Below are 115,343 nucleotides of genomic sequence, written 5' to 3' on the forward strand. Positions count from 1 at the left end.
GTGGTGCATCACCTGGTGGTGGACGGGGTGTCGTGGCGGATCCTGCTGCCGGACCTGCAGGCCGCCTGCGAGGCCGTAGCCGAGGGCCGGTCGCCACAACTCGACCCGGTGGCAACGTCGTTCCGGGGCTGGTCGGCACTCTTGGCGGAACGGGCGGCTGATCCGGCACTGACCGGTGAGCTGGACGCCTGGGCCGAACTGGTGCGCGTGCCCGAAGTCTCGGTGGGTACACGGGAGTTGGACCCTGCACTCGACACCGCGGCCACCATGATGCATAGGTCCTGGACTCTTCCGGTGCGGGACGTGGCCCAGTTGGTGAGCGTGGCGCCTGCGCTCTTCCACTGTGGTGTGCATGAGGTGCTGTTGGCGGGGCTGGCGGGGGCGGTGGCCCGGTGGCGGCCGGAGACCGTGGACGGTGTGCTGGTCGACGTGGAGGGGCATGGTCGTGAACCTGTCGCCGGTGCGGATCTGTCGCGCACGGTCGGCTGGTTCACCAGCAGCCATCCGGTACGGCTGGCGGTCACCGGTGTGGACCTGGAAGAGGTCCTGGCAGGTGGACCGGCGGCCGGTGCGCTGCTGAAGGTGGTCAAGGAACAGGTGCGGTCCGTGCCCGGCGGCGACGGTCTGGGCTACGGGCTGCTGCGGTACCTCAACCCGCGGACGAGCCCGGCTCTGTCCGAACTGCCCGCCGCGCAGATCGGCTTCAACTACCTGGGCCGCTTCACCACAGGCGGTCGCCGGTCGACCACCGCCGTGGAGGCATGGCAGCTGACCGGCCAGACCGCGATCGGCGGCTCGGCCGCACCGCGGATGCCCGCCCTGCACACCCTCGAAGCCGCCGCCGTCGTACAGGACACCCCGGACGGCCCGGTCCTGACCATCACGCTCGGCTGGCCGACGACACTTCTGGACGAGACGGCGGCGGAGGGTCTCGGCCGGATCTGGCGGGACACCCTCGTCGGTCTCGCGACCCACGTCGGCGATCCGGTCGTCGGCGGACACACCCCCTCTGACTTCCCCCTCCTCGCCCTCACGCAGCGGAGCGTGGAGGAACTGGAAGCCCGGGTGCCCGGCCTGGTGGACATCTGGCCGCTGTCGCCGCTCCAGCAGGGGCTGTTGTTCCACGCGGCCTACGACGACCAGGGCCCCGACCTCTATGAAGGGCAGCGGATCCTGGCCCTGGACGGGCCCTTGGACGTGGAGCGGCTGCGGGCCTCCTGGCGGGCCCTGCTGCACCGGCATCCGATCCTGCGGGCGAGTTTCCACCAGCAGGACGCCGGCGAGGCGGTCCAGGTCGTAGCCCGTGACGTGGAACTTCCCTGGCACGAGGCCGACTTGACGGGACTGGGCGAGGCCCAGGTACAGGCCGGGCTCGACCGGTTGGTGCAGGGCGAGCGATCGCGCCGTCTCGACGTGACCCAGGCCCCGCTGCTGCGCCTGACCCTCGTCCGGCTCGGTGAGCACCGGCACGTCCAGATCGTCACCAGCCACCACATCGTCACGGACGGCTGGTCGCTGCCGGTGCTCATCGGCGAGGTGTCCGCGATCTACGCGGCGGGCGGTGCCGCACGGGCACTGCCCCCGGCGACCTCGTACCGCGAGTACTTGGCCTGGCTCGGCGGACAGGGCAAGGAGGCGGCGCGGGAGGCATGGCGGGCCGAGTTCGCGGGAGTGGACGAGCCGACGCTCGTGGCACCCGGGGAACAGGGCGGGGCGCCCACGGTTCCGGCCCGGGTGGCCTTCGAGTTCACCGAGGAACTCACTTGCGCGGTCGCCGAGTTGGCGCGCGAGCGCGGCCTGACCGTGAACACGGTGGTGCAGGGCGCCTGGGCCCTGCTCCTCGCCAGGCTCGCCGGACGGACCGACGTGGTGTTCGGTGCGACGGTCGCTGGGCGGCCGGCGGAGCTGCCGCGCGTGGAGTCCATGGTCGGCCTCTTCATCAACACGCTGCCGGTACGCGTGCCGCTCAGCGGTGACCGGACGGTCGCCGAGTTCCTCCAGGACCTCCAGCGGCGGCAGGTCGCGCTGATGGCGCACCAGCACATCGGTATGCCCGAGATCAGGCAGCTCACCGGTCCGGGTGCGGTCTTCGACGCGCTCTTCGTGTACGAGAACTATCCGCGCCCGCGCCTCGCCGAGCCCTCGCCCGACACCCTGACCATCCGCCCCGGCGGCAGGCCGGAAGACACCGGCCACTACCCGCTCACCCTGATCGCGGTGCCGGGGGACCGGCTGCACGGCGAACTCATCTACCGGCCCAAGGTGTTCGGGCAGGACTGGGCCCAGCAGGTGACGGCCTCCCTGGGACACGTCCTCGAACAGCTGGCCGCGGGCCCGGACGCCCCTGTCGCGGGGGTCGGTGTGCTGAGCCCGGCCCGGCGCGAGCTGGTGGTGGACACGTGGAGCGGCACGCGGGCGCCGTTCGAGGCCGCCCCGCTGCCGGAACTGTTCCAGCGTCAGGTACGGCGATCGCCGCACGCGGTGGCGTTGGTGTCGCGCGGGTCCACCACGATCGCCGCGTCCGCGACGGAAGCCCCGGGTGCGGCGTCGGTCTACGCGGCGGAGGCTCCGGGCCTGGCGTCCGCCTCAGGACCTCAAGCTCCGGGGACGGCGTCCGCCTCAAAGACGCAGGCTTCGGGCATGGCGTCCGCGTCCGCGATGGAAGTTCCAAGCGCGGCGTCCGCACCTTTGACGCAAGCCCTGGGCGCGGCGGACCGCCGCGGTGCCGGCGAGCGGACACCGGTCGCCCCCGGCGCCGCCGACGCCCCCCATGCCGGCGAGCGCGCACTGACGTACGCCGAGCTGGAGACATCCGCCGGGCGCCTGGCCCGCTACCTCGTCGACGCGGGCGTGGGACCGGAGGTCCGTGTCGCCGTGCTGGTGCCCCGCTCGGAGGCGATGGTCGTGTCCGTGCTGGCCGTGTCCATGGCGGGCGGTGTCTTCGTTCCCGTGGACGCGGGCCACCCGGCGGACCGGGTGGCGTTCCTGGTGCGGGACGCCGGCCCGGCGGCCGTGGTGTGCACCCGGCGGACCCGGGGCGCGGTGCCCGACGGGTTCCGGGGACGGATCGTGGTCCTCGACGACCCGGACGTCATCGCGGGCGTAGCCCGGCGCGCGGGCGGTCCCCTCGACGACGGGGAGCGGAACGGAACCCTGCGCCCGCAGAACGCCGCGTACGTGATCTACACCTCCGGGTCGACCGGCACCCCCAAGGGCGTCGTCGTCACCCACACGGGACTCGCCCACCTGGCGCGGGCCCAGATCGAGCGGTTCGCGGTGCAACCCGACGCGCGGGTCCTGCAGTTCGCCTCGCTCAGCTTCGACGCCGCCGTCTCCGAACTGTGCATGGCCCTGCTGTCCGGCGCCTCGCTCGTGGTGCCGGACCAGGATGGGCTGCCGCCGCGGGTGACGCTCGCCGACGCCGTAAGGGAGTGGGGCGCCACCCACGTCACCGTGCCCCCCAGCGTGCTCGCCACCGAGGAGCACCTGCCCGCCTCCCTCAGGACGCTGGTGGTGGCCGGCGAGACCTGTCCGCCGGCGCTGGTGGAGCGGTGGGCCGCCGACCGGCGGATGGTGAACGCGTACGGCCCCACCGAGGTGACCGTGTGCGCGGCGATGAGCCGACCGCTCGCCCCCGGCGCCGACACCGTCCCCATCGGCGGCCCCCCGCCCAACGTACGCGTCTACGTCCTGGACGCCTTCCTCCAGCCGCTGCCCCCGGGCGTGACCGGTGAGCTGTATGTGGCGGGCCCGGGGCTGGCCCGCGGCTACGGCGAGCGGCCCGGATTGACCGCCGAGCGCTTCGTCGCCTGCCCCTTCACGCCCGGCGCGCGCATGTACCGCACCGGGGACCTCGCCCGCTGGACCGACATCGGCGAACTGGTCTTCGCGGGGCGTGCGGACGGGCAGGTGAAGGTACGGGGTCACCGCATCGAACCCGCGGAGGTGGAGGGCGCCCTGACCGCGCACCCCGCGGTCGCGCAGGCCGTGGTGGTGGCCCGCGAGGACCGCCCGGGCGAACAGCGACTCGTCGCCTACGTCGTCACGCGGGCGGCCGAGCCGGGCGGTATCGGGCAGAGCGGCGATGCCGAGCCGACCGGTCGTACCGCGCAGACCGGTCGTACCGCGCCGAGCATCCCGTGGACCGACGAACTCGTCTCCGAAGTAAGGGGCTTCGCCGCCACGCGCCTGCCGGAGTACATGCTGCCGACCGCCTTCGTACCGCTCGACGACCTGCCCCGCACCGCGAACGGGAAGCTCGACCGCGCCGCGCTGCCCGCCCCGGACTTCACCGGAAGGGCACGGGGCCGTGAGCCGCGTACGCCCGCCGAGACCGTCCTGTGCGAGGTGTTCGCCGACGTCCTGGGCCTGGCCCGGGTCGGGGCCGACGACAGCTTCTTCGAGCTGGGGGGCGACTCCATCTCGTCGATGCAACTGTCCTCGCGGGCCCGGCAGGCCGGACTGGTGGTGACGCCACGTCAGGTCTTTGAGGAGAAGACCCCCGAACGCCTCGCCGTCGTCGCCGTAGCCGCCGGCGCGACCGGCCCGGCAGCTCCCGACGCCGAGGACGTCGCGATCGGCGAGGTGCCGTGGACCCCGGTGATGCGGGAGCTCGGCGAACACGTCCTGCGCCCCGGATTCGCCCAGTGGGTGGTCCTCGGGGCTCCGTCGGACCTCACCCGCGACGTCCTCGTGACCGGTATCGGCGCCCTGCTGACCACGCACCCCATGCTGCGGGCCCGGGTGGCCGAGGGCGACCGGCTCATGGTCGGCGAGGCCGGGTCCGTGGACGCGGAGAAACTCGTCGTCCGTGTCGACGCACGGGACGTGGCCACGCGGGACCTCGACGCGCTCGCGGTCCGCACGGCACGCGAGGCCGTGGGGCGGCTCGATCCCGCCGCCGGCGCGCTGCTCCGGGCGGTGTGGGTGGACGCCGGGCCCGAGCGGAGCGGACGCGTCGTGCTCGCCGTCCATCACCTCGCGGTCGACGGGGTGTCCTGGCGGGTCCTCGTCCCCGACCTCGCCCAGGCATGCCGGGCCGCCGCGGCCGGACGGGAACCCGAACTCGACCCGCCGGTCACCTCGTTCCGGCGGTGGGCGACGCTGCTGGCCGAGCAGGCCCTCGCACCCGGCCGGACCGCCGAGCTGTCGCAGTGGACGCGGCTCCTCGACGTCGCCGAACCCCTCGTCGGCGACCGCGCCCTGGACCCGGCGGTCGACACGGCCGCCACCGTGCGCCACGCCTCGTGGACGGTGCCCGCGCCGCAGGCGGCCACCCTGACCGCCACCACACCCGCCCTGTTCCACTGCGGTGTGCACGAGGTGCTGCTCGCCGGCCTCGCGGCGGCCGTGGCAGCCACCCGGGCGGACCGCGACCGGGTCCTGCTGGTCGACGTCGAGGGCCACGGCCGGGAACCCGTCGACGGAGTGGACCTGTCCCGCACGGTGGGCTGGTTCACCCGCACGCACCCGGTGCGCCTCGATCTGAGCGGCGTCGACCTGGACGACGCCCGCGCCGGAGGCCAGTCGAGCGGATCCGTGCTGAAAGCGGTGAAGGAGCAGACGCGGACGGTGCCCGGCGACGGACTTGGCCACGGACTGCTGCGGCACCTCAACCTGGACACCGGACCGACCCTGGCCGCGCTTCCGGCACCCCAGATCGGCTTCAACTATCTCGGCCGCTTCACTGCGGGAAACCGTCAAGGGGACGTGGCCGACTGGCAGTTGACCGGTGAGATCGGCGGCGGTGCCGACCCGGACATGCCGTCCACGCACGCGCTGGAAGCCGGCGCCCTCGTGGTGGACACTACTGACGGACCCGAGCTCACCCTGTCCCTCGGCTGGCCCCGTGGCGTGCTCGACGACGCCGCCGCCCGACGGCTCGGGGAGGCATGGCTGGACGTGCTCCGCGGTCTCGCCGGCCACACCGCCGGCCCCGCCGCCGGTGGGCACACCCCTTCCGACTTCCCCCTCCTCGACCTGGCACAGAACCAGATCGAGGAACTCGAAGCCGGGTTCACCGACGACGGCCAGACCTGACCTGCCGACCATGCCCGGCCGAGCACCCTCGGCCGTCCGCACCTTGCCGACTCCACCCTGCCGAGGAGAGAAGCGATGACCCGATCCGCAGTCGAGGACGTGTGGCCGCTGTCGCCGCTGCAGGAAGGCATGCTCTTCCACGCCGCCTTCGACGACCAAGGACCCGATGTCTACACTGTGCAGTCCGCTCTCGCTGTCGACGGGCCGCTGGACGAGGCACGGTTACGTGCGTCGTGGACGGCGCTCCTGGACCGGCACGCCGCGTTGCGCGCCTGCTTCCGGCAGGTCAGCGGAGCACAGATGGTGCAGGTCATCGCGCGGACCGTGACCCTGCCGTGGCGATCCGAGGACGTGTCGCACCTGCCCGGGGCCGAGGCCCACGCCGCCGCCGAACGCCTCGCCGAGCGCGAACGCGCCGAGCGCTTCGACCTGGCGACCGCGCCACTGCTGCGGGTCCTGCTCGTCCGGCTCTCCGAGCACCGCCACCGCCTGGTGATCACCAGCCACCACATCCTCATGGACGGCTGGTCCGCACCCGTGCTGATCGGCGAACTCGCCGCCCTGTACGCGGGCTGGGGCGACGTCTCGCAGCTGCCCCGCACGACGTCGTACCGCGACTATCTGCTGTGGCTGGGCAAGCAGGACAAGGAAGCGGCCCGCACCGCCTGGCGGGAGGAGCTGGCCGGGGCCGACGAGCCGACGCTGGTCGCGCCGGTCGTCCCCGACCGCCTGCCCGCCTTCCCCGACCACGTCGACCGCGAGTTGCCGGACCCGCTGGCCCGCGCGCTGACCGAGCTGGCCCGCACCCGCGAACTGACCGTGAACACCCTGGTGCAGGGCGCCTGGGCGTTGGTCCTCGCCAGGCTGGCCGGACGCACGGACGTGGTGTTCGGCGCCACGGCGGCCGGGCGGCCCGCAGATCTGCCCGGCGTGGAGACGATGGTGGGGCTGCTCATCAACACCCTGCCGGTACGGGTGCGGCTCGACGGCGACCAGCCGGTCGCCGACCTGCTGCGGGGCCTGCAGGAGCGGCAGTCCGCGCTGATGGGCCACCAGCACCTCGGCCTGCTGGAGGTCCAGCGACTCGCCGGTCCGGGGGCGATGTTCGACACGCTCGTGATCTACGAGAACTTCCCCCGACAGTCCGCCGCACGCGCGGGCCGGTCCACCGCGCCCGATACCCCGGTCATCCGGCCCGAGAGCATCGCCCGCGAGGCGGCGCACTATCCGCTGACCCTCGTAGTCGCGCCCGGCGAGCGCACCCGGTTACGGCTTGAGTACCGGCCCGACCTCTTCGAGAGGGCCGCCGCCGAGGCCGTCCTCACCTCCCTGGTCGGGGTCCTGGAACAACTGGTGGCCGACCCCGCCGTGCCGACGGGCCGCATCCGCGTCACCGAACCGGCGCTCCCCGAGGGAAGTGCCGAGCCCGGCGTGGCGCCGGACCTCACGGTGCCCGAGCTGATCGCCGAGCGGGTCGCGACCGCCCCGGACGCCGTGGCGCTCGTAGCGGACGAAGAGGTTCTGACGTACGGCGAGTTGTGGACGTCGGCGGGACGGCTCGCGGCGTATCTGGCGGACGTGGGCGTGACCCGGGGCGACCGCGTCGCGGTGGTGCTCGAACGGTCCGCGGACGTGGTGGTGGCGCTGCTGGCGCTGTGGCGGGCCGGGGCCGTGCAGGTGCCGGTGGATCCCGGGAACCCGGCCGAGCGGGTGGCGGCGGTCCTCGCGGACTGCGGAGCCTCGGCGGTGCTGTGCACCGGCGCGACGCGCGCCGTGGTGCCGGACAGCGCGAAGGGGGTCGTGGACCTCGACGACCCGGCGGTGCGGGCCGACGTGCTCGCGCACCGGGCCGACCCGGCCGCCCTCCCCGTCACCGCGCACGAGGTGGCGTACGTGATGTACACCTCCGGCTCGACGGGGGAGCCCAAGGGCGTCGCGGTCCCGCACGGGAGCGTGGCCGCGCTGGTCGGCGAGCCCGGCTGGCGCCTCGACCCGGACGACGCGGTGCTGCTGCACGCCCCGCACGCCTTCGACGCCTTCCTGTTCGAGGCGTGGGTGCCGCTGACCGTGGGCGCCCGCGTGGTCGTCGCCGGACCGGGTGTGGTCGACGCCCGGGAGGTGCGCCGGTATGTGGCCGGCGGTGTCACCACCCTGCACCTCACCGCCGGCACCTTCCGGGTGCTCGCCGGTGAGACTCCCGAGTGCTTCACCGGGCTGCGGGAGGTCCTGACCGGCGGGGACGTGGTGCCCGTCGACGCGGTGGCGCGGGTGCGCGCGGCCTGCCCGGAGGTGGCCGTACGGCATCTGTACGGACCCACGGAGACCACCCTCTGCTTCACCTGGCACACCCTGCGGCCCGGCGACGAGGAGCTGGCCGTGCTGCCGGTGGGCCGTCCGCTGCCCGGCCGCCGGGCGTATGTGCTCGATGCCTTCCTCCAGCCGGTGCCGTCCGGTGGAACCGGTGAGCTGTACCTGGCGGGCGCGGCACTGGCCCGCGGCTACTGGAACGCGCCCGGGCGGACCGCGGAGCGCTTCGTGGCGTGCCCGTTCCTGCGCGGCGAACGGATGTACCGCACGGGGGACCTGGCCCACCGGACGCACGACGGCGAGCTGGAGTTCGTCGGCCGTGCGGACGCGCAGGTGAAGATCCGGGGCTTCCGTGTCGAACTCGGCGAGATCGAGGCGGCCCTGACCGAGCATCCCGCAGTCGCACAGGCCGTGGCCGTCGCCCGCGACGACGGTCCCGGCGGGCGGCGCCTTGTCGGCTACGTGGTACCGGCCGCCGCGGAGACGGTGGACCCCGACCGGATACGTGAGGACGTCGCCCGGCGCCTGCCCGACTACATGGTTCCGGCCGCCGTCCTGGCCCTGGGTGCGCTGCCCGTGACCCGCAACGGCAAGGTCGACCGCAAGGCGCTGCCCGCCCCGGACTTCGCCGCCCGGGTCACCGGGCGCGGGCCGCGCACGGCGGCCGAGGAGAAGCTGTGCCGTCTCTTCGCCGAGGTGCTCGACCTGGAACGCGTGGGCTCCGACGACAACTTCTTCGAGCTGGGCGGGGACTCCGGCCTCGCCATGCGGCTCGCCGGCCGGATCCGTGAGGAGTTCGACGCCGAACTGCCCATCCGGCAGTTCTTCGGCTCGCCCACCCCCGCCGGGGTCGCCCGCCTCCTCGCCACCCGCGCCCGCCCGGCCCTCGGCGCCGCCGGGCCCGAAGCGGACGAGGCGGAAGTCCCCGTAACAGCAGGCCAGTTGCAGACCTGGCTGACGTCCAGGCTCGACGACGAGGCGGGCGTGGACCGCATCCCGGTGGCCCTGCGGCTCACCGGAGAACTGGACAAGCAGGCGTTGCGCGCGGCCCTCACGGACCTCGCCGCCCGCCACGCCGTCCTGCGCACGATCTTCCCCGGCACCCGTGGGGCAGATCTGCACCAGCGGGTTCTGCCCGTCGAGGACGCCCTTACGACCACCGACCCCCTGACCACCGGCATCCTGGCCGAGGAGCGGGTCGACGAGGAGGAACTCGCCCACGTCCTCGCCGAACGAACCCGCCACCCCTTCGACCTCTCCCGCCACACCCCCTGGGCCCGACACCTGTTCGCCCTCTCCGACACCGATCACGTACTGCTCCTGGTCGTGCACCGGATCGCGATCGACGAGGCATCCGTCGACGTCCTGCTGCGCGACCTGGCCACCGCCTACACCGCCCGCCGGGAGGGCCGTATGCCCGAACGGGCCCCGCTGCCCGCGCAGTTCGCCGACTACGCCCGATGGGAGCGGGAGTTGCTGCGGGGAGAGCAGGCGAGGGAGAGCCTGGCGGGCGACCAGCTCGACTACTGGAAGGGCACCCTCGCGGGCATCGACACCGAACTCGCGCTGCCCGCCGACCGCCCGCGCCCCCAGGTCGCCTCCCACCGGACGGGTGCCGTCCCGCTGCGCCTCGACGCCGACCTGCACGCCCGCCTCGCCGACCTGGCCGAATCCGCCGATGCGACGCCGTTCACCGTGGTGCACAGCGCGCTCATGGCTCTGCTCGCCAGGCTCGGCGCCGGCGACGACATCACCGTCGGCACGATGATCCCGCGCCGCGACGACCCCGCCCTCGAAGGTGTCGTCGGCCCCTTCGGCGGCCCCCTCGCCCTGCGCGGCGACGCCTCGGGCGACCCCACCTTCACGGACCTGCTCGCCAGGGCCAGGGAGACGTACCAGGAAGCGGCCGCGCACCGGGACGTACCGTTCGAGCGGCTGGTGGACGTGCTCGGCCTGCCGCCCTCGCTGGCCCGCCACCCGGTCTTCCAGGTCATGCTCGACGTCCGCGACGACATCGCCGACGCCTGGGGCCCCTGGGAGCTGCCCGGGGTACGCACCCTCCGACTGGAGACGGGCCCGCGGGCCACCGAGACCGACCTCTCGCTCGATCTCGCCGAACGCTATCTGTCCGACGGCGACTTCGGCGGCATCGACGGCCATGTCCGCTACGCCATCGACCTGTTCGACGTACCCACCGTCACGGCGTTCGCGCACCGGCTCACCCGACTCCTGGAACAGGCCGCCGCCGACCCGCAGATGCGGCTGAGCGGGCTGGACGTCTTCTTGGACGAGGACGAGCGCCGGCGGGCGGTGGACCTCGGCAACGACACTCAGATGCCGCTCCCCGACGCCACCACGCCGGAGCTGTTCGCCGCGCAGGCATCGCGCACCCCGGCCGCCGTGGCCGTCCTCGACCAGCGGATCCCCGGCATGTACGAGGCGTCCATGACGTACGAGACGCTGGACGCCGCCTCCGACGAGGTGGCCCGGCGTCTGGTGGCGGCCGGCGCGGGACCCGAGGGCGTCGTCGTCGTGGCCACCCCGCCCACCCTCATGCTGGTGATCGCGCTGCTCGGCGTCCTGAAGTCGGGGGCCGCATGTCGTTTCGCCGATCCGTCCCGGCCCTGGGAGGGCGACGACGAGAACCGGCCCGCAGTCCTGCTGTGCGATGCCGCCGGACCCGTACCGACGGACACCGGCGTCCCCGTCGTCCTCCTGGACGACCCGGTGACGGGCGGGACGACGAACTCGGATCGGCCGCTCTCGGACGGGCCCGACTCCCGTGCGGAGCAGGTGAGTCCGGGAGAGGCCGGTGCAGGCCGCCGGTGGCGGCCGCGCCCCGACCACCCCGCCGTGGTGCTCGACAGCGCGACGCACCCCGGCGCCGCGGCGGTCGTCTCCCACCGCGCGCTGGTCAACCAACTGGCGCACCGCGCCCGGACGGCGCAGACGGCGCAGACGGCGCAGACCTCGCAGCCGCTACGACTGGACAGCCGGGCCCCGGCCGCGGACCTCCTGACCCCGCTGCTCACGACCCTGTGCTCGGGAGGCCAGGTGACCCTGGGCACGGCACAGGCGACACCGCTCGCCGCCGGACACGGAGCGGCGGAGACAGGCGGCACCTGGCTGGAGCAGGACGGCGACACCGTGACGGCCACGACCGGCGAACAGCCCTCCCCGGGACGCCAGGTGGCCAACACCCGCGCCTACGTGATGGACGACTTCCTGCGACCGGTGCCCCCGGGCGCCCTCGGCGACCTGTACCTGGCCGGCACCTCACTCGCCCGCGGCTACCTCGGCCGGCCGGGCGCGACCGGCGAGCGGTTCGTGGCCTGCCCGTTCGGCCCCGCCGGCGAGCGGATGTTCCGCACCGGGCACCGGGCGCGACGGGACGCGACAGGCGGGCTCACCCTGCGGGCCGGCACCGACCCCGCCACTCGACGCGGTCGCGCGGGCCGCCGTACCGGCGCGGGAGGCGGCGACCTGAACGTCCTGCTGCCGCTGCGCCCCGAGGGCAGCCGCCCGCCCCTGTTCTGCGTGCACCCCGGCATGGGGCTGAGCTGGGGATACGCAGCCCTCCTGCCGTACCTCCCCGGAGACGTGCCGGTGTACGGCATACAGGCGCGCGGCCTGGTCCGCCCAGAGTCGCTGCCGGGCAGCATCGAGGAGATGGCCGCCGACTACGCGGACGAGATCCGTGCCGCGCAGCCCTTGGGCCCGTATCACCTGCTCGGCTGGTCCATCGGCGGCACCCTCGCCCAGGCCGTGGCGGCCCGTCTCGAGGAACTGGGCGAACAGGTGGCCCTGCTGGCGCTGCTCGACGCCTACCCCACCAGCTCCGCCCGATCCCGGATGCGCGGCGAGGAGGGCGGACCGGCGGACGGCTACGCCGTGCTGCGGCAGGATGAGGGCGGCATTGCCGACCTGTACCGCTCGACCGGCCTGAGCGAGCAGTCCCTGGCCAACCTGGAGAAGGTGCTGCGGAACATGGCCGGCTTCACGCCCGACCACACCCCGCGGTCCTTCGGCGGCGACCTGTTGCTCTTCGTCGCCACCGAGGACCGGCCCGCCGATCTGCCGGTGGCGGAGGCGACCGACGCCTGGCGGCCCCACGTCGGCGGGCGGATCGAATCGCACGAAATCGCCGTCAGCCACTACGACATGCTGCAGCCCGGACCCCTGGCGCAGATCATGCGCATCGTCACGGACAAACTCCGGAAGGACTGAAGAAATGACCAACCCCTTTGACAACGAGAACGGCACATTCGTCGTCCTGGTGAACGACGAGGGCCAGTACTCGCTCTGGCCGAATTTCGCGGAAATACCCGAGGGCTGGACCGTCGCACACGGTGAGGCCACCCGCCAGGAATGCCTTGATTTCATCGAGGAGACCTGGACGGACATGCGCCCCAAGAGCCTGGTCGAGGAAATGGGCCGCGCCGATACCGCCACGCTCTGACACGGAACGCGGATGAACGCAGAGTCCATCGCGGCCGTCGCCATCGGCGACATCGCCGTCATCGTCGTAGCCTCACGGCTCCTCGGCGGCCTGGCCCGGCGCTGCGGCCAGCCCGAGGTCATCGGGCAGATCATCGCCGGGATCGCGCTCGGGCCGACCCTGCTCGGGCGACTGCCCGGCAACCCGACGGACCGTCTCTTCCCTGCCGAGGTGCTGCCGTTCCTCACGGTGCTCTCCCAGGTCGCCGTCGTGCTCTTCATGTTCGTCGTGGGGTACGAGATGGACCCGCGGCAGCTGCGCCGGGGCGGCAGAGCCAAGACGACGGTGGCGCTGTGCGCGTTCCTGGTCCCGGCGGGCATCGGGGCCGGGCTTGCGGGCGGCTTCCCCGGGCTGTTCGCCGCGGTCCGGCCCGACGGCGTGGACGGCACGGACGGTCGGCCGTTCTGGATGTTCATGGCGGTCGCCCTGTCCGTCACCGCGCTGCCCGTACTCGCCGCCATCGTCCGTGAGCGCGGCCTCGCGGGCACCCCGGCGGGCAGCGTGGCCACCGCCGCCGCCGGACTCATGGACGTGGTGGCCTGGCTGGTACTCGCCGTCGCGCTGGTCGGCACCGGGCACGCGACCGGGCCCGCCTGGCCGATGACGCTGCTGCTGAGCGTGGTGTTCGTGGCGGGACTGTTCCTCGTCGTACGCCCCCTGCTGACACGGTGGCTGGAACGGTCGGGCGCGTTGCAGGCCAACCAGCGCACGCTCGCCCTGGCCCTCGCCCTCGGCAGCGGCTGGGTCACCGCGGGACTCGGCCTGCACGCCGTCTTCGGCGGTCTGCTCGCCGGTATCGCGATGCCCCGCAGAAACGGCGTGCCGGACGCCGATGTGCTCCGGCCCATGGAGGAGAGCGCCGGTCTGTTGCTGCCGCTGTTCTTCGTGACAACGGGCCTGTCCTTGGACATCGGCTCCGTCGACGGCGCCGGAGCCGGCCTGCTGTTCCTCGTCCTCGCCGTGGCCATCTTCGGCAAGCTGCTGCCCGCCTACGGGGCGGCACGGATCAGCGGCATGGACCCGCACGGGTCCGCGCTCGTCGCCGCCTTGGTGAACACCCGCGGTCTGACGGAACTGATCGTCCTCAACGTCGCCCTGGACGCCGGGATCATCGGCGAGGAACTCTTCACCATCCTCGTGCTGATGGCGCTGGTGACCACGTTCATGACGGGGCCGCTGATCTCGCTCGTCGAGTGCGGGAAATGGACACGCTTGACGGTCGGACGCGGTCATTACGAGACTCACATGAGAAGTCGAAAATTCCACGGCCGGGAAGGGGGATTCCCCGGTGCGGGAAAAAAAGAGGGTGCGGGAGAACGTGAATAATCCTGAAGGGGGATGAACGTTGCCGGAATCCGAGGAATTCGACGTCGTGGTCGTCGGCGGAGGACCCGCCGGATCGACCCTGGCCGCACTGGTGGCCATGCAGGGCCACCGGGTGCTGGTCCTGGAGAAGGAGTTCTTCCCGCGCCACCAGATCGGTGAGTCGCTGTTGCCGTCCACCGTGCACGGTGTGCTGCGGATGACCGGGGTCGCGGGCGAGCTGGCCGAGGCGGGCTTCCCGCGCAAGCGCGGCGGTACCTTCCGCTGGGGCGCCAACCCGGAGCCGTGGACCTTCTCCTTCTCCGTCTCCCCGCGCATGTCCGGGCCGACGTCCTACGCGTACCAGGTGGAGCGGTCCCGCTTCGACGAGATCCTGCTGAACAACGCCCGCCGCGTGGGCGCCGACGTCCGCGAGGGCTGTGCCGTCGTCGACGTGGTCGCCGACGACGAGCGGGTGCGCGGGGTGCGGTACACCGACGCCGACGGAGCCGAACGCCGGGCTCTCGCCTCGTTCGTCGTGGACGCCTCCGGCAACAAGAGCCGCGTCTACCAGCGGGTGGGCGGCACCCGCGAGTACTCGGAGTTCTTCCGCAGCCTCGCCCTGTACGGCTACTTCGAGGGCGGCAAGCGGCTGCCCGAACCCAACTCCGGCAACATCCTGTCCGTCGCGTTCCCGAGCGGCTGGTTCTGGTATATCCCCCTCAGCGACACCCTGACCAGTGTCGGCGCCGTCGTCCGGCGCGAGATGGCGAAGAAGATCCAGGGGGACCGGCACAAGGCGCTCATGGCCCTGGTCGACGAATGCCCCCTCATCGGCGAGTACCTCGCGGACGCCCAACGCGTGACGAGCGGGCCGTACGGCGAACTCCGGGTCCGCAAGGACTACTCGTACCACCACACGACGTTCTCCCGCCCCGGCATGATGCTGGTCGGCGACGCCGCCTGCTTCGTCGACCCGGTGTTCTCCTCCGGCGTCCACCTCGCCACGTACAGCTCGCTGCTCGCGGCCCGCTCCATCAACAGCGTGCTCGCCGGACTCGTCGACGAGCCCCGGGCGATGCGGGAGTTCGAGGCCCGCTACCGGCGTGAGTACGGCGTCTTCTACGAGTTCCTGCTGTCCTTCTACGAGATGCACCACGACGAGGACTCCTACTTCTGGCAGGCCAAGAAGGTCACCCGCACCGACCGGCCCGAGCTGCAGTCCTTCGTCGAACTGATCGGCGGGGTCTCCTCGGGCGAGAAGGTCCTCACCGACGCCGACGTCGTCGCCAAGCGCCTCGCGGCGGGCTCCGCGGAGTTCGCCGACGCGGTCGGCACGCTCGCCGGCGACGCCGACGACAGCATGGTGCCGCTGATGAAGTCGTCGGTCGTACGCGAGGTGATGCAGGAGGGCGGCCAGGTCCAGATGCGGGCGCTCCTCGGCGCGGACGCCGAACCGGAGGCACCCCTGTTCAGCGGCGGCCTGGTGCCGTCCGCGGACGGCATGTTCTGGCAGGACACGGACCGGGCGGCGCGCACCGCCGACGGCGCGGGTGAGTGAGGGGATGCGCTGATGGCGCGGCCGACCGATCTCTCGATGCACAACCGGCGCGACCGCCTCGACCCCCTGCCCGAACTCACCGGGCTGGGCGCACGGGCGCCGCTGACCCGCACCGACCTCACGGACGACCCGTCGGCCGGCACCGGCTGGCTCGTCACCGGACACGACGAGGTGCGTGCCGTCCTGGGCGACACGGAACGGTTCAGCACCCAGCTGCCCGACGCCTTGGGGCGGCCCGCGCAGGTGGGCAACCTCGTGCAGTACGACCCGCCCGACCACACCCGGCTGCGCCAGCTGCTCGCACCCGAGTTCACCGTCCGCCGGATGCGGGGCCTCGAACTCGCCGTGGACCGGATCATGGAGGACTGTCTCGACTCCCTGGAGAAGGCCGGGCGGCCCGCCGACTTCATGCGCCACGTCGCCTGGTCCGTGCCGGGCCTGGTGATGTGCGAGCTGTTCGGGGTGCCCCGCGACGACCGGGCCGACCTGACGCGGCTGCTCAAGGTGGGCCGCCCCGCGTTCCGGGGCCGGCGCACCCAGGTGACCGCGGGCGGCGCGTACCTCGCGTACATGGGCCGGCTCGTGGCGCGCAAGCGTCGCGAACCCGGCGACGACCTCCTCGGCCGGGTGGTGCGCGAGCACGGCGCGGAGGTCAGTGACGAGGAGCTGGTCGGTCTCGGCGCCTTTGTCATGGGCTCGGGCGTCGAGAACGTGGCGGCGATGCTGGGCCTCGGCGTCCTCGCCCTCCTGGAACACCCGGAACAGCTCGAACTGCTCCGCGCACGACCGGAGTTGATCGACCGCGCGGTCGAGGAACTCGTCCGCTACCTCTCGGTGATCCCGACCGCCACACCCCGCACCGCACGCGAGGACGTGACCCTCGGCGGCCAGGTGATCAAGGCCGGTGACCGGGTGGCCTGTTCACTGATCGCGGCCAACCGCGGCACACCGGAGGGCACCGCGAACCACCTCGACATCACCCGGGACGCCGCCCCCCACGTGGCGCTCGGCCACGGCATCCACTACTGCATCGGCGCCCCTCTCGTCCGCATGGAACTGCGCAGCGCCTACCCGGCGGTGCTGCGTCGCTTCCCCGCGCTACGGATCGCCGTCCCCCCGGATGAGATCCAGTTCCGGCCGCAGGCGCCGTACGGCGTGGAAACACTGCCCGTCACCTGGTAGGAGGAGCCATGTCCCAGGCAGCCGCGCCCGGCGCGGACACACCGGCCCCGTCCCGGGCGGCCGGTCGCGGCGCGGCCGAGCCCCAGCTCGCCTATGCGCGCCGCGACCGGTTCGCCCCGGCCGCCGCCCTGCGCGACCTCGCCGCCCGCGGCCCCGTCACCTGCGTCGAAGTCGGGCCGGGCACCGACGGGAAGTCCGTCTGGCTGGTCACCGGCCACGCCGAGGTCCGTCAGGTCATGGCCGACCATGTGCGCTTCTCCACCCGACGCCGCTTCGGGTCCAGGACCGCGACCGGGCGTGACGCCGGCACCCGGCCCGACCCGATGGTGGGCCAGCTCATGGACTACGACCCACCCGAGCACACCCGGCTGCGGCAGCTCCTCACCCCGGAGTTCACCCTCCGCCGGATCCGCAGGCTCCGGCCGCGCATCGACACGATCGTCGGTGACCGCCTGGACGCCCTGGCGGCGGCCGGCCCGCCCGCCGACCTGGTGCCGACGCTCGCGCTGCCCGTACCCGGCGCCGTGCTCTGCGAGCTCGTCGGGGTGCCCCGTGACGACCGCGACGAGTTCCTGCACCGCTGCCACGGCTTCCTCGCCGCCGGCCGGGGACGCGGCCGGCGTGCCGCGGTGGGGGAACTCCTCTCCCGGTATGTCGCCGCGATGGTGGCACGGCAGCGCCGCGACCCGGACGACGGCTTCCTCGGCATGCTGGTGCGCGAGCACGGCGACGAGATCACCGACAAGGAACTGCGGGGCGTGTGCGTACTGTTGGTGCTGGCGAGCCTCGACAACCTCTCCGGCATGCTGGGCCTCGGCACGCTGCTGCTCCTCGAACACCCCGACCAGCTGGCGGCCGTCCGCGACGACCCCGGCGCGGTGGACCGCGCGGTCGACGAACTGCTCCGCCACCTCACCGTGCCGCACGCGCCGACCCCCCGCATCGCCCGCACCGATGTCACCGTCGGCGGACAGCTCATCAAGGAGGGCGAGTACGTCCTGTGCTCGCTGCCGATGGCCAACCGGGACCCCGCCCTCCTGTCCGAGCCCGACCGCTTCGACATCACCCGGGAGCCCACCGCCCACGTCACCTTCGGGCACGGCATCCACCACTGCCTGGGCGCGCCCCTCGCCCGCATGCTGCTCGGCGTCTGCTACCCGGCCCTGTTCGGGCGCTTCCCGGGGCTCCGGCTCGCCGAGCCCGCGGCCACCGTCCCGTTCCGGGTGCATGCCCTCGCCCACGGCGTGGACCGGCTGCCGGTCACCTGGTGAGAGGAGATGAGGGACATGAACGAGACGGGAACCCGAACGACGGGGCCGCGCGTCGAGGTCGACCGCAACCGGTGCGTGGCCTCCGGCCAGTGCCTGGCCCATCTCCCCGCCGTCTTCGACCAGTCGGACCGGGACGGCCGGGTCCTGCTCGTCGACCCGGCACCCCGGGCCGGCCTGGTGCCAGCGGTGCGGGCGGCCGCGGACCGCTGCCCGTCCGGCGCGATCACCCTGCACGAGCCCGACCGACCGGGCCACGACCTGGAGGAGTAGTGATGGAGCACAGTGCCGTGAGTACGGCGGAGGCGACCCGGACGGCGGTACGAGACGTCGTGGCGCCCCTGTGGTGCGAGGCTCTACAGGTGCCCGAAGTGGCCGACGAGGACGACTTCTTCGCACTCGGCGGCCATTCACTGGCGGCCCTGCACGTGATGACCACGGTCGAGCAGACGTACCGGGTGGAACTGGGCGGCGTGCGCGACATCTGGGAGAACCCGACGCTCGGTGAGTTCGTCGCGGCGGTCGCGGCGCTCGTCACCGACCCAGCCGAGTAGGGCGCGGGCATGCGCGCGGAGCACCCACCGGCACTGCTGCCGGCCCTGCGGGAGGGCCGGGCCCGCATCGACGTGGCCGGGCAGCGCCTCGAAGGAGACGAACTGACGGGCGCCGTAGGCGCGCTCGCCCGTTCCGTGGCCGGCGCCCGTAGGGTGGCGGTCGTGGCACACCCGAGCGTCGCCACCGTCGTAGCCGTCGCCGGCGTCCTGACCGCCGGGGCCACCGCGGTCCCGCTGCACCCGGCGGCCGGCGCGCACGAGCGCGCGCACATTCTGCGCGACGCCGGGGTCGACCTCGTCCTGGACGAGCCCGACCTCACCGCCCGTGCCGCGCCGCCACCCGAACCACCCCCCGACGAGACACCCGCGCTCATCCTGTACACGTCCGGCTCCACCGGACCGCCCAAGGGCGTTGTCGTCCCGCGCCGCGCGATCGCCGCGAGCCTCGACGCCCTCGCCGCACTGTGGGAGTGGACCCCGGACGACGTCCTCGCCCATGCCCTGCCGCTGTCCCATGTGCACGGCCTTGTCTTCGGCTGCCTCGGCCCCCTGCGTATCGGCTCCCCGCTCGCGCACACCGGCCGCTACCTCACCCCCGTACCGCACGCCACGGTCTACTTCGGGGTGCCGGCCCTGTGGGGGTCCATGGGCGCGGCCGACCTGACACAACTGAGTGCGGCGCGGCTGCTGGTGTCCGGAGCGGACCGCCTGCCCCGCGCGGTCGCCGAGCGCGTACTGCGGCACTCCGGACACCGGATCCTCAACCGGTACGCCATGACGGAGACCCTCGTCATCGCCTCCCCCCGACCGGCGGACCTGAGCACGGACCGGCCGACCGGCTCGGTGGGACCCCCGGTCCCGGGGATGCGGGTGCGGCTGGACGACGCGGACTGGGCGGAGAGGGCGGAGAGGGCGGAGAGGGCGGACGGGGCGCGTACCGGCGGTGAGGTCCAGGTGCACGGCAGCGGGCTGTTCTCCGGCTATCTGGGGCGCGGCCCCGCGGTCGACGACGACGGCTGGTTCGGCACCGGAGACCTCGGCGAATGGCTGCCGGACGGATCGCTGCGGCTGCTCGGCCGCAAGGACACCGACCTGATCAAGTGCGGCGGCTACCGGATCGGCGCGGGCGAGGTCGAGGACGCGCTCCTCGCCCACCCGGCCGTTGTGGAGGCAGCGGTGGTCGGTGTGCCCGACGACCGGCTCGGGCAGCGCGTCGCCGCGTGGATCGTGGCGGACGCCCCGGACCGCGCCGGCCTCATCTCGTTCCTCGCCGCCCGCCTCGCCCCGTACAAGCTGCCGCAGGAGATCCATGTGGTGCGCGCCCTGCCGCGCACCGCTCTGGGCAAGGTGTCCAAGAGCCTGCTCGTGGCGGAGTCCCGATCCCGATAAGTCCGTGACCACACAAGGGAGTTGGCAGGTCATGCCGCAGTCCTTCACGCCGCGTTCCTGTACGCCGCCGGCCACGCACCGTCCACTGGAGCTGCCGGCGCGCGAACTCAAGCCACGCACCCGCGGGCGGACCATGGTCATCGACGCCGGGGCACCGCTGCGCTGGTTCGAGGACGTCGTCGACAGCGCCGGAGACCTCATCGACCTGGTCAAGTTCGGCTGGGGGACGGCGCTCGTCACCACCGGCATCAAACACAAGACGGAGGTGCTGCGGCAGCACGGCATCCCCTACATGTTCGGTGGCACCCTCTTCGAGAAGTACGTGCTGCGGGGCCGGTTCGAGGACTACCGCGGCCTGTGTCTGGAACACGGATGCGACCGAGTGGAGGTGTCGGACGGCACCATCGACCTCGCCCCGCAGGACAAGAGCCGGTTCATCACCCGGCTCGCCGCGGACTTCGAGGTGATCTCCGAAGTGGGGTTCAAGGACCCGCACCGCTCCGAACTGTTCGCGCCCAGCCAGTGGATCGCCGGGATACGGCGCGACCTGGACGCGGGGGCGCGGTCGGTGATCCTGGAGGCCCGCGAGAGCGGCACCAGCGGCATCTGCCGGGCGGACGGGGAGCTCCGGTTCGGACTCGTCGAGGACGTGCTCGACGCCGGACTGCCCACCGATCTGCTCATCTTCGAGGCGCCCACGAAAAAACTCCAGACCTATTTCGTGAAACGGGTCGGCAGCGACGTCAATCTCGGCAATGTCGCCCTGTCCGACGTCATCGCCGTGGAAACACTGCGGCTCGGACTGCGCGCCGAAACGCTGCTGGACACCGAGGAAATCCGAGAATTCGGGGTGAACCCGTGAGGAATTCCGCGGACGCGTTTCACATCGCCGTACCGGCCAACGACCTGGACGCCGCCGCACGGTTCTACAATCAGCTGCTCGGCTGCCCGATCGCCCGCCGCTATGCCGACCGTGTGACATTCGACTTCTTCGGCGACCAACTCGTCTGCCATCACTCACCGGACGAATCCGTCGCGGCCCGACCGCAGCTGTACCCACGGCATTTCGGGGTGACGTTCCGGGCGCGCGCCGACTTCGACGCGCTGCTGCGCCTGGTCGAGGTGCGGAAGGTGCCGGTCTTTCAGGAGGTGCGGTCCCGGTTCCAGGGAACCGTGGAGGAGCACCGCACGCTGGTACTGGTGGACCCGACCGGCAACCTCCTGGAGTTCAAGCACTACACCGACCCGCGGATGATGTACTGACCACGGATGTCGTACTGACTTACGGCAGCCGCACGGCCCGTAGCTCCCGCGCACCGGCCGGCGAGGCACAGCCCGCCAGCCCCAGCGCGTCGCGCAGCTCCTCGGCCAGCAGATCGAGCACCCGCCGGACACCTGCCTGCCCGCCCGCGGCGAGCCCCCACACCGGCGGCCTCCCCACCAGCACCCCCGATGCGCCGAGGGCCAGCGCCTTGAGCACGTCTGTGCCGCTGCGGACCCCGCCGTCCACCAGCACCTCGCAGGAGTCCCCGGCCGCCTCGGCCACGGCGGGCAGCGCCTCGACACCGGGCAGCGCGCCGTCGAGCTGGCGTCCGCCGTGGTTGGACACCACCACGGCGTCGACACCGAGGCGGGCCGCGCGCACGGCGTCCTCCGGTGCGAGGATCCCCTTCAGGACGATCGGCAGTCGCATCACCGACCGCACCGCCTCCACGTCCGACCAGGTCAGCCCGGGGGAGAACGCCTCCGCCGTGTGCGCGGCCACCGCGGAACCGTCCGCTGCGCCCCGATGGGCCGCCGACTCCGCGCCGGAGGCCAGATGCGCGGCCCGCACATGGCCGGGCAGCGCGAACCGGTTGCGCACATCGCGCATGCGACGCCCCATCCACGGCACGTCCACGGTGAGCACCAGCGCCTCGCAGCCCGCGTCCTCGGCACGGCGGGCCAGGTCCAGGGAACGTCCGCGCTCGCGCAGCCAGTACAGCTGGAACCAGACCCGACCGCCGGCCGCCGTCACCTCCTCCACGGGCACGCTGCTCAGCGTCGCGACCGTGAAGGGCACGCCCGCGTCCCGTGCGGCCCGGCCGGCGGCCAGCTCTCCGTCGGGATGCACCAGACGCTGGTAGGCGACCGGCGCGACCACCACCGGCATCCGCGCCGGCCGCCCGAGCAGCGTCGTGTCCGTGGTGCACCCGGAGACGTCCCGCAGCACCCGTGAGGTGACGAAGACCCGGTCGAAGCACGCCCGGTTGGCCGCGAGGGTCAGCTCGCGGCCGCTGCCTCCGGCGACGAAGTCCCACACCTCACGGGGCAGTACGGCCGCCGCGGCCCGCTCGACGTCGTCCAGGTCGCGCGGCTCCCGCGGACCGGGCGGCGGTGCGGCGAGGGCGCGGGACGTCCCCGGAACGTACGCCTCGCGCGGTCCGGGGACGTCGTGGTCAGCGGTCGGCACGCCGCCCTGCCCGTTCCAGCTCCACGGCCTCGTACAGGGCCTTGATGTTGGAGCTGCCGAACGTCCGCGCTCCCCGACGCTCGATGACCTCGTGGAAGAGGGTGCGGCGCGGGTGCGTGGAGGCGGTGAAGACCTGGAACAGCTGGCCGCCGTGGTCCTCGTCGACCAGGAGGTTCGTCGACCGCAGGTCCTCCAGGGTGTGCGCCTGCAGGCCGATCCGCTCGCCCAGCAGGTCGTAGTACGTCCCCGGAGTGCTGAGGAACGTGACGCCGCGCGCCGACAGCGTCCGCACCGAGCGGACGGCGTCGTCGCTGGAGAACGCCAGGTGCTGGATGCCCGGACCGTGATGGCTCTTCAGGAACTCGTCGATCTGCCCCGGCTGTGCCTCGGGGTCGGGCTCGATGAGCGTCAGGGTGACCGCCTCGGACCCGGCGCTCTGCACGACCTTGGACTCCATCGCCTGGGCGCCGACGACGATGCGCTCCTCGTAGATCTCCCGGAAGCCGAAAGCCCGTTGGTAGAACCGGGACGTGTGGTCGAGCTCGCCCGCGTCGAGGCACACCGCGAGGTGGTCGACGTCCAGGAGGCCCACCTCGCCGCCGGACGTGTCCACCGAGCCCGGGACCGGCACGAACCCGGCCGGCAGCCCCGGACCTTCCCCGGGGGCCCGCTCCACGAGCGTGTGCATCACGTCGCCGAACCCCGAGACGGCGGCCGTGACATGTGGCCCCTCGCCCTCGTGCCGGGTGGGCCGGCATACCGTTTCCGCGCCGCCGGCCACCGCGGCGGCGAAGGCGGCGGATACGTCGGCGGTGCGCAGGGCGATGTCGGCGACGCCGTCGCCGTGCGTGGCGACGTACGCGGACGCGGGGTGATGTGCCGAGGTCGCTGCCGTGAGTGCCAGGGTCGTCCGCCCCTGGCGCAGGGCGATGCCGCGGTGCTCGGCGAAGGAGCCGGTGCCGACGACGGTGAAGGCATAGCCGTCGACCCAGGCGGACACGGCCCGGTCGAGGTCGCCGACATACAACTCGACGTAATCGATGGCGAGATCGGTCTGCAAATCCGTCATGAGAGTCCTCGTACGCGGAGAGGGTGCGGATTCAATTGCCTCGGAGCGTCGCCCGATACGCCAAGCGGACTTGGCTGTTCCATTTCCGTGGGCGTCTTTACGGTCGGGCGGCGAGGTCGAATACTTCTGGTGCAGCCCCGATCGTACGGAGATCGGCGGAATACCGCATCTGTCAAAAATGAAGGACTCAGGTGATGGAAATCCTGAATTCCGAGATCATTCGGGCCGAGTTGCCCGCGGCCACCCTGCACGCCTCGCTCGGCGACACGTCGATGGCGTCCATGAACCTGCTCAACGAGGTCGCCGGCACCTACCCGGACGCGATCTCCTTCGCGGCGGGCCGCCCCTACGAAGGCTTCTACGACGTGTCACTGCTCCACGAATACCTGCGGATCTTCTGCCGGTACCTGCGCACCGAACGGGGGATGAGCGAGCCGCAGGTCGCCCACACGCTCTTCCAGTATGGCGACACCAAGGGGATCATCTGCGATCTCGTGGCGCGCAGCCTCGCCGCGGACGAGGGCATCGAGGCCGACCCGGCTTCCGTGGTCGTCACCGTCGGCTGCCAGGAGGCGATGTTCCTGGTCCTGCGCGCGTTACGGGCGAGCGACCGGGACGTGCTGCTCGCGCCGAGCCCGACCTACGTTGGTCTGACCGGGGCCGCACTCCTCGCCGACCTGCCCGTCCTGCCCGTGCGCACCGGCACCGACGGCATCGACCTCGACGACCTCGCGGACCGGCTGCGCCGGGCACGTGCCGCCGGCCACCGCGTCCGCGCCTGCTACGTCACACCCGACTTCGCCAACCCGGTCGGCGTGAGCATGCCGCTCGCCGACCGCAGCCGGCTCCTCGAACTCGCCACGGCCGAGGACCTGTTGCTCCTGGAGGACAACGCCTACGGACTGCTGAACAGTGCCGCCGAGCGACCGCCCACCCTGAAGGCGCTCGACCGGCACGAACGCGTTGTCTACCTGGGCTCGTTCGCCAAGACCGGCATGCCGGGAGCCCGCGTGGGCTACGTCGTGGCAGGGCAGCGGGTGAGCGGGGCGTCCGGCGGCGGCACGGTGCTCGCCGACGAGTTGTCGAAGATCAAGAGCATGCTCACGGTCAACACGGCGCCCATCGCCCAGGCGGTCGTCGGCGGCAAACTGCTCGCCCACGACTGCAGTCTGGCTCAGGCCAACCGCCGGGAGACGGAGGTCTACCGCCGCAACCTGCGTCAGGTCCTCGACGGCCTCGGCCGGCGCCTCGGCGGGCACCCCGATGTCTCCTGGAACGCGCCGACGGGCGGCTTCTTCGTCGTGCTCACCGTCCCGTTCACCGTCGACGACGAGCTCCTCGCCCACGCGGCCCGGCAGCACGGCGTGCTCTTCACGCCCATGCGCCACTTCTACGGCTCCACCGCCGGCCATCGGCAACTGCGCCTGTCCATCAGCACGTTGACGCCCGACCGGATCGAGGAGGGGCTGGACCGGCTGGCCGAGCTCATCGGCGAGCGACTGCCGGGGCGAGGAGGCGCGGGGGAGACCCTCCCGAGTGGTGCGCCGTGACCATCCGCACGCTGGCAGTCGTCGGCACCGGCCTCATCGGCACCTCCGTGGCACTCGCGGCGAGCAGACAGCGAGTGACCGTCTACCTCTCGGACCGGGACGAGTCCGCCCTGCGCGCCGCTCAGGCCCGCGGCGCCGGCCGGTCCGAACCCCCGCCCCACCCCGTCGACCTGGCGGTCCTCGCGGTGCCGCCCAGCCAGATCGCCCCGGTCCTGGCACAGGTGCAGTCACAGGGCCTCGCCCGCAGCTACACCGACGTGGCGAGTGTGAAGGCCCTCCCCCAACGCAAGATCCTCGCCACCGCCCCCGACCCGTCCTCCTACGTCGGCGGTCACCCCATGGCGGGCCGCGAGCGGTCGGGCCCCCTCGCGGCCCGCGCGGAGCTGTTCCGGGACCGCCCCTGGGTGCTCACCCCCACGCGGTTCACTACCAAGCCCGCCTTCGACCGCGCCCTCGGACTGATCGCGCTGTGCGGCGGGGTACCCCGCGTGATGCGGGCTCGCGCGCACGACGACGCGGTCGCCCTGACCTCCCACGCACCGCATCTGGTGGCCAGCCTGATGGCGGCGCGGCTGCGGGACGCCCCGGTGCCGGCGGCCCGCCTCGCCGGGCAGGGGCTGCGCGATGTGACCCGCATCGCGCGCGGTGACTCGCGCCTGTGGGGCGACATCGTGGAGTCCAACGCGGCGGCCGTCGCGGACGTGCTCACCCGGCTCCAGGAGGAACTCGCCGGCGTACTGGCCGCCCTGTACGACCTCGCCGAGCCGGACGGCGGCCCGGGGCCCGAGACCCGCGGCAAGAGCAGGCACACCCTCGTGGACCTGCTGGAGCGGGGCATCGCCGGGGTGGGTGAGCTGTCCGACGACCGGGCCGAGGGCCATGACCGCTGACGGCGACGACGCGGGGCGGCGATCCTGTGGCATGTGCGCGATGGGTGCGCAAGGAGGCTGTATCCGAGGCGTCTGTTGTGTCCGCGCTGTGACCGCCGCCCGCGTAGTACTTGGCCCCATGCCCACTACTCACAAACGAACCGTTTCCACTGTGCTCGCAGTGTCCGCGCTGCTCACCGCCGCACTCCTCACCGGCTGTTCCGACGAGGGCTCGTCGTCGAACGAGGCCAAGGCGCCCAGCGGCGCCGAGGCATCACCGACCAGTCCGCAGGACCAGTCCCTGGCCTTCTCGAAATGCATGCGGGACAACGGCGTGGCCGCCTTCCCCGACCCGGAGCCCGGCGGCGGTCTGGCGCTCAGTCCGGACAGCGGCATCGACCCCAACTCGGCCGAGTTCCAGCAGGCGTTGCAGGCATGCCGCGACAAGATGCCCCAGGGCAAGGTCGGCGGCGGCGGTGCCGGCGGCGGGGCGCTCGACTCCACGAAGGTCGCCGCCTGGGCGAAGTGCATGCGGGAGAACGGCCTGCCGGACCTGCCCGACCCGGAGATCAACGGCGGCAACATGAGCATCGACTTCGGGGGCAGCGGTATCAACCCCGGCGGCGAGGACTTCAAGAAGGCGAGGGTGGCCTGCCAGGACAAGTGGCCCGGCGGTGGTCTCACCGGCTCGGGCGGTGGCCAGTGACCGCGTCCGACGAGACCCGCGAGCTGGAACACGACGCGGACACCGAGGCTCCGCACCCGAACGGTGCAGCCCCCGGCCCCCTGGGTCCCGCGGGCACCGACGGCGCCCCGGACTCCTCGGTCGCGCTGGAACTGCGCAAGCCGGGCGAGGTGTCACCGCCGAACGCCGGGGACCTGGAGGCGAGGCCCACGACCACACCGGAGATGGGCTCCCGCCCCGGGACTCTCGACCCCGCCGTACCGGAAACCGCCCCGGCCCGGACGGACGGTGACGACCCTTCCGCCCCGACGGGTTCCCGACGGCGCCGCCCCCTGCGCATCGCGGGGCTCGTCGTGCTCGCGATCGCGGTCGTCGCCGGAGCCGGGGCCGCGAGCGCCGGGGTCCTCGGCGGCGACGGCGGCGGCACGGACCTGGCCGCGCCCGACGCCCCGCCGAGCACCACCGGGGTGAAGCGCACGACGCTCACCCGCAGCGAGACCGTGGACGGCACCCTGGGCCACGGCGACGTGTCAGCCGTACAGGCGCCGGCCGGCCCGCAGGGCGGCGGGGGAGGAGTCGTCACCTGGGTGCCCGCCGACGGCGACGTCATCGAACGGGGCGATGCCGTCTACCGGGTCGCGGAGCAGAAGGTCCCGCTCCTGTACGGCTCGCTCCCCCTCTACCGGCAGATGCGGGAGGGCACCGAGGGCGCGGACGTGCGCATGCTGGAGAAGAACCTCGCCGCGCTCGGCTACTCGGGCTTCACCGTCGACGACGAGTACACCTCCGGCACCGCCGACGCCGTACGAGACTGGCAGGACGACCTGGGCCGCGAGGAGACCGGCACCGTACGGCCCGGCGACGCCGTGATCGCCGACGGCGCCCGGCGCGTCGCGGACGTGAAGACGGTGCCCGGGGCGCCGCTCAGCGGTGCCGTGCTGACCTGGACCGGCACCGAGCGCGTCGTCAGCGTCGATCTCGACGCGCAGTACGAGGACCTGGTCCGCAAGGGCACCAAGGCCACGGTCACCCTGCCCGACGACACCACCGTGCAGGCTGAGGTCACCGACATCGGCACCCCGACCACCGGCCAGGACGCTGCCGCGTCCGGCGGGGGCTCGGGCCCCGGCGGTTCCGGGGACTCCGACAAGGCCACCCTGCCCGTCGAGCTGAAGGTGGCCGCGCAGAAGGAGCTCGGCCGCTACCAGGCCGCCGCCGTCGACGTCTCCCTGAAGGCGGAGACCCGCGAGAACGTCCTCGTGGTGCCCATCAACGCCTTGGTGGCACGGCAGGGCGGAGGCTACGCCGTGGACGTCGTCGGACCCGACGGCGAGGTGCGGCCGACGCCGGTCGAGGTCGGCATGTTCGCCGACAGCATGGTCGAGATCTCCGGCAAGGGCATCGCGGACGGCACGGTCGTGGGGGTGCCCAAGTGACCGTGACCGCGGGCCCGGTGGTCGAACTCGCCGGGGTCTCCAAGACGTACGGCGACGTCCGCGCCCTGCGGGACGCCGACCTCGTCATCCACCGCGGCGAACTGCTCGCCGTCGTGGGCCCGTCCGGCTCCGGCAAGTCCACGATGCTCAACATTATGGGCACCCTCGACAGACCCTCCACCGGCACCGTTCACATCGACGGGCACGACGTTGCCCGCCTCACCGACCGGGAGCTGTCCGCGCTGCGCGCCCAGGCGATCGGGTTCGTCTTCCAGCAGTTCCATCTCGCCCCCGGCGTACCGGCGCTCGACTCCGTCTCGGACGGGCTGCTCTACAGCGGCCGTTCCCGAACCGAGCGGCGCCGGCTCGCCGAACGCGCCCTGCGCAGGGTGGGGTTGGGTCACCGTCTGCACCATCAGCCGCACCAGCTCTCCGGCGGCGAGAAGCAGCGGGTGGCCATCGCCCGCGCGGTGCTCGGCGACCCACCGCTGCTGCTCGCCGACGAGCCCACCGGCGCGCTCGACTCCCGCTCCGGCGCCGTCGTGCTCGACCTGCTCCATGAACTGCACCGGGCGGGCACCACGGTGGTCGTGATCACCCACGACCGGGACATCGCCGCCGCACTGCCGCGCGAGGTGCGGATCAAGGACGGCGGCATCGAGTACGACACCGCACGCGGGCGCCTGGACGGGATGCCCGCGACCGCGGTCCTAGAGGAGGCCACGCGATGAGCCTGACGACGGCACGCTCACCGCGGGCCCGGCCGGACACCGCCGCGCGCCCCCGCCCGAAGCCCGCCCGGCTCGGCCCCGCCGACGTGCTGCGGGTCGGCGGATCCGGACTGCGTTCGAGGCCGCTGCGGGTGTTCCTGTCGGCCCTCGGCATCGCGATCGGCATCGCCGCCATGGTCGGCGTGGTCGGCATCTCCACGTCGAGCACGGAGGACCTCGACCGGCGGCTCGCGGCGCTCGGCACCAATCTGCTCACGGTCACCGCGGGCCAGTCGTTCACGGGCGGCACCGCCCATCTGCCGGACGAGTCCGTCGACATGATCGGCAACATCGACGGCGTCACGGCGGTGTCCGCCGTCGGCCGGACCGACGCCAAGGTCTACCGCAACGACCGTGTCCCGAAGCAGGAGACCGGCGGGCTCACCGTGTCCGCGGCCCGCACGGATCTGCCGCGCAGCGCGGGCGTGAAGGTCGTCGACGGCCGCTGGCTGAACGCCGCCAACGCGCGGTATCCCGCTGTCGTCCTCGGCCCCAAGGCCGCCGAGCAGCTCGGGGTGTTCCGGGCCGGCGCCGACACCAGGGTGTGGATCGGCGAGCAGTGGTTCACCGTGGTGGGCCTGCTCGCGCCCAACGACCTGGTGCCCGAGCTGGACTCGGCCGCACTGGTCGGCTGGCCGGTCGCGGAGGAGCAACTGGGCTTCGACGGTTATCCGACGACCGTCTACACCCGCACCGATGAGTGGGCCGTGACCGACGTCCAGTCCGTCCTCGGCCACACCGCCAACCCGGAGAACCCCGGCGAGGCCAATGTGTCGCGGCCCTCGGACGCCCTGGCGGCGAAGGAGGCCACCGACGAGACGCTGAACGGTCTGCTCCTCGGGCTTGGCGCGGTCGCCCTGCTCGTCGGCGGGGTGGGCGTGGCCAACACGATGGTCATCTCCGTGCTGGAGCGCCGCTCCGAGATCGGTCTGCGCCGCTCCCTCGGCGCGACACGGGGGCAGATCCGTACCCAGTTCCTGTGCGAGGCCCTGCTGCTGTCTGCGCTCGGCGGCCTGGGCGGCGTCCTCCTCGGCATCGCCGTCACCTCCGGATACGCCGCCTACCAGGGCTGGCCCTCGGTGGTGCCGACATGGGCGATGGCGGGCGGCGTCGGCGCGACCCTCGTCATCGGCGGCCTGGCCGGCTTCTACCCCGCCGTCCGCGCAGCCCGGCTGCCCCCCACGGAGGCGCTGGCCACCACCTGATCCCGTGCCCCCGGTACCGCGGTGCTCTCTCCGCCTCCATCCCCCGTCGGCGGCGAGGGCACCGCTCAGCCATGCCCGCGCACCTGGGTGTGCCCGCGCGCGCATCTGCGTCGCACCTGCGCCGGCCCGCTCGCGTCCCGCCTGGACAGCCGCTCCTTCCCCTACGCTCGCCGCATGGCAGAGCAATCAGCGAAGGCCGGTGACGACGCCCTGTTCCAGCTCCTCGGTCAGCAAAGGATCGGCACGCTCGTGACCCTCAAGCGCGACGGCCGCCCCCAGCTGTCGAACGTCGGCTACGCCTACGACCCGGAGGCGCGCCTCATCCGGCTCATGGTCACCTACAACCGCGCCAAGACCCGCAACCTGCGCCGCGATCCACGCGCCAGCTTCCTCGTCACCAGCCCCAACGGCTACGCCTACATGATCGCCGAGGGCGAGGCGGAGCTGACGCCGATCACGACGGACCCGCACGACGCGGTCGCCGACGAACTCGTCGTCGTCTTCCGGGGATTCCAGGGCGAACATCCCGACTGGGAGGGCTTCCGCCACGCCATGGTCGCCGAACGGCGCCTGGTCGTCAGGCTTCCCGTGGACCGCGTGTACGGGGCGGCCGGCCGCCGCCTGAGCGGCCCCCGCAACACCTCCGCCCCGGCCGGCGGACTGACGCTCGGCACCGCCTGACCGGGCTGCCGCCGGAACGGAGCGGGGCGCCTCGCAGGCGGCTCAGCGCAGGACCAGCGGGCCGTCGTACCCGCGGCGGCAGCGATCCCACCCGGTGATGCCCCTCGACCACCAGAGTCGTCCCCGGCGCGATCTCCGTGAACCCGGCGTCCCGCACCAACGGCAGCCCGGCGCCGGTCAGTTCACGCCAGCGCCCCGGCTCCGCGGTCAGCACGGCCAGCGGAAACCCGGCTTTCGCTCCTCGGGGCCGATCATGGCTGTGGGCTCCACAGACACCGGGAGACGCAGACTGATCCTGGGCAGTTCGTTCAAGGGCGCACAGCATCAGCCCCGCGCCCCCCTCACCGCTTGCCGTCCGCCCCGGTGAAACGCTGGAATGCCACACATGCCGCTATCAGTGTCACGAAACTCCGCGCACCGACGCCGTCCCTGCCGGGGATCTCGTCCGTGCAGGTCAGGCCGCATGCTGGTACTCGTGGAGGGTGCCGCCGAGGCGGTCGCCCAGAACCAGCAGCTCGCCGTGGATGCGCCGGTAGCCCCAGCCGGGATTCTCCCGCGCCAGACGCAGCACGAGAACGCGGATCGAGCGCACGGTACGCGGCCGACCCGCACGCTTGGGCCGGGAACGGGCCAGGGCCGCACCCCCGAACAGCGGGGGTGCGGCCCTGGCCCGTTTCCGGCCCTTCCCTAGGAGATCGGCTCGCTAAGAGATCAGCTCTCTAGCAGATCCGCTCCCTGGCAGATCGGCTCGCTAGGAGATCAGCTCGATCTCCGCCAGCGTCGCCGGACTCGCCGAACCGGCCGGCACCAGCCGGTACTTCGTGTACGAGCCGGGTCTCGCGACCGAGAACACGCGGGTCTGCCGGTCCCAGGCGAAGCTCTCACCGGACCGCCGGTCCAGCTCCCGCCACTTCTCGCCGTCCCGTGAACCCTCGAGCACCCAACCGGCCGGAGCCTTGGCCCGGTCCATCGAGGTCAGCGTGTACTGCACCGCGCGGGTCGCGGACGGCACCGGCAGCTCCACCGGGGTGAACTCCCCGGAGGTGGCCGACGAGTCGTCGAACAGGGGCCCTTCGCCCTTGATCGCGTCATGGCGGGGCGCCGGCGCCTTGTCGTCACGGGTGATCGAGACCGGCGCCGCCGACTTGCCCGTGCCCCATGTGGACGGCTTCGGGCCCATGGTGAACTCCAGCGTGCCGCCGCGGGCGATCGTGCTGTGCGGCAGGGCGGTGGAGTTCCACGCCTTGCCGTTGACCCGCAGGCCCTGCACGTAGATGTTCTTCGCGCTGTTCTTCGGGGCCTTGACCACCAGTTCGCGGCCGTTGTCCAGCTTCACGGTCACCTTGGTGAACAGCGGCGAGCCGATCGCGTACTCACCGGAGCCCATCACCAGCGGATAGAAGCCGAGCGCGGAGAAGAGGTACCAGGCCGACTGCTCGCCGTTGTCCTCGTCGCCGTGGTAGCCCTGCCCGATATCGCTGCCGATGTAGAGGCGGGAGAGGACCTCGCGGACCTTCTCCTGCGTCTTCCACGGCTGCGAGGCCGCGTTGTACATGTACGGGGCGTGATGGGCGACCTGGTTGGAGTGGCCGTACATGCCCATCCGTACGTCCCTGGCCTCCGTCATCTCGTGGATGACACCGCCGTAGGATCCCGTGAACTCCGGCGAGGCCGTCTCCGGTGTGGAGAAGTACTCGTCGAGCTTCTTGCCCAGGGCGGCCCGGCCGCCGTACAGATTCGCCAGACCGCGGCTGTCCTGCGGCGCGGTGAAGGCGTAACCCCAGCCGTTCGTCTCCGTGTAGTCGTAGCCCCAGACCCGCGGGTCGTAGGAGCCGCTGGGCACGCGCCAGTCGCCCTTGAGATCGCGCCCCTGGAAGAAGCCGGCCTTGGAGTCGAAGAGCGTGGTGTAGTTGCGCGCCCGGTTGAGGAAGTACTCCGACTCCTCCTTGTACCGCGCCTTCCCGGTCTTCTTGTAGAGCGCCTGGCCCATCCTCGCGAGACCGTAGTCGTTGAGATAGCCCTCCAGCGACCAGGACAGGCCCTCATGGGTCTTGGTGGAGGCATAGCCCATGAAAGGCGAGGTCTCCATGCCCTTGCGGCCGACGCCCGAAGCCGGCGGGACCACGGTGGCGTTCTTCAGCGCGGCGTCGTACGCCGCCGCCGCGTCGAAGTCGACGCCCTTGATATGGGCGTCCGCGAAGGCGACGTCCGAACTGGTGCCGGTCATCAGATCCGCGTAGCCCGGCGACGACCAGCGGGAGATCCAGCCGCCGTCCTTGTACTGCTGGACGAAGCCGTCGACCAGTTCGCCCGCCTTCTTCGGGGTGAGGAAGGAGTACGCGGGCCAGGTCGTCCGGTAGGTGTCCCAGAAGCCGTTGTTGACGTACACCTTGCCGTCGACGATCTTCGCGCCGGTACGGGTGGGGGTGTCGGGCCCGGTCATCGGCGAGAACGGGCTCGCGTACTGGTACACGGGACGCGACGCCGTGCCGGTGTTCTCGAAACCGGAGTTCGGGTACAGGTACAGCCGGTAGAGGCTGGAGTAGAGCGTGACCAGCTGGTCTCGGGTGGCTCCCTCGACCTTGACCCGGCCCAGCAGCGCGTCCCACGCGTTCTGGGCCCGGTCCCGTATCCGCTCGAAGGAGGTGCCGGGCGGAATCTCGTCGGCGAGGTTCTTCTTGGCCTGGTCGACGCTGATGAGGGAGGTCGCGATGCGCAGACCGACCGTGCGGTCCTCGCCCGCGTCGAAGCGGAGGTGCCCGCTCACCCCTTCGGCGGCCGAGCTGGTGACCGGCTTGTCGAAGACCCCGTACACGAACATCCGGGTCGCGCCGGCGGAGTTCCCGCTCTTGACGTCCGAGAATCCGGTGAAGGACCGGTTCGCCGGATCGAGGGTGAGGCCGCCCTCCCTGGTGACGTTGTCGAAGAGGACGGAGGCGTCGTCGCCGGGGAAGGTGAACCGCATCGCCGCCGCGTGGTCGGTCGGGGTCATCTCGGCCCGCAGACCGTTCTCGAACGTGACGCCGTAGTAGTGCGGACGCGCGGTCTCGTTCTCATGGCGGAAGGGGAGGGCCCGCTTCCGGCGGTCGGTGTCGGGGGTGCCGGACGCGGCCGACGGCATGACCTGGAACGTCTGCCGGTCGCCCATCCACGGGCTCGGCTCATGGCTGGCGCTGAACGCCTGCACGGCCGGCAGATTGTCCGCGTTGTTGCCGCGGGCGTACTCGTAGAGCCAGCCCTTGGAGTCCGCGCTGGTCACCGGCGTCCAGAAGTTGAAACCATGGGGCACGGCCGTCGCGGGGAAGGTGTTGCCGCGGGAGAACCCGAAGGCGGAGTTGGTGCCGCGCGTGGTCGACGCGTAGTCGGACACCCGGTCGTGCCGCTTCTCGGGGGGCTTCGGGGCCAGCGAGATGTCGTCGAGCCAGCCCTGGAACCGCGCCGGGCCCTTGGCGGAGTCGTAGGCGACCAGGATCCGGTCCACGGTCCGGCCCGCCGCGACCGAGCCGATGGCGGACGCCACCCGGTTCCACTGGTTGACGTACAGCCGCTTGGCGGCGCCCTGCCCCTGAGGGGTGAGCGCTCCGCCGTAGGAGTCGACGGCCCCCAGATCGCTCAGATAGGTGCCGTCCGTGAAGGCGAGGTCCACGGACACGTTCGTCGCCGCGTAGTCGAGCGCAGACTCCGGCATCGACGGGAAGATCTTGTACGACAGTTCGGTGTCACGGCGCACCACCGTGTCGACGTCGAAGATCTTGTTGTACGAGTAGGCCCGTCCGTCCGGCTCGTGCGTGCCCGTGTACCGCAGCGCCCGCTTGCCGGTGTAGCCGACGTTCGCCTTCGCGGTGGGGGAGCTGCGGGGACCGCGGTCGACCAGCGAGCGCATGTCCTCGGGCGCGGGCGCGCCGGGGTTCTTGTCGGAGAACTGCACATCCGCGAGCTGGGTGATGTCCGCGCCGTTGTTCCGGGTGATCTCCAGCCGGTAGTGCGCGTATGCCGTGATGCCGGCCGGATCGCCGATGTCGTACGTTTTCGTCTGGAAGCGTTCGCCGAAGGTCTCGCCCTGACGGGTGTCGAGGACCTTCCATTCCTTGCCGTCGACGGAGCCTTTGAGGGTCCAGTCCTTCGGGTCACGGGAGTCGAAGTCGTTGGCCGAAGTCAGGGCATATGCGCCGACTTTGACGGGGATGTCGGTGTCGAACTCGATCCATGACGTGGGCGCGAATTCGAGCCATTTCGTACTTGGCTGAAGATCGATCAAGTTCTCTTTGATCTCACCTCCGCCCTCGTTTTCGCCGCTGGCGCGCACTTCTGTCACCTTGTCGGTGACATTGCCCGGAATTCCCTGGGCGTAGCCGCCGTTGACGCCGGATGACCGCTTTCTTCCGTCCGCTCCGACTTCCACGGTATTGCGCCAGTCCGGCGCGGGTTCCCCAGCCTCGAAGGACGAGGCGAATCGGGTCTCCGGAGCAGGGGCCGTGGGGGCGTTGGCGGGGAGCGCGGCGGCCGGTTGCCCCGTCACCACCAGCAGACATGCGACGGCGGCGAGGAGCGCCGCACGGGCGGAACTCGGCCGGGAACGGATGGGTCTGAGCAGAGGGTGGGTCGGACTGTGCTGAGATCCGGATCTGGCCATCACGGGCCTTTCCTCCTGTGTGAGCCGTGTTCGACAACGTTGTCATTTCAAGCCACAAGCTCCAGTAGGGAGGTAAGTGGTCTGCGGTGTCAAGGGTGTTGACGTGACGTCGGGGCTGGAATGGGCCATTCCGTGAAAAACGATCTTGTTAAACCGGATTCCGGTGGCCTTTACAGATATCCGGGAGGTCTCAACTCGGGAAAGACTGCCGCCGAACTTTGCTTTCGATCTTGCTCCCTCGAAGGGAAGTGGACTATACCTGTCGGCGTCCGGGCAGGCGTTGCACATGCTGCTCGGGCCAGGGGGAACGAGGAGGCAGGCCGGCGTGCGCGTGAACGTCTGCTGCCCTCAACCGTTTCCTCCGTCGAACGGTGCATGAACCACTTTTTTCTGGGCTTCCTCCGGGACGCCCGGTAATTGACCGCGGTGGCGGGGCCCTTCGCCTGAGGCGAGACGGACGGGCGACTTGTTCACCGCCTGAGTCCTGAATGAAGGCGAGGACTTGAGCATGGGATCCACGTCCGCCCACCACAATGAGGGTCTCGGCCGTCGAAATGTGATCAAGCGCTCTGCCGCGCTCGGCCTGATGACGGTTCCGGCCATGGGCTTCCTGTCCGCCTGCGCGAGCAGCGACTCATCCGACAACGACAAGCCCGCGCCGGGCAAGAAGACCGACAAGAACCCGCTCGGGGTGAACGAGTCCGCCCAGCTGGACTTCGTCCTCTTCGACGGCGGCTTCGGCCAGCAGTACGCCAAGGACGCGGTCAAGGTCTACGAGACCAACTACCCGAAGGCGACGGTCAAGTTCCACGCCACCCAGAAGATCACCACCGAACTGCAGCCCCGGTTCAACGGCGGCAACCCGCCGGACCTGATCGACAACTCCGGTGCCGAGCAGATGGACATGGGCGTCCTCGTCGGCAAGAAGCAGCTGACCGACCTCACCGCGCTGCTGGACGCCCCTTCCGTCGACGACCCCGCCAAGAAGGTCCGTGACACGCTCCGTCCCGGCATCGTCGAGATGGGACAGTTCGACGGCCAGCAGGTGTGGATCCTCTACTACGCCTACACCGTCTACGGCGTCTGGTACTCGCAGAAGCTGCTGGACTCGCTGGAGGCCACGTACCCGGAGACCTGGGAAGAGATGATCGCGGTCTGCGAGAAGGCCAAGAAGAAGGGCATCGCGGGCTGGACGTACGCGGGCAAGCACCCGTACTACATCCCCTTCTCGCTCTACCCGATGATCGCCAAGGTCGGCGGCAACGACGTTCTCGACGCGATCGACAACCTGGAGCCGAAGGCTTGGGAGCACCCCGCGGTCAAGACCTGTTTCGAGGCGTACTACGAGCTGGTCAGGAAGGGCTACATCCTCAAGGGCACGCCCGGACTCGACCACATCCAGTCGCAGACCGCGTGGACCGAGGGCAAGGCGCTCTTCATCCCGAACGGCTCATGGGTGGAGAACGAGGCGGCGAAGACCATGCCGAAGGACTTCAACCTCGCCGTGTCCGCGCCGACCGGCATCGACTCGTCGGACAAGATGCCGTTCGGCACGATCTGGGCCGCGGGCGGTGAGCCGTTCATCGTCCCGGCCAAGGGCAAGAACCCGGAAGGCGGGATGGAGCAGCTGCGCATCATGCTCAGCGAGGCGTCGTCCAAGAACTTCACCGGGTTGGTGAAGTCGCTGACCGCGCTGAACGGCGGCACCGACGGGGTCGAGCTGACCCCGGGTCTGAAGTCCTGTGTGGCCGCGCTGGAGAAGGCTGGCACGAATGTGGTCAACCCCCGGATGCAGGACTGGTACGTGGCGCTCCAGAAGGAGAAGATCGGCGTCGCCGGACTCGGCGAGCTGATGGCCGGCCGCGCGACCCCCGCCGAGGCGATCAAGAAGATCCAGGCGTTCGCCGACGAGGCTGCCAAGGACACCTCGATCAAGCACTACAAGCACCAGTGATCCCCCGCCGGGGCCCCTGTCCGACGACCGGGAACGGGGCCCCGGCTCCCCACACGGCACCAGCGGTGCTTCCCGCAGGTAGATCGGGGTCGGTAGGAAATGCAACACGGCAAGTACCGTTTCATCGTGGGGTTCCTGGCTGTGCCCCTGGCGCTGTACGCGCTCTTCGTCGTCTGGCCGTTCATCCAGTCCATCTACTACTCGTTCACGGACTGGAGCGGGCTGAGCCCCGACTTCGCGATGGTCGGGTTCGACAACTACACCCGGATGCTGGACGACGACATCTTCTGGAAGTCCCTCCAGCACAGCCTGACCTTCGCGGTCGTGCTTCCGCTGGTGACCGTCGCGCTCGCGCTGTTCTTCGCGTTCATGCTCAACGTCGGCGGCCGGCGCCGTAAGGGCGCGGCGGTCACGGGAGTGCGCGGTTCCTCGTTCTACAAGATCGTGTACTTCTTCCCGCAGGTGCTGTCGATCGCGATCGTGGCCCTGCTCTTCCAGTTCGCGTACAACCCGAACAGCGGCGCGATCAACTCCGCGCTCAAGGCGGTCGGTCTCGGCAGCATCCAGCCCGAGTGGCTGGGCGACCCCGATCTCGCGCTGATCTGTGTGATGGTGGTCCTCGTCTGGTCCACCGTCGGCTTCTTCGTGGTCCTCTTCTCGGCCGCCATGGCCTCGATCCCCAAGGACTTCTACGAGGCGGCGCTGCTGGACGGCGCCAACCGTTTCACCACTTTCTTCAAGATCACCCTGCCGCTGCTCTGGGACACCGTGCAGTCCGGGTGGATCTACATGGGCATTCTCGCGCTGGGCGCCGAGTCCTTCGCGGTCGTGCAGATCATGACGGTGGGCCCGCAAGGCGGCGGCCCCGACTACTCCACCATCGTCATGCCGCTGTACGTGTACCAGAAGGCGTTCCGGGACGGCCAGGCCGCCTACGCGACCACGATCGGCGTCGCCCTGCTCGTCGTCACGCTGCTCTTCGCGGCCGTGGTGATGCGCCTGGGCCGGCGCGAGCGGCTGGAGTACTGATGAAGACGACCGACACCACATCCGCCGACGTCACCGGTGACGGCGGACACGCCATGAAGACGGCGGCCCCCGGCGCGGGCGAGCCCGCGCGGGAGAAGGGCGAGGGCCGGGTCCTCAACGTCTTCTCGCACGGCATCCTCATCATCTGGGCGATCATGGTCGTGATGCCGCTCCTGTGGGCGGTCATGACCTCGTTCAAGACGGACAGGGCGATCTTCACCTCCCCCTGGGCGCTCCCCGACAAGCTGCACTTCTCGAACTGGTCGCGCGCCTGGACCGAGGCGCATATGAGCGACTACTTCCTCAACACCATCCTGGTGGTGGGCGGCTCGCTGATCGGGACCCTGCTGTTCGGCTCGATGGCGGCCTATGTGCTCGCGCGCTTCGACTTCCCCGGGAACCGCTTCCTCTACTTCCTCTTCATCGGAGGGATGAGCTTCCCCGTCATCCTGGCGCTGGTGCCGCTGTTCTACGTGCTCCAGAACATGGCCCTGCTGAACACGCTCCACGGCCTGATCCTCGTGTACATCGCGTACTCGCTGCCGTTCACCGTGTTCTTCCTCACGGCCTTCTTCCGAACGCTGCCGACCTCGATCGCCGAGGCGGCCTTCATGGACGGGGCCTCGCACACCCGGACGTTCTTCCAGGTGATGCTGCCGATGGCCAAGCCCGGTCTCATCAGCGTCGGCATCTTCAACTTCCTGGGGCAGTGGAATCAGTATCTGCTGCCCACGGTGCTCAACACCGAGCCGGAGAAGAAGGTGCTCTCGCAGGGGCTGGTGCAGCTGGCGGTGAGCCAGGGGTACAAGGGCGACTGGTCCGGTCTCTTCGCCGGTCTGGTGATGGCCATGCTGCCCGTCCTCGCCGCGTACATCATCTTCCAGCGACAGGTGGTGGCGGGTCTGACGGCCGGCGCGCTCAAGTAGCGGGCCGCCCGGAAGAGCGGACGCCCCCGGTGGGAATCCCACCGGGGGCGTCGCCGTCGCCTACGGGACAGCCCTTGGCCCTGTGCCGCCACTCAACGACTTGACGAGATATCCCCCGGACAGTGAGCTTAGAGTTCACAAGTTGGAGGAACGCCGGGGTTCCGTCGAGGGATCTCCGGCCGGAGTACGGCCGTCGTGCCGCACTCCGGGAGCAGGAGTGGATGAGCCGATGCAGACTCCGGGATCGCAGACGTCGCTGCACCGGGCCAATCTCGAGCGGGTGGTACGGGCCGTTCGCATGGCGGGCTCGCTGACACAGGCCGAGATCGCGCGGAGCACCGGGCTGTCGGCCGCCACGGTCTCCAACATCGTCCGGGAGCTCAAGGAGAACGGGACGGTCGAGGTCACCCCGACCTCCGCGGGCGGGCGGCGGGCCCGCAGCATCTCGCTGAGCGGGGACGCGGGCTATGTCGTCGGAGTGGACTTCGGGCACACGCATCTGCGGGTCGCGGTCGCCGACCTGGCGCACGCGGTCCTCGCGGAGGACTCCGAGCCGCTGGATGTGGACGCGTCGTCCGAGGAGGGCTTCGACCGGGCGGAACGCATGGTCAGCCGCCTGATCACCGCGATCGGGATCGACCGGCGGAAGGTGATCGGCGTCGGCCTCGGCCTGCCGGGGCCGATCGACCGGGAGTCCGGTGTGCTCGGGGCCACCGCCATGCTCCCCGGCTGGGTCGGCACCAACCCCAGCGAGGAGATGTCGAAGCGCCTCGGCGTTCCCGTGCACGTCGACAACGACGCCAACCTCGGCGCGCTCGGCGAGCTGGTCTGGGGCGCGGGCCGGGGCGTGCGGGACCTCGCGTACATCAAGGTCGCCGCCGGAGTCGGCGCCGGCCTGGTGATGGGCGGCCGGCTCTACCGGGGGCCCGGCGGCACGGCAGGGGAGCTGGGGCACATCACCCTGGACGAGACGGGCCCGGTCTGCCGCTGCGGCAACCGGGGCTGCCTGGAGACCTTCGCCGCCGCCCGCTACGTACTGCCGCTGCTCCAGCCCTCTCACGGAGCCGATCTCACGATGGAACGGGTGGTGACGCTGGCGCGCGAGGGGGACCCCGGCTGCCGCCGGGTCATCGCCGACGTCGGCCGCCACATCGCCGGCGGAGTGGCGGTGCTGTGCAATCTGCTCAACCCGAGCCGGATCGTCATCGGCGGCCCCCTCGCCGAGGCCGGGGAGCTGCTGCTCTCACCCATGCGCGAATCCGTGCCCCGGTACGCGATTCCCAGCGCCGCCGCGCAGCTCTCGGTGGTCCCCGGCGCGCTCGGCCGACGGGCCGAGGTTCTGGGCGCGATCGCCGTGGTACTCAGCGAAATGGGTGATTCCACACTTCTCGGCAGCACGTCGCCGGAGCACGCCACAACTTCACTTAGAGAACACATGGCACCGTTGTCATCTCGTTAAGGATTTACTCCTTGACGCTGACTGTCACGCGGAGTTGACTGCCTGGCACCTCGGCCGCACCGAGCGCGGCCCGTCAGGGAGGTTTGCTCAGATGAACGCACATCTGCGTCGTGCCGCGATCACCACGGCCGCCACGGCGATGGCCGTCACACTCGCCGCGTGCGGCAGCGCGAAGGAGTCGGGCGACAAGGCGAAGGAGTCGACGGGTGCCAAGAAGGGCGACGACATCACCGTCGGCCTGCTGCTGCCGGAGAACCAGACCGCGCGCTACGAGAAGTTCGACAAGCCGCTCATCGAGAAGAAGCTCAGCGATCTGACCAACGGCAAGGCGAAGGTCGTCTACGCCAACGCCAAGCAGGACGCCACCCTGCAGACACAGCAGGTCGACACGATGATCACCAACAAGGTCGATGTGCTCATCCTGGACTCGGTCGACGCCAAGGCCATAGCGGGCAGCGTGAAGAAGGCCAAGGACGCCGGCATCCCGGTCGTCGCCTACGACCGGCTGGCCGAGGGGCCGATCGACGCGTACACCTCCTTCGACAACGATGCCGTCGGCCGCGCCCAGGCCAAGTCGCTGCTCGAAGCGCTCGGCGACAAGGCCAAGGACGGCCAGATCGTGATGATGAACGGCTCGGTCACCGACCCGAACGCGGCCGTGTACAAGAAGGCCGCGCATGCCGAACTGGACGGCAAGGTGAACGTCGGCAAGGAGTACGACACCAAGGAGTGGAAGCCGGAGAACGCCAACGCCAACATGGAGGCCGCGATCGCGGCCATCGGCAAGGACAAGATCATCGGCGTCTACTCCGCCAACGACGGCATGGCGGGCGGCATCATCACCGCCCTCAAGGCCGCGGGCTTCACCAAGCTCCCGCCCGTCACCGGCCAGGACGCCGAACTCGCCGCCGTACAGCGCGTCATCGCGGGCGAGCAGTTCTCCAGCGTCTACAAGCCGTACTCCGGCGAGGCCGACGCCGCCGCGGAACTGGCCGTCGCGCTCGCCAAGGGCGAGGAACTCTCCGCGGTCGCCAAGGACACCGTGGACAGCCCGACCACCCAGGGCGTCCCGTCGACCCTCGTCCCCGTCGTCGCCCTGACCAAGGAGAACATCAAGGACACCGTTCTCAAGGACGGCATCTACACCCTCGACGAGATCTGCACCCCGAAGTACAAGGCCGCCTGCGACGCGCTCGGCCTGAAGTAGGCCGAAGCCTCTCACCGGGCCTTCAGCCCCCCAACCTCCGCCCCCCCAACCCCCGCCCCCGACTCGTAAGTTCTCCAAGTCCGACAGCCCCTGGTGCTCCGGAACTCCTGCTCCGGAAGCCCTCCAGCGCTCCGGCCCCCCGACCGAAACCCGGTTCGGCCGGGGGACCCTACTCCCCACAACCGGGGGCGGCCCCCAGCCCCCAGCGCCCGTCCCGCGCCCCGTCGTCGCGATCCCTCCGCCCGCCGGGGCGCCGGACGGTCCGCTTTCCCCCTGCCCCACTGCTCGGCCTCCGCGCCCCACTCCGGCGCGGCGCTCCCCGCCGGTCAGGCGATGAAGGAGATGGTTCACATGTCCGCTACGCCCGTGCTGGCGTTGCGAGGAGTCTCCAAGCGGTTCGGCGCCGTCCAGGCGCTCACCGATGTCGAGTTGGAGGTCCACTCCGGCGAGGTGGTCGCTCTGGTGGGCGACAACGGCGCCGGCAAGTCCACCCTCGTCAAGACGATCGCCGGAGTCCACCCCATCGACGACGGCGCCGTCGAGTGGGACGGCACGCCCGTGTCGATCACCCGGCCGCACGACGCCCAGGACCTGGGCATCGCGACCGTCTACCAGGATCTCGCGCTCTGCGACAACATCGACGTCGTCGGCAATCTCTATCTGGGCCGGGAGATCCGCAGACGCGGCATCCTCGACGAGGTCGAGATGGAGCGCCGCGCCAGGGAACTCCTCGACACGCTCTCGATCCGCATTCCCAGCGTCCGCATCCCGATCGCCTCGCTCTCCGGCGGCCAGCGCCAGACGGTCGCCATCGCCCGCTCGATGCTCGGAGCGCCCCGGCTGGTGATCCTCGACGAGCCCACGGCCGCCCTCGGCGTCGAGCAGACCGCCCAGGTGCTCGACCTGGTCGAGCGGCTGCGCGAGCGCGGTCTCGCGGTCATCCTGATCAGCCACAACATGGCCGACGTCAAAGCCGTGGCGGACCGCGTGGCCGTGCTCAGACTCGGACGCAACAACGGCGTCTTCGAGGTCAGATCCACCTCCCAGGAGGACATCATCTCCGCCATCACCGGTGCTTCGGACAATGCCGTGACCCGCCGTGCGGCGCGCGGAGCGGAGGTTGTGCGATGAACCTCGACAAGCCCTCCGGAACGAACCTCGACAAGGCCCCCGCACCCGCTCAGCCCACCGCCCCCGCGGATGCCGTACCCGCCCCGGCGGACGCCGCCCCCGGTACGCCCATGGTGAATCCGGAGGCCGCCCGAGCCGCCGTCACCGCGGTCGACCCCCGGCTGCTGGTACGCGAACAGGGCTTCGCGGGCTATCTCTCCGAGTTCAAGCGGAGGATGAGCGCCGGCGATCTGGGATCCATCCCGGTCGTCGTCGGACTGATCGTCATCGGAGCGATCTTCCAGAGCCTGAACTCCGCCTTCCTGTCCGCCGAGAACCTCAGCAACATCGCGGTCACCATGGTCGCCACCGGCATGATGGCCGTCGGCATCATCTTCGTTCTGCTCCTCGGCGAGATCGATCTCTCCGTCGGCTCGGTCAGCGGCGTCTCCGGTGCGATCGTCGCCGTCCTGACCGTCACCCACGGCATGAACGAATGGCTCGCGGTCGCCGTCGCCATCGCGAGCGGCGCGGCCATCGGGGCCGTACACGGCTTCTTCTTCGCCCGGATCGGCGCGCCCGCGTTCGCCGTCACCCTGGCGGGACTGCTGTTCTGGCTGGGCTTCATGCTCCAACTGCTGGGGGAGAACGGCACGATCAACCTGGACAGCGAAGGCGTCGTCGGCCGGCTGACGACGTACTACTTCACCGATGTGGCGGCCGGCTACGGTCTCGCCGCCGTCGGCGTGGCCGGCTACTTCCTCTCCGGGTTTCTCGACAGCCGCCGCCGCGCCGCCGCGGGCATCCCCGCCCGCCCGATCGAGGACGTCGTCGTGCGTACGGCGGTGCTCGCCGTGATCGCGTTCGCCGCGGCCTTCATGTTCAACCAGTACAAGGGACTGCCGCTGGCGGTGGTCCTCTTCCTCGCGGTCCTGGTGATCACGGACTTCGTGCTCCGCCGCACCGTCTACGGCCGCAAGATCTTCGCCCTCGGCGGCAGCGTGGAGGCGTCCCGGCGCGCCGGTATCAACGTCACGGCGGTCCGGGTCTCCGTCTTCGCCATCGCGGGGACCCTCGCCGCGATCGGCGGACTGTTCTGGGCCTCCAAGATCGCGGCGGCCAACCAGAGCGCCGGCGCCGGCGACCTCCTGATGAACGTCATCGCGGCGGCCGTCATCGGCGGCACCAGCCTCTTCGGCGGCCGCGGCCGGACATGGAACGCGCTGCTCGGTGTGATGGTCATCGTGTCGATCCAGTACGGCCTCGCGCTGGAGGGCATCGCCACCCCGATCCAGTACATGATCACCGGTGGTGTGCTGCTGGCCACCGTCGTGATCGACTCGATCACCCGCAGGACCCAGAAGACGGCGGGCCGCGCCTGAGCGAGGGCCGAGCGGCCGGAAATTAAGTCCGAAATGCCCGAAGTGCGGTAAATGTCGTAAGGCGTTGATGGTCCCGAAGGGCCCCGGACTCCGCAGCGCCTCGCGACTGACCCCGACTCCCCGCCCAAAAAGAGCGCCGACGCCGACCATGCCCGGCCCCCTGCAACCCGTACAGGAGGCCGGGCATTGTCGCGCATCCGTCCCGGAACAGCCACCGGTATGACCCAGAACGCACCGCCCGATGACCAACCGCAGCGACGGAACATTAGACTCGCTCAAATCGGCAAAGCTCGACCGCAAAGCTCGATCAGCTAACACGCAAGGAGGCACGGGTGGCACTGCTTACCCGTATCAGGGGACCGCGCGATCTGGACCGGCTCAGCCCGGAGGAGCTGAATCAGCTGGCCGCAGAGGTCCGGACCTTCCTCGTCGACGCCGTATCCAAGACAGGCGGCCACCTCGGCCCCAACCTCGGGGTGGTCGAGCTGACCATCGCCCTGCACCGGGTCTTCGAGTCCCCCAGGGACAAGGTCCTGTGGGACACCGGTCACCAGAGCTATGTGCACAAGCTGCTCACCGGCCGCCAGGACTTCTCCCGGCTGAAGATGAAGGGCGGCCTCTCCGGCTACCCCGCGCGCGCCGAGTCCGAGCACGATGTCATCGAGAACTCCCACGCCTCCACGGTCCTCGGCTGGGCCGACGGCCTCGCCAAGGCCAACGAGGTCCTCGGGAAGGACGACCACGTCGTCGCCGTCATCGGCGACGGCGCGCTGACCGGCGGCATGGCCTGGGAGGCGCTGAACAACATCGCCGCCGCCAAGGACCGCCCGCTCGTCATCGTCGTCAACGACAACGAGCGCTCCTACGCGCCCACCATCGGCGGCCTCGCCAACCACCTCGCCACCCTCCGTACCACCGACGGCTACGAGCGCTTCCTCGCCCGCGGCAAGGACATCCTCGGCCGCACACCGGTCGTCGGAAAGCCGCTGTACGAGACGTTGCACGGCGCGAAGAAGGGCCTCAAGGACTTCATCGCCCCGCAGGGCATGTTCGAGGACCTCGGCCTCAAGTACGTCGGCCCCATCGACGGCCACGACATCGAAGCGCTGGAGTCGGCGCTCGCCCGTGCCAAGCGCTTCGGCGGGCCCGTGATCGTCCACTGCCTCACCGAGAAGGGCCGCGGCTATCAGCCCGCCCTCCAGGACGAGGCGGATCGTTTCCACGCCGTCGGCAAGATCCACCCCGACACCGGTCTGCCGATCGCCAGCTCCGGCCTCGACTGGACCTCCGTCTTCGGCGAGGAGATGGTCAAACTCGGCCGGGAACGCGAGGACATCGTCGCGATCACCGCCGCCATGCTCCAGCCCGTCGGCCTCGACAAGTTCGCCAAGGCGTTCCCCGACCGCGTCTACGACGTCGGGATCGCCGAGCAGCACGGCGCGGTCTCCGCCGCCGGGCTCGCCACCGGCGGAGTGCACCCCGTCTTCGCCGTCTACGCCACCTTCCTCAACCGCGCCTTCGACCAGGTGCTCATGGACGTGGCCCTGCACGGATGCGGAGTGACGTTCGTCCTCGACCGGGCAGGCATCACCGGCACCGACGGAGCCTCCCACAACGGCATGTGGGACATGTCGATCCTCCAGGTCGTCCCCGGTCTCCGCATCGCCGCGCCGCGCGACGCCGACCAGGTCCGCGCCCAACTCCGCGAGGCCGTCGCCGTCGACGACGCCCCCACCGTGGTCCGCTTCTCCAAGGGCGCGGTCGGCCCGTCGGTCAAGGCCGTCGGCCGCGTCGGCGGAATGGACGTACTGCGCCACGCCGACGCCGAGACGCCCGATGTGCTCCTCGTCTCCATCGGAGCACTCGCCCCGATGTGCCTGGAGATCGCCGACCTCCTCGACAAGCAGGGCATCTCCACGACCGTGGTCGACCCCCGCTGGGTCAAGCCCGTGGACGAGGCGATGGCACCCCTCGCCGAACGGCACCGCTTCGTCGTCACCGTCGAGGACAACAGCAGGGTCGGCGGCGTCGGCTCCGCCGTGGCCCAGGCGCTGCGCGACGCGGGCGTCGACGTGCCGCTGCGCGACTTCGGCATCCCGCCCCGCTTCCTCGACCACGCCTCCCGCAAGGAGGTCCTGACCGAGATCGGTCTGACGGCCCCGGACATCGCCCGCCAGGTGACGGGCCTCGTCGCGGGACTCGACGGCCGTTACGAGAGCCCCGCGACCGGGGCGGTGGAACCCGCGCGCGACTGACGCCGCCCGCCGCCCGCCACCCGGCACACGCCACCCGGCACCCGGCACCCGGCACGGATCGAACCGGGCCGGTAGGACCACCCTGGACGAGTGGTCCTACCGGCCCATTCGCGTGAACCCCACCCGAATGGCCGCCCGCGCGCCAACGGCCGTCCCGATCATGTCGGGGACGACAAGTGGAGGTGCGCGGTGAGCACAGAGACAGGCCCCGCCCGGCAAACGGGCGCCTTCCGGACCAAGTCCGTCGAGCAGTCCATCCGCGACACGGAAGAGCCGGAGCACGCGCTCAAGAGATCGCTCTCCGCACTGGATCTCACGGTCTTCGGCGTCGGCGTCATCATCGGCACCGGCATCTTCGTCCTCACCGGAGCCGTGGCCAAGCAGAACGCCGGGCCCGCCACCGCGCTCGCCTTCGTCACCGCCGGAGTGGTCTGCGCCCTCGCGGCCCTGTGCTACGCGGAGTTCGCCTCCACGGTCCCGGTCGCGGGCTCCGCGTACACCTTCTCCTACGCCTCCCTCGGCGAGCTTCCCGCCTGGATCATCGGCTGGGACCTGATCCTCGAATTCGCCCTCGGCACAGCGGTGGTGGCCGTCGGCTGGTCCGGATACCTCCGGTCGCTCATGGACAATGTCGGCTGGCGGCTGCCGGACGCGCTCTCCGGCACGAACGACATCACCGGATTCGGCTTCGATCTGCTGGCGTTCCTGCTGGTTCTGGCGCTCACCGCCATCCTGGTCCTGGGCATGAAACTCTCCGCCCGGGTCACCTCCGCGGTCGTCGCCGTCAAGGTCATCGTCGTCCTCGTCGTCATCGTCGCCGGGTCCTTCTTCATCAACACCTCGAACTACAGCCCCTTCATCCCGCCCGCGGTCAAGCAGACCGGCGAATCGGGACTCCGCGAGCCGCTCGTCCAGCTCATGTTCGGCTACGCGCCCACCAACTTCGGCGTCATGGGCATCTTCACCGCCGCTTCCGTGGTCTTCTTCGCCTTCATCGGCTTCGACATCGTGGCGACGGCGGCCGAGGAGACCAGGTTCCCGCAGCGCGACGTGCCCCGCGGCATCCTGGGCTCACTCTTCATCTGCACGCTGCTGTACGTCGCGGTCTCGGTCGTCGTCACCGGCATGCAGCACTACACCGACCTGTCGATCGACGCCCCGCTCGCCGACGCGTTCAAAGCCGTCGGCCAACCCTGGTACGCCGGTTTCATCAGCTTCGGCGCGGTCATCGGACTGACCTCCGTCTGCATGATCCTCCTGCTCGGCCAGACCCGTGTCTTCTTCGCGATGAGCCGGGACGGACTGCTGCCGCGGTTCTTCTCACAGGTGCACCCGCGCTACCGCACTCCGTACCGCGCGACCGTGCTGCTCGGCGTGATCATCGCGATCATCGCGGGCTTCACCAACATCCAGGAACTCGCGGCACTGGTGAACATCGGCACGCTCTTCGCGTTCGTCGTCGTCGCGATCGGCGTCGTCATCCTGCGCCGTACCCGCCCCGACCTTCCCCGCTCCTTCCGCACCCCGCTGGTGCCGCTGCTGCCGATCCTGTCCGTGGCGGCGTCGCTCTGGCTGATGATCAACCTCCCGGCCGAGACCTGGCTGCGGTTCGGCATCTGGATGGTGATCGGCGTGCTGGTGTACTACCTCTACGGCCGAGGCCACAGCAGACTCGGCCGCGCGACGGTGAGCCCGGCGCCGACCACGCCCCCCACGGGAACCCCGCCGCGGTAACCGGTCCGCGTACCGGCGGCGGCCGGCCGGGGTGCGGTGACGGGCACGGCCATGGCACACCTCCTCCTCGTCGCGGTCTCGCAGTGCCCTGCCGCCCGTCGGTCTGGTGGGCCAGGGGGCCCGTACCCCTGCGGCCTCGGGGCCTGCCCGGGGGCCTGTCCGTCCGTCCGAGGGTGCTCGATCCCGCGGCCTCGCGGACGCTCCCATCCACGGGGCCCGCGGCCCGGCGCCCGCCCGCCGTGCCCGTCGAGCCGCCACCTGTGACGCGGCCCTCAGCCGGGCCCGTACACGGTCCGCGGCCCGACCGTCAGCGCCCCGGCGTCCGTGACCCTGCGCCGCAGTTCGCGGTCGGCCGTGACGACCACACAGGTCCGGTCGAGGGCCACCGCGGCGAGGGCGGCGATCCGGTCGTCCCCGCTGCCCGCGGCCTCCTCGACCCGCACACCGGGGACGGACGCGACACCGCGCGCGGCTCCCTCGACCACCAGCACGATCTCCAAGGGGCCCGGAACACCGGGGACGCCCTCCTCCGCGTACCGGACCAGCCGGTCCCGCAGCCGCTCGGCCGCGCCGCGCCGATCGCGCCACCAGCCGTCGGGTACGGAGCCCACGACATTCGCGCCGTCGACGATCAGCAGCGTCGGCATGGTTCCTCGTTCCTTCCGGGCCCGGATACGGCGGCCTGACACGGCGCCCGGACAGGATGACGTCCGGACGCGACGAAGGGATCGTACGGAAGCCCGCACGATCCCTTCGTACCCCTGATCCCCCCACACCTCACGGCGACGGGCGACGGGTCACACAGGGACGCTCGCGACGCCCGGAGCCAGGAACGGCTTGCCGTTCACCCGCTCGGAGACGCCCTCACGGTCCAGATACGGCGTGATGCCCCCCAGATGGAAAGGCCAGCCCGCACCCGTGATCAGACAGAGGTCGATGTCCTGGGCCTCGGCCACGACACCCTCCTCCAGCATCAGACCGATCTCCTCGGCCACCGCGTCCAGCACACGGGCACGGGTCTCCTCCAGGGTCAGGACGACATCGCCCTGCCGCAGGAGAGCGGCGACCTCCGGGTCCAGCTCCGGCCGCCCGGAGTCGTAGACGTAGAAGCCCCGCTTGCCCGCCTTGACGACCGCCGCCAGATTCCCGGAGACCGTGAAGCGGTCCGGGAACGCCCGGTTGAGGGTCTCGGAGACATGCAGACCGATCGCCGGACCCACCAGCTCCAGCAGCACCAGCGGCGACATCGGCAGCCCCAGCGGCTCGACCGCCTTCTCCGCCACCTCGACGGGCGTGCCCTCGTCGATGACGTTCTGGATCTCGCCCATGAAACGGGTCAGGATGCGGTTGACCACGAACGCGGGGGCGTCCTTGACCAGTACGGCGGTCTTCTTCAGCTTCTTCGCCACACCGAACGCGGTGGCGAGCGAGGCGTCGTCCGTCTTCTCACCCCGGACGATCTCCAGCAGCGGCAGCACCGCGACGGGGTTGAAGAAGTGGAAGCCGACGACCCGCTCCGGGTTCTTCAGCTTCGACGCCATCTCGGTGACCGAGAGGGACGAGGTGTTGGTGGCCAGGATCGCGTGCGCCGGAGCGACCGCCTCCACCTCCGCGAACACCTGCTGCTTGACGCCGATCTCCTCGAAGACGGCCTCGATGATGAAGTCGGCGTCCCCGAAACCCTCCGCCTTGTCCAGCACACCGGTGACCAGCGCCTTCAGCCGGTTGGCCTTGTCCTGGCCGATCCGGCCCCTACCGAGCAGCTTCTCGATCTCGGCGTGGACATAGCCCACCCCCTTGTCGACGCGCGCCTGGTCGATGTCGGTCAGCACGACCGGCACCTCCAGCCGGCGCAGGAAGAGCAGCGCCAGCTGCGAGGCCATCAGCCCCGCGCCCACCACGCCGACCTTGGTCACCGGGCGGGCCAGGTTCCTGTCCGGCGCGCCCGCCGGGCGCTTGCCGCGCTTCTGCACCAGATTGAAGGCGTAGATACCGCTGCGGAGTTCACCGCCCATGATCAGATCGGCCAGCGCGCGGTCCTCCGCGTCGAAACCGGCCTGGAGAGCCGCGGCCCCGGTGGCCTTCGCGGCGGCGATGATCTCCAGGGCGCGGTAGGCGGCCGGAGCCGCGCCGTGCACCTTGGAGTCGGCGATGGCACGACCGCGGGCCACCGCCGCGTCCCACGCCTCACCGCGGTCCACCTCGGCGCGCTCGACCACGGTCTCGCCCTTGAGGACCGACGCGGTCCACGCCAGCGACCGTTCCAGGAAGTCCGCGCCCTCGAAGAGCGCGTCGGCGATGCCGAGTTCGAAGACCTGCCCGCCCTTGAGCTGACGGTTCTGGTTGAGCGAGTTCTCGATGATGACCGTGACGGCCCTGTCCGCGCCGATCAGGTTCGGCAGCAGCGCGCAACCGCCCCACCCCGGTACGAGACCGAGGAAGACCTCGGGCAGCGAGAACGCCGGGATCGCCTTCGAGACCGTCCGGTACGAGCAGTGCAGACCGACCTCGACACCGCCGCCCATCGCCGCGCCGTTGTAGTACGCGAACGTGGGCACCGCGAGCCCGGCCAGCCGCTTGAACACCTCGTGCCCGCTCTTGCCGATGGCGAGGGCCTCGCCGTGCTCACGCAGCAGCTCGACGCCCTTGAGGTCGGCCCCGACGGCGAAGATGAACGGCTTGCCGGTGATGCCGACGCCGACGACCGAACCGTCGGACGCCTCCTTCTCCACCTGGTCGATCGCGGCGTCCAGATGCGCCAGCGACCGAGGGCCGAAGGTGGTCGGCTTGGTGTGGTCCAGGCCGTTGTCCAGCGTGATCAGCGCGAAGCGGCCGGCGCCCGAAGGGAGGTCGAGATGGCGCACGTGCGCCTGGGTGACGACCTCGCCGGGGAACGACTCGGCCGCGCCCTTGAGCAGTTCGGCAGTGGTCACGGTGCTCACTTGTCCCCCTCGAAGTGCGGGTTCTCCCAGATGACGGTCGCGCCCATGCCGAAGCCGACGCACATGGTGGTCACTCCGTAGCGGACCTGCGGCTGCTCCTCGAACTGCCGGGCCAGCTGCGTCATCAGCCGGACGCCGGAGGAGGCGAGCGGATGGCCGAACGCGATCGCGCCGCCGTACTGGTTGACGCGCGGATCGTCGTCGGCGATCCCGTAGTGCTCCAGGAAGGCGAGCACCTGCACGGCGAACGCCTCGTTGATCTCGAACAGGCCGATGTCCCCGATGGACAGCCCGGCCTTGGCCAGAGCCTTCTCCGTCGCCGGGATCGGGCCGTAGCCCATCACCTCGGGCTCGACGCCGACGTACGCGTACGACACGAGCCGCATCCTGACCGGCAGGCCGTTCTCGCGCGCGAAGTCCTCGGACGCGATGAGGGATGCGGTGGCGCCGTCGTTGAGCCCGGCGGCATTGCCGGCGGTGACCCGGCCGTGCGGACGGAACGGGGTCTTCAGCCCGGCGAGGTTCTCCAGCGTCGTGCCGGGACGCATCGGCTCGTCCTGGGTGGCGAGTCCCCAGCCGGTCTCCCCGGCCTCCGGGTCGGTACGCCGCACGGAAATGGGCACCAGGTCCTGCTGGATCTTTCCGTTGGCGTACGCCTTCGCGGCCTTCTCCTGGGAGCGCACGGCGTACTCGTCGGCGCGCTGCTTGGTGATCGCCGGGTAGCGGTCGTGCAGATTCTCGGCGGTCATGCCCATGAAGAGGGCGGACTCGTCGACGAGCTTCTCGCTCACGAAGCGGGGGTGCGGGTCGACGCCCTCGCCCATGGGGTGACGGCCCATGTGCTCGACGCCGCCGGCCACGACCACGTCGTACGCGCCGAACGCGATCGACCCGGCGGTCGTCGTGACGGCGGTCATCGCGCCCGCGCACATCCGGTCGATCGAGTAACCGGGAACCGACTGCGGCAGCCCGGCGAGGATGCCGGCGGTGCGTCCCAGGGTGAGCCCCTGGTCACCGATCTGCGTGGTGGCCGCGACGGCGACCTCGTCGATCTTCGCGGGGTCGAGTGCCGGGTTGCGGCGCAGCAGCTCCCGGATCGCCTTGACGACGAGATCGTCGGCCCGGGTCTCGTGGTAGACGCCCTTCGGGCCCGCCTTGCCGAACGGGGTGCGGACGCCGTCGACGAAGACGACGTCCCTGACGGTACGAGGCACGATGGCTCTCCTCCAGGGTGCGGATGGCACTGCTGCGGGGCGCGACGGCTAAGCGCGCGCTCCTCTCATGCTACTTGCGGGTAACCCTGGTGCCAATCTTCTGGGGGCTCGGTTCTCCCCGGACTCCGTCCGGGGGGACCCCCACGGGGCGCTCTGAGCGTGTGTCGACGGTCGACCGTGCTCGATCCCTCGTTCCTCGGGACCTCCGCGCGCTCTCTTTCGACACCCGCGCGCCCCTTCAGCTCACTCGGCCCCTTCTTTTTGGGCTCGGTTCGCCTCCGGGGCGCTTTGAGCGTGTGTCGACGGTCGACCGTGCTCGACCGCTCGTTCCTCGCGGCCTCCGCGCGCTCTCTCTTTCGACACCCGCGCGCCCCTTCAGCTCACTCGCCAGGAGACCTCCGGCCAGCGCACCCACCCGCGTGTCTTTGGCTCACTCGGCAGGGGGCGGCCAACCGGGGGGTGGGACGTACCTCCGGTCGGGGGTTGCCGGGGGCCGGCCGGAAATGAGCGTTTGGCGAGGGTCAGGCGGATGCGGCGAGAGCCGTGACCAGGGCCGGGGTCACCTGTGCGATCTGCCAGGGGCGGGCGCCGTAGCCCGCCAGGTCCTCGGCCACCGTGTCCGGGTCCAGGCGCTGCGGGGGCTCCCAGCACAGGCGGCGGACCGTGTCGGGGGCGATCAGGTTCTCCTGCGGCAGGTTCAGCTCCTCGGCCAGCGCCGAGACGGCGGCGCGGGCCGCCGACAGCCGGGCCGCCGCGATCGGGTCCTTGTCCGCCCAGGAGCGCGGCGGCGGTGGACCGTTCAGGGGCTGGCCCGGCTGCGGCAGCTCCGCGTCGGCGAGCGCCTTCGCCCGGTCGACCGCCGACTGCCACTGCTCCAGCTGACGTCTGCCCATCCGGTGGCCGAAACCGGTCAGCGCGGTCAGCGCGTGCACATTCGGCGGAAGGGCCAGCGCCGCCTCGATGATCGCGCCGTCGCCCAGCACCTTCCCCGGCGACACGTCCCGCCGCTGAGCGATCCGGTCGCGGGCCGTCCACAGTTCGCGTACGACCGCCATCTGCCGGCGTCGCCGTACCTTGTGCATGCCGGACGTCCGCCGCCACGGATCCTGCCGAGGCGGGGCCGGCGGCGCGGAGGCGATCGCGTCGAACTCCTGGCGGGCCCACTCCAGCTTCCCCTGCCGGTCCAGCTCCTTCTCCAGCTCGTCCCGGAGGTCCACGAGCAGCTCGACGTCCAGCGCCGCGTACCGCAGCCAGGGCTCGGGCAGCGGGCGGGTGGACCAGTCGACCGCCGAGTGGCCCTTCTCCAGGGCGTACCCGAGCACCGACTCGACCATCGCGCCGAGCCCGACCCGGGGGAATCCGGCCAGCCGTCCGGCCAGCTCGGTGTCGAAGAGCCGGGTGGGGATCATGCCTATCTCGCGCAGACAGGGCAGGTCCTGGGTCGCGGCGTGCAGGATCCACTCCGTACCGGCCAGCGTGTCGCCGAGCACGGAGAGATCGGGGCAGCCCACCGGGTCGATCAGGGCGCTGCCCGCGCCCTCACGGCGGAGCTGGACGAGATAGGCCCGCTGGCCGTACCGGTAGCCGGAAGCGCGCTCGGCGTCCATGGCGACCGGTCCGCTGCCCGCGCCGAACGCGGCGACGACGGCCGCCAGCGCATCGGCGTCGGCGACCACCGGGGGGATGCCCTCACGGGGCTCCAGGAGGGGAATCGGTGTCTCTTCGGCTGCGACGCCGGCGTCCGGGGGAGCGCCCCCGGCGGTTCGCAGTGCGGTCTCTGCTGCGGTGTCTTGGGCGTCGGTCACGTGTCAAGGGTATCCGTGAACGGAGCGCGCCTGTCGACGGAAACGATCCGCCGACAGGCGCGCGGGGTGTGTGCATGGTTCAGTGAATGATGCCCGTACGCAGGGCGACTGCGACCATCCCGGCCCGGTCGCCCGTGCCGAGCTTGCGCGCGATGCGGGCGAGGTGGCTCTTGACGGTGAGGGCCGACAGGCCCATGGAGACGCCGATCGCCTTGTTCGACTGGCCCTCCGCCACCAGCCTGAGGACCTCGACCTCGCGGCCGGACAGCTCCCGGTAGCCGCCCGGGTGGCTCGGGGCGCCCGGGGGACGCCGGTGGCCGAGACGCGCCGCCGCGGCGCCGATGGGGGCGGCGCCGGGCCGGGTCGGGTGGCCGATGTTCGTTCGCGTACCGGTGACGACATAGCCCTTGACGCCGCCGGCGAGTGCGTTGCGCACCGCGCCGATGTCGTCGGCCGCGGAGAGCGCGAGGCCGTTGGGCCAGCCGGCGGCACGGGTCTCGGACAGGAGGGTGAGCCCGGAACCGTCGGGCAGGTGGACGTCGGCCACGCAGATGTCACGTGGGTTGCCGACGCGGGGACGCGCCTCCGCGATGGACGATGCCTCGATCACGTCACGTACTCCGAGCGCCCACAGGTGGCGGGTGACAGTGGAGCGGACGCGCGGGTCGGCCACGACGACCATGGCCGTCGGCTTGTTCGGGCGGTAGGCGACCAGGCTTGCGGGCTGCTCGAGAAGAACGGACACCAGGCCTCCTGGGGGGAAGGTGCGGGACGGGGCCGGCTCGGGGATGAAGCCGGGGCGAACCGTGAAGTTAGGGTCATTGACCTCTTCGGCACCAAACCCGGAAGCCTTTAGAGAATGATCACGATTTGGTGAGTGATAATTGGTGCAATTCGGACGTGTGATCGATCATCCTACGAGTGACCTGACGGATCGTTACCAGAGGGTGGGTGCGCCCGGGGGCGTGGCGCGGGGCCGGAGCGGTCGTGGGGGCGGTGACGCGGTACGGGGCGGCGGAGAGGCTGGGGGAGCGAGAGGACGGTTACGTGGGGGGCAAGCGGAAACGAGGACGCGGTCCGGACTCAGTGTCCCGGACCGCGTCACCCCGCCGTGTCGGCCGTACCTCACCGATGCTGCGGCCCCCGCCGCTGCGGAAGCGTCACCACACCCGTCACGGCGTCCGCCGGACCGGCCGGCGACGGTGGCAGTCCGGCGATCTGACAGAGCAGATCGCACCAGGCCACAAGGTGTGCGGAGGTGTCCGGCACACCGCCCCGGCCCTCCTTCGGAGTCCACGACGCCCGGATCTCGATCTGGGTCGCGGGACGCCGTTGTGAGAGTCCACCGAAATAGTGAGAGCTCGCGCGGGTGACGGTACCGCTCGGCTCTCCGTAGGAGAGCCCGCGTGCCTCCAGCGCGCCCGTCAGCCACGACCAGCACACCTCGGGCAGGAGCGGATCCGCCGCCATCTCCGGTTCCAGTTCCGCGCGTACCAGAGTCACCAGCCGGAACCCGCCCTGCCATGCCTCGTGACCGGCCGGGTCGTGCAGCAGCACGAGCCGGCCGTCCGCGAGATCCTCTTCGCCGTCGACGACCGCCGCCTCCAGGGCGTACGCGTGGGGCGCGAGCCGCTGTGGCGGGCGCGCGGGATCGACCTCGATCTCCGGGCGCAGTCTGGCGCCTTTCAGCGCCTCGACCGCGAGCCGGAACGCGCGTGGGACGCCCTTCCCTTCCGCGCCGTCCGTGGAATCGGCGCTGTCTGAATGTTCAGCATGATCGGAAAAACGTCCCTGAGCCGCAGCCATGCGGGGAAGAGTAGGCGGAATGGGGCTCCGGTGCAGGCAAGGACACCCGTGCGGGGCCGGTGCTTCCCGCGTACGTGCGAAGATTTGGGTCGTGAGCGCCAACGACCGCCCCTCGGGCCAGCAGCCGAAGACGTACGAATCCGCCTTTATGAAGGCGTGCCGACGCGAGCCGGTTCCGCACACTCCGGTCTGGTTCATGCGGCAGGCGGGCCGTTCCCTGCCGGAGTACCTCAAGGTCCGCGAAGGCGTCGCGATGCTGGACTCCTGCATGCGGCCGGACCTGGTCACCGAGATCACACTCCAGCCGGTGCGGCGGCACAAGGTCGACGCGGCGATCTACTTCAGCGACATCGTCGTGCCGCTGAAGGCCATCGGCGTCGATCTGGACATCAAGCCCGGCGTCGGGCCGGTCGTCGCGGACCCGATCCGTACCCGCGGGGATCTGGCGCGGCTGCGGGACCTGACGCCCGAGGACGTCTGGTACGTCACGGAGGCCATCGGCCTTCTGACCGAGGAGCTGGGCGCGACCCCGCTGATCGGCTTCGCGGGCGCTCCCTTCACGCTGGCGAGCTATCTGGTGGAGGGCGGGCCGTCCCGCAACCACGAGCACACCAAGGCGATGATGTACGGCGACCCGGGCCTGTGGGCGGATCTGCTGGACCGGCTCGCGGAGATCACCTCGGCGTTCCTGAAGGTGCAGATCGAGGCGGGCGCGAGTGCGGTGCAGCTGTTCGACTCCTGGGTGGGGGCGCTGGCCCCCGCGGACTACCGGCGCTCGGTGCTGCCCGCGTCGGCCAAGGTCTTCGACGCGGTCGCGTCGTACGGCGTCCCCCGTATCCACTTCGGCGTCGGCACGGGCGAACTGCTCGGGCTGATGGGCGAGGCGGGCGCGGATGTCGTGGGCGTCGACTGGCGCGTTCCGCTCGACGAGGCGGCCCGCCGGGTGGGGCCCGGCAAGGCGCTTCAGGGGAACCTGGATCCGGCGGTGCTCTTCGCCCCGCCGGAGGTGGTCGAGTCCAAGGCCCGTGAGGTGCTGGCCGCGGCGGCGGGGCTGGAGGGGCATGTGTTCAACCTGGGGCACGGGGTGCTCCCGACGATGGATCCCGACGCGCTGACCCGGCTGGTGAGCTTCGTCCACGAGGAGACGGCGCGGTAGCGGTTCCGTCTCCCCGTCGGCGGCGTCCCGTGGCGGGCCGCCGTCCCCGGTCCGCCACCGCCGCCGCGCGCAGGCCCTTCCGGTGCTCCGCCCCGGATCCGGCGTCTCGGTCGCCGGGCGGGGTGTGTGGGGTCCGGTTTCGGTGGTCGGTGGGTTTGCCCACGCTCCGGGGAGCGGCCGGGGCGGGGAGGCTCGCGGCGGGTGGGCTATGACCGGGTGACCAGGCGGGAGACCTTGCGGGCCGCCACCAGGATCGGGTCCCAGACGGGGGAGAAGGGCGGGGCGTACCCCAGGTCCAGGGAGATCATCTGATCCACCGTCATTCCCGCTGTGAGGGCCACCGCCGCGATGTCGACGCGTTTGGCCGCGCCCTCGCGGCCGACGATCTGGACGCCCAGGAGGCGGCCGGTGCGGCGTTCGGCGAGGATCTTGACGGTCATCAGGGCGGCGTCCGGGTAGTAGCCGGCCCGGCTCGTGGACTCGATGGTGGCGGTGACGTACTGGAGGCCGACCTCGGACGCGTCCTTCTCGCGGAGGCCGGTCCGGGCGATCTCCAGATCGCAGACCTTGCTGACGGCCGTGCCGACGACGCCGGGGAACGTTCCGTAGCCGCCGCCCACGTTCGCGCCGATGATCTGACCGTGTTTGTTCGCGTGGGTGCCCAGCGGCACATGACGCTCCCGCCCGGAGACCAGGTCGAGGACCTCCACGCAGTCGCCGCCCGCCCAGATGTCGCCGTGGCCGCGGACCCGCATGGCGAGGTCGGTGAGGAGGCCGCCGTACGCGCCGAGGGGGAGACCCGCCTCGCGCGCGAGCGTGGTCTCCGGCTCGACCCCGATGCCGAGGACCACCACATCGGCGGGGTACTCGCCGTCCGCCGTCGTCACCGCGCGGACCCTGCCGTCGTCGCCCGTGAGGATCCCGGTGACATCGGCGCCGTCGACGGTCGTGATGCCGAGGCCGTCCATCGCCCGGTGCACCAGCCGTCCCATGTCCGGGTCGAGCGTGGCCATCGGCTGCTCGCCGCGGTTGAGGACGGTCACGTCGAAGCCGCGGTTCAGCAGCGCCTCCGCCATCTCGACGCCGATGTAACCCGCGCCGACGACGACCGCGCACCGGCCCTCCGTGGCGGCCAGCGAGTCCAGCAGGGCCTGCCCGTCGTCGAGGTTCTGCACCCCGTGGACGCCGGGGGCGCCGATGCCCGGCAGCGGCGGCCGGACGGGCCGCGCGCCGGTGGCGATCACCAGCTTGTCGTAACCCGTCCACGACTCCTCGCCGCTCTCCAGATCGCGGGCCCGCACCCGCCCGGCAGCGGTGTCGATCTCCGTTACCTGCGTGCGCATCCGCAGATCGATCGCCCGCTCCCGGTGCTCGGCGGGCGTACGGGCGATCAGGTCATCGCGCTTCGGGACCTGACCGCCCACCCAGTACGGAATCCCGCACGCCGAGAACGAGCTGAAGTGGCCGCGCTCGAACGCGACGATCTCCAGCTCGTCCGGGCCCTTGAACCTGCGTGCCTGCGATGCGGCGGACATGCCCGCCGCATCGCCCCCGATGACCACCAGTCGCTCCGTTGCCATGGATCACACGCTACGGGGGACGGAACGGTCACTCCCGGCCGGGCTCCGGCTCGGCCGAGGAACCGGAGGCGGGCCCGGCAGCGGCAGCGGGTGCGGGGGCGGGTGCGGGGGAGCCGTACACCGGGAGCGGACCCGGCGCGGCGGGCGCGCCCTCGGCCCCGCCCGCGACGTCTCGCTTGGCGAACCGCGGCCGGATCAGCCAGCGCCACACCGCGTACAGCGCGCCCAGCACCACGGCGAACGGGAACACCGCCCCGAACACGATCCCGATCCAGCGGACCGTCGCCGTCAGCGCGTCCCAGCCGCCGCCGAGCGCGTCCAGGAAGCCCGGATCGTCGTCCTTCTCCTTCTTCTCGTTCCCGGCCTCCGGCTCGGACAGCTTCAGGGTGATGGTGGAGAGCGCCGTACGGTCCTTCAGCGAAGCCTGCTGGGCCAGCAGCGACTCGAGTTCCGCCTGGCGCTTGCTCAGCTCGCTCTCCAGCGTCACGACGTCGCTGAGCTTGTCCGCCCGGTCCATCAGCTCCCGTACCCGCGCCACGCTCGCACGCTGGGTGGCGATCCGGCTCTGGACGTCGACGACCTGATCGGTGACGTCCTCCGCGTCGGCCTTCCGGGAGAGCAGCTTTCCACCCTTCGCCAGCTCGGCCAGCACCTCCGCGTACCGCTCCTGCGGGACGCGGAGCACGATCCGCGAGGTCATCGGGGATTCGTCCCCGGTGGTGTCGAGGTACTCGGTGGTCTCGTCGGCGACGTGGCCGCCCGCCTTCTCCGCGGCCTCGCGGGCGGAGGTCAGGGCCTTCTCCGCGTCCTTGACCTCCACGCTCAGCTCGGCGGTGCGGATGACATGGGACGGCGAGACCGAGGACTTCCGCTGGGATCCGCCGGCCCCGTCGGGCCCGGTCGACGGAGGAGCGCCGGCGGTCTTCTCGTCGGTCGCCGCACCGTCGCTCCCGTCGGTGTCGTTCCCGTCGGTGTCGTTCCTGCCGGAGCCGGGCCCGGTTCCCGGATCCTGCACTGCGGCTTCCTCACGGGTCGCCGCTTTCGTGTCGCTGTCGGACGAGTCTCCCGCTCCGCAGCCCGCGAGTGCGAGTGCGAGTGAAGCGGCTATCACCAGTGCGGCGAACGCACGTCGAGCACGCATAAATCGGCCCCCCATGGCCAGACGTCCAATGTTGCCTCTTCGACGGAGAGACCCCCGGTGAGGGTTGCCGCTTCACGATCCCGAACCGGTCACGTTCGGGACTCGGAAAGGGATTTGAGAGAGTGGAGGCATGCAGTCCTCCCACAACGCGGACACCGGCACGGGCTCCGGCACCGGTTCCACTCCGGCCTCCGGCCCCGCTGCGCACCCCGCCCCCACCACAGGCTCCGGGGCGCCCCTCGGCCATGCCGTCGTCATCGGCGGCGGTATCTCCGGGCTCGCCGCCGCCCACCGGCTCGTCACCGCCGGAGCGCGCGTCACCCTCGTCGACACCGCCGCCCGCGTCGGCGGCAAGCTGCTCACGGGCGAGATCGAGGGCATGCCCGTCGACCTCGGCGCGGAGTCCATGCTCGCCCGCCGCCCGGAGGCGGTCGCCCTGGCCCGCGCCGTCGGACTCGCCGACCGGCTCCAGCCGCCCGCCACGAGCACCGCGTCCGTCTGGACACGGGACGCGCTGCGGCCGATGCCCAAGAGCCATGTGATGGGAGTGCCGTCCGCCCCCGAGGCCCTCGCCGGACTGCTGTCGCCCGAGGGCGTCGCCCGGATCGCGCGCGAACGCGACCTCGGGCCCGCCGACCTCGGCGACGACGTCGCCATCGGCGCTTTCGTCGCCGAACGCCTCGGCCGCGAGGTCGTCGACCGGCTGGTCGAGCCACTGCTCGGCGGGGTGTACGCGGGTGACGCGTACCGCATCTCCATGCGCGCGTCCGTGCCCGCGCTCTTCGAGGCCGTACGGAGCCACCGCTCGCTCCTCGACGGCGTACGGGACGTCCAGCGGCGTACCGCCGAGCGGCAGCAGGACGGACCCGTCTTCATGGGCATCGAGGGCGGTGTCGGCACGCTCCCGGACGCGGTGGCCCGCGCCGTACGCGAGGGGGGCGGCGAGATCCTCTCCGGCACACGCGCCCTCGGGATGAGCCGCACAGCCGACGGCTGGCGCATCCGCACCGACCGGGACTCCCTGACCGCCGACGCCGTCGTGCTCGCCACCCCCGCCTGGTCCGCCGCCGAACTGCTCTCCGGCGAGTCACCGGCCGCCGCGGCCGAACTGGGCACGATCGAGTACGCCTCGATGGCCCTGGTCACCCTCGCCTTCCGGCGCACCGACCTGGCCGGGATCCTCCCCGACGGCAGCGGATTCCTCGTTCCGCCCGTCGACGGCCGCACCATCAAGGCGTCCACCTTCTCCAGCCGGAAGTGGAACTGGACGGGCGAGGGCTCCGCCGACCTCTTCCTGCTCCGTACATCGATCGGGCGGTACGGCGAGGAGGAGCATCTGCACCGTGAGGACGCCGAACTCGTCGACGTCTCCCTGAGCGACCTCGGCGCGGCCACCGGTCTCGCCGCCCGGCCCGTCGCGAGCGAGGTCACCCGCTGGATCGGCGGCCTGCCGCAGTACCCCGTGGGGCACCACACCCGGGTCGCCCGCATCCGCGAGGAGGTCGCCAAGCTCCCCGGCCTGCGGGTGTGCGGAGCCGCGTACGACGGCGTCGGCATCCCCGCCTGCGTCGCCGACGGACAGCGCGCGGCCGACGAGATCCTCGCGGCCTTCACCCTGACGCGAAGCGGGACCTCCACCCTGACGCGAAGTACGGAGCGGCGCGGGGGACAATAGCCTTATGAGCGCGCCAGAGAAGATCCCCAACGCGGGCAAGAAGGCCAAGGACCTCAACGAGGTCATCCGCTACACACTGTGGTCGGTCTTCAAACTGCGTGATGTGCTGCCCGAGGACCGGACCGGTTACGCCGAAGAGGTCCAGGAGCTGTTCGACCAGCTCGCCGCCAAGGACGTCACGCTGCGCGGTACCTACGACCTCTCCGGGGTGCGCGCCGACGCCGACCTGATGATCTGGTGGCACGCCGAGACCGCGGACGAGCTCCAGGAGGCGTACAACCTCTTCCGCCGCACCCGGCTCGGACGGGCGATGGAGCCGGTCTGGTCGAACATGGCGCTGCACCGCCCCGCCGAGTTCAACAAGTCGCACATCCCGGCCTTCCTCGCGGACGAGGTCTCCCGCGACTGGGTCAGCGTCTACCCCTTCGTACGGTCGTACGACTGGTATCTGCTGCCCGACGAGGAGCGGCGGCGGATGCTCGCCGACCACGGCAAGATGGCGCGCGGCTACCCGGACGTCCGCGCCAACACGGTGGCGTCGTTCTCGCTCGGCGACTACGAGTGGATCCTCGCCTTCGAGGCGGACGAGCTGCACCGCATCGTCGACCTGATGCGCCATCTGCGCGCCTCGGAGGCCCGGATGCACGTCCGCGAAGAGGTCCCGTTCTACACCGGACGCCGCAAGTCGGTCGCGGAGCTGGTGTCGGCGCTGGCCTGAGGGTCTGATCCGTCGCCGGTCTGATCGATCGCCGGTCTGGGGCCGGCGCCGGTCTTGGATCGTCGCCCCCGGCCGGTGAGCCGACCGGCCGGGGGTTTCCGGAGTGCGGCTGAGGTCAGGCGGCGGTACGCGGCAGCTTCGGCTGCTCCGTCCGCCGGTCCAGCGACACCGGGTCCGGCTCGGGGCGCGGCGCGCACGACGCGCGCCGTACCGGCGTCTCACCGCGGAGCAGATAGTTCTCCAGGTGGGTGTTGACGCAGGCGTTGGGGCCGCCGCCGATGCCGTGCGTCCCCGCGTCCTTCTCCGTGATCAGCACCGCGCCCCTCAGCCGGCGCGCCAGCTCTTTCGCGCCCGCGTACGGCGTCGCCGCGTCCCGCTCCGCCGCCAGGATCAGCACGGGAGGCAGCGCGCCCCGCTCCGTACGGACCTCAAGGGGCTCCTGCCGGGGAGGGGACCAGTACGCGCAGGGCAGATTCATCCACGCGTTGTCCCAGGTCTCGAAGGGGGCTCTGCGGGCGAGTGCGGTGTTGTCGCGGTCCCACACCCGCCACTCCGTCGGCCAGGGCGCGTCGTTGCACTCGACCGCCGTGTACACGGCGGTGGCGTTCTCCGCGTCCCGCGCCGCCTCGGGCTTCGGCGCGGCCTGTGCGATCAGCGGCTTCTCATTGCCCTTCAGATACTCCGAGAGCGCGGTCGCGCGCGGCATCCAGTAGTCGTCGTAGTACGCGGTTCCCAGGAACGCCGCCTGGAGCTGGCCCGGCCCGACCTCGCCGCCCGCAGGCTTCTTCGCGAGCTGGGCGCGCGCCTTCTCGTAGCTGCGGGCCACCGCCTCGGGCGTGGCGCCCAGGCCGAAGGTCGCGTCGTGCTTGGCGACCCAGGTGCGGAAGTCGGCCCAGCGGCTCTCGAAGGCCAGTGACTGGTCGAGGTTGTTGCGGTACCAGATCTTGTCGCGGGCGGGGTTCACCGCCGAATCGAAGACCATCCGGCGCACGTGCGAGGGGAAGAGCGTCGCGTACAGCGCGCCGAAGTACGTGCCGTACGAAGCGCCCATGAACGTCAGCCGCTCCTGCCCGAGGGCCGCCCGCAGCACATCGAGGTCGCGGGCGTTGTTGAGGGAGGTGTAGTGGCGCAGCGCGGAGCCGTTCTTGCGCGCGCAGCCGTCCGCGTACGCCTTCGCCTCCGCGATCCGCTCCCGCTTGTACGAGGGCGACGGATGGGTGGGGGCGAGCGTGGGGCCCTTGATCGAATCCGCCGGGTCCTGGCAGGACAGCGGGGCCGAGCGGCCGACGCCGCGCGGGGCGTATCCCACGATGTCGTACGCGCGGGCGACCCGCTTCCACTCGGGGAGCTGGGCGACCATCGGGAAGTACATGCTGGACGCGCCGGGCCCGCCGGGGTTGTAGACGAACGCGCCCTGGTACTCGTCCGGTCCGCCGCTCGCCCGGACCCGGCTGACGGTCAGGGAGATGCGTCGGCCGTCGGGCTCGGCGTAGTCCAGCGGGACCTCGACCGTGCCGCAGGAGACGGATTTGGGCAGCGATTCCGCCTTGGGACAGGCGCCGAAGGCGATGCCCGCGGCGGCGGCCCGCCCCGCGGCGACGGCGGTGCCGCGCCGCTCGGCGTCCATGACGGTGTCGGCGACGGCCGTGCCGGTGGCCGGGGGGACGGCCAGCGTGGTGATGACCAAGGAGCCGAGACCGGCCACGAGTCCGTACTTCGCCACTGCTCTCATCGCGTTACCTTCGGCCCTTCGTGCGGACGGCAGTGGGACGCAAGCCTTGGCGCGGTGTGTCGCGATGTAAAGCACCGATGGGGGGTGTCGCGGTCAATGACCCCGATGCGCTCCACGCGCGCTCGCGCGCCCTCCACGCCCGCCCCTGGACGCTGTTCGCGGGTGCGGAGCCGACTATGGAGCCAACCACGGAGTCGGCCACGGGATCGGCGGGGAACAGCCGGGGAGACGTTCACGCCGGCGCTCGCGGGCGGGGGGCTCACGGGAGGGGAGTTCGCGGACGGGCGCGGTGAGCGTGCGACGGCGGCCGGAGCAGGGGCCGGGGCCGGTGGACGTCCGAGCGCCGGCCGGGGCGTGCCACCCTGCGGGCCTTCTCGATCGCCTCTTCGACGACCGCCCCTGAGGGAGCGTCACCGTGGGTCCGGGGGCGTGCCGGCGGCCCACGGCGGTACGTGCCCCGCGGCGGCATGTACCCCGAGGTGCACGTGCCTCCCGGCGGCCGAGGCCGTCGTGGCCTCGGCCCGAGGGCCGTCGCGGGGGAGTCCGGTCAGCCGCCGCAGCCGCAGCCGCCGCATCCTCCACAGCCCCCGCCGTCGCCGCCTCCGCCGTCCCCTCCTCCGTCGCCTCCGCCGGCGCCGGAGTCTCCACAGCCCGACCCACCGGAAGTCCCGCACCACGCGGGGGCGGTTTCGGCACCGACGGATGCCGTCGCGCCGACCGTGGTGACCATGGCCACCGCCGCCGCCGCGACCAGCAGGGCCTGGAATCGGCGGTCCTCGATGCCGCGCGGCCCCTTCATCGCGACGCGGCGGGCCGGGGAGGTCTCCCCGCCGTACCGCGCTCCATAGACGCGCAGCGCCCGCCGGCCGCCGGAGGTGACCCGGCGGGACCGGTCTTCCTGGGTGAACATGACGATCAGGCCGAGGATCTCGGCGGGCAGGATCACCACGATGAACGGGAGGGCCAGGCGGTCCCAGTCGTTGGTGTAGCTGGCGATGGTGATGCCGATGCCGCCGATGGGGAGCAACAGGCCGGTCATGAGGCCCTGGACGACCAGGAGGGCTTCCCACCCGGCCGACCACTTCACCTGCTTTCCGGGCGACACCATCAGCCCGCGATCGGCGAGCCGGTCGCCGAGTGCCTGCACGGCGGACGAGCGCATCACCGCGTGCCGCAGCGCGCTCAGCGAGCCGGACGGCGCGGCGAGCAACTCGTCGAGCACCGCGCGCTCCACCGGATTATGGGCGACGGGGCTGTGTACGGAGACGACGCCGGGTTCGGCGAACAGCAGCCGTCCGTCCGCCTGCATCGTGGCGAGCGCCGTGTCCACCGCCCGGCCCGGTCCGCCGGCGAGGAACGACGCCTCGTACACGTCCTGGACCGCGTAGTCGCGGTCCACCGGCACTTCATGGGCCCGGTCCGCCCTCCTGCGGGCGATCAGCAGGACGCTGGAGGTCCCTATGCAGACGTAGACGATGATCGCGAGCAGACCCAGATCCATGGTCACCTCCTGACCAGCGCGGCACGGGCCGCGGAGACGATTCGGCGGGTGCGCCGGGGCGGGGGCGGCGCCGCCCGCTCCTGCCACCAAAGGCTCAGCCGTCTGCGGGTCAGGTCGTCCTCGGGATGCCCCGTGACCAGCAGTTGTTCGACGAACTCGAGCGCGTCCCGGCGGTAACCGGCGTGCATCGGGCGCGCCTTGGCGTACGAGAGGAACGCGGTCCGGTAGCCGTCCCCGAGGATCTCGGGGAGTTCGGGCGCGATCTTCGCGACGACGGTGGCCCGTTTGACGGCGAGCGCCCGGCTCTGCACCCGCAGCCGACGAGAGTCGAACGCCTCGGGGGCGGGAGTCCCCGCGACCAGCGCGGAGAGCAGCGCGGCCTGCGCGATCGCCAGCTGTTCACGGGCGTCCCGGGTGTCTTCGGGACCCGGTGCATGAGGGGCAGGGGCAGGGGCAGGGGCGCCGGCTGTGTTCGGTTTGTTTGGTGTGTTCGGTGGGGCCGGGGTGTTCCGGGCCGTGGCGGTGGTGTCGGCTGCCGCACCGCCGGGGCGGGCCGCCGTCCTGAGCACCTCGCGTATGGTCTCCAGCTCCGCGCCCAGTTCCTCGGCCGGAGGGAAGTCGTCGTCGCGCTCCAGCAGGACGCCCGGCGGCGAGACGCGGGAGACCAGTTCGCGCAGGACGTCGAGGACCGGCTCGGTGACCGGGTGGGCGTGGCTGTCGTGCCAGACGCCGTCGCGTTCGACACCGCCCGCGACATGGACGTACGCGATGGCCTCGACCGGCAGCTCGTCCAGCGCCTTGGCGGGGTCCTCGGCGCGGTTGACGTGGTTGGTGTGGAGGTTCGCCACATCGATGAGGAGCCTGACGCCCGTGCGTTCGACCAGCTCGGCGAGGAACTGGCCCTCGGTGAGCTGCTCGTCCGGCCAGGAGATGAGGGCGGCGATGTTCTCCAGCGCCAGGGGCACGGGCAGCAGGTCCTGGGCGATCCGGACGTTCTCGCAGAGCACCTTGAGCGCGTCCCAGGTGCGCGGAACGGGCAGCAGATGGCCCGCCTCCAGCGGGGGAGAGGCGGTGAGGTCGCCTCCGGCGCGTACGAAGGCGATGTGCTCCGTCACCAGGGGCGAGTCCAGCGCGATCGCTCGTTCCGCCAGCTCCTTGAGCTTCTGTTCACGGGGGCGGTCCGCGCCGCCGAGGCCGAGGGAGACGCCGTGCGGGACGACCGTCACGCCGCGTGCGCGGAGCCGCGTCACTGAGGCGGGCAGATGACCGGGGCAGACGTTCTCCGCCACCACCTCGACCCAGTCGAGGCCCGGCAGTTCCTCCACCGCGTCGGCGATCTCCGGTCGCCAGCCGATTCCTGTTCCGAGTCTCATGATCCCCTCCCCGTGACCACTATGCCGTGTGACGGCATGTGCATGCAGGGTTCATGGCCCCGGCTGAGGGCGGTTGAACCCAAGGTGGAGGACGTTCAGAGCCTTATTTGAGGTTCCCCGGCCTGCCTGTGGACCGCCCGCCGGACCCGGTGGAGACAGCCGAGACACAGGAGATCTGCGGAGACAGAGGAGATTTGCGACAGAGGAGATTTGCGGAGACAGAGAAGACAGGGGAGCGGACTTTAGGGCGACGGGAGCGACGGGGAGAGGCCGGCGCACCGGCCCCTCCCGTCACCCACCGCCCGCGGTCATGACGACGACGGCGCGGGACGGCTGGTGTTGATCGACGTCGGCGCACCCGGCCGGGTGGACGGCTGCGACGTGAAGTTCCCGTCGCCGGACGGCTGGGCGGGCCGGGGCTGGGCGGGCAGGTTCCCGTTCGGCGGCGGCGGGCCGGTCGGGCTGGCGGTCGCACGGCCCGCGGCCTCGTTGGCGATCGCGTCGAAGTCGACCATCCCGGTGGCCTCCAGCATGGTGATGTGGTCGAGCACGGTCACATTGGCATCGCTCGCCAGCTGGCGTATCAGCGTATTGCGCGTGGTGTGTCTGACCTGCGCGACGAGGGAGAAGACCTTGCCGTGCGCGTTGCGCAGCAGATTGGCGAACTTGCGCTCGTACTCCTGCCCGCCGGCCGCCGAAAGCTCCTGAAGCCATGCCTGCTGCTGGTCGTTCGGCTGGTTCGGCAGCTCGACTCCGAGCTTCGCCGCCACATCGCGGGCCCGGATGTCGAGATCGGTGTGGCCGACGACGAGATGGTCACCGGCGTCCCTGATCGCCTGGGTCGGCGCGCGCTCGATCGCCTGCTGCCCCGCGGGCAGCTCCCAGAGTCCGGCCAGCCGGACCTTGACGAGGAAGTCCCGGTCCGTGGCCGACAGCGGACCCCACTGGGTCGAGACGGTCGACGCGTTGAGGTTGTCCTGACCGGTTCCGGAACGGTCCGCGTACGACCACACGGGGAACGCCAGCGCTCCCACGGTGGCGACGAGAGCCGCGACGATGAGGGCCGTCCCGTTGATGCGCCGCAACAAATGTGCCTCCCGAGCCGATGTGCTTGACGGCAAACCAACCGCCAACTGAACATCCACTCAATCCGTTTGACGGTACTGAGAGGTACGTAACGCGGAGCCGCGGTGTTCACCAAGGGGAGGGAGCGGCCGGGCGGACGGACGGGACGGGAGAGCCGACGGTTCGGTGCCGGTGCCGGTGCCGGTGCCGGTCCCGGACCCGGACCGCCGTACGGCAGGCGACCGTACGGTCCGCCGGTCCATGGGCGGCGGAGGGAGGGAGGCCGGAACAGGTTCGTTCAGCGGCGCAGCGCGGGATGGTCGGCGACCACCGTGCACGAGCCCGCGGCGATCTCCGTGAAGCCTGCGTCGCGGACGACCGGCAGCGGGCCGGAGACGAGGGACGCCCACCGCTCCGGCTCGGCCGTACGGACGCTGAGCGGGAACCCGGCCTCCGCCCAGGCCGTGCGGTCCGTCTCCGACAGCTCCCACCAGGCGAGTTGGGCGCCGTGCCCGGCCTGCGCCATCGCCTTGCCCGCCGACATCTCCAGCCGCGGACTCATCCAGAGCACCGGACCCGCCGGGTCGAGCGCTGCCGGGGGCTCGGGATCCGAGAGATCGGTGCCGGAGACCTGGAGCCTCGCCAGGTCCTTGGGCCAGCCGTCGAGCGGTACGGGCGGATAGACCCGGACCTCCGCCGTGCCGCCGGTCACGGTGAGGCCCGGCAGCGCGGACGCCCGGCGCCACTCCGCGCCACGCGCCCGCCGGACCACCTTGCGGATACGGGCGTCCTGCCAGTCCTGTATCGCGCGGGCCCACTCGCCGTCCCCTGTGGACCGCTCGTCGGCCAGGATGGCGAGCACCGCGCGGGCGGCCGTCTCCAGCGCGTCGGTCAGGGACGGGGGCCCGGTCCTCTCGATCCGGACGACCAGCGGCAGCACGAACTGAGGGGCCTGATCGCGATCGGTGCTCTCGTGACGGAAGGGGCTGTCGGAGCCATTGGAGCTGTCGGGGATGTCGGCGTGGTCGCTTTTGCGGTCGGAGGGGCTGTCCGCGCCGCCGGGGCGGAGGGGAGCGCCGGGGCCGCTGGGCGCGCTGGGGCCGGAGGAATCGCTGCTCACACCAGAAGTCTGCCAGCCTGACCTGCCCGGACGAGCCGGGCGTCTCGCTTTCGGCGGCTCCGCGGACCGGTGACATCGGGCTTCTTGGCGGAACGTATCCCTCCGGGCGAGGATGCGTCTCATGAAAAGCGACCTCTTCGCAGCCGAGAACACCGCCCAGCAGGCCACCGCTCCCGGCATGACGCAGCAGAACGCCAAGTCGATCAAGTACGCCGTGAACGGGGAGATGCACGCACGGCAGGGATCGATGGTCGCCTACCGCGGCAACCTTCAGTTCGAGCGTAAGAGCCAGGGCATAGGCGGCATGCTCAAGCGCGCCGTCACGGGCGAGGGACTGCCGCTGATGGCCGTGCGCGGGCAGGGCGAGGCGTGGTTCGCGCACGAGGCGGCGAACTGCTTCATCGTGGAGCTGGAGCAGGGCGACGCCCTGACCATCAACGGCCGCAACGTCCTCTGCTTCGACGCCACGCTCTCGTACGACATCAAGACCGTGAAGGGGGTCGGCGCGGCCGGCGGCGGACTCTTCAACAGCGTCTTCACCGGATACGGGAAGCTCGCCGTGATCTGCGAGGGCAACCCCATCGTGATCCCCGTCACCTCCCAGCAGCCCGTGTACGTCGACACGGACGCGGTCGTCGGCTGGAGCGCGACCCTCAACACCTCGCTGCACCGCGGCCAGTCGTGGGGCTCCATGGTCCGTGGCGGATCGGGCGAGGCCGTGCAGCTGATGCTTCAGGGCGAGGGCTTTGTGATCGTGCGGCCCAGCGAGCATGTGCCGCAGAGGACCGGCAGCTGACCGGTCACGGGGTGGGCCGCGGCGATGACTACTCTGGTGCGCATGGACGAGCCGTACTGCGGAACGCCGACCCCCGCGCGCGTGCCCGTGCCCGAGGTGCCTGAGGCGGTCGAGGTGCCCGAGGTGTCTGCGGGGCCATTGGATCCGCCCCCGCCCGGAGCGGCGGCCGGGCCTCCGTTCGCGGAGTGCGTGCTGTGCCGGAAGCCGACGGAGTACCCGGAGTCGGTGAAGGGCTCCACCCTCTGCCCGGTCTGCGAGTGGCAGGAAGCCCAGCGGACTGCCTGCTCCGGCTAACGGGCGGCGCGCATCAGCTCGGAGACCTTCACCATGCGGTAGCCGCGCTTCCGCAGCTCGGGGACGATCTTCCGGATCGCCTGCTCGGTCACGGGGGCCGCGCTGAGGGTGCAGTGCATGACCACCAGGGAACCCGGCTTCACACCCGCGAGCACCTGTTCCGCGACCGCGTCCGGGTCCTTCGCGAAGGCGTCCCCGCTGACGACGTCCCACTGGACGGCGGTCACCTTCGCCGGGGCGAGGGCCCGCAGGGCCCGGTCGTCGTAGCAGCCGCCGGGGAAGCGGAAGTACGGGACGACTCGGCGTGCCCCGGCCTTCTCGAACGCGGCGAACGCCCGGTCCACATCGGCTTTCATATCCGGCTCGGCGATCGTGGGCAGGCCGTAGCAGGGGGACGCGAAGGCGTGGTGGCTGTAGGAGTGGTTGGCGATCTCGAAGAGCGGGTCGCCGCCGATCGCCTTCGCCTGGTCCGGGTACTCCTCGGCCCAGCGGCCGGTCATGAAGACCGTCGAAGGGACGCGGAGCTTCCGCAGCGCGGCGATGAGCGCGGGGTTGTCGAAGCGTTCGCCGTCCGCCGCGCGCGGGCCCTGATCGGCAGTCATATCGGCGTCGAAGGTGAGCGCGACGGTCTTCTCGGCCCCGGCGGGCGAGGCCGCGGCGCGTTCGAAGACCGGTGTCAGCCCGCCCGGTCCCGGTGCGAGCGTCGGCACGGCCGCGTCCGCGCTCGGAACGGTCACCTCCGCGCTCGGAGCGGTTCCCGTGCCGGAGCCAGGGCCAGGGCTCGCGGTGCGGCCGGGGTCGGCGTCGGGCCCGCCGACGGGATCCGGCTCGACGGCACAGCCGACGAGTACGGCGCTCAGGACCCCCACCGCCATCAGCCCGCGTACGAAAATACTCACAAACGGAAAATATGCGAGTAATTCATCAGTGAGCGCCCATGTTGCTTCTGTGTCGGGATTGGAGCCAGGCTGTCCACCCGAGCGGGTGCGACTTCGCAGCCCGGCGCAGAGATGATCAGGAGGAATCGGCATGGCCGAGATGGCACAGTCCCCGACGGCCCGTGTTCTCGCCACCATGGCGGATGTGACCGGTATACCGCCGGAGCGGGGCGGTGCGCTGTGGCGGCTGGCCGAGTCCGGACGGCAGTTGGACGCGAACATCGTCCGCGTACGGCCGGGCGGCCGGGTCGACTCGCATGTCGAACCCGCCCTCGACGTGCTGCTCTCCGTACTGACCGGCAGCGGTGAGCTGGAGAGCGACGCGGGACGGCAGCGGCTGGAGCCGGGGTCGGTGGCCTGGCTGCCGCGCGGCGCGCGGCGGGGGGTGGCCGCCGGACCGGACGGTCTCGTCTATGTCACCGCGCACCAACGCCGCCCGGGGATGTCGATCCGGAGCGCGGCCACGGGCTCCGAAGCGGCGGCCGGGGACTTCGAGGGCGGGGAACCGGCCTGTGCGCTGAATCGGATCTGCCCCGGCTGCGACCGCCCGGCCGAGGACGTCGCCGCACGTTACTGCAGCCGCTGCGGCACCCGGCTGCCCTCCTGAACCGCTTCCTGACGGGCCATCACCAAGATTCTTTGCCGATTGCGGTGAGTTCAACACGCGCCTCGTACGTAACAAGGGGCGGACGCGTCCTCCGATGCCACCGGCATCCGGACTCCGTACCCCCACACAGGAGGCGGCGAGTTGAGTCACAGACGAATACCGAAGAGGAAGGCGATTCTGGCGGGAGCGGGCGCCGTCGGAATCGCCGTGGCGGCCGTGCTGCTGCCCCAGGCGTACGCCTCGCAGGAGGGATCGGATCCCGAGATCCGGCCCAAGAGGCTGAACGCCGCCTCCGCGGCGGAACTCGTGAAGCGGATCGGCCCGCGGCTCGGCGAGGCGTACGGCGGTGGCTACTACGACGCCGGCAAGCAGCAGCTGGTCGTCAATGTCGTCGGCAGCGACGACAGAGTCATGGACCAGGTCCAGAAGGCCGGGGCGGTGCCGAAGCGCGTCCGCAACAGCGTGGGCAGGCTGCGCGCGGCCAAGAGCACGCTGAGCCGACAGGCCACGATCCCGGGCACGTCGTGGGCTGTCGATCCGAAGAACAACCAGGTCCTGGTCACGGCGGACCGTACCGTCGCCGGAGGCAAGTGGGACAGACTGGAAGCGGCGGTGAAGGCCCTCGGCCCCGGCGTGGCCCGGATCCAGAAGTCGGCCGGTGAGTTCAAGCCCTTCCTCGAAGGCGGCGACGCCATTTTCGGCGGTGGCGGACGCTGTTCCGTCGGCTTCAATGTGACCGCTCAGGACGGCAGCCCCGGCTTTCTGACGGCCGGTCACTGCGGTGTCGTGGCCGACCGGTGGTCGGAGAGTCAGAACGGCCAGCCGGTCGGCACGGTGCGGGAGGCGGTGTTCCCCGGTGCCGGCGACTTCGCGCTCGTGGCGTACGACGACCCGGCGACGCAGGCCGCCAGTGAGGTCGACCTCGGCCAGGGCGACAGGATCGCGATCAACGCGGTGGCCGACGCGGCCGTGGGGCAGCAGGTGTTCCGGATGGGCAGCACCACCGGGCTCAGCGACGGGCAGGTCACCGGCCTCGACGCCACGGTCAACTACCCCGAGGGCACGGTCACGGGTCTCATCCAGACCAATGTGTGCGCGGAGCCCGGCGACAGCGGCGGATCGCTCTTCACCCGCGACGGCAACGCGATCGGCCTCACGTCGGGCGGCAGTGGGGACTGCACTTCGGGCGGCGAGACCTTCTTCCAGCCGGTGACGACGGCACTCGAAGCGGTCGGCGCGCAGATCGGCGGCGGTGGCGGCGGCGCTGGTGACGGGGGAGGCGGCGACAACGCCAACGGCGGCGGGAACGCGGATGGCGGTGCCGACGCGAACGGTGGTGCCGACGCGAATGGCGGCGCGGACGCGAATGGCGGCGCGGACGCCGACGGTGGTGCCGGCGGCGGCGATGAAGCCGGAGCGTATGGCGGCGTCAGCGGCGGTGACCGGACCGGTGGCGACCAGGGCAACGGACGCGGTAGCGGCGGCAGCGGTAACAGCGGCGACGGCGATGGCGGCGACCAGGACAACTGACGCGCCGCGCCTCGCGCGGACCACGACCCCATGAATGCCGGGCGGGCTGAGATCCTCAGCCCGTCCGGCGTTCTTTCGTCCCCGGCCCCGCCGCGGGCCCGGCTCGCGAGGCTGTCCGCGCCCGGCCCCGGCCCGGCACGGCCGACCCGCGGTGAGCGTCGCGTCCGCCGCGTCGAGCGGACGGCCGTCACAGAGGAGGCCGGCGCTGAGGTGACCGTCACAAAGCAGGCCCGCGCAGAGGCGGCCGGCACAGAGGAGGTCCGCACAGAGGAGGCCCGCACGGAGGGAACGCGCGCCTGATCGGTGCGTGAACCGTGCGGGCCGGGCCGCTCTGTCCGGTGTCGGTGCCGGGCGGGTCCTACGGATATCCACATATCCACGGGCCGCCGTGCGGCGGCCCGTTCACGGCCGTGCGGCGGCCGTAGGCTCAGGCCAGTTCGGCGGTGAGCGTGATCGTCGTCCCCGCGAGGGCCTGGCTCACCGGGCAGTTCTTCTTGGCGTCCTCGGCGGCCGACTGGAATCCCTGCTCGTCCAGGCCGGGGACCTCGCCGCGCACGGTCAGATGGATACCGGTGATGCCCTCACCGGGCTGGAACGTGACATCCGCCTTGGTCTCCAGCCGGGTCGGAGGGTTGCCCGCACCCGTCAGACCGTGCGAGAGGGCCATCGAGAAGCAGCTGGAGTGCGCCGCCGCGATCAGCTCCTCCGGGCTGGTCTTCCCATTGGCCTGCTCGGCGCGGGACGGCCAGGAGACCGGCTGCGAACCGATGCCGGAGGAGTCGAAGGTAACGGTGCCCGAGCCCTTGAGCAGCTCGCCTTCCCAGACCGTGTGTGCCGTGCGCGTCGTCGCCATGGTGTGAATCCCTTCTCACAGAACGGTGGTTACGTCCCCGAACCTACTGCCCCGAGAGCCCCTTCGCGTCACGCGCCAGTGCGGTGAGCCGCGAGATCGCCCGGAAGTACTTCTTCCGGTAGCCGCCGTTCAGCATCTCTTCGCCGAACAGCCGGTCGAAGGGGAGCCCGGAGGCGAGTACCGGCACCTCACGGTCGTACAACCGGTCGGCGAGCACCACGAGCCGCAGTGCGGTCGACTGGTCGGGCACCGGTCCCACCCCGGTGAGGCAGACGGCGGTGATGCCCTCGGTGAGCGCTCCGTACCGGCTCGGGTGCACCGTCGCCAGGTGCTCGAGGAGATCGGGGAAGTGGTCGAGCGACGCGCCGTCGGTGGCGTACGCGGTCTTGGTGACCACCTCGTCCGTGTACGGGGGAGGGGCCTCGGGCAGCCCGCGGTGGCGGTAGTCCTCGCCGTCGATCCGCAGCGGGCGGAAGTGCGCGGAGAGCCCCTGGATCTCCCGGAGGAAGTCGGCGGCGGCGAACCTGCCCTCGCCCAGCTTGCCCGGCAGGGTGTTGGAGGTGGCGGCCAGGGCCACGCCCGCTTCGACCAGCTTGCCGAGCAGCGACGAGACCAGAACGGTGTCGCCGGGGTCGTCCAGTTCGAACTCGTCGATGCACAGGAGCCGGTGTCCGCTCAGCGTCCGCACCGTCTCCTGGAAGCCGAGCGCCCCGACCAGATTCGTCAGCTCCACGAAGGTGCCGAACGCCTTGAGCGAGGGATCGGCCGGCGTGGCGTGCCAGAGCGACGCGAGCAGATGGGTCTTGCCGACGCCGTATCCGCCGTCGAGATAGACACCGCGGGGGGCGGCGGGGGCGGCGGGCTTCCTGGCGAACCAGCGGCGCCGGCCTCCGCCGCTCGCGTTCGCCCCGCCCAGTCCCGCGGCGAACGAGGCGAGAACGGAGACCGCCTCGCGCTGGCTGGGCTGGTCCGGGTCAGGGATGTACGTCTCGAACCGTACGGCGTCGAAGCGCGGCGGCGGCTCCATCTCCGCGACGAGTGATTCGGCGGGGACATGGGGCCGCCGCTCGCACAGCGACTGCGGTACGCCTTCGGTTATGGCACTGGTGGCACGGGTCGACACAGTTCACCACTGTAAGGGGCGTGCCAGACTGCACGTCATGCGACGCCTGCTCCCTGTGACCGACCCGACAGCGAACGAGGACCATGAGTGGTCCCTGGACGAGCTGGCCGACGCCTACGCGTATCCGGAGCCCGGTCCCCACCGACCAGGCCCCAGCCGACCCGGCCGTCCCGAACCGTCCGGCGACGTGTCCGGGCTCCCCGATCTGTCCGCGCTCTCCGCGGGTGGCACCGCGCCCGCCCCCTCGGCCGGAGGCGCGGCGGACCGCGCCCCGGACGCCGAGCCTGGGGCCCCGGACGCCGGGCCGGGGGTCTGGCTCCGCGCCAACATGGTCTCCTCACTCGACGGGGCCGCCCAGCACGAGGGCCGCTCGCAGGCGCTGTCGAGCGACGCCGACATGCGGATCTTCGGCGTCCTGCGGGGGCTCGCGGACGCGGTCGTCGTCGGAGCCGAAACGGTACGCCGTGAGCGGTACCGCCCGGCCCGCGCCCGTGACGCGTTCGCGGAGCGCCGTGCCGCGGCAGGGCAGGGCCCCGCTCCCGTGATCGCCGTCGTCAGCACCTCGCTCCGGCTCGACTTCTCGCTCCCCCTCTTCACCGAGCCGCTGGTGCCGACCCTGGTGCTGACGGGAGCCGCCGCGCCACCGGACCGGATCCACGAGGCGGAGAAGGCGGGTGCCGAGGTGGTGGTCGCCGGGGACGGGCCGGAGGTGGATCCGGTGCGCGCGCTGCGGGCACTGGCCGAGCGCGGTCTGAGGCGGCTGCTCACCGAGGGCGGGCCGAGGCTGCTGGGACAGTTCGTGGCCTCCGGGACGCTGGACGAACTCTGTCTGACGGTGGCCCCGGTGCTGACGGCGGGCGACGCCCAGCGGATAGCGGGCGGACCCGGTCCCGTCCTGCCGGAGAGATTCGCACTGGCGTCCGTGCTGGAGGAGGCAGGGTTTCTTTTCACCCGATACCGTCGCATATGACAAGCTGCGGAATTTATCGTTCCGGTTAGCTCGGGCTGGGCACACTTACTCACGCATACCCCGTGCGGGCACGGGGAAGGATGGTTTCCGCGGAAGGGCTCCTGACGTGTTCACAAGCGTACTGATGATCGAGAAGCCCCTGACGTCCGAGGACGTGGATTTCGTCACGACCCTCCATGGGGACGAGGGCGTCTCGTTCTTCGTGCTGATGCAGCCCCGCGGCGATCAGGCCGATGTGCTGCTGCGCGCCATCGACGACGTGGCGCTCGGCGAACTGAGGGACGCCGTCCGCGAGGGGGAGGAGCCCGAGGGGGAGGCCGCGCAGGCCCCCGCCGCGCTCGCCCTGGAGCACTCGCTCGCCGCCCTGCGCGCCGCGGGCTGCGAGGCGTCGGGCCAGGTCGTCGAAGACCATCCCCTGGACAGACTCAAGTCCGTCGTCGCGGAGTCGGGGGCCGACGAGGTGATCGTGCTGACCGCGCCGCACTATGTGGAGGAGTTCTTCCACCGCGACTGGGCGTCCCGCGCCCGGCACAAGGTCGGCGTCCCGGTGCTCAAACTCTTCGCCCACACCGAATAGGGTGGGGCCTCGTTCACGTACGGCGTCATGCGTGTACGGCTTCACCACCGACGCACAGCCTCAGCCCCGTACAGCCGACAACCCCGTACAGCGTCAACCCGTGTACGCGTTCGCTCGCCCACGCGCTCGTTCACGCACACCGTGAGTCCTGTACACCTGACCCGCACACACTCGTTCACGTACACCTCGATCCACGTGGACGGCGGATCGCGCGGCGCGTGATCCGCCTCCGCCGCGGTTCGTCCATCTTGGGGAGACAGACGCATGGCATCCGCCATTCCCGGCACCATGGAACGCCCGCACTTCATCGGCATCGGCGGCGCCGGGATGTCGGGCATCGCGAAGATCCTCGCCCGGCGGGGCGCGCGGGTCGCCGGAAGCGACGCGAAGGAGTCGCCCACGGCGGACGCCCTGCGCGAACTGGGCGCGACCGTTCACATCGGGCACGCGGCCGGTCATCTGGACGACGACGCCAGCTGCGTCGTCGTCTCCAGCGCCATCCGCCCCGACAATCCGGAACTGGTGCGCGCGGCCGAGCTGTCCGTCCCCGTCGTCCACCGCTCCGACGCGCTCGCCTCTCTGATGACCGGGCTGCGCTCGATCGCGGTCGCGGGCACGCACGGCAAGACCACCACCACCTCCATGCTGGCCGTGGCGCTCACCGGGCTCGGTCTCGACCCCTCGTACGCCATCGGCGGCGATCTGGAGGGGCCCGGCACCAACGCCCGCCACGGCGACGGCGACATCTTCGTCGCCGAGGCGGACGAGAGCGACCGCAGCTTCCAGAAGTACGATCCCGAGGTCGCGATCGTCCTCAACGTCGAGCTGGACCACCACGCGAACTACGCCTCGATGGACGAGATCTACGAGTCCTTCGAGATCTTCGCCGGGAAGATCGTCCCCGGCGGCACCCTGGTGATCTCCGCCGACCAGCAGGGCGCGGTCGAGCTGACCGCCCGCCTGCGGGAACGGGCGAACCGCGACGACCAAGGGGGCCGGGATGGCCGGGAGGGTCTGAGGATCGTCACCTACGGCGAGTCCCCGTCCGCCGACGTACGGGTCCACAAGGTCACCCCGCGCGGTCTGACCAGCGAGGTCACCGTCGTTCTCGACGGCCGCTTCCTCACCTTCACCGTCGCCGTGCCGGGCAGCCACTACGCCCACAACGCGGTGGCCGCGCTCGCCGCCGGCGTCGCCCTCGGCATTCCGGCCCACAACCTCGCCTCGGCCCTCGGCAAGTACACCGGGGTCAAGCGCCGCCTCCAGCTCAAGGGCGAGGCCGCCGGCGTCCAGGTCATCGACTCCTACGCCCACCACCCGACCGAGATGACCGCCGACCTGGAGGCCATGCGCGGCGCCGCGGCCGGATCCCGGCTGCTCGTGGTCTTTCAGCCGCACCTCTACTCCCGTACCCGGGAACTGGGCAAGGAGATGGGCGAGGCCCTGGCGCTGGCCGACGCCGGTGTCGTCCTCGACATCTATCCGGCGCGCGAGGACCCGATCCCCGGCGTCACCAGCGAGCTGATCATCACCGCGGCCCGCGCGGCGGGCGCGGACATCACCCCCGTCTCCGACAAGGCGGCGGTCGCGGACACGGTCGCGGGAATGGCGAAGCCCGGCGATCTCGTTCTCACCATGGGCGCGGGCGATGTCACGGACCTCGGTCCGCTGATCCTGGCGCGCCTGTCGAGCTGACGCAGCGAAGGACCTCCAGGAAGCCGAGGAAGCGAGTCTCATGGCGTACGAGATCGAGAAGCCGGACGAGCAGTGGCGCGCGGAGCTGAACCCCGCCGAGTACCAGGTGCTGCGGAAGGCTGGCACGGAGCCCGCGTTCACCGGTGAGTACACCGACACCGAGACGGCGGGCGTGTACTCCTGCCGGGCGTGCGGGGCGGAGCTGTTCCGCTCGGACACCAAGTTCGCGTCGCACTGCGGCTGGCCTTCCTTCTACGACCCGAAGGACACCGACGCGGTCGAACTGATCGAGGACCGTTCCCACGGCATGGTCCGCACGGAGGTGCGGTGCGCGCGGTGCGGATCGCATCTGGGGCATGTCTTCGAGGGCGAGGGCTATCCGACGCCGACCGATCAGCGGTACTGCATCAACAGCATCTCGCTCCGGCTGACGCCCGACGGCGGCTGACCGAGGCCCCGACTCCGTCGACTCCGCAGCCGACTGCCCCTGACGCCCGCCGTTACCGAGCCTGATTCCGGCCGTCAGGGAGAGTCGGGAGAGACGGGGGGATCATGTGCCGGGCCCCTGACGGGTGCCCGGCACGACCAGGCCCGATTCGTACGCCGTCACCACGGCCTGGGTGCGATCGCGCAGCCCCAGCTTGGTCAGAACCCGGCTGACGTGCGTCTTCACCGTCTCATCGCCGACATGCAGCCGGGCGGCGATCTCCGGGTTGGAGAGTCCCTCCGCGATCAGCCGCAGGACCTCCGTCTCGCGCGGGGTCAGGGCGGCGAGCGCGGGTGCGGGACGGCCCGTCGGCGCCGGACCGGCGCGGTGGCGGGCGAATGCGGCGATCAGGCGGCGGGTGACCGACGGAGCGAGCAGCGCCTCGCCGGCCGCGATGACCCGTACCGCTTCGAAAAGCCCTTCCGCCGTCACGTCCTTCAGCAGAAAACCGCTGGCACCCGCCCCGAGCGCGTCGTACACATGCTCGTCGAGGTCGAACGTGGTCAGGATCAGAATCCGGGCCTCGGGCACGGCGGATGTGATCCGGGCCGTCGCCTCGATGCCGTCCATCACGGGCATCCGTACATCCATCAGCACCACATCGGGCCGTCGCTCCCGGCAGACGCGGACCGCGTCCGCGCCGTCCACGGCGGTGCCCACGACGGTGAAATCGGGCTGGGTGGCCAGCAGCCCGGCGAAACCGACCCGTACGACCTCGTGATCGTCGACGACCACCAGACGCACGATGGACCGCGCCGTGGAGACGGTCATGACACCCGCCGTTCCGCGGTCCGCTGGTCGGCCGCCTGCTGGTCGGGCGTCCGCGGTGCCGGGTCCTGCGGTGCCGGGGTCAGCGGTGCCGGGGTCAGCGGTGTCCGTGGCGGCTGTTCCGTGGGCCGGTGTTCCGTGGGCCCGTGTTCCGGAGTGCGCCGTTCCTTCGTCCCGTGCACGTCTCGTCCGGCCTCGGCGGTACGCGGTCCGGCGTCGACGGGCAGGGACGCCTCGACGAGGAATCCGCCGCCGGGAGCCGAAGCCGTACGCAGCACTCCGCCGACCGTGGCCGCCCGCTCCCGCATCCCGACCAGACCGTGGCCCTCCGTGTCCGCGCGCCGGGGGCGGCCGTACGGGACGGGACCGGGCCCGTTGTCCCGTATCCGCAGCACCAGAGCGTCCTCCCGGTAGCGCAGTTCGACGTCGACCGCCGCCCTGGGAGCGTGCCGGCGCGCGTTCGTCAGCGCTTCCTGCACCAGGCGGTACGCGGTCAGCTCGATGCCGGGGTCCAGCGGGCGGATCCGGCCGCTCACGATCAGCCGGATCGCCGAGGCCGAGGCGTCCCGAGCCTCGTCGACCAGCTCGTTCAGCTGCTGAAGCCCCGGCTGGGGGCGGCGGCCCGCGCCGCCTCCGGCGTCCTCGCGCAGCACCCCGAGGAGCCGCCGCATCTCGGTGAGCGCGGCCCGCGCCGTATCGCCGATGGCCAGCAGCCGCTTGGCGCCGTCCTCCGGCAGCCCGGCCGTCGTCAGCCGGGCCGTCTCCGCCTGCACCGAGATCATCGAGATGTGGTGGGCCACCACATCGTGCAGCTCACGGGCGATCCGCGCCCGCTCCCCGCGCGCCGCGTGCTCCAACAGGGTGTCCGCGACGGCCCGCTCCGCGGCGCTGTGGACCTCGGCCTCCCGCCGCGCCCGCCGCGTCAGCCCCGTACCGGCGGCCCCGGCGGCCACGGCCGCCGCCACCACGGCGACGAGCCGGTCGCCCGTGTCCGTCCCCACGGCCGGCGCGGACGGTACGGCGATCGCGTACGCCGTGAACGGCAGCGCCAGCAGCACCGTCAGCAGTCTCGGACCGCGTCCCGACAGCCCCGGCAGCACATACAGACAGCACCCCAGGGCCACCAGACCCGCGAGCGTGAACGACTGGAACAGCGCGAGCGACAGCAGCCCCGCCGTCGCCGTCAGCACCGACGCCGGAACCGGATGCGTACGCAACAGCGCGACGGGAACAGTGGCGCACAGGCACAGCAGCAGCGCGAGCGACATCCCGGCACCACCCCCGACGGAGCGGCCCACCTCGTCCGCCACCCCACCGCCGGGGCCGTCCTCCCTGTTCAGGATCGTCTCGACCGACGCCAGCAGACCCAGCAGCGCCCCGGCCGCCGGAGCGCTCTCCGGCGCGCGGACAAACCGCCCGGCCACGCCCCTGACGCCCCCCTGCCCCTTCATGGCGTCCATTGTCATGGGCCGACTGCCCGGTGGAGTCCCCCGTACGAGGGATCCGCGTCCCCGGCGCAGGGGTCCGTGGAACCACCCTCCGGCGTGACGACCGGCGACCGGCGCCGTCCCTAGCCTCCTCGGCATGGAAGTACGCACCGAAGCAACCACGGACGCCACCATCGAAGTGCGCGAGCTGCGCAAACGGTTCGGCTCCGTCACGGCGGTCGACGGACTGTCCTTCACCGTGCCACCGGGACAGATCACCGGCTTCGTCGGGCCCAACGGCGCGGGGAAGTCCACCACCATGCGCGTGATCGTCGGCCTCGACACCCCCGACACGGGCGTGGCGCTGATCGGCGGACGCCCCTACCGGGCCCTGCGCACTCCGCTGACCCGCGTCGGGTCACTGCTGGACGCGGGCGCGGTCCACCCCGGCAGACGCGGTCGCGACCATCTGCTGTGGCTCGCGCACTCGCACCGGCTGCCCGCGCGGCGCGTGGACGAGGTACTGGAGTCGGTCGGTCTCACCAGCGCCGCCCGCCGGCGCGCGGGCGGCTACTCGCTCGGCATGCGACAGCGGCTCGGCATCGCCGCCGCGCTCCTCGGCGACCCGCCCGTGCTACTCCTCGACGAACCGGTCAACGGGCTGGACCCCGAGGGCATCCGGTGGATCCGCGGACTTCTGCGCTCGCTGGCGGCCGAGGGCCGCGCCATCCTCGTCTCCAGCCATCTCATGAGCGAACTGGAGGGCACCGCCGACCATCTCGTCGTCATCGGGCGGGGCCGGGTGATCGCCGACGCCGGTGTCCGGGAGCTGCTCGACGCGGCCTCCGCCGACCGGGTCGGCGTGCGTACGGAGGCCCGTTCGCAGGCCATGACCGTTCTGGCGGGCGAGGGCGCGACCGTCGCCGCCACCGGCCGGGACACCCTCACCGTCTCCGGGCTGCCCGCCGCGCGGGTGGTGGAACTCCTCGGCCGGGACGGCGTCCCGTTCTCCGAGGTCGCCGCGCACCGGGCCACCCTCGAAGAGGCGTATATGGAGCTGACCAAGGACGCCGCCGATTACACGGCCCCGGCCCAGGCCGAAGCCCAGGACCCGGAGGGGCGGATCTGATGGCCACCGGAACTCCGACCGGGGCGAGTACGCCGCCCATAGCCCCGTACCGTTCGACGCTCGCCTCGTCCGCCCGTGACGGTTTCGCCCAGTCGGTACGCGCCGAGTGGACCAAACTGCGCACCGTCGCCCGCTGGAAGCTCACCCTGGCAGCCGCCGGGGCGCTGACCGTTCTCATCTCGTACCTCGCGGCGTCCGGCTCCGCCATGGGCGTCAAGGAGGGGGGACCGCCGACCCCCGTGGGCGCGGACGGTCTGGCCGTGGAGGACGACTTCCAGTTCACGCACCGCACTCTCCAGGGGGACGGCAGCATCGTCGCCCGTGTCTCGGGGCTCCGCACGGCTCCGTCGAGCAAGGCGATCCCCGAGTGGGCCAAGGCCGGAGTCCTGGTCAAACAGAGCACGGAGCCGGGATCCCCGTACGCCGCGGTGATGATGACCAAGGATCACGGCGTACGGATGCAGAGCGGATTCACCGACGACACGGCGGGCAGCGACACCCCCCGTACCACGGCCCGCTGGCTGAAACTGACCCGTTCCGGCGACGAACTCACCGGATACGAGTCCGCCGACGGCGACCGGTGGAGCGCCATCGGGACCGTACGCCTCGACGGACTTCCGAGGAACGTCGAAGCCGGGCTCTTCGCCGCCTCGCCGCCCGCGTCCGAAGTCGAGCGCACCTTCGGCTCGTTGGCGGTCAGGGCGAGGCCCACCTGGGCCACCGCCGTATTCGACGACGTCACCCTGAGCGGAACCTCGGTCGGCCCGGACACCTCGACCGGCCCGGATGGCTCAGGCGGCCCGGGCACTCCCGACGCGTCGGGCGGCGGAGCGTGGCGGGACACGAGAGTCGGCGCGGGATCACGGCCGTTCGGCGGCGGACCTCCGGCGGATCCGAGCGGAACCACGCGGAGCGCGGGCGCCTTCACCGTCACCGGCTCCGGCGACATCGGCCCCTCCCGCTCGAGCGACAGCGACGTCATCGCGCAGAGCCTCACCGGCGGCCAGCTGGGCATGGTCCTCCTGGCCGGGCTGGGCGCGCTGTTCATCACCGCCGAGTACCGCCGGGGCATGATCCGCACCACGCTGACCGCCACCTCGCGCCGGGGCCGGATGCTGCTCGCGAAGGCCGTGGTCCTCGGTGGAGCGACCTTCGCCGTGAGTCTCGTCGCCACCGTGCTCTCCTTCAGCCTGGGCATGCCCGTCCTGCGGGACAACGGTTTCAAACCTCCGTTCTCCCCCGAAATGGCCCTCACGGACGGGCCCGTGCTGCGGACGTTGATCGGCACGGCCGCGGTTCTCGCGCTCATCGCGGTTCTCGCGCTCGGCATCGGCGCGCTGTTGCGGCACACCGCCGCGGCCATCGGGGTCGTGATCGTCCTCACGGTGCTGCCCTCGATCCTCACTGGATTGCTGCCCCTGTCCCTCGCGAAGTGGGTGCAAGGGCTCACCCCCGCCGCAGGGTTCGCCCTTCAGGACAACCGGACCCGGTACGAGCATGTGACGAACCTCTGCCTGCCCGACAACGGCTGCTATGAGATGGGGAGCTGGGCCGGCTTCGCCACGCTCTGCGCGTACGTCGTCGTCGCGCTCGGTCTCGCACTGTGGCGGCTGCGCAGGAGCGACGTATGAGCGCCGCCGTACGGCGGGCTCCCCGTACGGAGCCGGCGCCCCGGCCCCGTACGGGACCGGCGACCGTGAACGCCCTGCACGCCGAGTGGACCAAACTCCGCACCCTGCCCAGCACCTGGTGGCTGCTGCTCGCCGCCGTCCTGCTGACCGCGGCGATCGGCGCGGCGACGGTGGACTCCCTGTCCGCCGGGCACTGCCCGGCCGCACAGGGGTGCACCGATGACACGGTGAAGTCGAGCCTGACCGGGGTGTGGGCGGGGCAGGCGGCGATCGTCGCCCTCGCCGTCCTCACGATGAGCGGCGAGTACGGCACGGGGACCATCCGCACGAGCCTGACCGCGCTTCCCGGCCGCACCCGGCTCCTCGTGGCCAAGGCCGCGGTGCTGTCCGCCGTGGTGGCGACGGCCGCCGCCGTCGGAGTCCTCGGCTCCCTCGTCGCCGGTCGGGCCCTCCTGCCCGGTGACGGCTTCGCCCCGATCGCCCTCACGGACGGCCCGACCCTGCGCGCGGGCTTCGGCACGGTCCTCTATCTGGTGCTCATCGCCCTGCTCGGCCTGGGAATCGCCACGGTCCTGCGCGACACGGCCGGCGCCGTCACCCTGGTCCTCGGCCTGCTGTACGCGTTCCCGCTGCTGCGCGAGGCGGTCACGGACCCGGTCTGGCGGGAACGCCTGGAGAGCTTCGGGCCCGGCTCGGCGGGCCTCGCCATCCAGTCGACGGTCCGGCTGGATCTCCTGCCCATCAGCCCCTGGCGGGGCATCGGCGTCCTCGCGGCGTACGCGGTGGGGGCGCTGCTGCTGGGCTGGGCCTTCCTGCGGGCCCGGGATGTGTGATCGCGCGCCACGGTACGGGGGCGGTACGCGTGGGGGAGGGGGCGCTTGGGGACGCTGACCGGCGGCGCCGACCGGCGAGGCGTGGACGGGGGGCCAGGACCGGCAGGCCATGACCGGCCGCACCGGCCCGCCCGCAGGTTTGAGGGCCGGGCCCTCGGGGCCGGGGCGCGGCCGGCGCCGGGTACGGCTCCGGCGACCGGGACTGTCGGCCAGCCGGAACCGCCGTCCGGAGCCGGCTTTGGCCGCCGGGGTCGCCGCCGGTCCGCCGGTCTGCCGGTCTGCCGGTCCGGCTCCCGGAGGCCGCCCGCGGCGGAGGAGGGCGGACAGCCTCTCCACCGCCGTCTCGCTACGCGCCGCCCCCCGTGTCCGCCCCTCCGCCCGCCGCCGCCGAGCGGGTGACACCCGCCGGTGGAACAATGCGCCCATGCCGCCCGAGCAGCCAGCCCCGCCCCACCTCGTCGACCGCGCCCGCGCGCTCGCCGTGCCCGGCCGCCGCCGGGTCCTGGGCATCACCGGAGCGCCGGGCGCCGGTAAATCCACCCTCGCCGCCCAGATCGTGACCGCGCTGGACGGGCTGGCCGTCCTCGTCCCCATGGACGGCTTCCACCTCGCGCAGGCCGAACTCGAACGACTCGGCCGCGCCCACCGCAAGGGCGCGCCCGACACCTTCGACGCGGACGGCTACGCCGCCCTGCTCATCCGGCTGCGAGCCCCCGCCCCCGGCACCGCCGCCGTTTATGCCCCCGCGTTCGACCGGTCTCTGGAGGAACCGGTCGCAGGCAGTGTCGCCGTCCCTTCGGAGGTTCCTCTGGTGGTCACCGAGGGGAACTATCTCCTCCATGACACCGGTCCCTGGGCGCGTATCCGGCCCCTCCTCGACGAAAGCTGGTTTCTGGAACTCGACCCCGCGATCCGCGTGCCCCGCCTCATCGACCGGCACGTCCGGTTCGGCAAGGAGAGGCCGTACGCCGAACGCTGGGTCCGGGAGTCGGACGAGGCCAACGCCCGCCTGGTCGCTCCGAGCCGGGACCGTGCGGATCTCGTCGTACCGATGTCACCGATGTTGTAGATCTCGCTCCGCCGGGCAGGCGAACGGGATGGGTAGGCTCGAAGTCAAGGCAGTGCAAGCGAGTGAAAGGCGGATGACGTGGGGTTGTTCCGGCGAGGGCCTAAGCGTGACGGACGCGATGCACCCCGGGACCCCGAGTTCTCCTACTTCTCGGCCGACGAGGGCGCGCGTTTCCGCGCCCTGGTGCGGGAATCCTTCGCCGAGAAGGGCCTGGAGGTGACCGTCTACGCGGATGTGGTCTCCGACAGCGGCGGCCGGCAGTTCGGGCTGGCCAACCTCGCCGCCGTCCTCCACAACGACGACCGCGGACCGCGCGGGTGGCCGGAACTGGTACGCCGCCACGTCGGCATGGTGCTCCGCACCATGGACGCGCCGTCCGCGCTGGACACCTTGCCGACCGAGCAGATCCGGGCGCAGCTCTACCCCAGGGTCCTCGGCTCCGAGGGCTTCGATCCCGACAACTTCGGCTACGCCCGCGTCCTCGCGCCCGGACTGTACGAGATCATCGCGCTCGACCTCCCCGAGAGCGTCATGATGCTCACCGATGAGGCCCTGGAGCCGCTGGGCGACCTCCGGTATCTGCGTGAACAGGCTCTTTACAACCTCCGTGGACTGCCCATCGAAGGGCATGAGCGGATCAAGGGCGACGACGGGATGTGCTTCGAAGTGATCCTCGGGGACTCCTTCTACACGGCGAGCCGGGTCCTGGCGCTGGAGAGCGTCGTACGGGAGGCCACCGGCGAGGAGCTGACGCCCGACGGCGCGCTCGTGGCGATGCCGTTCCGGCACCAGCTCGCGTTCCACGTCATCCGCGACGTCGGGCTGATCTCCGCGCTCAACGGGATGACCGCCTTCGCGGCCTCCGGTTACGCCGATACGCCCGGCGCCATCAGCCCGTACGTCTACTGGTGGCGCGACGGCACGCTCACCCAGCTCAGCGACCGTGACGACGAGGGTGAAGGGCTGCGGATCGTGATCGGCGAGGAGTTCCAGGAGCTGCTGGAACGATTGGTCGCCGAGGACCAGAAGGACACGGGCGAGGACGGCTGACGGGCGGGACGGCGGGGGCGGCACGGCGGCCGGGTGCCACGGCGGCCGCGGTGGGCCGCGGGTTCCGGCCAGCGGTCTCGGTCGGCGGTTCCGGTCGCCGGTGGGGGATCGGCGGGCCCGGCTGACAGGCGGGCCGGGCCGCGTCCCGATGACGGCGTAGGCCCACCCCGGCACGGCCCGCCGCGAGCGGGAACAGTGCCTTCGGGGTGCCCCACGCGGGGTCGCGCCGCCCGTGGCGCGCGGGCACGATGGGGACCATGGCCACTGCACCCGCCCCCTTCACCGCCGAGGACTACCGGGACCGGATGGACCGCGCCGCACGGGCGGCCGCGGACGCGGGGCTCGCGGGCGTGCTGGTCGCGCCCGGCCCCGACCTCGTACACCTCACCGGGTACGAGCCGCCCGCCGCCACCGAACGGCTCACGCTCCTCGTCATCGCGGCGGGCCGGGACCCGGTTCTCGTGGTGCCCACCCTGGAGGCCCCCGACGCCGAGAAGGCCGTCGGCGCGCCCGCGCTCACGCTGCGCGACTGGACCGACGGGAAGGACCCGTACGCGGTCACCGCACCGCTCCTCACCGCCTCCGGCCGGTTCGCGGTCAGCGACAACGCCTGGGCGATGCATCTGCTGGGCCTTCAGAAGGCGGTGCCCACCACGTCGTACGTCTCGCTGACCGAGGCGCTGCCGATGCTGCGCGCGGTCAAGGACGCCCGTGAGCTGGAGCGGCTGGCCGCCGCCGGGGCGGCGGCGGACGCCACGTACGAGGAGATCGTCAAGACCCGGTTCGCCGGACGGAAGGAGACGGAGGTCGCCGGCGATCTCGCGTCCCTGCTGCGGCAGTTCGGCCACTCCCAGGTGGACTTCACGGTCGTCGGCTCCGGCCCGAACGGCGCGAACCCGCACCACGAGGCCGGTGAACGGGCCATTGAACACGGCGACATGGTCGTCCTGGACTTCGGCGGCCTCCTGGACGGCTACGGCTCCGACACGACCCGCACGGTCCACGTCGGTGAACCGGCCCCGGCCGAGCAGCACATCCACGATGTCGTACGGGAGGCCCAGCAGGCCGGCTACGAGTCGGTCCGGCCGGGCATCGCCTGCCAGGAGGTGGACCGGGCCGCCCGCGCGATCATCGAAGAGGCCGGATACGGCGATCTGTTCATCCACCGCACCGGCCACGGCATCGGCGTCACCACCCATGAGCCGCCGTACATGATCGAGGGCGAGGAGCGGCCGCTGGTGCCGGGGATGTGCTTCTCGGTCGAGCCGGGGATCTATCTGCCGGGCCGGTTCGGCGTCCGGATCGAGGACATCGTGACGGTGACGGAGGACGGCGGACGCAGACTCAACACCACACGCCGGGAGATGGCGATCGTCGAGTAGCCGCCGGGCGCGGGCCACGGCACGCGCGGCCGACGCCCGGCGCAGCAGCCGGCCCCACCGGGAAGCCGGGGCGCGCCCGTGCGCGTCCCGGTGCCGGGGCACGCGAGCCCGGCACGACCCGCACGACCCGCACGACCCGCACGCGAGGCCCTACACGTCCGCCAGCACCACGCACGACTCCGCCGCCAGCCGCAGCGTCCCGTCGGGTCCCGGCGGGTCCACCGGATCCCAGGCGGCCAGCACCCGGCAGCCGCCCGGTCCGCCGAGCGGGATGTGGACGGCCTCCCGTGACAGGTTGACCGCGATCCGCAGGTCCCCCCGGCGGACGGCCAGCCAGCGGGCTCCCTCGTCGTACGCGACCTTCACCGTCGCCAGATCGGGATCGGTCAGATCGGGCTCGGCCCGGCGCAGGGCGATCAGCTCCCGGTGCCAGGCGAGCAGCCGGGCGTGCGGCTCACGGTCCCGTTCGGCGCGGTCGAGGCAGGAGCGTTCACGGGTCGCCGGGTCCTGCGGGTCGGGGATCTCCCCGGCCGCCCAGCCGTGTGACGCGAACTCCCGCCGCCGGCCCTCCCGCACGGCCGCGGCCAGCGCGGGATCGGTGTGGTCGGTGAAGAACTGCCAGGGCGTACGCGCCCCCCACTCCTCGCCCATGAAGAGCATCGGCGTGAACGGGCCCGTCAGCACCAGCGCCGCCGCGCACGCCAGCAGTCCGGGGGAGAGGGACGCCGAAAGCCGGTCGCCCAGAGCGCGGTTGCCGATCTGGTCGTGGTTCTGGGCGTAGCCGAGGAAGCGGTGGGCGGGGGTCGTCACCCGGTCGACCGGCCTGCCGTGCGTACGGCCCCGGAAACTCGACGCGGTTCCGTCGTGGAAGAAGACATGGGTGAGCGCCTTGGCGAGCGCCGACGGGGGAGCGTCGGCGAAGTCGGCGTAGTAGCCCTGCGACTCACCGGTCAGCGCCGTGTGCAGCGCATGGTGGAAGTCGTCGTTCCACTGGGCGTGCAGCCCGATGCCGCCCGCCTCGCGCGGTGTGGTCGTCCGCGGGTCGTTCGTGTCCGACTCGGCGATCAGGAACAGCGGCCGGCCGAGGTCGGCGGAGAGCCGGTCCACGGTGGCGGCCAGCTCCTCCAGGAAGGTGAGCGCCCGGCTGTCGGCGAGCGTGTGCACCGCGTCCAGCCGGAGCCCGTCGAGGCGGTAGTCCCGCAGCCAGGCCACCGCGCTGCCCAGCAGATAGGCGCGCACCTCGTCCGAGCCGGGCGCGTCCAGATTGACCGCCGCGCCCCAGGGCGTGTGATGGGTTTCCGTGAAGTACGGGCCGAATTCGGGCAGCCGGTTGCCCGAGGGGCCCATGTGGTTGTGGACCACGTCCAGCACCACCCCGAGACCGTGCGCGTGCGCGCCGTCGACGAACCGCTTCAGCGCCTCGGGCCCGCCATAGGGCTCGTGCACCGCCCACGGCGACACCCCGTCGTACCCCCAGCCGCGCACACCGGGGAAGGGGCACAGCGGCATCAGCGCGACATGGGTGACGCCCAGCCAGGCCAGCTCGTCCAGCCGCGCGGCCGCCGCGTCCAGCGTTCCCTCGGGGGTGTACGTGCCGATGTGCAGCTCGTACAGGACCGCGCCCCGCAGCCCCCGCCCCGGCCAGTCGTGCCGCCAGACGTAGGTGTCCGGGAGGACGACCGCGCTCGGGCCGTCCGGGCCGTCCGGCTGGCGGCGCGAGCGCGGGTCGGGCAGCACCGGACCGCCGTCCAGCGCGAAGCCGTACCGGGTGCCGTCGGACGCGTCGGCCTCCGTGCTCCACCAGCCCGGACGCCACTCGTCCCGCTCCATCGGCCGCGGAACGCCCTCCAGCCAGAGCACGACCCGCTCCTCGGCCCGCGGCGCCCACACCTCGAACAGCACTGGCGGTCCCCTTGTCGTCGATGCCGGCCCGTGACGGTCTCCCCCATCCTGACAAGATCGGGCTCCGGCAGAGGTGTCATTGCGGCCATTTGAGGTCACGGGCCACGTCGACACCGCCGCCCCCAGGCCCCCGCCGCTCTCCTTCCCGCCCGGCTTCCTCTGGGACGCGTCCGCCACCATCCGGACCGAGGGGCCGCCCGCACCGGCGGCAGGGGCCCTCCGGCCGGGCCGCGCGGTTCGCCGAGTACGCCGACGTCGTCGGGAGGCCGCCCCGACCGGTGGCGCGCGCGGTGAACCCCCGTCCGCCGCGTTGTTCCCCGGCTGTTGCCGACCTGTGGCGGAACTGTCGCTTCCGCGCAGGTCAGCAGCCGTCCGGGGCAGACCGGATCAGCGTCTTTCTTGTCACCTCGGGTTCCTCGGCCCGACAATCGACGGTGTGACGTCGTCCTCCGAGTTCTCCACCGACCCCGTTCCCCGGCGGCCGTCCGACGCCGAGCGGGACCGTGCCGTCAGTGTGCTCACCGAGGGCGCGGCCCAGGGCAGGCTCTCGCACGACACCTTTCTGCGCCGGATGGAACTGGCCCTGGCCGCCCGCACCCCGGAGGAGCTGAAGGCCCTCACCGCCGACCTCCGCACGGACGGCGGAGTCTCCCAGCGGCTGTTCCGCACGGTGGGCGGGGTGTCCGCGTTCCTCGTACGGCTGCGCAGGGCCTGGGCGGCCGAGAAGCTGCCGCCGCTGCTGCTGCCCGAGCCCGGCCCGGTCCCGCTGAGGATAGGCCGCGACCCCGTCAACGGACTGCGGCTGACCCATGAGAGCGTCTCGCGTCTGCACGCCGAACTGAGCCTGCACAACAGCGTCTGGATCCTGCGCGACCTCGGCTCCACCAACGGCACCACCGTCAACGGCCGCCGGCTGACCGGTTCCGTGCCGGTGCGGGACGGCGACATGGTGGCCTTCGGCCGGATCGGCTTCCGGCTCACCGCCCGCTGACCCGGAATCAGCCGGGCCGCGGGCCGCCCGCCCCAACGACCGAGGGCGGCCCGCCTCGACCGATGGCGGCCGCCACGAACGCGCGGCCCGCCCGCCCTGAACGCCCGCCCCCGCTCCCGCGCACCCGCTCCCGCGCACCCGCTCCCGCGCACCCGCTCCCGCGCACCCGCTCCCGCGCACCCGCTCCCGCGCACCCGCCCCCCGCGCGCCCGCCCCCCGCGCGCCCGCCCCCGCCCGCCCGCCCGGCTGCGGGAACACTCAGGGACGCCTGCGTACCAGCAGCGCCACCGGACCCTCCAGAAACAGCTCCGCCGCCCGCACCGGACCCCCGCTCATCCGCCGCCCCTTGAGCAGATCCACCCACCGCCCCGACGGCAGCGTCACCTCCGTGTCCCCCCAGCCGCCCGCCCGCTCCAGCCTCAGCGACAGCCGGGTCACCGCCGCGACGACCTCCCCCGTACGGCAGTACGCCACGCAGTGCCGAGCGGCCGGACCGCTCACCTCCAGCGGGACGTACGTCCCCGACGCGCCGAAGACCTCCGGCCGCTCCCGGCGCAACCGCAGCGCCGCCTGCGTGAGCACGGTCTTCTCGTTCGACGGGCCCTCCTCGAACGGCGTCCGGTTGTCCGGGTCCACCAGCGCCAGATACTGGCGTTCCGTGCCCTGGTACAGATCCGGCACCCCCGGCATCGTCAGATGCAGCAGCGCGGACCCCAGCACATTGGCCCGCACATACGGTTCCAGTTCGCGGGAGAACAGCGCCACCGAGTAGAGCGGCGGCCCGGCGGGCCCGGCGCTCACGAAGTCGGCGAGCGCCTTCTCGTACGCCTCGTCGGGATCCGTCCAGCCGGTGTGCAGCCCCGCCTCCCGCGCGGCCTTCAGCAGTGCCGGACCGAGCCGCCCCTCGTACGGGAACCCGGAGCCGACCGCCGTCTGCCAGGTCACCCACGCCAGATGCGGATCGGGCGCGCGCCCGCCCTCCAGCCGGGCCGCCTCCTCGCCGACCCGCCGCAGAAAGAGTTCCCACCGCTCCGGGCACTCGGACAGCACGGCGATCCCGGCCCGCACATCCGCGCTCCGCTTGGTGTCATGGGTCGTCAGCACGGTCCCGGTGGTCGGCCAGTCGCGCGCCAGCCGCTCGCAGTACGCGTGGAACTCCTCCGGCCCGACCGCCGGCCGCCCAGGATCCCCGCCGACCTCGTTCGCCGAGATCAGCGGCGTATAGCGGTAGAAGGCCGTGTCCTCGACGGACTTGGCGCGCAGCGCGGACGACGTCTGCGCGAAACGGGCCCGGAACGCCTCGTGGTCCGGGCCGTCGCCGAGCCGTCCCAGCGCCAGCTCCCGTACGACGTCGACGGCCGTGCCCTCCTCGGGGACCGCGAACGCGGCCTTCGCCCCCGCCGCCGCCCTCACGGTGAGGACGTCCTCGCCGCCGATCCGGTACGGCCGGTAGACCGGCACCCGGACCAGCAGCTCGCGGATCGCCGTCCGCAGGGCCCAGGGCGCGTGGTCGCGCAGCGCCGGGTCCCCGGCGCACACGCGCCCGGCGATCCGGGCCAGCGCGTTCGTCTCGGAGATCAGCTCACGGGCGACCACCCGGTAGGCGGCCCGCCGGACCGTCGCGTCCCAGTAGCCGCCCAGGTCACCCGCAGGACGGGCGAACTCCCGGTAGCGCGTGACGAGTTCACCGGCGCCCTCCGGGTCGGTGAACAGCCCGTCGATCCGTCGGAGCGCGTCGTATCCCGTCGTCCCCGCCACCGGCCAGTCGGGCGGCAGCCGCTCGTCCCCCGTGAGGATCTTCTCCACGACCGTCCAGCACGCGCCGCCCGTGGCCTCGTCCAGCCGCCGCAGATACGCCGCCGGATCGGCGAGCCCGTCCGGGTGATCGATCCGCAGCCCCTCCACGATCCCGTCCCGTACGAGTTCGAGGATCTTGGCATGGGTGGCGTCGAAGACCTCCGGGTCCTCGACCCGGACCCCGATCAGCCCGGAGACGGTGAAGAAGCGCCGGTAGTTCAGCTCGGTACGGGCGAGCCGCCACCAGCCGAGCCGGTACCACTGGGCGTCCAGCAGCTCGGACAGCGGCTGCCCGCCCGGCCGCCCGCCCGGCGGTTCGCGCAGCGGGAAGCGGTGCTCCCCGTAGTGCAGCACGTCCCCCTCGACGCGCATCGCGTCCAGTTCGTCCCCGAACCGGCCGGCGAGCACCGGCAGCAGCACCCTGCCGTCGCCCGCCTGCCATTCGATGTCGAACCAGCGGGCGTACGGCGACGAGGGCCCGTCCCGCAGCACCTCCCACAGCGCCGGGTTGTGGCCCGGCACGGCGGCCATATGGTTCGGCACGATGTCCACGACGAGCCCGAGCCCGTGCTCCCGCGCGGCGGCGGCGAGCGCTCTGAGCCCCTCCTCGCCGCCCAGTTCCTCCCGCACCCGGGTGGGATCGGTGACGTCGTAGCCGTGCGTCGACCCCGGCAGGGCCTCCAGCACCGGCGACAGATGAAGATGCGAGACGCCGAGGCCCGCGATGTACGGCACGACCGCGGCGGCGGCGGAGAACGGGAAGGCGGGCTGGAGCTGGAGCCGGTAGGTCGAGGTGGGCGTCATGGAGGCGTACGTACCCGCCTGGAGGGGATCTGTGTCATCGCTCCCGGTGCGGGAGCGGCCGATCGGGTGACCGAACGGTCCCGATGTTCCCCCTCCCGCCCCTCCGGACTCGTTCAGAGCCGCTCGAAGCGGCCCGGAGCCGCTTGAAGCACCTGAGGAGCACCCCGAAGCCCCTCCGGACTCGTTCGAAGCGCCCGGGCAGGCCCGCCGCGGCGGCTACGCGGGCCGTCGCAGCACCGTCAGACTCCGGCTCAGCAGCCGCAGCCGCTCCCCGGCGTCCACCTCGGGACCCGCGCCGGGCGGCACGCCCTCCTCACGCGCCGTGTCCACCACCACCTGCCACCGGCGGCCGTGGCCGACCGGCACCGCGAAGTCCATGTCGTCCGCGCTCGCGTTGAACATCAGCAGAAACGAGTCGTCGGAGATCCGCTCCCCGCGCGGCCCCGGCTCCGAGATCGCGTGCCCGTTCAGGAACACCGACAGCGCCCTGGCGTGGGTGGCCTGCCAGTCCCGCTGCGTCATCTTCTCACCCCTGGGGGTGAACCAGGCGATATCGGTCAGCTCGTCATGGGTGCCCTCCACCGGATGCCCGTGGAAGAAACGCCTGCGCCGGAAGACGGGATGGTCCCGCCGCAGCCACACCATCGCACGGGTGAACTCCAGCAGCGTCCCGTCGCCCTCCGAGCCGGGCTCGGGCCACTTCACCCAGGAGACCTCGTTGTCCTGGCAGTACGCGTTGTTGTTGCCGCCCTGCGTACGCGCGAACTCGTCCCCGTGGCTGAGCATCGGCACACCCTGGGAGAGCATCAGCGTCGCGATGAAGTTCCGCATCTGACGGCCGCGCAGCTCCAGCACCTCCGGGTCGTCGCTCTCCCCCTCCACACCGCAGTTCCACGACCGGTTGTGGCTCTCTCCGTCGCGGTTGCCCTCCCCGTTGGCCTCGTTGTGCTTCTCGTTGTACGAGACCAGGTCGTGCAGCGTGAACCCGTCGTGGCAGGTCGCGAAGTTGATCGAGGCCAGCGGCCGGCGGCCGTCGTCCTGATAGAGATCGGACGAACCGGTCAGCCGGGAGGCGAACTCCGCGAGCGTACGGGGCTCGCCGCGCCACAGATCCCGAACCGTGTCGCGGTACTTGCCGTTCCACTCGGTCCACATCGGCGGGAAGTTCCCCACCTGATAGCCGCCCTCGCCCACGTCCCACGGCTCGGCGATCAGCTTCACCTGGCTGACCACCGGATCCTGCTGCACCAGATCGAAGAACGACGACAGCCGGTCCACCTCGTGGAACTGACGCGCCAGCGTCGCCGCGAGATCGAAGCGGAAGCCGTCCACATGCATCTCGGTCACCCAGTACCGCAGCGAGTCCATGATCAGCTGAAGGACGTGGGGGCTGCGCATCAGCAGGGAGTTCCCGGTCCCCGTCGTGTCGGTGTAGTAGCGGCGGTCCTCCGAGAGCCGGTAGTACGAGGCGTTGTCCAGCCCCCGGAAGGAGAGCGTCGGGCCCAGATGGCTGCCCTCGGCGGTGTGGTTGTACACGACGTCGAGAATGACCTCGATGCCCGCCTGGTGCAGCGCCCGCACGGCGTGCTTGAACTCCAGCACCTGCTCGCCCCGGTCGCCCCACGAGGCGTACGCGTTGTGCGGGGCGAAGAAGCCGATGGTGTTGTAGCCCCAGTAGTTGCTCAGTCCCGCGTCCACCAGCCGGTGGTCGTCGACGAACTGGTGCACCGGCATCAGCTCGAGCGTCGTCACGCCCAGTTCCGTCAGATGGGAGAGGACGGCCGGATGGGCGAGGCCCGCGTACGTCCCCCGCAGCTCGGGGGGCAGCTCCGGATGGAGCATCGTCAGACCCTTCACATGGGCCTCGTAGATCACCGTCCGGTGGTAGTCCGTCCGCGGCGACCGGTCGTCCCCCCAGTCGAAGTAGGGATTGACCACGACCGACGTCATCGTGTGCGGGGCCGAATCCAGGTCGTTGCGCGAGTCGGGCCTGCCGAAGTGGTAGCCGTACACCGACTCGCCCCAGTCCACCCCGCCGCTCATCGCGCGGGCGTACGGGTCGAGGAGCAGCTTGGCCGAATTGCACCGCTGGCCCCGCTCCGGCGCGTACGGGCCGTGCACCCGGAATCCGTACCGCTGGCCCGGCATCACACCCGGCAGATACGCGTGCCGGACAAAGGCATCGGTCTCACGGAGCTCCACCGCCGTCTCCGAGCCGTCGTCGTGCAGCAGACAGAGCTCGATCCGCCGCGCGGACTCGGAGAACACCGCGAAGTTCGTGCCGGCGCCGTCGTACGTGGCACCGAGGGGATACGCCTGTCCCGGCCAGACCTGCATGAATGAACTCTTCCCCTTCTGATCCGGGTGGGTGGGGGACACATGGCCCGAATCCATTCCGAAAGTACCCCGATCGCGCCCGGCTCGCCGTGGACGACGCGGGTCAACACCCGGTTCGTTCCCTCACCTGTGAGCGACACCGGAGCCGGGCCCGGCGCGGCCCCGGCCCGGCACGGGGGGGTCGTACCACTATGAATCACCTCACTCCGGCAGATCTCGCCGGGAAGAACATCCAAAAAGTAGGCGGAAGTTGGGAAAGCGCACTCGCGTTCCGGCTGCACCGCGTCCCGCATGCGGAGTAGTCTTCCTTGATCGTTGGGTGGGGGATGGGAAGGGGCACGCGGGTGAGCTCGGGAGGGCTGGAGCTACCCCCCGGTGACGGTGGTCACGAGGGGGACTCCGCGGACGCCCCGCCTGGCGCGGTCTCGCTCGCGAGACCGATGGAGATCGGGGCGGAGCTGGACTGGGACGCGGACGCCTGGAGCGAGGTGCGGACGCGTGCGCAACGAGCCGGACGGGCCTATATCTGGCTCAATCTGGTGGAACAGCGGCTGCGCGCGGTGGTCGCCGCCGTGCTGCGCCCGATCTACGAACCGGTCCACGGCGACGACTGGGTGGTGGCCGCGGCCGGCCCCGCCGGACAGGAGTGGGTGCAGCGGGCCGTCGCGGTCCGGGAGGTCTCCCGCCGCAAGGGCTACCTCCTGGACCCCAACGACGACAATGTGCTGTCCTTCCTGACCCTGCCGCAGCTGCGCGAACTGATGGTCCAGCACTGGCCCTGCTTCGAGCCGTACTTCGACGACCGGCGTGACGTGGAGCTGGCGCTCGACGAACTGGAGGTCGCCCGGAACGTGGTCTCCCGCAACCGCGCGCTCAACGAGGCCGTCCTCGCCCAGGCCGAGCGGGCCTCCGCCCGGCTGCTGGAGATACTCGGCAGCGGCGCGGGCGTGCCGTCCGCCGACCGGCTTCCGGTGGACGCGGTCGAGGACCTCGTCGGCGACCGGTACGCGGACGTCGTCTCCGTCCACCCCGACCGGGTCCGCCTCCAGCGCCAGATCCCGGCCGAGGACCTCTTCGGCGGCGCGCGCCGGCTCGACGCCATCGGCATCGGTCTCAACCTCCTCGTCCAGAACTTCTCCGGCCGCCGGCTGATCCGCCTCGCCGAGCAGGGCGCGCGGATCCGGCTGCTCTTCCTCAATCCGGCGAGCAGCGCGGTCAAGCGGCGCGAACGCGAACTGGGCCTCAAGAAGGGTGAACTGAGCCGGACCGTGGAGATGAACATCCTCCATATGCGCCGCGTCCGCTCCCGGCTCCGCGACCCCGGCGCCTTCGAGATCCAGGTCTTCGACGAGACGCCCCGCTTCACGGCCTATCTCGTCGACGGCGACGGCCCCGACGGAGTCGCCGTCGTCCAGTCCTACTTGCGCAAGGCGCGCGGCATGGAGGCCCCGGTCCTGGTCCTGCGCGGTGGCAGCCGGTCCTCCGTCGTCCGTATGGGCGCCGACCCCGAGCACGGCCTGTTCCAGACCTACCGCGAGGAGTTCGAATCGTTCTGGGCGGACTCCCGCCCGGTCTCCTGAGTTGTCAGTGCCCCGTGGGAGGGTGTGATGACTCACCTGGGGACATGAGGAGGGGTGGTCCACGATGACCTGGTATCAGGAGCCGCTCGTCGGTTTCGACCTGGAGACGACGGGCACGGAGCCGCTGGAGGCCCGGATCGTCACGGCGGCGGTCGTCCGGGTCTCCGTCGGCGACCGGCCGGCCGGGCCCGACCACCGCACCTGGCTCGCGGATCCCGGGATCCGCATCCCCGCGCAGGCGTCCGCCGTCCACGGCATCAGCAGCGAACGGGCCGCGGCGGAGGGCCGCCCGGCGCGTGAGGTCGTCGACGAGGTCGCGGACGTGCTCTGCGGGCACTGGTCGCGGGGCGTCCCCGTCGTCGCGTACAACGCGGCCTTCGATCTGACCCTGCTGACGGCGGAGCTGGACCGCCACGGGCTCCCGTCCCTGACGGACCGCCTGGGGGGCCGCGACCTCGGCCCGGTGATCGACCCGTACACCATCGACCGGGCGGTCGACCGCTACCGCAAGGGCAAGCGCACACTGGAGGCGGTCTGCGCGGAGTACGGCGTGGCCCTGGTCGCGGCCCACGAGGCGTCCGCGGACGCGATAGCGGCGGTCCATGTGGCCCGCGCGGTGGCGGGCCGGCACGCGTCGGTGGCCGCCCTGTCCCCGGCACAGCTGCACGAGCGCCAGATCCGGTGGTACGCGCGGTGGGCGACGGACTTCCAGGCGTTCCTGCGGAAGAAGGGCGACCCGACGGCGGTGGTGGACGGGACCTGGCCCGTGCGGGCGCTGGTACGGGCGGGCTGATCCGTCACGGGCCCGCGGGTGGAGCGGGCGGCGGCGAGGTCGGCGGGTGTGCCCTCGAAGACGACTCGGCCGCCGTTGTGGACGGCCCCGGGGCGGGTGATCCAGTCGGCGTGAGCCATCACCGCCTGGTGGTGCTCGACGACGACGACCGATGGGCCGGAGTCGACGAGCCGGTCCAGCAGGCCGAGCAGTTGCCCGACGGCGGAGAGCCGGCCGAGGATGCGGTCCGCGGCCGGTGTGCGTGCCTCGCCACCGGCGAAGAACTCCTCCGCCTCGGTCCCGAGTGCCCCTCGGCAGAGCCCGTCGCAGGGGACGGCACGGGTCAGAACGGGTCAGAACGGGTACCAGTGGACCTCGGGTTCCTCGTTCCGGAGCGAGTTCACCCGGCGTACGAACTCCTCACGCGCCTTCGGGTTCGACACCGCGTGCTGGGCCACCCACGCACAGCTCGCGGTCTCCCGCGCCCCCCGGAGCACCCGGCAGCCCTCCCACTCCCGCACATCCCACCCGTACGCCTCGGCGAACGACTCGTACGCCCGAGGACCGAGGCCGTACCGGTCGCGCGACAGAGCCATCACCACGAGGTCGTGCTCGCGCAGATCCGAGGAGAACGTCTCCAGATCCACCAGGACCGGGCCGTCGGGTCCCACGTGGACATTCCTCGGGAGGGCGTCGCCGTGGATCGGCCCCATCGGCAGCCGGGGCGTCAGCGCGGCGGACTCCTCGGCGAAACCGTCGCGCCGGGCCCGCAGATAGGCCGCGTCGGCGGGGTCGATGGCCTCACCGGCGAGACGCAGCCAGCGCTCCACCCCGCCGAGCAGTTCCCGCCTCGGCAGGGCGAAAGCGGGCGCGGGCAGCGCGTGCACCAGAAGGAGCAGCCGGGCCAGATCGGCGGGCTCCGCGGGGCGTACCGCGTCGGGAAGCCGGTGCCAGACGGAGACCGGGTGCTCCTCGACGAGACGTGCCACGGGCTCGGCGGGGCGTACGGCGGGGACGCCCGCCTCCGCCAGCCAACCGCCGACGGCGAGTTCACGGTCGGCCCGCGCCAGCAGCTCGGCGGAGCGGCCGATCTTGACGACGACCTCACCCGTCGAGAAGACCGCGTTCTCGCCGATCGCCAGCAGCGTCGCGTCCGCCGAGGCCAGTCCCGCCGCCGCCAGCACCTCCCGTGCCCGCGTCTCGTCCATCGCCGTGCCACCTCTTCCGCTCTCTCACCAGTTCAAACCCGCCAAAGTCTCGCATCCGCGGACAGCCGCGCCTCACGGACCCACGACCTGGGCCGGGGGGCGGAGCCACCGGAGCGGCTGAACCGCAGAGCCCGGCCCCACGCGGGCGTATCCGTGGACTTCGGCGACCGGAGGTTCTCCCGGCCCGGCCGAGTCGCGTTCTCGCCCGGAACAGGCCCCCGGTGGGCGCGGAGGGGCCGACGGCCCCCGGGCGGACCACGGGCCCGCGGCCTCCGGCGGGCGCGGAGCGGCCCGGACGCACGGGGGCGTCCGGGCCGGGTTCCGCGTGGCGGGGGAGCGCGGGGCGGTGCCCGCGTCTCCCTCCGAGCGGCTCCGTCACACGCGCGCGGGCTCCCGGCGGCCGTCGTCGTCGTGGCCCAGGGCCGTGGCCGCCTCGGGCCGTACCGGCTCGTCGTGGGTCATGTCGGGCAGCCAGCCGAGCCACTTCGGGAAGTACCAGTTCTTCTCGCCCAGGAGCGCCATGGCCGCCGGGAGCAGAACGCCCCGGATGATCGTCGCGTCGATGAGCACCGCCGCCGCGAGGCCGACGCCCATCTGCTTCATGGACTGCATGGACAGGGTGCCGAAGATCGCGAAGACGGCGACCATGATGACCGCGGCGCTCGTGACGACACCGGCCGTCGTGACGACGCCCTGCGTGATCGCCTCCCGTGTGTCGCGGCCCTGGAGCCTCGCCTCCCGGACCCGGGAGACCACGAAGACGTGGTAGTCCATCGAGAGCCCGAAGAGGATCACGAAGAGGAACAGCGGCAGCCAGGCGACGACCGCGCCGACGCCCTCCGCGCCCACCAGCGAAGCGCCCCAGCCGTGCTGGAAGACCGCGGTGAGGATGCCGTACGCCGCGCCGACCGACAGCAGATTGAGCACGATCGAGGTGATCGCGATGCTCAGCGAGCGGAACGAGAGCAGCATCAGCACGAAGGCGAAGATCACCACGAAGGTGAAGACGGGCACGACGGCCGCCGTGATCTGGTCGTTGAAGTCCATGGATCCGGCGACCTGACCGGTGACCGGGGCCTCGACGCCGTCCACCGTGCCGAGGGTGGCGGGCCGGACCTCGTCCCGGAGGATCTTCAGGCTCTTCTGGGCCTCGTCCTGATCGGAACCGCCGACCAGCGGCACGGAGACGAAGGCGACGTTCTCCGCGTCATGGGTGACCACCTCGATCGGGCCTTCGGACGCGCCCGAAGCGACCGCGCGCGCACGGAAGTCGGCGATGGCCTGCTTCACGGGCGCGGCGTTGATGTCATCCGCCTTGACGACGACCGAGGCCGGGTCCACCCCGCCCGGGAACGCCTCGTTGAGGCGCTGGTACGTCGCCACGATCGGGACCGAGTCGCCGAACTCCTGGTCCAGCGTCAGATCCTGGGTCTTCATGCCGAGCGCGGGCAGCGCGATCGCGGCCAGCGCGCCCGTGGCGACCACCAGCGACACCACCGGCCGCTTGAGCACCCTGCCGAGGACCGCGCGCCAGAACCGGCTCTCGCCGTTCGTGTCGCGCTTGAGACGGTTGAGGAACGGAACCCGGCCCTTCTCCACCCGCTCGCCCAGAAGGGACAGCAGCGCCGGAAGGACCGTCACCGAGCCGACCATCGCCACCGCGACCACGATGATCGACGCCAGGCCCATCGACTTGAAGTCGCCGACCCCCGTGAAGAGCATGCCGGCCATGGCCACGCACACCGTCACACCGGAGACGATGACGGCCCGGCCGCTGGTCGCCGCGGCGATCTGGATCGCCGTCCGCGCGTCCCTGCCCGCGGCACGCTCCTCGCGCTCGCGCCGCAGATAGAAGAGGCAGTAGTCGACGCCGACGGCCAGTCCGACCAGCAGCATGACGGAGTTGGACGTCTCGCCCATCGGCATCGCGTGGCTGGCCAGCCCCATGAGCCCCATCGTGGCGATGATCGCCGTGATCGCCAGGGCCACCGGAAGCAGCGCCGCCACCAGTGCGCCGAAGGTGATCAGCAGGATCCCGAGCGCGACGGGAACGGCGAGGAGTTCGGCCCGCTGGAAGTCCTCGCCGAAGGCGTCGTCGAACGTCTTGTTCATGCTCGCTTCGCCGATCTCCTCGATCAGCAACTCCTTGTGCTCGCCCTGCACGTCGGCGACGGCCTTCAGGACCGGGGCCACCCGCTCGCCGGCCGTGTCGGGGTCGCCTCGCATCTCGAACCGCACCAGCGCGCTGCGGCCGTCCTTCGAGATGTTCTTGGTGGTGTACGGGGAGGTCACGGCGGTCACCTCGCCCGTGGCCTCCACCGCCTTCATCACCGAGGCGACGGCGGCCCGGAACTGAGGATCCGTCGCCTTCGCCGTGTCGCCCTTCGCCTGGATCAGGACCGTCTCATCGGCCGACCCCTTGATGCCCGACTCGTCGGTGATCTTCGCCGCCTGGCTGGTCTCGCCCTTCAGGGCATTGCTCTGCTCGAGCTCGACCCGCCCGGCGGCCGAGCCGGCCGCCATGGCGAGCACGATGAACAGCACCCAGATCCCCACAGCGGCCCATCGGTGCTGTGCGCTCCAGCCCCCCGCCCGCGCGGCTATCCCGCGCGGCGTGCTTTCCGTCTTCCCCATGGCTGCCATTGCCCCTCTACCGGCGTCGCGCCGACGTGACGCCGGCGTCTCAGCTTCTGACGCTAGGGGCGTGGCGGGGCGGACTCGTCCTGCTCGCCGGTGATCCCGGGCAGGCTGGTCTACTCCTCTGGGATTGCCTCCGTCCCTGACGACGGAGACCGAGGACCCTTACATCTATCGGGTCTGTCTCGCAGGAGCGGAGGTCACCGTGGTGCCGCCGCCGGGAGGTCCGCCCAGTGGGCCCCGGGGTGTCCGACCACGGCACTAGGCCGTTTCTGATGGATCTTGCTGGGCTCGCGTGCCCTGGCACCGCTCCCCCTCGGCCCTGCGGCCGGGGAGGTGCCCCCACGCTGCGTTGTCGTCGGTCACCTATGGGCCCCCTGGGCCTAGCGGCCCGGGAGGTACCCCCACCCTGGGCCTAGCGGCCCGGGAGGTACCCCCACCGCATGGATTCCCTCCTCCGCCTTGCGATGCACGGCACCAGACCCCGCTCCCTGATCCAGCCTGATCCATCAGAAACGACCTAGGGTTGTGGACATGACCACGAGATACGCGGCGCTCCTGCGGGGCGTCAACGTCGGCGGGCATCGGAAGGTGCCCATGGCCGCACTCCGTGAACTGCTCACCGAGCTGGGCCACTCGGGCGTCGCCACCTATCTCCAGAGCGGCAACGCCGTCTTCACGAGCGACTCCACCGACGAGGAGGCGCTCGCCGCAGCCCTGGCACAGGCCATCGAGAAACGTTTCGGCTTCCCTGTGGACTGTCTGGTCCGCGCCGCCTCCTACCTCAGAGCGATCGCCGACGACTGCCCCTACCCGGCCGCCGAACTGGAGGCCGGACAGCTGCATGTCACCTATTTCGACGCGCCCGTCGACCCCGAGCGCTTCGCCTCCCTCGACCAGGCCGCCTTCCTGCCGGAGGAGTTCCGGCTCGGGGACAGGGCCCTGTATCTGTACGCCCCGAACGGCCTCGGCCGCTCCAAGCTCGCCGAGGCGCTCGCCAGGCCCGCCCTCACCAAGGGAACCGTCGCCACCTCCCGTAACTGGAACACGGTCCGCAAACTCGTGGAGCTGACGGCGGACGGCGACTGATCCACCGGCGACCCCGACAGTCCCGACAGTCCGGCGGCCCGACAGTCCGGCGGCCCGGCGGCCATTCCCGGACGCGGGCCGGACCTCGGCCCGGCCGTCGTAGTCGGCCACGGTCAGCGGCGGCGATGCGAGTCCCGGCGCCAGCTGAAGCCACCGGGCAGCCGCACCGACGCGCTGCGGCGGCCATGGCTGTCACGGGTGATGTGCGCGCGCCGTCCGCCGAACGACCAGGACCAGCCGTGCGAACTGATGGTGAGGTGCAGCACCCTGGGGATCAGCGTGATCCGCTTGTGGTAGTGGAACGACATGTCGGCCTCCTTCACTCGATGGTGCGGCCGACGCGACCCGCACCCGTCACCGCATCGCTACGAATGTGTCACCGAAGCCGTGTCACCCGACCCGCGCCGCCGAAGCCGAGTGACCGAAGCCGAGTGACCGAAGCCGCGTCACCCGAGCGCCGACAGTTCGGCCTCGGACAGTGAGATCGCCGCCGCACCGAGATTGTCCTCCAGATGCGCGAGCGAACTCGTCCCCGGCGTCGGGCACACCACGGGCGAGCGTTGCAGCAGCCACGCCAGCGCGATCGCGGCCCGGCTCACGCCACGGGCCGCCGCGACCGCGTCCAGCGCCGGCGACCCCCCGTCCGCCAGCGCGCCGTCGGCGAGCGGGAACCACGGCAGAAACGCCAGCCCATGCCTCTCGCACACCTCCAGTACGGGCTCCGAGTCCCGGTCGACGAAGTTGAAACGGTTCTGCACCGAGACGACGGCCGTGATGTCCATCGCGGCCGTGAGCTGCTCGGCGGTGACCGAGTCCAGGCCGATGTGCCGGATCTTGCCCTCGCTCCGCAACTCCGCCAGCGCGCCCAGCTGCTCGGCGAGCGGCACCGCCGGATCCAGCCGGTGGAGCTGGTACAGGTCGATCGTCTCCGTACGCAACCGGCGCAGACTCGCCTCGCACATCGCGCGCAGCTCTTCGGGGCGCCCCGCGATATGAGAGGTGCTGTCGCTCGTCCGCACCACGCCGCCCTTGGTGGCCACGACCAGGCCCTCCGGGTACGGGTGCAGCGCCTCGGCGACCAGTTCCTCCGCGAGGCCCGGCCCGTAGTTGGCGGCCGTGTCGATGAGCGTCACACCGCGCTCCACGGCCCGCCGCAGCACGGCGACGGCGTCGGCGCGCTCACCGCGCGGGCCCCAGTATCCGGGGCCGGTGAGCTGGGCGGTTCCATAACCCAGACGGCGTACGGGCAGCTCCCCGGCGAGGAGGAAGGACTCGGTGATCATGGCTCGACCGTACCTCTGACCGAGCGCCGGACGGGCGGTCGGAGCGACTGGGCGCGGAAAAGGGACGGGGGTGTGCGTCGAATTCCGGTGCGCGGCTCCGACGTCCCTGGAGGAAGCCGGGTCGCACCGGAGTGTTCACCGTGAGAATTCGCCGTGAGAAAGGGAAGTGACCGACGATGTTGCTGGAGAACAGAGTGGCCGTCGTGTACGGGGCGGGCGGGGCGATCGGCGGGGCGGTGGCGAGAGCGTTCGCCCGCGAGGGGGCGCGCGTCTTCCTCGCCGGGCGTACCGCGCCGGGGGTCGATGAACTCGCCGGGGCCATCCGCGCGCGGGGCGGCGCGGCCGAGAGCGCCGTCGTCGACGCCCTGGACGAGAGAGCCGTGGACGAGTACGCCGACTCGATCGCCTCGCGGGCCGGGCGGATCGACGTCTCGTTCAACGCCATCGGGTACGGAGACGTCCAGCGACCGCTGGCCGAGCTGTCGGTGGAGGACTTCCTCCGGCCGGTCGTGAACGCGGCGCGGTCGCAGTTCCTGACGACCAGGGCGGCGGCGCGGCACATGGTCCGGCGCGGGTCGGGGGTCGTCCTGGCCTTCGGCGGGGGCGGTCCGCAGACGCTGCCCGGCCTGGGCGGCTTCAAGGTCGCGCTGGACACCGTGGAGGGGCTCCGGCGTCAGTGGGCGTGCGAACTCGGCCCGCACGGCATCCGCGTGGTCACCCTCACATCGGGTGGCGTGCCGGAGTCCATCCCCGAGGGGTTCGCCGGTCGGGACGAGATCACGGCCGATCTGGAGCGGGCGACGCTGCTGAACCGGACCGCGACATTGAGGGACGTGGGCGAGGTGGCCGCCTTCGTGGCCTCGGACCGGGCCCGCACCCTGACCTCCACCGAAGTGAACATCTCCTGCGGCGCCATCGTGGACTGACACCCCGCCGACCGAGGAGCCGGACCTTGCCGGAGACCGTGTCCGGCTCAGGCCGGGACCCCGAGCCGGGCACGGCCGCCGGAGACGACAGCCTGTCCGTACCGCTCCAGCAGCAGCCGCGCCAGCTCGGGGGCCGGACCCAGGACGTCCGCGAGGACGTCGGCATGCCGCGCTCCCTCGGCGATGCGGTCGGGCAGCCGGCCGGGGGCGATGACGTACGGAGCCACCGCCACCCGCCGACAGCCCTCGGCCCGCAGCGAGCGCACGGCGTCCTCGGTTCTGGGCAGGGATGCGGAGGCGAACGCAGGCCGCACGGCACTCCAACCGGTGTGCCGCAGCTCCCGCGCCATTTCTGCGATCACTGCGATCGCCTCCACGTCTGTGGTGCCCGCCGAGGCCAGGACGAGCCCGGTCGAGCGTTTGTCGGCCGGGCCGAGCCCGGCTTCGTAAAGCCGCCGCTCCACCGCCGCGAACAGCAGCGGGGACGGGCCGAGCACCTCCGCCTGCCTCACGCGCAGCCCCGGCAGCCGCACCGACGCCTCGTGCAGTACAGCGGGGATGTCGGACTTGGCGTGGAAGGCCCGGGTCAGCAGCAGCGGCAGCGCCACGACGTCGGCCACCCCACCCGGGCCGGCCTCGGCCGCGAGCCGCTCCAGCACCCTCGGCACGGACGGGGCGTTGAAGTCCAGGAACCCGGTCTCCACGCGCAGTCCGGGCCGCAGCGACCGGACCCGGCGCACCAGGGCGTGGACGGTCGCGGCATGCCGCGGGTCACGGCTGCCGTGGGCGACGACGAGGAGTACGGGACCGGTCATCGCGGGACTCAGTTCTTGACGAGGAGACCGCGGCCCCGCAGAACCGCGCGCTCCAGTGGGCTGAAGATCAGCAGATCGATGGCGATGCCGACCGTCAGGATCAGCAGGATCGCCAGGAAGACTCCCGGCATGTCGGAGTTGTTGCGGCCGTTCTCCAGCAACTGGCCGAGCCCGAGGCCCAGGTCGGGCGACGAGGCGATGATCTCGGCCGCCATCAGGGACCGCCAGGAGAACGCCCAGCCCTGCTTGAGTCCGGCCACATAGCCGGGCAGCGCGGCGGGCATCACGATATGCCAGGTGCCGCGGAGGCCGGTGGCGCCCATCGTGCGGCCGGCGCGCAGGAACAGCGGCGGTACCTGGTCGACGCCGGAGACCAGGCCGTTGGCGATCGACGGCACCGCGCCGAGCAGGATCACCGCGTACATCATCTGGTTGTTGAGGCCCAGCCAGATCACCGCGGGAGGCACCCAGGCCACCGACGGCAGCGACTGGAGGCCCGACAGGATCGGTCCGATCGCGGCGCGCACGAACTTCACGCGGGCGACCAGCAGACCGAGCGGCGTCCCGATGGCGAGCGCCAGCAGAAAGCCGAGCAGACCGCGCGAGATGCTGGTCCACACGATCTCCAGCAGTGTGCCCCGCAGCCACAGGTCGGACACGCTGTCCCACACCGCGGACGGCGCGGGAAGGCTGCCCTCGTCGGTGACCTTCGCCCACACCAGCGTCTGCCAGACGGCCAGGACCAGCGCCACCGCCAGCAGCGGCGGCAGCACCTTCTTCAGCAGCGTCTCACGGAAGGGCGTCCGCTGGGCCTGCACCGTGTCCAGTGCGTCGAGTCCGGCCTCCAGCCCCGCGAGATCGTGTGACGGTTCGGCTCCGGAGCCCGGGGAGCCGGCGCCCCCCGAGGCCGGGGACGCCGAGCCCTTGGACACCGGGCCCTTGGTCGAGTCCGACTCGGCGCCGGGGGCCTCGGTCTCAGTGCTGGCCATGTCGGCGGATCTCCCCACGCAGTTCTTCGGTGATCTCGATGGACAGCTCCGCCACGGCGGCGTCCTCGATCCGGCGCGGCTGCTCGATGCCGACCGTCCACTCACGGGCGACACGGCCCGGACGGGACGACAGCAGCACCACCCGCTCGGCCAGCCGCACGGCCTCCCGGACGTTGTGCGTCACGAACAGCACGGACAGCCGGGTCTCCCGCCAGATACGGGTCAGCTCGTCGTGGAGCACATCACGGGTGATGGCGTCCAGCGCCGCGAACGGCTCGTCCATCAGCAGGAGCTGACTGTCCTGGGCCAGGGCGCGCGCCAGCGCCACCCGCTGCCGCATACCGCCCGACAGCTCGTGCACCCGCTTCCCGTACGCGCCCCCGAGCCGTACGAGGTCGAGCAGCCGTTCGGTCTCGGCGCGGCGCTCGGCCTTGGCGACCCCGCGCAGCCGCAGCGCGAGTTCGATGTTCTTCCCCGCGGTCAGCCACGGGAACAGCGCATGCTCCTGGAACATCAGCGCGGGCCGCCCGCCGGGGGTCTCGATGGACCCCGCGGTGGGCGCGTCCAGACCCGCGACCAGATTGAGCAGGGTGGACTTTCCGCAGCCCGACGCCCCCAGGAGGGTGACGAACTCGCCCGGTGCGACATCGAGGCTGATGTCGTCCAGTACGAGCTGCCGTCCCCCCGGCCCCGCGAAGGACTTCGAGACATGCCCGATACGCGCGGCGTAACCGGCCGTCGTACGGGCCTCGGCCTGGTCCTTCGTGAGTGTCGTGGTGCTGGCCATGGTCGTCACCTCCTGGGAACTGGGTCTGTGCGGTGGTTACTTGACGCCGAGACCGGCGTCGGAGACCTCGGGCTTGCCGTCGGTCCGAAGGACCTTGTTCAGCGCCGTCAGGTCGTAGATGCCGTTCAGGTCCGGCTGCTCCAGCAGACCGGCCTTCACCGCGTATCCGGCCTGGGTCTTGAGCGTCGAGGCCAGCGGGTCGTCCAGGAACTGGATCGAGGGCCACGCCCCGTCGATGATCTCGGCGGGCAGCTCCTTGCCGCTGAGCGCCTTCAGCTTGGCGTTGGCGGACGCCTTGGCCTTCTCCGGGTTGGCGTTGATCCACGCGTTGGTCTTCACCGAGCCGCGCACCACGGCCTCGACGACGTCCGGGTGCTCCTTGAGGAACTTCTGCGACACGATGATGTGGGTGATCACGAACTTCTTGTCCGGCCAGATCGTCGCCTCGTCGAGCAGCACCTTCGCGCCCTGGGAGACCAGCCGGGACGCGGTCGGCTCCGGCACCCAGGCGCCGTCGATGGAGCCGGACTTGTAGGCGTCCGGGGTGATCTTGTTGTCCGTGCGGACCACGGAGACATCGCCCTTGCCGCTCTGGGCGTCCGTCTTCCAGCCCTTCTCGGATATCCAGTTGAGGAAGGCGACGTCCTGGGTGTTGCCGAGCTGGGGCGTGGCGATCTTCTTGCCCTTGAGATCGTCCAGCGTCTTGATCTTCGCGGGGTTGACCACCAGTTTGACGCCGCCGGACGCGGAACCGGCCACGATCCGCAGGTTCTCGCCCTTGGACTTCGTGAAGCCGTTGATGGCGGGGGAGGGGCCGATGAAGCCGATGTCGATCGAGCCCGCGTTGAGCGCCTCGATCTCGGACGGGCCCGCGTTGAAGGTGGTCGACTTGATCTGGGTGCCGCCCAGTTCCTTCTGGAGGATGCCCTCCTGCTCACCGACGAGAGCGGTGGCGTGCGTCAGATTCGGGAAGTAGCCGAGCTTCACGGTGTCGGCCGAGAGCTTCTCGCCCTCGGCCGCCGCCGGGCCGGCCTTGTCGTCCTTCTCGGAGTCGGAGCCGTAACCGCAGGAGGCGAGTGCGCCGATCAGCAGCGGGAGTGCGGCGGCTGCGACGATGCCGCGGCGCAGGGTGGTACGGGTGGCAGGCACGGGGAGGGTTTCCTCTCACAGGCCCCGGCGGCACGCTCGCGGAGCGCGGCCGGGAAGTCGGCGGTTAACGGTCTTCGTCGGTGACGCGGGTGGTGCGTACGGGTCATCGCGCACATCGCGTGACACCCCCCGTGCCGGCGCCGAGGGTGCCGCTGCCCACCCGGCCGCCCTCTTTCGCGAAGGTCGCGAACACGTCGGTCATCAGAAGTCCCATCCGTCGTCGTCGGCGGCGGCGCTGTCGTCGGTCTCAACCGATGCCGCGGGGGTGGTGAACGAGTCGCCCGCCATGCCCGCCGCCAGCGTGGTGCCGTCGGCGGGGTCGATCAGCAGGAAGGAGCCGGTGCGCCGGGAGTCCGCGTACGCGTCCAGCGCCAGCGGTTCGGCCGTACGCACCTTGACGCGCCCGATGTCATTGGCGACCAACTGCCCCGGATCCGGGTGCTGGGAGAGGTCGTCGAGGGTGAGCCGCGACGGGATCTCCTTGACGATCGCCTTGACCGTACGGGTCGTGTGCTTCAGCAGCACCCTCTGGCCCACCGTCAGCGGCTGGTCGGCGACATGGCAGACGGTGGCCTCGACGTCCTGCGTGGTCGCCGGGGCGTCACCGCTCGGCACGATCAGATCGCCGCGCGAGACGTCGATGTCGTCCTCCAGCAGGAGGGTGACGGACTGCGGGGTCCACGCGATGTCGACCGCCTGGCCGAGCAGATCGATCCCGGAGATCTTCGAGGTACGGCCCGAGGGGAGTACGGTCACCCGCTCGCCGACCCGGAAGGTGCCGGCGGCGATCTGGCCCGCGTATCCCCGGTAGTCCGGGTGCTCGGCCGTCTGCGGACGGATCACGTACTGCACAGGGAGACGGGCGTGGCAGTCGGTCAGATCGTGGCTGACCGGCACGGTCTCCAGATGCTCCAGCACGGTCGGACCGCCGTACCAGTCCATGTTCGAGGACGGGTCGACCACATTGTCCCCGGCGAGGGCGGAGATCGGGATCGCGGTGACCTCGGGGACGCCCAGCTCCAGGGCGTACGTGGTGAACTCCTCGGCGATCGCCGCGAAGACCGGCTCGGCGTAGTCGACGAGGTCCATCTTGTTCACCGCGAGCACGACATGGGGCACCCGCAGCAGCGCGGCGACGGCGGCATGGCGGCGGGTCTGCTCGACCACACCGTTGCGGGCGTCGACCAGCACGACCGCGAGTTCGGCCGTGGACGCGCCGGTCACCATGTTGCGGGTGTACTGCACATGACCGGGGGTGTCGGCGAGGATGAACCGCCTGCGCGCCGTGGCGAAGTAGCGGTACGCGACATCGATGGTGATGCCCTGCTCGCGTTCGGCCCGCAGCCCGTCGGTGAGGAGCGCCAGATCCGGCGCGTCCTGGCCGCGGGAGCGGGAGGCGTGCTCGACGGCCTCCAGCTGGTCGGTCAGAATCGATTTGGAGTCGTGCAGCAGCCGCCCGACCAGGGTGGACTTGCCGTCGTCGACGGAGCCGGCGGTGGCGAAGCGCAGCAGGGTGGTCGCCGCCAGCTCGTCGAGTCGCTCGCTTGTCGTGGTCATCTCTAGAAGTACCCCTCGCGCTTGCGGTCTTCCATCGCGGCCTCGGACATCTTGTCGTCGGCGCGGGTGGCGCCCCGCTCGGTGAGCCGGGAGGCGGCGATCTCGGCGATCACCGTGTCGAGCGTGGTGGCGTCGGAGTCGACGGCCCCCGTGCAGGACATGTCGCCGACGGTGCGGTAGCGGATGAGCCGGGTCTCGACCCGCTCGCTCTCCTTGGGGCCGCCCCAGTCGCCCGCCGTCAGCCACATCCCGGAGCGCTGGAACACCTCGCGCTCATGGGCGAAGTAGATCCGCGGCAGTTCGATCTTCTCGCGGGCGATGTACTGCCACACGTCCAGCTCGGTCCAGTTGGAGAGCGGGAAGACCCGGACGTGCTCGCCGGGCGCGTGGCGGCCGTTGTACAGCTGCCAGAGCTCGGGGCGCTGACGGCGCGGATCCCACTGGGAGAACTCGTCCCGCAGTGAGAACACCCGCTCCTTGGCGCGCGCCTTCTCCTCGTCCCGCCGCCCGCCGCCGAAGACCGCGTCGAACCGCTCGGACTGGATCTTCTCGGTGAGCGGCACGGTCTGGAGCGGGTTGCGGGTCCCGTCGGGCCGCTCCCGGAGCTTTCCGGCGTCGATGTACTCCTGTACGGAGGCGACGTGGAGCCGCAGCCCGTGGTGCTCGACCGTGCGGTCGCGGTACTCGATGACCTCGGGGAAGTTGTGCCCGGTGTCCACGTGCAGCAGCGAGAAGGGGATCGCGGCGGGCGCGAACGCCTTCAGCGCCAGATGCAGCATGACGATGGAGTCCTTGCCGCCGGAGAAGAGGATCACCGGCCGTTCGAACTCCCCCGCCACCTCGCGGAAGATGTGCACCGCCTCGGATTCGAGCGCGTCGAGGTGGGAGAGGGCGTAGGGGCTGTCCGTGTCCTGAACGCCGGCGACGGTCGTCATGAGAGGCCCTTCTCGGTGAGCAGCGCGTGGAGCGCCGCCGCGGACTCGGATACGGTCTGGTGCTGCGACTCGATCCGCAGGTCCGGGGAGAGCGGCTCCTCGTACGGGTCGTCCACCCCGGTCAGTCCGCTGAGTTCACCGGCCGCCTGCTTGGCGTACAGCCCCTTCACATCGCGTACGGAGCACACCTCGACGGGCGTCGCGACATGCACCTCGACATACGGGGTGCCCTCGGCCGCGTGGCGCTTGCGGACGGCCTCGCGGCTGTCGGCGTACGGGGCGATGACCGGCACGAGCACGGTGACGCCGTGGGACGCCAGCAGCTCGGCGACGAAGCCGATCCGCTGCACGTTGGTGTGGCGGTCCTCACGGCTGAAGCCGAGGCCCGCGGAGAGGAACTCGCGGATCTCGTCCCCGTCGAGGACCTCCGTACGGCGGCCGTCGGCGTGCAGCCGCTCCGCCAGCGCGTGGGCGATGGTGGTCTTGCCCGCGCTCGGCAGTCCGGTGAGCCAGATGGTGGCCCCAGTCACGTCCTTGTCTCCCAGCTCTCCCGCGATCGTCATCAGCCGTGCAGCCCGCATTCCGTCTTGCCGCGCCCGGCCCAGCGGCCGGCGCGCGCGTCCTCGCCCTCGAGCACCCGGCGGGTGCAGGGCGCGCAGCCGACGGAGGCGTAGCCGTCCATCAGCAGGGGGTTGGTGAGGACGCCGTGCTCGGCGACATACGCTTCCACGTCGTCCTGCGTCCAGCGCGCGATTGGCGAGACCTTGACCTTGCGCCGCTTCTCGTCCCAGCCGACGATCGGGGTGTTCGCCCTGGTGGGGGACTCGTCGCGGCGCAGGCCCGTCGCCCAGGCGTCGTACGCGGTCAGGCCCTCCTCCAGCGGGGCGACCTTGCGCAGGGCGCAGCAGAGATCAGGGTTCCGGTCGTGCAGCTTCGGGCCGTACTCGGCGTCCTGCTCGGCGACGGTCTGCCGCGGGGTGAGCGTGATGACGTTGACGTCCATCACCGCCTCGACGGCGTCCCTGGTCCCGATGGTCTCGGGGAAGTGGTAGCCGGTGTCGAGGAAGACGACGTCCACGCCGGGGAAGGCGCGGGAGGCGAGGTGGGCGACGACCGCGTCCTCCATGGAGGAGGTGACGCAGAAACGCGGGCCGAAGGTCTCGGCGGCCCAGGCGAGGACGTCGAGCGCGGGCGCGTCTTCGAGTTCGCGCCCAGCGCGCTCGGCGAGAGCCTTGAGGTCCGCGAGAGCTTTGAGGTCGGTGGTCCGAGTGGCCGTCATATCCCGCTCCCTTCCTTGTCGTTCCGTTGAAGCCCACGGGTCAGCAGCCCGAGGAACTTCAGCTGGAAGGCCCGATTACAGGCCGCGCATTCCCAGGCGCCATGGCCCTGCTCGTTGGGACGCAGGTCCTCGTCGCCGCAGTAGGGGCAGTAGAAGGGGGCCGCGCGCTCGCTCATGACCTCGCGCCCTTCGTCGCGTCGGCCGCGTCGGCCGCGTCGGCCGCCTCGGCCGGGAGTGCGCCGCTCATGAGAGGGCCTCTTCGGAAGCGCGCGCCGCCCAGGAGGCGAAGCGCTCGTCCTCCTCGCGCTCCGTCTGGAAGCGGCGCAGGACGCGCTCGACGTAGTCGGGCAGTTCGGCGGAGGTGACCTTCAGGCCACGCACCTTGCGGCCGAAGCCGGGCTCCAGACCGAGCGCGCCGCCGAGGTGGACCTGGAAGCCCTCGACCTGGTTGCCGTCGCCGTCCAGCACCAGCTGCCCCTTGAGACCGATGTCCGCGACCTGGATCCGGGCGCAGGCGTTCGGGCAGCCGTTGAGGTTGATGGTGATCGGCTGGTCGAACTCCGGGATGCGGCGCTCCAGTTCGTCGATGAGCGAGGCCCCGCGCGCCTTCGTCTCGACGATCGCCAGCTTGCAGAACTCGATGCCGGTGCAGGCCATCGTGCCCCGCCGGAACGGGGACGGGGTCACCCGCAGATCCAGCGCCTCAAGACCGGCGACCAGGGACTCGACCTGCGACTCCTCGATGTCGAGCACGATCATCTTCTGCTCGACCGTGGTCCGCAGCCGGTTGGAGCCGTGCGCCGAAGCCAGTTCGGCGATCTTGGTGAGGATGGTGCCGTCCACGCGTCCGACGCGCGGCGCGAACCCGACGTAGTAGCGGCCGTCCCGCTGCCGGTGCACGCCCACATGGTCGCGCCACTGCTGTTCGGGAACGGCGGGCGCGGGCCCGTCGATCAGCTTCCGCAGCAGATACTCGTCCTCCAGGACCTGGCGGAACTTCTCCGCGCCCCAGTCGGCGACCAGGAACTTCAGCCGGGCGCGGGTGCGGAGGCGGCGGTAGCCGTAGTCGCGGAAGATCGAGATGACGCCCTCGTACACCTCCGGCACCTCGTCCAGCGGAACCCAGGCCCCCAGCCGCACCCCGAGCTTGGGGTTGGTGGAGAGCCCGCCGCCGACCCAGAGGTCGAAACCGGGTCCGTACTGCGGGTGGACCACGCCGACGAACGAGATGTCGTTGATCTCGTGCGCCACGTCCAGCAGCGGGGAGCCGGAGATCGCGGACTTGAACTTGCGGGGGAGGTTCGAGAACGCCTTGCTGCCGATGACGCGGCGCTGGATCTCCTCGATCGCGGGTGTGCCGTCGATGATCTCGTCCTCGGCGATGCCCGCGACGGGCGAGCCGAGGATGACGCGCGGGGTGTCGCCGCACGCCTCCGTCGTGGACAGTCCGACGCCTTCGAGCCGCCGCCAGATCTCCGGGACGTCCTCGATGCGGATCCAGTGGTACTGGACGTTCTGCCGGTCGGTGATGTCGGCGGTGCCGCGGGCGAACTCCTGGGAGATCTCGCCGATCACACGGAGCTGCTCGGTGGTCAGCCGCCCGCCGTCGATGCGGACCCGGAGCATGAAGTACTCGTCGTCCAGCTCCTCCGGCTCCAGGATCGCGGTCTTGCCGCCGTCGATTCCGGGCTTGCGCTGGGTGTAGAGGCCCCACCAGCGCATCCGGCCGCGGAGATCGGCCCCGTCGATGGAGTCGAAGCCGCGCTTGGAATAGATCGTCTCAATGCGTGTCCGTACATTGAGACCGTCGTCGTCCTTCTTGGTCTGCTCATTGGCGTTGAGCGGCGTCATGTGGCCAGCGGCCCACTGACCCTCGCCGCGGTGGCGTCCGGCCTTGCGGCGGGTCGCGGCGGGGGTGGGCTTTTGCGGGGTGGCGTCCATGGCGGTGTGTCCTTCGGGACTGCGGGAGGGCGGCTCTGAGCTGCACACTCGCGGTTCGGGGCGCGACGGTGC

Annotated in this window: 88 protein-coding genes and 3 pseudogenes; 50 read left to right on the top strand and 41 right to left on the bottom strand. The window is 71.5% G+C overall.

Going from position 1 to position 115,343, the window contains the following annotated elements; genetic code table 11:
* The 12 genes from ACWEFL_RS17595 to ACWEFL_RS17650 all read left to right on the top strand — a co-directional run.
* Nucleotides 1–6,039, top strand: a 6,039-nt coding sequence (locus ACWEFL_RS17595; protein WP_451713063.1) for an amino acid adenylation domain-containing protein, incomplete at its 5' end; no start/stop codon positions are given.
* 75 nt (nt 6,040–6,114) lie between these two features.
* Nucleotides 6,115–12,573 carry an amino acid adenylation domain-containing protein gene (locus ACWEFL_RS17600; protein ID WP_451713066.1) on the top strand — a complete coding sequence of 2,153 codons (6,459 nt, stop codon included), beginning with the start codon at nt 6,115–6,117 and terminating at the stop codon, nt 12,571–12,573.
* Nucleotides 12,574–12,577: 4 nt separating this feature from the next.
* Nucleotides 12,578–12,805, top strand: coding sequence for an MbtH family protein (locus ACWEFL_RS17605; RefSeq protein ID WP_451713069.1), 228 nt, complete (start codon nt 12,578–12,580; stop codon nt 12,803–12,805).
* Nucleotides 12,806–12,817: 12 nt separating this feature from the next.
* Nucleotides 12,818–14,170, top strand: a complete 1,353-nt coding sequence (locus ACWEFL_RS17610; protein ID WP_451713072.1) for a cation:proton antiporter — start codon at nt 12,818–12,820, stop codon at nt 14,168–14,170.
* 19 nt (nt 14,171–14,189) lie between these two features.
* A complete protein-coding gene (locus tag ACWEFL_RS17615; RefSeq protein WP_451713075.1) occupies nt 14,190–15,707 on the top strand; it encodes a tryptophan 7-halogenase in 1,518 nt (505 codons plus the stop codon).
* A 12-nt stretch (nt 15,708–15,719) separates the two neighbouring features.
* A complete protein-coding gene (locus ACWEFL_RS17620; RefSeq protein WP_451713078.1) occupies nt 15,720–16,889 on the top strand; it encodes a cytochrome P450 in 1,170 nt (389 codons plus the stop codon).
* 8 nt (nt 16,890–16,897) lie between these two features.
* Nucleotides 16,898–18,160, top strand: a complete 1,263-nt coding sequence (locus tag ACWEFL_RS17625) for a cytochrome P450 (RefSeq protein WP_451713081.1) — start codon at nt 16,898–16,900, stop codon at nt 18,158–18,160.
* Nucleotides 18,161–18,175: 15 nt separating this feature from the next.
* Entirely contained in the window at nt 18,176–18,430 is a 255-nt protein-coding gene (locus tag ACWEFL_RS17630) for a ferredoxin (protein ID WP_451713083.1), read from the top strand.
* Between the two features lie 2 nt (nt 18,431–18,432).
* Nucleotides 18,433–18,711 (top strand): phosphopantetheine-binding protein, encoded by a 279-nt coding sequence (locus ACWEFL_RS17635; protein WP_451713086.1) that lies wholly within the window; start codon nt 18,433–18,435, stop codon nt 18,709–18,711.
* Between the two features lie 9 nt (nt 18,712–18,720).
* Complete coding sequence (locus tag ACWEFL_RS17640; RefSeq protein ID WP_451713088.1) at nt 18,721–20,100, top strand: AMP-binding protein; 1,380 nt, start codon at nt 18,721–18,723, stop codon at nt 20,098–20,100.
* Nucleotides 20,101–20,131: 31 nt separating this feature from the next.
* Nucleotides 20,132–20,962 (top strand): phosphosulfolactate synthase, encoded by an 831-nt coding sequence (locus ACWEFL_RS17645; RefSeq protein ID WP_451713091.1) that lies wholly within the window; start codon nt 20,132–20,134, stop codon nt 20,960–20,962.
* Nucleotides 20,959–21,363: a VOC family protein gene (locus ACWEFL_RS17650; protein ID WP_451713093.1), complete on the top strand. Its 405-nt coding sequence runs from the start codon at nt 20,959–20,961 to the stop codon at nt 21,361–21,363. The genes ACWEFL_RS17645 and ACWEFL_RS17650 overlap by 4 nt, the downstream gene beginning before the upstream one ends.
* Before the next feature lie 19 nt (nt 21,364–21,382).
* On the opposite strand, the gene ACWEFL_RS17655 is transcribed toward ACWEFL_RS17650, so the two are convergent.
* The gene (locus ACWEFL_RS17655) at nt 21,383–22,447 is read right to left on the bottom strand and encodes an alpha-hydroxy acid oxidase (protein ID WP_451713428.1); all 1,065 of its coding nucleotides are present in this window, start codon (nt 22,445–22,447) and stop codon (nt 21,383–21,385) included.
* A gap of 91 nt (nt 22,448–22,538) precedes the next feature.
* Nucleotides 22,539–23,621, bottom strand: coding sequence for a 4-hydroxyphenylpyruvate dioxygenase (hppD, locus tag ACWEFL_RS17660; protein ID WP_451713096.1), 1,083 nt, complete (start codon nt 23,619–23,621; stop codon nt 22,539–22,541).
* Between the two features lie 194 nt (nt 23,622–23,815).
* On the opposite strand from hppD, the gene ACWEFL_RS17665 reads away from it, so the two are divergent.
* From ACWEFL_RS17665 to ACWEFL_RS17695, 7 genes are all read left to right on the top strand, one after another.
* A complete protein-coding gene (locus tag ACWEFL_RS17665) occupies nt 23,816–25,171 on the top strand; it encodes an aminotransferase-like domain-containing protein (RefSeq protein WP_451713098.1) in 1,356 nt (451 codons plus the stop codon).
* A complete protein-coding gene (locus ACWEFL_RS17670; protein ID WP_451713101.1) occupies nt 25,168–26,061 on the top strand; it encodes a prephenate dehydrogenase in 894 nt (297 codons plus the stop codon). Before ACWEFL_RS17665 ends, ACWEFL_RS17670 begins: the two co-directional genes overlap by 4 nt.
* A 151-nt stretch (nt 26,062–26,212) precedes the next feature.
* Nucleotides 26,213–26,746, top strand: coding sequence for a hypothetical protein (locus ACWEFL_RS17675; RefSeq protein ID WP_451713104.1), 534 nt, complete (start codon nt 26,213–26,215; stop codon nt 26,744–26,746).
* Nucleotides 26,743–28,161, top strand: a complete 1,419-nt coding sequence (locus ACWEFL_RS17680) for a peptidoglycan-binding protein (RefSeq protein ID WP_451713106.1) — start codon at nt 26,743–26,745, stop codon at nt 28,159–28,161. Before ACWEFL_RS17675 ends, ACWEFL_RS17680 begins: the two co-directional genes overlap by 4 nt.
* Nucleotides 28,158–28,892, top strand: a complete 735-nt coding sequence (locus tag ACWEFL_RS17685) for an ABC transporter ATP-binding protein (protein WP_451713107.1) — start codon at nt 28,158–28,160, stop codon at nt 28,890–28,892. The genes ACWEFL_RS17680 and ACWEFL_RS17685 overlap by 4 nt, the downstream gene beginning before the upstream one ends.
* The gene (locus ACWEFL_RS17690) at nt 28,889–30,136 is read left to right on the top strand and encodes an ABC transporter permease (RefSeq protein ID WP_451713110.1); all 1,248 of its coding nucleotides are present in this window, start codon (nt 28,889–28,891) and stop codon (nt 30,134–30,136) included. The genes ACWEFL_RS17685 and ACWEFL_RS17690 overlap by 4 nt, the downstream gene beginning before the upstream one ends.
* Nucleotides 30,137–30,310: 174 nt before the next feature.
* Entirely contained in the window at nt 30,311–30,817 is a 507-nt protein-coding gene (locus tag ACWEFL_RS17695) for a PPOX class F420-dependent oxidoreductase (protein WP_451713112.1), read from the top strand.
* Between the two features lie 64 nt (nt 30,818–30,881).
* On the opposite strand, the pseudogene ACWEFL_RS17700 reads toward ACWEFL_RS17695, so the two are convergent.
* From ACWEFL_RS17700 to ACWEFL_RS17710, 3 genes and pseudogenes are all read right to left on the bottom strand, one after another.
* Nucleotides 30,882–31,052, bottom strand: a pseudogene (locus ACWEFL_RS17700) (peptidyl-tRNA hydrolase); the annotation flags it as partial.
* Nucleotides 31,053–31,304: 252 nt separating this feature from the next.
* Nucleotides 31,305–31,448 (bottom strand): annotated as a pseudogene (locus ACWEFL_RS17705) (integrase); the annotation flags it as partial.
* Between the two features lie 120 nt (nt 31,449–31,568).
* Nucleotides 31,569–35,450, bottom strand: coding sequence for a GH92 family glycosyl hydrolase (locus ACWEFL_RS17710; protein ID WP_451713115.1), 3,882 nt, complete (start codon nt 35,448–35,450; stop codon nt 31,569–31,571).
* 508 nt (nt 35,451–35,958) lie between these two features.
* Here ACWEFL_RS17710 and ngcE point away from each other — a divergent pair.
* From ngcE to ACWEFL_RS17755, 9 genes are all read left to right on the top strand, one after another.
* Nucleotides 35,959–37,404, top strand: a complete 1,446-nt coding sequence (ngcE, locus tag ACWEFL_RS17715) for an N-acetylglucosamine/diacetylchitobiose ABC transporter substrate-binding protein (RefSeq protein ID WP_451713118.1) — start codon at nt 35,959–35,961, stop codon at nt 37,402–37,404.
* A 99-nt stretch (nt 37,405–37,503) separates the two neighbouring features.
* On the top strand, nt 37,504–38,433 hold the full coding sequence (locus ACWEFL_RS17720; RefSeq protein ID WP_451713120.1) for a carbohydrate ABC transporter permease: 930 nt from the start codon (nt 37,504–37,506) through the stop codon (nt 38,431–38,433).
* Nucleotides 38,433–39,359, top strand: a complete 927-nt coding sequence (locus ACWEFL_RS17725; RefSeq protein WP_451713123.1) for a carbohydrate ABC transporter permease — start codon at nt 38,433–38,435, stop codon at nt 39,357–39,359. Before ACWEFL_RS17720 ends, ACWEFL_RS17725 begins: the two co-directional genes overlap by 1 nt.
* 229 nt (nt 39,360–39,588) lie before the next feature.
* Nucleotides 39,589–40,818 (top strand): ROK family transcriptional regulator, encoded by a 1,230-nt coding sequence (locus ACWEFL_RS17730; protein WP_451713125.1) that lies wholly within the window; start codon nt 39,589–39,591, stop codon nt 40,816–40,818.
* Between the two features lie 91 nt (nt 40,819–40,909).
* Entirely contained in the window at nt 40,910–42,025 is a 1,116-nt protein-coding gene (locus ACWEFL_RS17735; RefSeq protein WP_451713128.1) for a substrate-binding domain-containing protein, read from the top strand.
* A gap of 342 nt (nt 42,026–42,367) precedes the next feature.
* On the top strand, nt 42,368–43,156 hold the full coding sequence (locus ACWEFL_RS17740) for an ATP-binding cassette domain-containing protein (protein WP_451713431.1): 789 nt from the start codon (nt 42,368–42,370) through the stop codon (nt 43,154–43,156).
* A gap of 110 nt (nt 43,157–43,266) precedes the next feature.
* Nucleotides 43,267–44,517, top strand: coding sequence for a sugar ABC transporter permease (locus ACWEFL_RS17745; RefSeq protein WP_451713434.1), 1,251 nt, complete (start codon nt 43,267–43,269; stop codon nt 44,515–44,517).
* A 332-nt stretch (nt 44,518–44,849) separates the two neighbouring features.
* Nucleotides 44,850–46,772, top strand: coding sequence for a 1-deoxy-D-xylulose-5-phosphate synthase (gene dxs, locus ACWEFL_RS17750; RefSeq protein ID WP_451713130.1), 1,923 nt, complete (start codon nt 44,850–44,852; stop codon nt 46,770–46,772).
* A 189-nt stretch (nt 46,773–46,961) separates the two neighbouring features.
* Nucleotides 46,962–48,506: an amino acid permease gene (locus tag ACWEFL_RS17755; RefSeq protein WP_451713133.1), complete on the top strand. Its 1,545-nt coding sequence runs from the start codon at nt 46,962–46,964 to the stop codon at nt 48,504–48,506.
* Nucleotides 48,507–48,778: 272 nt separating this feature from the next.
* Here the strand turns inward: ACWEFL_RS17755 and ACWEFL_RS17760 are convergent, their stop codons facing one another.
* The 6 genes from ACWEFL_RS17760 to ACWEFL_RS17785 form a co-directional block, all read right to left on the bottom strand.
* Nucleotides 48,779–49,153, bottom strand: a complete 375-nt coding sequence (locus ACWEFL_RS17760; protein WP_451713134.1) for an NTP pyrophosphohydrolase — start codon at nt 49,151–49,153, stop codon at nt 48,779–48,781.
* A gap of 150 nt (nt 49,154–49,303) precedes the next feature.
* The gene (locus tag ACWEFL_RS17765) at nt 49,304–51,439 is read right to left on the bottom strand and encodes a 3-hydroxyacyl-CoA dehydrogenase NAD-binding domain-containing protein (RefSeq protein ID WP_451713436.1); all 2,136 of its coding nucleotides are present in this window, start codon (nt 51,437–51,439) and stop codon (nt 49,304–49,306) included.
* Between the two features lie 5 nt (nt 51,440–51,444).
* On the bottom strand, nt 51,445–52,662 hold the full coding sequence (locus ACWEFL_RS17770) for a thiolase family protein (protein WP_451713137.1): 1,218 nt from the start codon (nt 52,660–52,662) through the stop codon (nt 51,445–51,447).
* A gap of 521 nt (nt 52,663–53,183) precedes the next feature.
* Entirely contained in the window at nt 53,184–54,467 is a 1,284-nt protein-coding gene (locus tag ACWEFL_RS17775) for an HRDC domain-containing protein (protein WP_451713140.1), read from the bottom strand.
* Between the two features lie 79 nt (nt 54,468–54,546).
* The gene (locus ACWEFL_RS17780) at nt 54,547–55,212 is read right to left on the bottom strand and encodes a response regulator transcription factor (protein ID WP_015037008.1); all 666 of its coding nucleotides are present in this window, start codon (nt 55,210–55,212) and stop codon (nt 54,547–54,549) included.
* 380 nt (nt 55,213–55,592) lie between these two features.
* Complete coding sequence (locus ACWEFL_RS17785) at nt 55,593–56,273, bottom strand: DUF3000 domain-containing protein (protein ID WP_451713143.1); 681 nt, start codon at nt 56,271–56,273, stop codon at nt 55,593–55,595.
* A 91-nt stretch (nt 56,274–56,364) separates the two neighbouring features.
* Between ACWEFL_RS17785 and hemE the strand changes: the two genes are divergently transcribed.
* Nucleotides 56,365–57,429 (top strand): uroporphyrinogen decarboxylase, encoded by a 1,065-nt coding sequence (gene hemE, locus ACWEFL_RS17790; RefSeq protein WP_451713146.1) that lies wholly within the window; start codon nt 56,365–56,367, stop codon nt 57,427–57,429.
* A 206-nt stretch (nt 57,430–57,635) separates the two neighbouring features.
* On the opposite strand, the gene ACWEFL_RS17795 is transcribed toward hemE, so the two are convergent.
* Together ACWEFL_RS17795 and ACWEFL_RS17800 are read right to left on the bottom strand one after the other, a co-directional pair.
* Nucleotides 57,636–59,009 carry an FAD-dependent oxidoreductase gene (locus ACWEFL_RS17795; protein ID WP_451713149.1) on the bottom strand — a complete coding sequence of 458 codons (1,374 nt, stop codon included), beginning with the start codon at nt 59,007–59,009 and terminating at the stop codon, nt 57,636–57,638.
* A gap of 28 nt (nt 59,010–59,037) precedes the next feature.
* On the bottom strand, nt 59,038–60,150 hold the full coding sequence (locus ACWEFL_RS17800) for a DUF4349 domain-containing protein (protein ID WP_451713152.1): 1,113 nt from the start codon (nt 60,148–60,150) through the stop codon (nt 59,038–59,040).
* Nucleotides 60,151–60,280: 130 nt separating this feature from the next.
* On the opposite strand from ACWEFL_RS17800, the gene hemG reads away from it, so the two are divergent.
* Both hemG and hemQ read left to right on the top strand, forming a co-directional pair.
* Nucleotides 60,281–61,825: a protoporphyrinogen oxidase gene (hemG, locus tag ACWEFL_RS17805; protein WP_451713155.1), complete on the top strand. Its 1,545-nt coding sequence runs from the start codon at nt 60,281–60,283 to the stop codon at nt 61,823–61,825.
* A gap of 4 nt (nt 61,826–61,829) precedes the next feature.
* On the top strand, nt 61,830–62,543 hold the full coding sequence (gene hemQ, locus ACWEFL_RS17810) for a hydrogen peroxide-dependent heme synthase (RefSeq protein ID WP_451713158.1): 714 nt from the start codon (nt 61,830–61,832) through the stop codon (nt 62,541–62,543).
* Between the two features lie 115 nt (nt 62,544–62,658).
* Here the strand turns inward: hemQ and ACWEFL_RS17815 are convergent, their stop codons facing one another.
* From ACWEFL_RS17815 to ACWEFL_RS17835, 5 genes are all read right to left on the bottom strand, one after another.
* The gene (locus ACWEFL_RS17815) at nt 62,659–64,275 is read right to left on the bottom strand and encodes an alpha/beta hydrolase (RefSeq protein WP_451713161.1); all 1,617 of its coding nucleotides are present in this window, start codon (nt 64,273–64,275) and stop codon (nt 62,659–62,661) included.
* A gap of 547 nt (nt 64,276–64,822) precedes the next feature.
* Complete coding sequence (locus tag ACWEFL_RS17820) at nt 64,823–65,776, bottom strand: TIGR04222 domain-containing membrane protein (RefSeq protein WP_451713163.1); 954 nt, start codon at nt 65,774–65,776, stop codon at nt 64,823–64,825.
* Between the two features lie 2 nt (nt 65,777–65,778).
* On the bottom strand, nt 65,779–67,149 hold the full coding sequence (locus tag ACWEFL_RS17825; protein ID WP_451713165.1) for a DUF692 domain-containing protein: 1,371 nt from the start codon (nt 67,147–67,149) through the stop codon (nt 65,779–65,781).
* Nucleotides 67,150–67,457: 308 nt separating this feature from the next.
* Nucleotides 67,458–68,234 (bottom strand): DUF4142 domain-containing protein, encoded by a 777-nt coding sequence (locus tag ACWEFL_RS17830; RefSeq protein ID WP_451713167.1) that lies wholly within the window; start codon nt 68,232–68,234, stop codon nt 67,458–67,460.
* A 278-nt stretch (nt 68,235–68,512) separates the two neighbouring features.
* Nucleotides 68,513–69,229, bottom strand: coding sequence for a peptidyl-tRNA hydrolase (locus tag ACWEFL_RS17835; protein ID WP_451713439.1), 717 nt, complete (start codon nt 69,227–69,229; stop codon nt 68,513–68,515).
* A 226-nt stretch (nt 69,230–69,455) separates the two neighbouring features.
* Between ACWEFL_RS17835 and ACWEFL_RS17840 the strand changes: the two genes are divergently transcribed.
* Together ACWEFL_RS17840 and ACWEFL_RS17845 are read left to right on the top strand one after the other, a co-directional pair.
* Nucleotides 69,456–70,130, top strand: a complete 675-nt coding sequence (locus tag ACWEFL_RS17840; protein WP_451713169.1) for an AIM24 family protein — start codon at nt 69,456–69,458, stop codon at nt 70,128–70,130.
* Nucleotides 70,131–70,244: 114 nt separating this feature from the next.
* Nucleotides 70,245–70,424, top strand: coding sequence for a hypothetical protein (locus ACWEFL_RS17845; RefSeq protein ID WP_451713442.1), 180 nt, complete (start codon nt 70,245–70,247; stop codon nt 70,422–70,424).
* Here the strand turns inward: ACWEFL_RS17845 and ACWEFL_RS17850 are convergent.
* Nucleotides 70,421–71,317 (bottom strand): polysaccharide deacetylase family protein, encoded by an 897-nt coding sequence (locus tag ACWEFL_RS17850; protein WP_451713445.1) that lies wholly within the window; start codon nt 71,315–71,317, stop codon nt 70,421–70,423. The genes ACWEFL_RS17845 and ACWEFL_RS17850 overlap by 4 nt on opposite strands.
* Before the next feature lie 136 nt (nt 71,318–71,453).
* Between ACWEFL_RS17850 and ACWEFL_RS17855 the strand changes: the two genes are divergently transcribed.
* Complete coding sequence (locus tag ACWEFL_RS17855; RefSeq protein WP_451713172.1) at nt 71,454–71,969, top strand: cupin domain-containing protein; 516 nt, start codon at nt 71,454–71,456, stop codon at nt 71,967–71,969.
* A 141-nt stretch (nt 71,970–72,110) separates the two neighbouring features.
* Entirely contained in the window at nt 72,111–73,499 is a 1,389-nt protein-coding gene (locus ACWEFL_RS17860; protein WP_451713174.1) for a S1 family peptidase, read from the top strand.
* Between the two features lie 427 nt (nt 73,500–73,926).
* On the opposite strand, the gene ACWEFL_RS17865 is transcribed toward ACWEFL_RS17860, so the two are convergent.
* Nucleotides 73,927–74,352 carry an OsmC family protein gene (locus ACWEFL_RS17865; RefSeq protein WP_451713177.1) on the bottom strand — a complete coding sequence of 142 codons (426 nt, stop codon included), beginning with the start codon at nt 74,350–74,352 and terminating at the stop codon, nt 73,927–73,929.
* A gap of 43 nt (nt 74,353–74,395) precedes the next feature.
* Nucleotides 74,396–75,475 carry a cell division protein ZapE gene (gene zapE / locus ACWEFL_RS17870; protein ID WP_451713180.1) on the bottom strand — a complete coding sequence of 360 codons (1,080 nt, stop codon included), beginning with the start codon at nt 75,473–75,475 and terminating at the stop codon, nt 74,396–74,398.
* 37 nt (nt 75,476–75,512) lie between these two features.
* On the opposite strand from zapE, the gene ACWEFL_RS17875 reads away from it, so the two are divergent.
* The 4 genes from ACWEFL_RS17875 to msrB all read left to right on the top strand — a co-directional run bounded on the left by ACWEFL_RS17875 (nt 75,513) and on the right by msrB (nt 79,165).
* Nucleotides 75,513–76,445 (top strand): pyrimidine reductase family protein, encoded by a 933-nt coding sequence (locus ACWEFL_RS17875; protein ID WP_451713183.1) that lies wholly within the window; start codon nt 75,513–75,515, stop codon nt 76,443–76,445.
* A 106-nt stretch (nt 76,446–76,551) separates the two neighbouring features.
* On the top strand, nt 76,552–77,022 hold the full coding sequence (locus ACWEFL_RS17880) for an indole-3-glycerol phosphate synthase (RefSeq protein ID WP_451713186.1): 471 nt from the start codon (nt 76,552–76,554) through the stop codon (nt 77,020–77,022).
* A 264-nt stretch (nt 77,023–77,286) separates the two neighbouring features.
* A complete protein-coding gene (gene murC, locus ACWEFL_RS17885) occupies nt 77,287–78,717 on the top strand; it encodes a UDP-N-acetylmuramate--L-alanine ligase (RefSeq protein ID WP_451713188.1) in 1,431 nt (476 codons plus the stop codon).
* A gap of 40 nt (nt 78,718–78,757) precedes the next feature.
* The gene (gene msrB, locus ACWEFL_RS17890) at nt 78,758–79,165 is read left to right on the top strand and encodes a peptide-methionine (R)-S-oxide reductase MsrB (RefSeq protein ID WP_451713190.1); all 408 of its coding nucleotides are present in this window, start codon (nt 78,758–78,760) and stop codon (nt 79,163–79,165) included.
* 102 nt (nt 79,166–79,267) lie between these two features.
* Here the strand turns inward: msrB and ACWEFL_RS17895 are convergent, their stop codons facing one another.
* Nucleotides 79,268–79,975, bottom strand: a complete 708-nt coding sequence (locus tag ACWEFL_RS17895; protein ID WP_451713193.1) for a response regulator — start codon at nt 79,973–79,975, stop codon at nt 79,268–79,270.
* Nucleotides 79,972–81,423: a sensor histidine kinase gene (locus ACWEFL_RS17900; protein WP_451713196.1), complete on the bottom strand. Its 1,452-nt coding sequence runs from the start codon at nt 81,421–81,423 to the stop codon at nt 79,972–79,974. The genes ACWEFL_RS17895 and ACWEFL_RS17900 overlap by 4 nt, the downstream gene beginning before the upstream one ends.
* A gap of 133 nt (nt 81,424–81,556) precedes the next feature.
* Between ACWEFL_RS17900 and ACWEFL_RS17905 the strand changes: the two genes are divergently transcribed.
* The 6 genes from ACWEFL_RS17905 (at nt 81,557) to ACWEFL_RS17930 (ending at nt 88,493) form a co-directional block, all read left to right on the top strand.
* A complete protein-coding gene (locus ACWEFL_RS17905) occupies nt 81,557–82,528 on the top strand; it encodes an ABC transporter ATP-binding protein (RefSeq protein ID WP_451713198.1) in 972 nt (323 codons plus the stop codon).
* Nucleotides 82,528–84,159 carry an ABC transporter permease subunit gene (locus ACWEFL_RS17910; RefSeq protein ID WP_451713201.1) on the top strand — a complete coding sequence of 544 codons (1,632 nt, stop codon included), beginning with the start codon at nt 82,528–82,530 and terminating at the stop codon, nt 84,157–84,159. Before ACWEFL_RS17905 ends, ACWEFL_RS17910 begins: the two co-directional genes overlap by 1 nt.
* A complete protein-coding gene (locus ACWEFL_RS17915) occupies nt 84,156–84,992 on the top strand; it encodes an ABC transporter permease (RefSeq protein WP_451713203.1) in 837 nt (278 codons plus the stop codon). The genes ACWEFL_RS17910 and ACWEFL_RS17915 overlap by 4 nt, the downstream gene beginning before the upstream one ends.
* 424 nt (nt 84,993–85,416) lie before the next feature.
* Nucleotides 85,417–86,061, top strand: coding sequence for a nucleoside/nucleotide kinase family protein (locus ACWEFL_RS17920; RefSeq protein ID WP_451713206.1), 645 nt, complete (start codon nt 85,417–85,419; stop codon nt 86,059–86,061).
* A 78-nt stretch (nt 86,062–86,139) separates the two neighbouring features.
* Nucleotides 86,140–87,111 carry a hypothetical protein gene (locus ACWEFL_RS17925; RefSeq protein WP_451713209.1) on the top strand — a complete coding sequence of 324 codons (972 nt, stop codon included), beginning with the start codon at nt 86,140–86,142 and terminating at the stop codon, nt 87,109–87,111.
* Nucleotides 87,112–87,368: 257 nt separating this feature from the next.
* Entirely contained in the window at nt 87,369–88,493 is a 1,125-nt protein-coding gene (locus ACWEFL_RS17930) for an aminopeptidase P family protein (RefSeq protein ID WP_451713211.1), read from the top strand.
* Between the two features lie 150 nt (nt 88,494–88,643).
* Here ACWEFL_RS17930 and treZ read toward each other — a convergent pair whose 3' ends face one another.
* Nucleotides 88,644–90,395: a malto-oligosyltrehalose trehalohydrolase gene (treZ, locus tag ACWEFL_RS17935; protein ID WP_451713214.1), complete on the bottom strand. Its 1,752-nt coding sequence runs from the start codon at nt 90,393–90,395 to the stop codon at nt 88,644–88,646.
* 436 nt (nt 90,396–90,831) lie between these two features.
* On the opposite strand from treZ, the gene ACWEFL_RS17940 reads away from it, so the two are divergent.
* Nucleotides 90,832–91,386, top strand: a complete 555-nt coding sequence (locus ACWEFL_RS17940; RefSeq protein WP_451713217.1) for a DUF1707 and FHA domain-containing protein — start codon at nt 90,832–90,834, stop codon at nt 91,384–91,386.
* Nucleotides 91,387–91,644: 258 nt separating this feature from the next.
* Here ACWEFL_RS17940 and treY read toward each other — a convergent pair whose 3' ends face one another.
* Both treY and glgX read right to left on the bottom strand, forming a co-directional pair.
* Nucleotides 91,645–93,987, bottom strand: a complete 2,343-nt coding sequence (treY, locus tag ACWEFL_RS17945; RefSeq protein WP_451713218.1) for a malto-oligosyltrehalose synthase — start codon at nt 93,985–93,987, stop codon at nt 91,645–91,647.
* 216 nt (nt 93,988–94,203) lie between these two features.
* A complete protein-coding gene (glgX, locus tag ACWEFL_RS17950) occupies nt 94,204–96,324 on the bottom strand; it encodes a glycogen debranching protein GlgX (protein ID WP_451713220.1) in 2,121 nt (706 codons plus the stop codon).
* Between the two features lie 344 nt (nt 96,325–96,668).
* On the opposite strand from glgX, the gene ACWEFL_RS17955 reads away from it, so the two are divergent.
* Nucleotides 96,669–97,904 carry an SAV2148 family HEPN domain-containing protein gene (locus tag ACWEFL_RS17955; RefSeq protein ID WP_451713222.1) on the top strand — a complete coding sequence of 412 codons (1,236 nt, stop codon included), beginning with the start codon at nt 96,669–96,671 and terminating at the stop codon, nt 97,902–97,904.
* Nucleotides 97,905–97,968: 64 nt separating this feature from the next.
* Nucleotides 97,969–98,697: an exonuclease domain-containing protein gene (locus ACWEFL_RS17960; RefSeq protein ID WP_451713224.1), complete on the top strand. Its 729-nt coding sequence runs from the start codon at nt 97,969–97,971 to the stop codon at nt 98,695–98,697.
* A 17-nt stretch (nt 98,698–98,714) separates the two neighbouring features.
* On the opposite strand, the pseudogene ACWEFL_RS17965 reads toward ACWEFL_RS17960, so the two are convergent.
* The 3 genes and pseudogenes from ACWEFL_RS17965 to ACWEFL_RS17975 form a co-directional block, all read right to left on the bottom strand.
* Nucleotides 98,715–98,975, bottom strand: a pseudogene (locus tag ACWEFL_RS17965) (excinuclease ABC subunit UvrA); the annotation flags it as partial.
* Between the two features lie 54 nt (nt 98,976–99,029).
* Nucleotides 99,030–99,884, bottom strand: a complete 855-nt coding sequence (locus ACWEFL_RS17970; protein ID WP_451713227.1) for a phosphotransferase enzyme family protein — start codon at nt 99,882–99,884, stop codon at nt 99,030–99,032.
* 375 nt (nt 99,885–100,259) lie between these two features.
* Nucleotides 100,260–102,527 (bottom strand): MMPL family transporter, encoded by a 2,268-nt coding sequence (locus ACWEFL_RS17975; RefSeq protein ID WP_451713229.1) that lies wholly within the window; start codon nt 102,525–102,527, stop codon nt 100,260–100,262.
* A 528-nt stretch (nt 102,528–103,055) separates the two neighbouring features.
* On the opposite strand from ACWEFL_RS17975, the gene ACWEFL_RS17980 reads away from it, so the two are divergent.
* A complete protein-coding gene (locus ACWEFL_RS17980) occupies nt 103,056–103,610 on the top strand; it encodes a DUF1697 domain-containing protein (protein WP_451713232.1) in 555 nt (184 codons plus the stop codon).
* A 113-nt stretch (nt 103,611–103,723) separates the two neighbouring features.
* Here the strand turns inward: ACWEFL_RS17980 and ACWEFL_RS17985 are convergent, their stop codons facing one another.
* Nucleotides 103,724–103,918: a DUF4236 domain-containing protein gene (locus ACWEFL_RS17985; RefSeq protein ID WP_451713234.1), complete on the bottom strand. Its 195-nt coding sequence runs from the start codon at nt 103,916–103,918 to the stop codon at nt 103,724–103,726.
* 138 nt (nt 103,919–104,056) lie between these two features.
* Nucleotides 104,057–104,893 carry an aldo/keto reductase gene (locus tag ACWEFL_RS17990; RefSeq protein ID WP_451713236.1) on the bottom strand — a complete coding sequence of 279 codons (837 nt, stop codon included), beginning with the start codon at nt 104,891–104,893 and terminating at the stop codon, nt 104,057–104,059.
* 176 nt (nt 104,894–105,069) lie between these two features.
* On the opposite strand from ACWEFL_RS17990, the gene ACWEFL_RS17995 reads away from it, so the two are divergent.
* Nucleotides 105,070–105,819, top strand: coding sequence for an SDR family NAD(P)-dependent oxidoreductase (locus tag ACWEFL_RS17995; RefSeq protein WP_451713239.1), 750 nt, complete (start codon nt 105,070–105,072; stop codon nt 105,817–105,819).
* A gap of 47 nt (nt 105,820–105,866) precedes the next feature.
* Here the strand turns inward: ACWEFL_RS17995 and ACWEFL_RS18000 are convergent, their stop codons facing one another.
* The 10 genes from ACWEFL_RS18000 to ACWEFL_RS18045 form a co-directional block, all read right to left on the bottom strand.
* Nucleotides 105,867–106,634, bottom strand: coding sequence for a sirohydrochlorin chelatase (locus ACWEFL_RS18000; protein ID WP_451713241.1), 768 nt, complete (start codon nt 106,632–106,634; stop codon nt 105,867–105,869).
* Between the two features lie 8 nt (nt 106,635–106,642).
* On the bottom strand, nt 106,643–107,623 hold the full coding sequence (locus ACWEFL_RS18005; protein ID WP_451713244.1) for an ABC transporter permease: 981 nt from the start codon (nt 107,621–107,623) through the stop codon (nt 106,643–106,645).
* A complete protein-coding gene (locus tag ACWEFL_RS18010) occupies nt 107,610–108,410 on the bottom strand; it encodes an ABC transporter ATP-binding protein (RefSeq protein ID WP_451713247.1) in 801 nt (266 codons plus the stop codon). Before ACWEFL_RS18010 ends, ACWEFL_RS18005 begins: the two co-directional genes overlap by 14 nt.
* A 36-nt stretch (nt 108,411–108,446) precedes the next feature.
* A complete protein-coding gene (locus tag ACWEFL_RS18015) occupies nt 108,447–109,559 on the bottom strand; it encodes an aliphatic sulfonate ABC transporter substrate-binding protein (protein WP_451713250.1) in 1,113 nt (370 codons plus the stop codon).
* 201 nt (nt 109,560–109,760) lie between these two features.
* Nucleotides 109,761–111,116 carry a sulfate adenylyltransferase subunit 1 gene (locus ACWEFL_RS18020; protein ID WP_451713253.1) on the bottom strand — a complete coding sequence of 452 codons (1,356 nt, stop codon included), beginning with the start codon at nt 111,114–111,116 and terminating at the stop codon, nt 109,761–109,763.
* Between the two features lie 2 nt (nt 111,117–111,118).
* Nucleotides 111,119–112,051, bottom strand: coding sequence for a sulfate adenylyltransferase subunit CysD (gene cysD / locus ACWEFL_RS18025; RefSeq protein ID WP_451713256.1), 933 nt, complete (start codon nt 112,049–112,051; stop codon nt 111,119–111,121).
* The gene (gene cysC, locus ACWEFL_RS18030) at nt 112,048–112,581 is read right to left on the bottom strand and encodes an adenylyl-sulfate kinase (protein WP_451713258.1); all 534 of its coding nucleotides are present in this window, start codon (nt 112,579–112,581) and stop codon (nt 112,048–112,050) included. Before cysC ends, cysD begins: the two co-directional genes overlap by 4 nt.
* Nucleotides 112,582–112,613: 32 nt before the next feature.
* Nucleotides 112,614–113,330: a phosphoadenylyl-sulfate reductase gene (locus tag ACWEFL_RS18035; RefSeq protein WP_451713261.1), complete on the bottom strand. Its 717-nt coding sequence runs from the start codon at nt 113,328–113,330 to the stop codon at nt 112,614–112,616.
* Nucleotides 113,327–113,506 (bottom strand): hypothetical protein, encoded by a 180-nt coding sequence (locus ACWEFL_RS18040; RefSeq protein WP_451713264.1) that lies wholly within the window; start codon nt 113,504–113,506, stop codon nt 113,327–113,329. Before ACWEFL_RS18040 ends, ACWEFL_RS18035 begins: the two co-directional genes overlap by 4 nt.
* Before the next feature lie 67 nt (nt 113,507–113,573).
* On the bottom strand, nt 113,574–115,271 hold the full coding sequence (locus ACWEFL_RS18045) for a nitrite/sulfite reductase (protein ID WP_451713266.1): 1,698 nt from the start codon (nt 115,269–115,271) through the stop codon (nt 113,574–113,576).
* Between the last annotated feature and the right edge of the window lie 72 nt (nt 115,272–115,343).

It is taken from the genome of Streptomyces sp. NPDC004838, assembly GCF_053600955.1.

Coding starts and splice junctions, on each gene's coding strand:
- ACWEFL_RS17820 (WP_451713163.1), bottom strand. CDS start 65,776: ATGGATCTGGGTCTGCTCGCGATCATCGTCTACGTCTGCATAGGGACC.
- ACWEFL_RS17800 (WP_451713152.1), bottom strand. CDS start 60,150: ATGCGTGCTCGACGTGCGTTCGCCGCACTGGTGATAGCCGCTTCACTC.
- hemG (WP_451713155.1), top strand. CDS start 60,281: ATGCAGTCCTCCCACAACGCGGACACCGGCACGGGCTCCGGCACCGGT.
- ACWEFL_RS17785 (WP_451713143.1), bottom strand. CDS start 56,273: ATGGCTGCGGCTCAGGGACGTTTTTCCGATCATGCTGAACATTCAGAC.
- ACWEFL_RS17995 (WP_451713239.1), top strand. CDS start 105,070: ATGTTGCTGGAGAACAGAGTGGCCGTCGTGTACGGGGCGGGCGGGGCG.
- glgX (WP_451713220.1), bottom strand. CDS start 96,324: ATGCAGGTCTGGCCGGGACAGGCGTATCCCCTCGGTGCCACGTACGAC.
- ACWEFL_RS17740 (WP_451713431.1), top strand. CDS start 42,368: ATGGTTCACATGTCCGCTACGCCCGTGCTGGCGTTGCGAGGAGTCTCC.
- ACWEFL_RS17745 (WP_451713434.1), top strand. CDS start 43,267: ATGGTGAATCCGGAGGCCGCCCGAGCCGCCGTCACCGCGGTCGACCCC.
- ACWEFL_RS17910 (WP_451713201.1), top strand. CDS start 82,528: ATGGCCACCGGAACTCCGACCGGGGCGAGTACGCCGCCCATAGCCCCG.
- ACWEFL_RS18010 (WP_451713247.1), bottom strand. CDS start 108,410: ATGGCCAGCACCACGACACTCACGAAGGACCAGGCCGAGGCCCGTACG.
- murC (WP_451713188.1), top strand. CDS start 77,287: ATGGCATCCGCCATTCCCGGCACCATGGAACGCCCGCACTTCATCGGC.
- ACWEFL_RS18040 (WP_451713264.1), bottom strand. CDS start 113,506: ATGAGCGAGCGCGCGGCCCCCTTCTACTGCCCCTACTGCGGCGACGAG.
- ACWEFL_RS17970 (WP_451713227.1), bottom strand. CDS start 99,884: ATGGACGAGACGCGGGCACGGGAGGTGCTGGCGGCGGCGGGACTGGCC.
- ACWEFL_RS17900 (WP_451713196.1), bottom strand. CDS start 81,423: ATGAAGGGGCAGGGGGGCGTCAGGGGCGTGGCCGGGCGGTTTGTCCGC.
- ACWEFL_RS18005 (WP_451713244.1), bottom strand. CDS start 107,623: ATGGCCAGCACTGAGACCGAGGCCCCCGGCGCCGAGTCGGACTCGACC.
- ACWEFL_RS17975 (WP_451713229.1), bottom strand. CDS start 102,527: ATGGCAGCCATGGGGAAGACGGAAAGCACGCCGCGCGGGATAGCCGCG.
- ACWEFL_RS17825 (WP_451713165.1), bottom strand. CDS start 67,149: ATGAGACTCGGAACAGGAATCGGCTGGCGACCGGAGATCGCCGACGCG.
- ACWEFL_RS17795 (WP_451713149.1), bottom strand. CDS start 59,009: ATGGCAACGGAGCGACTGGTGGTCATCGGGGGCGATGCGGCGGGCATG.
- ACWEFL_RS17855 (WP_451713172.1), top strand. CDS start 71,454: ATGGCCGAGATGGCACAGTCCCCGACGGCCCGTGTTCTCGCCACCATG.
- ACWEFL_RS17600 (WP_451713066.1), top strand. CDS start 6,115: ATGACCCGATCCGCAGTCGAGGACGTGTGGCCGCTGTCGCCGCTGCAG.
- ACWEFL_RS17725 (WP_451713123.1), top strand. CDS start 38,433: ATGAAGACGACCGACACCACATCCGCCGACGTCACCGGTGACGGCGGA.
- ACWEFL_RS17895 (WP_451713193.1), bottom strand. CDS start 79,975: ATGACCGTCTCCACGGCGCGGTCCATCGTGCGTCTGGTGGTCGTCGAC.
- cysD (WP_451713256.1), bottom strand. CDS start 112,051: ATGACGACCGTCGCCGGCGTTCAGGACACGGACAGCCCCTACGCCCTC.
- ACWEFL_RS17735 (WP_451713128.1), top strand. CDS start 40,910: ATGAACGCACATCTGCGTCGTGCCGCGATCACCACGGCCGCCACGGCG.
- ACWEFL_RS18045 (WP_451713266.1), bottom strand. CDS start 115,271: ATGGACGCCACCCCGCAAAAGCCCACCCCCGCCGCGACCCGCCGCAAG.
- ACWEFL_RS17930 (WP_451713211.1), top strand. CDS start 87,369: ATGGCCACTGCACCCGCCCCCTTCACCGCCGAGGACTACCGGGACCGG.
- ACWEFL_RS18000 (WP_451713241.1), bottom strand. CDS start 106,634: ATGACCGGTCCCGTACTCCTCGTCGTCGCCCACGGCAGCCGTGACCCG.
- ACWEFL_RS17980 (WP_451713232.1), top strand. CDS start 103,056: ATGACCACGAGATACGCGGCGCTCCTGCGGGGCGTCAACGTCGGCGGG.
- ACWEFL_RS17635 (WP_451713086.1), top strand. CDS start 18,433: ATGGAGCACAGTGCCGTGAGTACGGCGGAGGCGACCCGGACGGCGGTA.
- ACWEFL_RS17730 (WP_451713125.1), top strand. CDS start 39,589: ATGCAGACTCCGGGATCGCAGACGTCGCTGCACCGGGCCAATCTCGAG.
- ACWEFL_RS17610 (WP_451713072.1), top strand. CDS start 12,818: ATGAACGCAGAGTCCATCGCGGCCGTCGCCATCGGCGACATCGCCGTC.
- ACWEFL_RS17960 (WP_451713224.1), top strand. CDS start 97,969: ATGACCTGGTATCAGGAGCCGCTCGTCGGTTTCGACCTGGAGACGACG.
- ACWEFL_RS17695 (WP_451713112.1), top strand. CDS start 30,311: ATGGCAGAGCAATCAGCGAAGGCCGGTGACGACGCCCTGTTCCAGCTC.
- ACWEFL_RS17760 (WP_451713134.1), bottom strand. CDS start 49,153: ATGCCGACGCTGCTGATCGTCGACGGCGCGAATGTCGTGGGCTCCGTA.
- ACWEFL_RS17915 (WP_451713203.1), top strand. CDS start 84,156: ATGAGCGCCGCCGTACGGCGGGCTCCCCGTACGGAGCCGGCGCCCCGG.
- ACWEFL_RS17690 (WP_451713110.1), top strand. CDS start 28,889: ATGAGCCTGACGACGGCACGCTCACCGCGGGCCCGGCCGGACACCGCC.
- ACWEFL_RS17625 (WP_451713081.1), top strand. CDS start 16,898: ATGTCCCAGGCAGCCGCGCCCGGCGCGGACACACCGGCCCCGTCCCGG.
- ACWEFL_RS18035 (WP_451713261.1), bottom strand. CDS start 113,330: ATGACGGCCACTCGGACCACCGACCTCAAAGCTCTCGCGGACCTCAAG.
- ACWEFL_RS17605 (WP_451713069.1), top strand. CDS start 12,578: ATGACCAACCCCTTTGACAACGAGAACGGCACATTCGTCGTCCTGGTG.
- ACWEFL_RS17640 (WP_451713088.1), top strand. CDS start 18,721: ATGCGCGCGGAGCACCCACCGGCACTGCTGCCGGCCCTGCGGGAGGGC.
- ACWEFL_RS17665 (WP_451713098.1), top strand. CDS start 23,816: ATGGAAATCCTGAATTCCGAGATCATTCGGGCCGAGTTGCCCGCGGCC.
- ACWEFL_RS17840 (WP_451713169.1), top strand. CDS start 69,456: ATGAAAAGCGACCTCTTCGCAGCCGAGAACACCGCCCAGCAGGCCACC.
- ACWEFL_RS18020 (WP_451713253.1), bottom strand. CDS start 111,116: ATGACCACGACAAGCGAGCGACTCGACGAGCTGGCGGCGACCACCCTG.
- ACWEFL_RS17865 (WP_451713177.1), bottom strand. CDS start 74,352: ATGGCGACGACGCGCACGGCACACACGGTCTGGGAAGGCGAGCTGCTC.
- ACWEFL_RS17710 (WP_451713115.1), bottom strand. CDS start 35,450: ATGGCCAGATCCGGATCTCAGCACAGTCCGACCCACCCTCTGCTCAGA.
- ACWEFL_RS17920 (WP_451713206.1), top strand. CDS start 85,417: ATGCCGCCCGAGCAGCCAGCCCCGCCCCACCTCGTCGACCGCGCCCGC.
- ACWEFL_RS17905 (WP_451713198.1), top strand. CDS start 81,557: ATGGAAGTACGCACCGAAGCAACCACGGACGCCACCATCGAAGTGCGC.
- msrB (WP_451713190.1), top strand. CDS start 78,758: ATGGCGTACGAGATCGAGAAGCCGGACGAGCAGTGGCGCGCGGAGCTG.
- ACWEFL_RS17985 (WP_451713234.1), bottom strand. CDS start 103,918: ATGTCGTTCCACTACCACAAGCGGATCACGCTGATCCCCAGGGTGCTG.
- ACWEFL_RS17990 (WP_451713236.1), bottom strand. CDS start 104,893: ATGATCACCGAGTCCTTCCTCCTCGCCGGGGAGCTGCCCGTACGCCGT.
- ACWEFL_RS17645 (WP_451713091.1), top strand. CDS start 20,132: ATGCCGCAGTCCTTCACGCCGCGTTCCTGTACGCCGCCGGCCACGCAC.
- ACWEFL_RS17875 (WP_451713183.1), top strand. CDS start 75,513: ATGCGACGCCTGCTCCCTGTGACCGACCCGACAGCGAACGAGGACCAT.
- ACWEFL_RS17815 (WP_451713161.1), bottom strand. CDS start 64,275: ATGAGAGCAGTGGCGAAGTACGGACTCGTGGCCGGTCTCGGCTCCTTG.
- ACWEFL_RS17720 (WP_451713120.1), top strand. CDS start 37,504: ATGCAACACGGCAAGTACCGTTTCATCGTGGGGTTCCTGGCTGTGCCC.
- treY (WP_451713218.1), bottom strand. CDS start 93,987: ATGACGCCCACCTCGACCTACCGGCTCCAGCTCCAGCCCGCCTTCCCG.
- ACWEFL_RS17630 (WP_451713083.1), top strand. CDS start 18,176: ATGAACGAGACGGGAACCCGAACGACGGGGCCGCGCGTCGAGGTCGAC.
- hemQ (WP_451713158.1), top strand. CDS start 61,830: ATGAGCGCGCCAGAGAAGATCCCCAACGCGGGCAAGAAGGCCAAGGAC.
- hppD (WP_451713096.1), bottom strand. CDS start 23,621: ATGACGGATTTGCAGACCGATCTCGCCATCGATTACGTCGAGTTGTAT.
- ACWEFL_RS17620 (WP_451713078.1), top strand. CDS start 15,720: ATGGCGCGGCCGACCGATCTCTCGATGCACAACCGGCGCGACCGCCTC.
- ngcE (WP_451713118.1), top strand. CDS start 35,959: ATGGGATCCACGTCCGCCCACCACAATGAGGGTCTCGGCCGTCGAAAT.